We start from the raw sequence: 115,343 nt of genomic DNA on the forward strand, positions 1-115,343 counted from the left end.
GAATTAAGCCAAGCGGGCGGAACGACCCCGTTGTCGCACCCAAGGGTGCTGACCAGAACACGCCGCTCGACGGCCCATTGGTGGCGTTCCGCCCGCCCCACAACCGCCTTATTCAGCAGGCTCCTAGGCCTCCACCGGCGGAAAGGTCACCGCGCCAGGTACAGGGCGTGTTGCCGGTGGGCTTCGGCCACCTCGGCGCGGATGGCTTCCACGTCCTTGGCTTTGTTGCGGTACTTCGGGTCCATCTCCTCGATCTGCCGAACTTCGTTCAGCAGGGCGTTGTAAATACGTTCGCGCTCGGCGGGATCCGCAGTGTAGCCGAGGTCCAGGTAGCTGACAGCGTGCCGGCGCGCGTTGTTGATGGCGGTCTGCGCCTGGCCTGCCTTGCTCAGCAGCGATGCCACCACCGTGATGACCAGCGTGCCGATGATGACCGTCAGGGAAAGGCCGGTGGTGATTTCGAAGACCGGGACCGGCTGGCCGTCGTTGATGAACGGGAGGTTGTTCTCGTGCAGGGCGTGCAGGATGAGTTTGACGCCGATGAAGGCCAGGATCGCTGCCAGTCCGTAGGAGAGGTAGATCAACCGGTCCAGCAGTCCGTCAATCAGGAAGTACAGCTGGCGCAGGCCCATCAGCGAGAAGGCCGTTGCGGTGAAGACAATGTAGACGTTCTGGGTCAGGCCGAAGATCGCCGGGATCGAATCGAGGGCAAACAGGATGTCCGTGCCGCCGATGGCCACCATGACCAGCAGCATGGGAGTCAGGACCTTTTTGCCGTTCTCCATGGTGAAGAGCTTGTCGCCGTCGTAATGATCGGTGGTGTGGAAGAACTTGCGGACCAGGCGGATGATGAAGTTGTCCGCCTCGCTGCCGTGCTCGGCATCGGGTTTGAGCAGGTTCCCGGCCGTGAGCAGCAGGATCAGGCCGAACGCGTAGAAGACCCAGGCGAAGGAGTTGATCAGCGCGGCGCCGAGGAAAATGAATCCGGTGCGGGCAATGAGCGAGAACACAATGCCGAACAGCAGCACCTTCTGCTGATCTTCCCGGGGAACACGGAAGCTGGCAATGATGATCAGGAAGACAAACAGGTTGTCCACCGAGAGCGCCTTCTCGGTGATGTACCCGGCGAAATACTCCGAGCCCATGGCCGGGCCGCCGAAGACCAGGACCAGGATGCCGAAGATCAGGGCGATTCCTACGTAGAGGCCGGACCAGATGGCCGCTTCCTTGAGCGTGGGAACGTGGGCTTTCCGGATGTGGAAGAAGTAATCAAAGGCCAGGAGGGCCAGAATGACCACAATGGTGATGCCCCAGATCAGGGGAGAAACAGTCAACGTGTGCCCGCTTTCGTAAGGTGGGTAGCAAAGAGCCGGGTAAGTCTCTCCGCCCGCCGTCCGGCTGGCCGTTGCACCCGGCCAGGCATCTGTGCCTGACGTGTTGACGTATGCAACGCTTCGGAATACTCCCTTACGTACCTAATACTCTAACCGGATGACCGCCGAAAACGAACCGGCAAAGGTCTGCCCGGGGCCTTACGAATTCGCGAGGCGCAGCTTGGCGGCCCGTTCGACCAGGACCGGAACGTAGTCCCGGATCGGACCGTCGTCGAGCAATTCGTGCTCTTCGGCAACGATTTGCTCTATGGCCGACCGCTCCTTTTCGGGGAAGCGTTCGGTCAGACGATCCATAACTTCCATGAGCGCCCGGGCTTCAGGTTCGTTGGTCATTCCCAAAGTTTCGACCCCGGCACGCAGGCCAGTCAACAGCTTTTTATGATCCACGTGGTGACCGCCCTGCCGGTGACCCTGCTGCTTGGGATCCGTCTGGGCTGGCATCCCCGGGGCCGCTAGGCTCGCCTTGTGACGAGTTCGCAGAATGGCAACGAACGCTATGTGGTCCGGCCCTGGTGGAGGGGACGGTCGCTCCCGTGGGCAGCTCTGGTTGTTGGCGCCATCATCGTCACAGTCATTGCCCTCGAGCGGACAACGTTTTTCGCCTACGCTACGACGCCGGAGTTCATCGAGCGGCTGCGCGTGGGACGGCTGGTGATGCTGGCCGGGGCTGTGATGTCCCTCGCCGCAGCCATTTGGTCGCAGGTGCGTGGAAATCCCCTGTGGGTGACGGTCTGCGTGGCCTCGCCGGCAGTCCTGGTGGGCATGGCGATCATGATCATGACGGTACCGTCCGTGACCCCTCAGATCGCCGGCCTTATCGCTTTGCCGGCAGCGCTCGCGGGACTCATCGGCGGCCTGTTCACCCGCACCCGGGGCTGATCCTGAACCTGGCGGGCCGCGTCACGTTGATGAGGGGGCCGGCGGTGGCTGGGGGCGGTGCGTACGGTCTCGGTACGCATCACACACCGCCGACCCCGTTCATCACAGTAGGCACTGGCGTGGAGGGACACACGAGTAGCGGCTACCTGCTTCGCGGCGTCCTGGCTACCCGTTCGCAGGACCAAAGCCTCTGCCGGGACCGGGGGCCGCGTGTTTGAGTGGGCACGGGTACCGCGGCCAGCCGCCCCTTTTCCTGCCAGCGGAGGCAGGCACGGCCGCTTCCATCGCGTCTTCGGGAAGGTCAAGGGGCTGTGATCACTAATCGTCGGTTTTACCTTGGCGGCCCGCACCGGCGGCCGGACAAGCCGGGACCGCCCGCTGCCCGAAGCGGGCTCTGAGTGGCGCGCCATGGCTGAATCACCCACGGCGTCAGCGGCGTTGTCACCATTTGACGCAGTGATTTTCGATCTGGACGGGGTGGTAACGGACACGGCAACCGTGCATGAGGCGGCCTGGAAACAACTCTTCGATCAGCTGCTGGCCGATCCGCGGCTGACGGGGAAGCCGGGAAAAAGGTCATTCACCGCGGCCGACTACCTGGACTACGTTGACGGCAAACCGCGTGAAGACGGCGTCCGGTCCTTCCTGGCCTCCCGCGGAATCATCCTGCCGGACGGCAAACCGGGGGATGCGCCGGGAGAGCTGACGGTTTATGGCCTCGCCAGGCAAAAGGACCGGATCTTCAAAGAACTGCTGGGACGCGATGGTGTCCGCACCTTCCCGGGAACACTGGCCCTGATCGAAAGGCTGCGCGCCGCCCAGATACCTGTGGCCGTGGCAACATCGAGCCGGAACGCGTCCGCCGTGCTGGCGGCTGCTGGCCTGTCCGGCACTTTCGACCTCGTGATGGGCGGGGTCATCGCCGCCGAGCTGGGGCTTCCCGGCAAGCCCGATCCCGCAGTGCTCCTTGAGATCGTGCACCGTTTGGGCGTCCCGCCGGCCCGCGCCGTGGTGATTGAGGACGCCGTCGCCGGGGTGGAGGCCGCCCGGCGCGGCGGCTTCGGCCTGGTGGTCGGCATCGACCGGGCCGACAGGCGGGCCGACCTTGAAGCGGCGGGAGCCGACGTTGTGCTGACGGACGTGGGGCAACTGGACCTCGGACGGGTCCTCACCGATCCGTGGCGCCTCATTTACGAAGGCTACGACCCCGCCCATGAGGGTCACCGGGAAGCGCTGACCACCCTGGGGAACGGCTACCTGGCCGTCCGCGGCGCCGCTCCCGAAAGCAGGATGAACGAAATCCACTACCCCGGCACCTACCTGGCGGGGGTCTACAACAGACTGGTAAGCAACGTCCAGGGCCAGGACGTGGAGGACGAGCACATGGTCAATGCCCCCAACTGGCTGGTGGTGGACGTCCGGCTGGAGGGTTCGGACTGGTGGTCCAGGGGCGGCCTGAAGGTCCTGAGGGAACGGCGGGTCCTGGACATGCGCCGGGCCACCCTGGAACGGGACGTTCTGCTGGAAACACAGGACGGGCGGCGGCTGGCGGTGAACCAGCGCAGGTTCGTCTCCATGGCTCAGCCGCATCTCATGGCCCTGAACACCACCGTGACGGCGGTGGGGTGGAGCGGCCCGGTGGAGATCCGCAGCGGAGTGGACTGTGGAGTCACCAATGAGAACGTCCCGGAAGACGCGCTCCTGTCCCATCACCACCTGGTCCGGCTGGGTGCTCCAGACCCGGCTGAGCCGGTTCAGGTTGTGGAAGTGGAAACGAGCCAAAGCCACATCCGCATCGCCACCGCTGTGCGCACCGAAATCTCCGGGAAGAACGACGACGGCGGCCCGGGGGAGGAGGAAGGGCTCTCCTTCCGGGCGTTGCGCCTTGAGCTGGCTGACGCGGCACCCGTGGTGATCACGCGGACGGCGGCAGTGGTCACGTCCCGTGACCACGCGATCTCCTCGCCGGCCGTGGCTGCCCGGTCCGTGCTAAGGACAGCCAGCCCCGACTTCGAGCAGTTGCTCTCCGAACACGAGGCCGTCTGGGGCAGGCTCCTGGCCCTGTTCGCCATCGAGATTGACGGCAGCCCCGAGGTGCAGCTCATCGTGAACCTTCATGTTTTCCATTTGCTGCAGACGCTCAGCCCGCACACTGCCGAGCAGGACGCAGGCGTGCCCGCGCGCGGGCTCCACGGGGAGGGCTACCGCGGCCACGTGTTCTGGGACGAACTGTTCGTCCTTCCCCTCCTCACCTCCAGGATGCCTTTCGTGGCGCGTTCGGTGATCAACTACCGCTGGCGCAGGCTTCCAGCCGCCAGAGAGGCGGCTGCTACGGCAGGGCTGCGCGGCGCGCTCTTCCCCTGGCAGAGCGGCAGCGACGGAAGGGAGGAGACTCCGCTCTGGCTCTTCAACCGGCGCTCCGGCCGGTGGGTACCGGACTACTCACATCTTCAGCGGCATGCCGGCCTCGCCGTCGCCTTCAACGCGTGGCAGTACTTTCTGGCCACCCAGGACAGGGAATGGCTCCTGCGCCACGGCGCCGAGCTGATAGTGGACGTGGCACGCCTGATGACTTCCATGGCCGAACACGACCGGGAGGAGGACCGGTTCCATCTTCGCGGAATCATGGGGCCGGATGAATATCACACAGGCCATCCGGACAAAGACGGTGCCGGCCTGGACGACAACGCCTACACAAACGTGCTGGCCGCGTGGGTCTGTGCCCAGGCCTGCGCCATCATGACAACGCTGCAGGGCCACGACCTCGAGGAGCTCCAGGGACGCCTGGCCGTTGGCCCGGCGGAAGTAGCACGGTGGAAGCACCTCAGCCAGCGGATGTTCGTACCGTTCCACGACGGCATCATCAGCCAGTTTGCCGGGTACGAACAACTGCAGGAACTGGACTGGGACCGCTACCGCACCGTCTACACAAACATCGAGCGCCTGGACCTGATCCTGGAGGCGGAGGGGGACAGCACCAACCGGTACCGCCTGGCCAAGCAGGCCGATGTGCTGATGCTGCTCTACGTCCTGGGCGAAAAGGAACTGACGCGGTTTTTGGCCGGTCTGGGCTACGACATCTCCGCCGCCCAGATTGAAGCAACCGTCGATTACTACCTCGCCCGCACAGCGCACGGCTCCACCCTCAGCCGGGTGGCGCACGCCTCCGTCCTGGCGGCAAAGGATCCGGAGCGGGCCTGGAATACCTTCCGTGAAGCCCTGAGCGCAGACCTTGATGACACCCAGGGCGGCACCACCCGCACAGGGATCCATCTCGGCGCGATGGCAGGAACCATCGACGTGGTGCAGCGAAGCTTCGCCGGCCTCAGGTTCACCGGCGAAGGACTCCTCTTCGCACCGAAGATGCCCCAGGGGATCAGGTCAGTGTCGTTCCAAGTCCGCTACCGGGACCATCTGCTCGCAGTCCACCTGGAACACGGCCTGCTAACCCTGGCGGCGGCCCCCGGAGATGCGCCCGCCATCTGGCTGCAGGTCGGCTCCGAACGCACCCTCATCCGTGCCGGCCAGACCCGGCAATTCACCCTTTCCCCCAAACCAGCGCTTAACCACGCGGGGAACACGGAGTAGCAGTGGCACCACGCGAGGGGCCGCCGCAATCCGGGCTGGACGCGACCGGGTTGAGCTCCGGGCGTGCCGCGGCGTTGCTGCGGGAATCGGGACCCAACGTACTTCCCGAAGCGAAGCCCGTGCCGCAGTGGCGCAAACTCCTCGGTGAGCTGACGCATTTTTTTGCCCTGATGCTCTGGTGCGCCTCGGTGCTGGCGTTCGTCGGAGGAATGCCGGAATTGGGCGTTGCCATCATCGTGGTGGTGCTGGTCAACGGAATCTTCGCCCACATCCAGCAGGAACGCGCACAGCACGCGGCCGAAAAACTGCGCGGGCTGCTGCCGGCCGAGGTCTCCGTCCGCCGGGACGGCCAGACCCGCAGGATTGCCGCCAGCGAACTGGTCCCGGGTGACGCCGTCATTCTGACAGCGGGTGACAGGGTGCCGGCCGACGTCGTCCTGGTTCTTGGTTCCGGCTGCGCCGTGGACGAGTCCCTGCTGACAGGGGAAAGCGAAGCGGTGCAGAAGGGCAGCGGCGAGCCTGCCTGGGGCGGGACGTTCCTTGTCAACGGCGCGGCAGAAGCGGTTGTGACCCACACCGGCGCAAACACCAGGCTGGCCGGAATCGCCAAGCTGACCAGCGGCACCGTCTCGCCCCCAACGCCCCTGGCGCGTGAACTCCGCCGGATCGTCCGGCTCATAGCCGGGGTTGCACTGGCCGTCGCCGGGGTCTTCTTCCTGGTGTCGTTGCTGGTGGGCATCCCGTGGAGTGCCGCCTTCCTCTTCGCCATCGGAGTGGCGGTTGCCCTGGTCCCGGAGGGGCTGCTGCCAACTGTCACGTTGTCCCTCGCCATGGGTGCGCAGCGGATGGCGGCACGGAACGCGCTGGTCCGCAACCTGGAGGCGGTGGAAACCCTGGGGTCCACCACGTTCATCTGCACTGACAAGACAGGAACCCTGACGCAGAACCGGATGAACGCCGTCGAAGTCTTCACCGCTGAGGGCCGGGTGAAGGTGGCCGGGGAGGGATACCTGCCGGTTGCCCGGATCGAGGGGCAGGCGGTGGGCGCAGCAACCCGCACGGCGCTCGCAGCACGTGCAGCCTCCCACGGCCGGGCCGTTCAGCACGGCGATGAGTGGCGAGCGGACGGCGACCCCATGGAAGCCGCCCTTGATGTCCTGGCCCGCCGCCTTTCCGGGACAACGCCTGAGAATGCCAGGCCGGCGCGAAGGTTCGCCTTCGACCCCCGGCGCCGCCGCGAATCTGTCATCGCCGGCACCACGCTCTTCGTCAAGGGGGCGCCCGAATCGGTCCTTCCGCTCTGCAACGGGTCCACGAACGCGGCGGCGGAAGAAGTGGAGGCGATGGCGTCACGGGGACTGCGGGTGATGGCAGTGGCCAGCCGCGAACTTCCCGGCCGCGCCGGGGACTGGCTGGAGTGCCCGGCGGAGGAAGCCGAAAGGGACCTTCACCTGCTGGGGCTGATCGCCCTCCATGACCCGCCCCGGCAGGGAGTGGACGAGGTGATCCGGACCGCGCGGGACGCCGGCATCCGGATAGGCATGATCACGGGGGACCATCCGGCAACGGCGGCCGCCATCGCGCGGGAAATTGGACTGCTGGGAACACCCGAACTGATTCTGGAGGGAGCAGAACTGCCGGAGGACGAACAGATCCTGGGTGCCCTGCTGGACCGGGACGGCATCGTGGTCAGCAGGGTCTCCCCGGAACAGAAGCTTCGGGTGGCCAGAGCACTGCAGAGCCGGGGTCACGTCGTGGCCATGACCGGTGACGGCGTCAACGACGGCCCGGCGCTCCAGGAAGCCGACATCGGGGTGGCGATGGGGCTCAGCGGAACGGACGTGGCCCGCGAAGCCTCGGATCTGGTTCTTCTGGATGACCACTTCGGGACCATCGTGGCAGCAATTGAACAGGGACGCGCCACCTACGCCAACATCCACCGGTTCCTGACCTATCACCTGACCGACAACGTTGCCGAGCTGACCCCCTTCATCATCTGGGCACTCTCAGGCGGCCAGTTTCCGCTGGCCCTGGGCGTTCTTCAGATCCTCGCCCTGGACATCGGTACCGATTTGCTGCCGGCACTTGCCCTCGGCGGTGAACCGCCGGGGAAGGGAGTGCTGAAGCGGCCGCCGGAGCGGCGCCACCTGATGGACCGCCGGCTGATGTTCCGGGTGTTCTGCGTGCTGGGGCCGGTGGAAGCCCTGGTGTCCATGACGGCATTCTCCGTGGTGCTGTTCAGCGGCGGCTGGATGCGCGGGGGCCCGCACGACCCGGGGCTGCTGATGACGGCATCCGGGGCGGCCTTCACCGCTGTGGTGCTTGGCCAGCTCGCGAATGCGTTCGCGTGCCGCAGCGCTACCCGGCCGCCCTGGAAACAGGGCTGGCTGACGAACCGGCTGCTGCTTTGGGCGGTACTGGCCGAACTCGCTGCTTTGGCGGTGTGCCTCTACGTCGGTCCCGTCGCGGCCGCCCTGGGTCAGCTGCCCCCGCCGCCCGTCGGATTCGCCATTGCCGCCCTGGCGGTCCCTGCGGTGCTGGCAGCGGACTGGCTGCACAAGAAGCTGCGGCGGCCTGCGGGTAGCGGCGCCCGGATATCTCCGCCGGTTCCCCGCCAGGGGTCCGCAGGACCAAAGACTCTGATGCTGGAGCATCTGTCCCGTAAGGATCAAACCATGGCTGACACGACGGCGATAACTGGCGTTCATGTGATGTGGTTCGATGAAGTGGGGATGGGCGACGTGCCGGCCGTAGGCGGCAAAAACGCGTCGCTGGGTGAACTGACCCGCTCCCTGCTGAGTTCCGGCGTCCGGGTTCCGGAGGGCTTCGCCACCACCGCCGCAGCGTACCGTGCCTTTGTGGCCGCGAACGGCCTCGAGGGGCAAATACGCACCTCGATTGAGAACTACCGTGCGGGCCGCGCAACCCTGCGGGAGGCGGGGGAGGCCATCCGGGAGCTCATTCTCGAAGCCCAGTTCCCGCCCGACATCGCCGCCACCATCCGGGAACACTACAAGGCACTGTGCGAACGCACCGGCCAGGCCAGGGCGTCGGTGGCTGTGCGCAGCAGCGCCACAGCCGAGGACCTCCCGGACGCGAGTTTCGCCGGCCAACAGGAAACATTCCTGAACATTTCCGGGGAACGGGAGCTCCTGGAAGCCTGCAGGCGCTGCTACGCCTCCCTGTTTACTGACCGGGCCATCTCGTACCGGGAAATCAAGGGGTTCGACCACCTGGAGGTGGCACTGTCCGTCGGGGTGCAGCGGATGGTGCGCTCAGACATTGGCGCCTCCGGGGTGATGTTTTCGATCGACACAGAGTCCGGGTTCCCCCGCAGTGTCCTGATCAGTGCTGCGTGGGGACTGGGCGAAACAGTGGTTCAGGGAAGCATCAATCCGGACAAGTACCAGGTGTTCAAGCCGTTACTGGCTGATCCGGAACTGACTCCGATCATCGAAAAGACCATGGGAGCCAAGGAACGCAAGATGGTCTACAGCCGCGGCGGCCATGCGAGGACCAGGACGGTGGACACCTCGGACCAGGAACGCCGGTCCTTCGTCCTGACCGATGCCGAGACGGTGCGGCTGGCCCGCTGGGCTGTGGCGGTGGAGGACCATTACGGCCGTCCGATGGACATGGAGTGGGCCAAGGACGGCGCCACCGGGGAACTGTTTATGGTTCAGGCCCGGCCCGAAACTGTCCAGGCGAGGCGCAGCGGCTCAGTGTTCAGCGTCTACCACCTTCGCGAGTCGGGGCGGCTCCTGGCGGAAGGCGCGGCGATCGGCGAATCGATCGCGCACGGCCTCGCCTGCGTGGTGCGGGACGCCAAAGACATCGATGATTTCCGGGACGGCTCCATCCTGGTCACCCGGATGACCGACCCTGACTGGGTTCCCATCATGCAGCGGGCCGCCGGCATTGTTACTGACCACGGCGGCCCCACCAGCCACGCCGCCATCGTCAGCAGGGAACTGGGTGTCCCCGCCGTCGTCGGCACCGGTAACGGCACCTCGGTGCTCGAGAACGGCCAACCCATCACGCTTTCCTGCGCCGGAGGAGAGGACGGACAGGTCTACGCCGGCACCCTGGCGTTCGACGTGGAGCAGGTTGACCTGGGGGCGCTGCCGGAGACACGGACTGCTGTGATGGTCAACATCGCCAGCCCCTCAGCCGCCTTCCAATGGTGGCGCCTGCCGGCGGCGGGCGTGGGCTTGGCGAGGATGGAATTTATCATCAGTAACCTCATCCGGATCCATCCCATGGCCCTGGTCCACCCGGAACGGGTACGGGATCCCGGCGAGGCCGGGCGCATCAGGGAGATCACGCACGGCTATCCGGACCTGCAGGAGTACTTCGTTGATGTGCTGGCACCGGGCATCGGAAAAATTGCCGCGCCCTATCACCCGAACCCGGTGATTGTCAGGCTCAGCGACTTCAAGAGCAACGAGTACGGCCACCTGATTGGCGGCGGCTCCTTCGAAGTTGCCGAGGAGAACCCCATGCTGGGCTTTCGCGGGGCCTCGCGCTACTACAACGAGCGCTACCGCGAAGGGTTCGCCCTGGAGTGCCGCGCGCTGAAGCGGGTGCGGGAGGACCTCGGGTTTACGAACGTCATCATTATGGTCCCGTTCTGCCGGACACCCCACGAGGCCGGCCTGGTGATCAAGGAGATGGCGGCAAACGGCCTGGTCCGCGGCGAGCACGGCCTGAAGGTGTACATGATGTGCGAGATTCCCTCCAACGTCATCCTTGCCTCGGAGTTCGCCGGCCTCTTTGACGGTTTCTCCATCGGATCCAATGACCTGACCCAGCTTGTCCTCGGGGTGGACCGGGACTCAGAGCAGCTGGCGGGACTGTTCGATGAGAGGGACGAAGCCGTGACATCGATGATCGGCCAGGTCATCGACCGGGCTCACGCGGCCGGTATCAAGGTGGGGATCTGCGGGCAGGGTCCGAGCAACCACGCCGATTTCGCGGAGTTCCTGGTGAGGGCAGGCATCGATTCGATTTCGCTCAACCCGGACACTTTCCTCAAAACCGTCCCGGTGATCGCGGCCGCAGAGAAATCCGCTTCGTGACCCGCCTGGGCATTCTGACCAGCGGTGGGGACTGTCCCGGAATCAACGCCGTGATCCGTGGCGCCGTCCTGCGGGGAGTCATTACCTACGGCTACGAGTTCGTCGGGTTCCGCGACGGCTGGCGCGGGGTGCTTGATCGGGATTTTGTCCCGCTGCCCCGCCATGCTGTGCGGGGGTTGTCCCGCCTGGGCGGAACCGTGCTCGGCACGTCGCGGACCAACCCGCTCAGGGATGGCAGCCCCGAAACGTTGCGCCGGAGCCTTGAAGAACTGGGCGTGGACGGCCTGGTGGCCATCGGGGGAGAAGGGACGCTGGCGGCGGCGCGGGAACTCTCCGACGCGGGGATCAACGTTGTGGGCGTTCCTAAAACCATTGACAACGACCTTGACGCCACCGACGTCACGTTTGGGTTCGACACGGCGGTCCAGACAGCCACCGAGGCGATCGACCGGCTGCGGACCACCGGCGAGTCACATCACCGGTGCATGATTGCTGAGGTGATGGGCCGGAACGCCGGCTGGATTGCGCTGCACGCGGGGATGGCGTCAGGTGCCCACGCCATCCTCATCCCGGAGCAGAGAGTCACCTTGGAGCAGGTCGCCCGGTGGGTGCAGTCCGCCTACCACCGCGGGCGGGCCCCACTGGTGGTGGTTGCCGAGGCGTTCGTCCCTGCGGGCCGCGAAGCGCCCTATTCGCCGCGCGGGCTTGATACTTTCGGCCGGCCCCGGCTGGGCGGGATCGGAGTTTTGCTCGAACAGGAACTGCAGCACATGACGGGGATTGAGACCAGGGCCACCGTCCTGGGGCACATCCAGCGCGGTGGCGCCCCGACGGCCACAGACAGGGTGCTTGCGACGAGGCTGGGAATGGCGGCCACGGCGTCGGCGGCGGAGGGCCGCTGGGGGACAATGGTCTCCCTGCGCGGCACCAACATTGTCAATGTGGGCTTCGAAGCCGCCCTTGGCCGGCTCAAAACCGTGCCAGAGGACCGCTACCTGGAGGCAGCGGTCCTCTTCGGTTGACCACGGATCGGTTGAGCACGGGGTGGGCGCGGTTCCTGGTTCAGCGGGCCCGTCCTGGTTTAGCGGGCGCGGTGGTCAGCCGCGGGTGATCTCGATCTTCCGTGCGGGGGCTTCCTGCGACTTGGCCGGTACGGGGGTGCGGACCTCAAGCACGCCGTCCTTGTAGGAGGCGGTGATGTCGTCCGGCTTGACACCGTCAGGCAATGCCACCCTCCGGACAAACGAACCGTACCGAAACTCGGACCGGTAACTGTCCTTTCCCTTTTGCTCGGACTGTTCCCTGCGCTCGGCCTTGATTTCCAGGGCCCCGTCCACGATGGAAACGTTGACGTCCTTCTCCGGATCGATGCCCGGCAGTTCAGCGCGGACAACAAGCGTGTTCCCTTCAACAGCTTCTTCGACCCGGATGCCCGATGCCGCAGTATCTCCTTCAAAAAGCCTCTCGATCATTTCGACGGGGGACCGCCGGGTGTCGAACCACTTCATCAAATCAGCCATTTTCTGCCTCCTTGCAATGATGGCCGGTGGGGATAAAGATTGGTGCTCCTTAAGACTCCTGCCGTGCACCGGACGGTCCCAGAGGCTTTGGTCCCGGCAGGCAAGTGAGCAACGTGAAAGGCACACGGCAACGGTGAAGCGCGCGTCACCTCGCAGGCTGCGCACACCGGGCGGGGGATGCAGGGGGCGGGGGTACAGCAGGCCGGGGATGCAGGGGGCTAGGATCAGTGCATGAGCACCTCCCCGCCAGAGTCTCACATCGAAAACCTCGCCCCGGACGAGTGCTGGAAATACCTGCGGTCCTCGTACATCGGGAGACTGGCTGTGATCAACGGCGGGGCTCCTGAGATTTTCCCGGTGAATTTCATGGTGGTCGAGGAAACCGTGGTCTTCCGTACGGCGCCCGGGACGAAACTGCGGGCCCTCCTGAAGGGCACCGCCGCGGCCTTCGAGGTGGACGGCCTGAACCCCTATGGAACCGAGGTCTGGAGCGTTGTGCTGAAGGGCGAGCCTGGGACTTTCGACGGCGATCCGGCGGCCCTGCAGGAAGCCGGTCCTGACCGGGACCCCTGGCAGCCGGGCCTCAAGGAACATCTGGTGCAAATCCGTCCGGCCGAAATTTCCGGCCGACGCTTCCCCGTGACGCCGCGCACGCGCTGGTGGCCGCCGCAGGACTTTTCGGCCGACTGGCTCTAACGGCAGGCTCGGACAGCAGGCTCCGACAGCAGTCTCTACGCGAAGCGCCGCTCGTGGAGCCGGCCCAGCACCAGCACGGCCAGGACGGCTGCGGCCGCGGCGGCGAGGGAGGCGGCCAGCAGCGGGGATGGCGGCCATTCCAGCATAAAGAACTCCGTCAGGAGGGGCACCGTCATCAGCAGGACAAGCCCGGCACCCATGGCACCTACCACTGCAAGGCGGAGCCCTGTGACGGGGCGGCTGACGGTCAGCAGGACGGCGAGCGCCGCCAGGGACAGCGTCAGCACCGATGCCGTCCGGGTCGAGGCGGGGCTGAAGCCTCCCACGCTCATGGAGTAGGCCTGCACGGCCAGGACCGCCGCCGTCACCACAATGCCCGCCGGAACGGCAAGGGACAGCGAGCGCCGCAGAAAGCCCGGCCGATAGCGCCGGGTGTTGGCCATCAGCGCCAGGAAGAAGGCAGGGATGCCGATGGTGAGCCCGTCGGTTGCGGAGAGCTGCCGGGGTAGGAACGGGTAGCTCCACAGCAGGGCTCCAAAGGTCAGCGACAGGCCGACGGCGTAGGTTGTTTTGCTGAGGAACAGCACCGAGACCCGCTCAATGTTGGCGATGACCTGGCGGCCTTCAGCGAGCACGGCGGGAAGCCGGTCGAACCGACCGTCCAGGAGGACCAACCGGGCCACCGCTTTTGTGGCCGGCGCCGCGCTGTCCATGGCAATGCCGATGTCCGCCTCCTTCAGTGCCAGGGCGTCGTTGACGCCGTCGCCGGTCATGGCGACGGTGCGCCCCGCGCCCTGCAATGCCAGGACCATGTCCCTCTTTTGCGCGGGCGTGACGCGGCCGAACACCGAGAAGGTGCCCAGGGTTTCGGCCAGGAGCCGCGGGTCCGTTGGCAGGTGCCGGGCATCGTAGCCGGCATCGACGTCGAGCCCCACCTCCCGGGCCACGGCCGTCACCGTCCTGTGGTCATCGCCCGAGAGGATTTTGACCTCGACGCCCTGGTCCCGAAAGTAGGCGAGGGTCTTCGCTGCGTCCGGACGCACTTTCTCGCGGAATGTCAGGAGGGTGGCAGCCGCGAGGCCGCCGGGCAGCTCCACGTCCTCTGACGCCCCGTCAGCGAGCAGCCCGTCAGCGGGCACCGCGGGCGTGTATGCGAGCACGAGGGTGCGCAGCCCCCGGGATGCCAGGCGGCGGGAACGGAGCAGAAGCTCATCCGCGGACGCGTCCGCTGGGCCGGTTCCGGGAAACACCATCTCGGGGGCACCCAGCACCCAGGTCCCCGCGGCAGGGTGCGGGGACGGGAAACTGGCGGCGCTCCACTTCCGGGCCGAGGAGAAGGGGACGACGGCGGCCGGGCGGGCGCCGTCGTCGAACGCGAAAGCGGGTGCCAGGCACCGGGCGGTGGCATTGGCGTGGGGATCGGCACCAAACCATCCCAGCGCCTGCCGCCATCCCTCGGGAAGCTCCTGGCCGGTGCCGCGAAGGCCGGTGTCGTGCACGTCGTCGAAGACCACCCGGCCCTCCGTGAGGGTGCCGGTCTTATCGATGCAGAGCACATCCACGCGCGCCAGTCCCTCCACGGCGGCAAGCTCCTGGACCAGCACATTGAGGCGGGCAAGCCGTGCGCCGCCCACGGCGAACGCCACGCTGGTCATGAGGACCAGGCCGAGCGGGATCATGGCGATTGCCGCGCCCACCGCACCAACCACGGCTTCCTCCCAGGCGCCGCTCCGGAAGGCCCGGTCCCAGCCGCCCCTGGCCTGCATCTGGCCGTTGGTGACGATGGCCACCACAGGCAGGAGCGCCCAGGTGATCCAGCGCAGGACGCGGTGGATCGAATTGCGGATCTCCGAGTTGACCAACGAGAAACGCTTGGCTTCCGCGGTGAGCCGGCTGGCGTATGAGCCGGCGCCCACGGCCACCACCCGGGCCCGCCCCTGGCCTGCCGTGACGGTGGAGCCGGACAGGACCGGGGAGCCCTTGTCCTTGCCCACAGGTTCGGACTCTCCCGTGAGGACGGACTCGTCCAGCTCCAGGCCGTCGTCGTCGATGATGACGGCGTCAGCTACAACCTGGTCGCCGGCCTGCAGCACGCAGACGTCGTCCATGACCACGTCGGCCACGGCGACGTCCTGGACCCGTCCGTCACGCAGGACGCGTGCCCGGGGAGCGTCCAGGACGGCCAGCCTGTCCAGCAGACTCTTGGCCCGGTACTCCTGGACAACGCCGATGACGGCGTTGCTCAGCGCGGCAAAGCCGAACAGGGCGTCCCTCCACTCGCCCAGCAGCAGCAACAGCAGGAAGCAGCCGCCAACGATGCCGTTGAACAACGTCATCACGTTCGCCCGAAGGATCAGCCACAGGCTGCGGCTCGTTTCCTCCGGTGCGCCGTTCGCCAGGCCTGCCAGGGTCCGCTCCCTGACCTCCCCGGTGGACAGGCCGGACCCGGCGGGGGCACCAGAGCCGGACGGGCGGGGAACCGCTGCTGTGCCCACCCGACCCCTCAAGGCGCCTGCGGGAGGGCTTTGTCCGGCGTCTTTGCCCGGGCGGCTGCTTTGTCCACGGCACCGGGGCCTTTCATGCCGAGATGACCACCTTCAAGGCGCTGGTTTCGGCGGCGCGGGCGAAGGTGTCGTAGGCCTCGAGGAACTGGTCGAAACTGAAGCGGTGCGTCGCGAATTTTTCCGCAGGCAGCTTCTGCTGGGCCACGAGCTTCAGCAGCATGGGCGTGGTGTTGGCGTTCACCAGTCCCATGCTGATGTTGATGTTCTGAATCCAGAGGTTCTCCACATGGAGTTCAACGGACTTGCCATGGACCCCGACGTTGGCGATGTTGCCGCCCGGCCGGACAATGTCCGTGCACATGCTGAAGGTGGTGGGAATTCCCACTGCTTCGATGGCTACGTCCACGCCCTGGCCGTCTGTCAGGGCCAACACCTGTTCCTTCCAGTCGGCGTCGCCGGACCGGACCACATGCGTGGCACCGAACTCGCGGGACTTCTCCAGGCGGTTCCCGTCCAGGTCCACGGCGATGATGGTGGCTGCACCGTAGAGCCCGGCGGTGGCGATCGCTGCGAGGCCCACCGGGCCGGCACCAATAACGGCCACCGTGTCGCCGGGCTTCACCCGGCCGTACTGCACCCCGATTTCGAAGCCCGTGGGGAGGATGTCCGAGAGCATCACGGCCTGTTCGTCGCTGACCCCGGGCGGCAGCAGGTGCAGGGAGTTCTCGGCGTAGGGGACGCGCACGTATTCGGCCTGGGTACCGTCGATCAGGTGGCCGAACACCCAGCCGATGCCCGGGGCTCCCTCCTCGCCCATGCAGTGCGAATAAAGGCCCACTTTGCAGTTGGCGCAGTGGCCGCAGGACTTGATGCACGAGATGATGACGCGGTCGCCGGGTTTGAGGCTGGTCACTGACGAGCCGACCTCCGTGATGGTGCCCACGCCTTCGTGGCCCAGGATCCGTCCTTCCGTCACGGCCGGTACGTCGCCCTTGAGGATGTGCAGGTCAGTGCCGCAGATGGTGGTGGTGTCCACCTTGACGATGGCATCGGCCGGATTCTTAATCGCCGGATCGGGCACATCGGTCCAGGATTTCTTCCCGGGGCCGCCGTAAACGATAGCTTTCATGTCCGTTCCTCGCTGTTGTTGTTCAATGGGGTCCACCCTGCGGGCGGAACACTGCTCCATCTCAACGATGGAGCGCGGGCGCCGCCGCGGTAAGGGACAAAGGTCCCGGAAAGCACGACGGCGGTAGGTCGCCCCTGCGCAGCCGCCCCGCCGGAACGGTTCAGTTGCGGGAGATCAGCACCGGGCCGGTCGCATGGTGGAGGACGGCATGGGCATTGGAGCCGATGGTTCCTTTCAGGAGGCCGTGGCCTTTGCTTCCGACCACGATGAGGGCCGCGCCGCGGGAGGCATTGAGGAGTGCCCGGGGCACGGAGGCGTCCCGGACAAGGTCCTGGCTGATCGTCACCCTTGGAGCAAGGGCCTTGGCATCCTCAGCCACCCCCAGCAGGAGACGGCGTGCCGCTTCTCTTCCGGTTCCGGTTGCGTGGGCCATGCCATCGTGGGGCCGGATGACGTGGATGATCATCAGTTCGCTTCCGGTGGCACTGGCGAGGTCGCAGGCAAGCCGAAGTGCGCCGGCGGACCCGGACGGGTCGATTCCCACTACGATGCGTCCCTCCGGGTGGTTATCGAACCGGATCACCGCAACAGGGCAGGAGGCCGTTGCGGCGAGTTCCAGGCTGACGGATCCCACGAGGAGACCCAGGAACCCTCCTATACCGCGGCTGCCAAGCACCAGCATGCGGGCATCGCCGGCTATCCGCCGGAGGTGGCCGGCCGGCAGGCCGTACAGGAGCCGGCCGTGGACCGGGACCCGGGGCGCTACCGACACTGCCTCGGCTTTTCCCTGCTCAAGGATGGTCTGGGCCTGATGTTGCAGGCCGCTGCCCTCGATTCCCCTGACCGGGCCAAGGTCGCTGGTCAGCAGGGGCCACAGCGAGCAATGGATCACGTGCAGTTCACAATCCAGGTAGGTGGCATGCCGGGCGGCCCAGCGCACCGCCGCGCCCGCCTCTGCCGAACCGTCGTAGCCAACAACAATGCGGTCAGGCGCGGGCATGGCTGGACCCGGTCTGGCCACCCCCTTCTGCGGAGAGCTGCCCGGGAGCAACGGAGAACGCGGACGGCAGGTCGGTGCCATGCACCACCAGGACGGGGCATTTTGCGTGCTCCGCCACGGCGGCGCTCACCGCACCGAGCAACAGGCCCTCAAATCCGCCCCGGCCGCGGCTGCCCACCACGACCATCCGCGCAGTCCTGCTTTCTTCCACCAGGACTTTCGCCGGCGGCCCCTGGCAGGCGACCATTTCGAGCCCGACCGGAGTGGCGCCGTCGAACGCCTCCGACACAGCGGCCGCACAGACGCTCCGGGCCTCCTCTTCGGGGTCCCAGAGGAGGGGTGTAAACGTGCCCACGGCAATCTGGAATTGCCAGCACGTGACCGCCCGCAGACGGGCATTGAGCAACGGGGCCAGCGCCTGGGCCCAACGGAGTGCGGTGATGGACGGCACGCTCCCGTCCACTCCCACAACAATGACGTCGGGGTTAGGGGTTTGTTCCATGGTCTTCCCCGGCTTCCTGGCTGACCACCACGACAGGACAATGCGCGTGGGCCGTGCACGCGGCACTGACCGAACCCATGAGCTGCCCCAGCAAGCCTCCGCGGCCCCGACGGCCCACCACGAGCAGCTGGGCGTCCCGGCTTTCCTCCACCAGGACCTTGGCAGGGGAACCCACTTTGACCACTGCGACGAGGTGCTCGGGACGCTCCTGGCCAAAGGCCCTCTCGATGGCCTGCTCCATCAGGCGGCGGGCTATGGCTTCAAGTTCCGCGGGGGTGTCGAGGTCACCGCCGGGGGGCATGCGTTCCGGGAGATAGAAATCGGAGTAACCCAGGCATGTGAGAACCTTCAGCGGAGCGTCCAACGCCGTGGCCAGCCGGCCGGCGAGGCGCAGCGCCGCGGGGGAGAATTCGGAACCGTCAATTCCAACCAGGATGTTTTTGCTTTCACTCATGGCACCACCTTTGCCCAAAATCCGGCCCCGCAGCTAGGGCCGAAGGGCACCAAGGTGGCCGCGGTGGCGGCCGCATGTCAGGCCGTGCGGAGGAGCACGGCGGCCCCCGTGAACCGGTCCAGGGACAGGTCAAGCAGTGCTTGGTCTGCTTTTGTCCAGGGATAGGCCACCGTAGTGGGGTTCAGGGGGATTCTCCCGGCGAGCGCCAGGAATTCCGTCCCGTCGGTTCTGGTGTTGGCGGTCACGCTGCGAAGGCGGCGTTCCTGGAACAGGTCCTTTTGATAATCAAGGGCCGGGATGTCGCTCAAATGGATTCCTGCCACCGCAAGGGTCCCGCCGCGGTCCAGGGCCCGGAGCGCGACCGGCACGAGTTCGCCGACGGGAGCGAAGAGGATGGCCGCGTCCAGCGGTTCCGGCGGCGCGGCATCGGCGGGGCCGGCAAACCTGGCCCCCAGCTCCAGGGCAAGTTTCTGCGCCGCCGGGGACCGTGTCATGACGTAGACGCTGGCGCCTTCGTAGATGGCCATCTGCGCTGTGAGGTGGGCTGAACCGCCGAAGCCGTAGATCCCAAGGCTGCCGCCCGGCGGGAGCCCGGAGCCGCGAAGCGCCCGGTAACCGATGATTCCTGCGCAGAGCAGGGGCGCGGCTTTCTCGTCCGAAAACACGTCGGGCAGTGGGTACACATAGTCCTGGTGGGCCACCATCAGCTCCGCGTAGCCGCCGTCGGTGTCCCAGCCGGTGAAAGTAGGACTGAGGCAAAGGTTCTCCGCCCCGCGCCGACAGAATCTGCAGGATCCGCACGTCCGGGCAAGCCAGGCCGCCCCTACGCGGTCGCCCACGCGGAACCGGTTGCTTCCCGCTCCCAGCCCCACCACCTCGGCCACCACCTCATGACCGGGAATCCTGCGGGCGCCACGGGGACGGAGGTCTCCTTCGGCAAGGTGAAGATCTGTCCGGCAGACGCCGCATGCGCGCACGGACAACAGGACCTCATCCTGCCCGGGCAGCGGGTCCGGCCGTTCGCCCAGCCGCATCGGGCCGGACGCCATGGGGCCGGGCTCTTCCACCCACCAGGCCCTCATGGAAAGTTCACTCCAAACCGGCGCGTGTGGCCTCGTCCAGCGAACCGCCCCAGGTGAGCGGCGCGGAAATCCGGAAGCGCCGTCCGCTTACTTCTTCCGGCACAATGCGCAGGAAGTGGTCCTTCCGGCCGGTCTCCCAGGGAAAGAGCAGGTGCCCAAGGGAGGCCACCACCTCGGGCGTGTTGGGCAGTGCTGTGGCTGACCCTTTCACCACCACACTCCACGCGATCCCCGAATCCGTGTCAGCACCATCTGCCTCGAGCGCCACCATATTGCCCAGCGCCGATGCCAGCTTGGTGCCGGCACCGGTCCGGAAGACCAGCGACTCCTGGTGGACTTTGTAGTTAATGGGAAAGATCTCGGGATGGTCCTGCACCCAAACAGCCAGGCGCCCCACGGAAGTGCCGCGCAGCAGCCGCCAGCATTCCTCAGTGGGCAGTTGGGCGGTTTCGGGAATCGATGCATCTGGTGTCATGCCCAAGAGCATAGGGTCGGTATGGTGGGGGACCTAGGGCACAAAGACCCCTAACCCGGCCCGCGGGCATGGAGGAAATACTCAGGGAGGCGTAGTCTGTGTTCGACTGCTGCAGCCGGTCCACTTGCGTGAGCGTCACGAATTGTGTGTGCGTCAAACACCGCGGAAGGCGGTTTCGGTGAGTGAATCCGTCCGGCAGTCCACCAGTGTTCCGGAACCAGTTGCCACCTCCCGTATGGACGAACTTCTCAACGACTTTGTAGATCGTGCCGGGGAGCTGGCGAGCGCCCAGCAGCGGATGCGCGGGCTGCTGAACGCTGTGGTGGCACTCGCCGAGGACCTGAGCCTGGAGGCCGTACTGCTCCGGGTGGTCAGCTCAGCGTGCCACCTGCTGGAAGCCGATTACGGAGCACTGGGCGTCATTGGCAGCGACCAGGGCCTGAGCCACTTCATCACCGTGGGCATCGACGACGACCTCGCCCGCAGGATCGGCCCCCTCCCCACCGGCCATGGTGTTCTTGGCTTACTGATCCGGGACCCCAAACCGCTGCGGCTGCATGATCTCAGCCAGCATCCGGATGCCTACGGGTTCCCCAGGCATCACCCGCAGATGAAGTCGTTCCTCGGCGTACCCATCCGGGTGCGGGATTCAGTGTTCGGCAACCTCTACCTCACCCAAAAGAAGGGCGGAGGCGACTTCACGGACGAGGATGAAGGCCTCGCGGAGGCGTTCGCCGCCGCGGCCGGCGTCGCCATCGAAAATGCCAGGCTTTACGACGACGCCCGGCGCAGAACTGCCTGGCTTCAGGCATGCATGGACGTGACCGGCAAGGTGATGGACGACGAAGCTGCCCCCGTCAGCCAGGACGACGGGCTGGACATGATCGCCGCACGGGCACTTCAGGAGTCCAGTGCCGCCCTCGCCCTGATCCTTGTCCCGGAAGAGGACTCCAAACTGTTCCGCGTGGCCGGAGCTGCCGGGAGTACCGCCCTGGAGTGGGCCGGCCGGCTGTCGCTGTTTGACCCCCGGGCGGTGGAAGCGGTCCTGGCCACAGGCCAGGCGGCCGTCATTGAAGACGCCTCGGCGGCCCTCAGCGGGGGGCCAGTGCCGGCCGATGGCCGGCTCTTGGTGGTGGACCTCCGGGCCAGGGGCACCCATCACGGACTGCTCGTCCTGGCACGTGAAGGTTCGGCGGGAATGTTCAGTAAGACCGACGTTGAAATGGGCGCCGTGTTCGGTTCACATGTGGCCCTGGCCCTCGAATTGGCCCGGGCCCACCGGATGCGTGAGCAGCTGGCGGTATTCACTGACCGCGACAGGATCGCCCGCGATCTCCATGACCTGGTCATCCAACGGCTCTTTGCCGCCGGCCTCAGCATCCAGAGCCTGCGGCGCCTGATAACGGGCGAGCAGGCCGCGCGGACCCTTCAGACGGTGACCGCCGAACTGGATGAGGTGATCAGGGAGCTGCGCAACACCATCTACTCCCTGAACGGCGCCACCACGGAAAAGGAACTTCTCAGCAGCCGCGTGCTGCAGGCGGTCCGCAGCGCTGCAAGGTCGCTTCGGTTTGTGCCCCGGCTGACGCTCACCGGACCTATCGACGCGATCAGGGACGAGGAAACGGCGGCAAACATCCTGGCCGTCGTCACGGAGGGGCTCAGCAACGCCGTCCGGCATTCCGGAGCCGATTCCATTCGTGTCTCCGTCTCGGTCGACGACGGATTTGTGTACGTCCGGGTCCAGGACAACGGCGCCGGCTTCAGCGTCCGCACGCCCGGCAACGGAATGACCAACATGCAGCACCGGGCCAACAAGCTCGGCGGCACCTTCGAGGTCACCAGTTCCCCCGAGACCGGCACGGCGCTGACCTGGAAGGCCCCAGTCTTTTAGGCCCGCGCGGTGTTGCACGGCCAACCGGCTGCGGTTTCCCGCTGCAGGATGCTACTGGTCGCGATGCTGCGCCACATGGACGGCTGCCTGGGTGCGCCGTTCAAACCCCAATTTCGCAAGCAGGGATGAGACGTAGTTTTTGACGGTCTTCTCGGCAAGCATCATGCGCTCGCCGATCTGGCGGTTGGTGAGGCCCTCACCAATGAACTCCAGCACCCGGCGTTCCTGGTTGGTCAGCATCGCGATCCTGGGATCCACCCGCTCCGGCTCGGCAAGGCCCTGAACGATCCTGGCCTTCAGGTCGGCGTCGAACAGGGATTCTCCCCTGGCGGCCCGGCGGAGTGCTCCGATCAGGTCTGAACCCGCGATCTCCTTCAGCACGTACCCTGCGGCTCCGGCGAGCACGGCGCCGCGAAGTGCCTGCTCGTCGTCGTAGCTTGTCAGGATCAGGCAGTTGATGGTCTCATCGACGGAATGCACGTCGCGGCAGACCTCGATCCCGGTGCCGTCCGGCAGGCGCGCGTCAAGGATCGCCACATCAGGACGCAGCGCCGGAATCCGGCGGGCCGCTTCGGCGGCGGAACCGGTCATGCCCACCACCACGAAACCTTCGCTTTCCAGAAGGTCTTCCAGGCCGCGGCGCACCAGTTCGTGGTCGTCCAGGATGAACACCCGGATCCCGTCGTCCGGCAATCCAACGCCGTGATCGGATGCTGCTGAGGCGTTCATAGTGTGATCCCTTCTGCGCCCCCCGCGCCAACCCGGACGGGAGTGCTGTGCTTGCGCCTGAATCATTCTTTAGGACGGGCGGTGCCGCCACAAGGGTCCAACGGCCCCAAGGCAGGCCATCGGGGAGTGGCGGGAGCTTCCAGTTATGACCTTTGGCCCTACCGGTGCGGACGTCCCGGCACAACGCTGGTAGGGACTCAGCGCACGGCAGGGGGTGCGGAGCCACGTTGTTGCTGCGACGGAAGGACGCCCATGAAAGCCCGTTCAATCACCATGCTCATCGTGGGGATCCTGTTTTCGATGCTGGGTGCGGGACTTCTGTTCGGCGGCATAGCAACGTCCTGGGTCAATGCCCTCCAGAACGACGGCGGCTACCTCACCTCTCCGCGGGAACGCTTCGCCGTGGACTCATCGGCCATAGTCTCCGCGCGGGCCGACAGTATCCGCGGCGACACGTACCCGGAACCGCTGCCGTTCGACGTGGGCAGCATCCGGATCACGGCGTCGTCCGGCAGCCCCGGAAAAGACGTCTTTGTCGGCATTGCGGCCAGGAGCGATGTTGACCGCTATCTTTCCGGCGCCAACTACTCCGAACTGCGGGAGGTGAGGTTCCGGCCGTTCCGAACCGAGTACCGCGAGGTGCAGGGGACAAAGCCGCTGGCAGCTCCGGCAGAACAGACGTTCTGGGTGGCCTCGGCTTCCGGCAGCGGCGAACGGAACCTGGATTGGAAGATAGCTGCCGGAGACTGGTCCGTGGTGGTGATGAATGCCGATGCCAGCCCTGGCGTCTCAACGGATCTGCAGGCCGGGTTCCGGTCCGAACTGTTCGGTCCCATCGCTGCGGGACTGCTTGCAGCAGGCGCCATCCTGCTTGTCCTCGGTGTGCCGCTCCTGATCTTCGGCGCCCGGGGGCTGGGGCGCCATGCTGCCGGGCCGTCGGCTCCGGTGCCCGGGGCGTATTCCGGTCCTGTAGCCTCCGGACCCCCTCAGGAACGGTCAGATCAGTCCGTGAGCGCGCAACCCGGGGGTAATCAGGCCGCCCTGGTCCAGGCCGGCGCCGAGCTTCGGCCCTATCCTTCGCGGCTTCGGGGCGAACTTGACCCTGTGCTGTCCAGGGGTCTGTGGCTGGTGAAGTGGTTCCTGGCCATCCCGCACTTTGTTCTGCTGTTTTTTCTGTGGTTCGCGTTTGTTGTGGTGACAATCATTGCCTGGTTCGCCATCCTGTTTACGGGACGCTTCCCCCGTGCCCTGTTCGACTTCAACGTGGGGGTCCTGCGGTGGAGCTGGCGGGTGTCCTTCTATGCCTATTCGGCGCTGGGGACGGACAAATACCCGCCGTTCACGCTGGCCAGGACGGACTATCCGGCTGACTTTGACGTTGAATATCCGGAGCGTCTGTCCCGCGGTCTCGTGCTGGTTAAGAGCTGGCTTCTTGCCCTCCCGCACCTGATCATTATCGGAGCGCTGACCGGCGCGAGCACGGTCCGCTGGAACGACCCCCGGAACCCCGGAATCAGGTACGAGACGGCAACCGGCATTTCCTTGTTTGGTTTCCTGGTTCTGGTTGCGGCCGTCATCCTGTTGTTCACCGGCAGGTACCAGCGGCCCCTGTTCGATCTGCTCATGGGCTTCAACCGCTGGATCTACCGGGTCATCGCCTACGTGGCCCTCATGCGCGACGAGTACCCGCCGTTCCGTCTCGACCAGGGTGCCCGGGATCCCGGCGAGCGCGGGTACGTTCCCTTGGAGGGCCCGGTGCCGCCGGGAAGCCTCGCGCCGCCGTCGGACCCTACAACACGCGCCTAAGGCCGTCCGGCGTCCAGCGGCGGCCACCAGCGCGCCGGGGGATTGATCACAAAACGCCGTCCGCTGACCTCTGAGGGCGTCACCCGCACCAGATGGTCCTTGATGCCGGTTTCCCAGGGTGAGAGCCCGGCGTCGGCGGCCTCCTGAAAGTCCTCCGGCGAGTCCACAACCGCCGCTGTGCCCTTCACGACGACGCTCCAGGCGATGGTGCCGTAAGTGTTCAGTCCGTCGGCTTCGAGCACGACGGAGCCGCCGCCCAGAACCGCATCCAGCTTGGTTCCCGATCCGGTGCGGAATACCACGGTGCCGTTATCGGGCACATAGTTGACGGGAAAGATTTCCGGTTCACCGTTGCGGATCAGCGCAACCCGGCAGACCGAGGCCGAGCGGAGGTACTTCCAGCAGTCATGTACGTTGAGGACTTCCGTTGCGGGTCCCGAAGTGTCGCTATGCATGCTCGCAGGCTACTACGTCCGGCGCTATTTGCGGTGAATTGGGGTGATGACCGTGGGGCACGGAATCTGCGTCAGGACCGCATGAGCCGTGGAACCGAGGAGCAGGCGTTTGAAACCACCCCGCCCCCGGCTGCCAACAACCAGCATTCGGGCGCCGTCGGCGGCTTTGATCAGCGCTTCCGCCGGTTCGCGCTTGGTGTCCAGAATCTTGTGAACCACCAGATCGGGGTAGTCCTCGCGCAGGCCGGACACAGTTTCGGCCAGCACCATCTGTTCCTCGTCCTCTATGCGCTGGGTCAGCGTCTCGGTGAGCGCTCCACTGTCGACCCACTTGTCCGGTTCCCAGATGGCGTATACCACCGTCAGCTCCTGGCCTTCCCGGTCCGCCTCGGCGGCGGCAAAGGCCACGGCCTGGGTGGACTCTTCCGATCCGTCCACCCCCACCACCACGCCCTGTCCGCCTTCAGCCCCGGTGACGCCAACGACGGCGACCGGGCATTTCGCGGCGGCGGCGACCTGGAGCGCACGGTCCGTCAGGGAACCGCCCAAATGCGGGGAGCCTGAACCGACCACCAGCATCGAAACCTGCGTGGAGTACTTTCGCAGCGACCCGGAGACTCCGCCCTCCAGTACTTTGGTGCTGATCTCAACCGGAAACTTGTCCCGCACCCGCCCGGCAGCGGATTCCACCAGCGATTCGCCCCGCTTCACCAGCTCCCCGGTCCACGGGACGGGTTCCGCCACCCACCGGTCATCAACTACGTACAGAATGACCAGCGGCAGGTCAGCGCCGGCGGCCCTGCGGGCAGCCCACTCCACCGCCGCCTGGCTTTGCGGCGAGTCATTGGTAGCGACGGCAATGGGTTTAGAGGATCTCACGGCTGGGTTTCCTTCGTTTTCTTGTCGGGGCTGTGCACAACCAGCACGGGGCAGTGTGCATGGGCAACACAGGCTGAGCTGACAGAGCCCAGGAGCAGGCCACCGAAGCCGCCATGGCCGCGCCGGCCAACAACGATCAGGTCCGCGTGGCGGCTGGCATCGATGAGGGAGTCCCGGGGGTGGCCCCGGACGACGCGCGGGACCACGTTGGCCGGGGTGGTGTCGCCGAAGGCCTGTTGCAGGGCGTCGTTGAGGACGATCATGACGCGTTCCTCGAAGCGGTCTATTCCCATTGCCACGTATCCGGCATAAACCTGCGGATCATCCCAGTAGGCCGTGGCCAGGATCTTCGCCCCGATGGGGGCGGCAAGCCGCTGGGCCTGCCGCAGCGCCTCCACGGACGCCTCCGATCCGTCCACCCCCACCACAAAGATGGCGCCATCTGATGCCGGCTCGGTCATAACGAATTCCCTCCATTGGACTCTTGCTGCTCTTCAGCCTGCGGCTCCGGGCAACGGACGTGTAGGGCCTAAAGTCACTCAGAAACCGGAAGAACTTCCCGAGCCTGAGAAGCTTCCCCCGCTGCTCCCGTAGCCTGTGGTTCCGCCGCCGCCCCTGGCGGAGTTGACGCTGCCCACGCCGGTGTTGAGGCCGGAGTTGAAGGCCGGGACAGAGAAGAAATAGTAGGACGGGTAGACCGTGCCCAGAATGCTGGGTTCATACGTCCGGCGGTGGTGGCGGTCAGTACCTTCCTGTGCTTCCTCCATGCCCCTGCGCATGAGCGTGGCCTCCCGTTCGGTCTTTGCGTACCCGGCGATCACGGTTTCGGTGTGCTGCCTGAGCAGGTCCGACAGGCGGCTGCGGGCATCACGGAGGCGGTCCAGTGCTTCTTCGGGTGTTATGGCCCCGTCTGTGAGTTGGGCGGTCCAGCGTTCGATGTCCGCCAGGCTCTGATCGCGGAAGAGCCGCAGGGACGCGGCCGTGGCGGAATCGCCCTGACCGTGACCCTTACTCAGGAGCTGCTCGAGTCCGGCGAGGTCGCTGCGGAAGGGTGCCAGCTGGCGGTCCCAGGCCGTTGGCCAGCTGCTCAGCCGGTTCAGCAGCGCGTTGCTGTCGGCAATGACGTCATCCAGGGCATCCAACTCGGCGGCCGCGTCCGCGTACTCCCGGACCAGTTTGAGGTTTGGCCGGCGGCTCAGCGCCCCCGGTGTCAGGGCGTGCACCCGGTTCGAAAGCTCCGTGGCGGCGTTGTAGCGCTTAAGGAAGGTGCGGTGCTTCTCCAGGACACTGTTTCCGTAGGAGGAGGACTCGGGGATGGTGCTGGCATTCAATTCGGTGACGTCCAGGTCCGTGCTGACATTGGCGTAGCTTCGGTCGCCCCTTTCCAGCTCCTTGCGGCTGCCGACCCGGGTCACGGCCCGCACGATCACCAACGCGGCAGCTCCGGCCGCCGCCAGTGCACCGGCCACCCACGCTGTGATCACGAAGGCAGCAGACTGGTACCACGGCTGGTTGATCAGTTCGGCGCCGCGCCGCACTCCGGCGATGGTGCCGTCCGTCCATTGGGCGTCGCGCAGGAGATCCTTTGCGGCGTTCTGGATGTCATCACGCTGGTCCAGGGAGACCTTACGGTCCTCGCCCATGTACGTGCCCACGTGCCGGCCCACCGGATCGAGCGCGAAGATGAAGAGACCGTCGGCCCATTTCTGTCCGTCCGGGCTGATCCAGTCCGGGTGCTCCGCGCGGGCGAACCGGAGGACCTCCTCGTTCAGGTTGTCCGCGGCGCTCCCGTTGTAGGTGTAGATGGCCACTTTGGTGGGCTCATGGAATTCGATGCCGGAGATGGCCGGGATCAGGGTGTTGCGGTCGAGCACCCCGGCCCGGTCCTCAACCACCACGCCGGTGGGCGTGACGGCCCCGGCCGGCCCGCTGCCTACCAGCAGCAGGGCAAGTACCAGCAGCACAAACCTCAGCGTCCTGGGCATCAGGTCACCGGCCACACCACCCGGGTCTGCCACTTCCGGGGGTCCGGTTCGGCGGGAGGCCCGTTCAGGTAGTACTCCCACATGGCGTCGGACGGGGTCCTGCCAGCCGCCCTGATCCCGTCCTGGATCGCCGAATACGTCTCACCCAGGGTTTCATAGGGTCCGGTGTGGATCGCCTCAAATGCATCGGCTTCAGGGAGGGTGCCGGTGAGCACTGTTTGGGTGGCGGACAGGTTACCGGTGATCGGAAAGCCCGCTTCGACGTCGACCGTTTCCGTTGGCATTCCCCGATAGAGCGCGAACGGCGGTCCGGTGAGTTGGACATTCTGCCTCTGCGCTTCGGCCATAACGGACCCGAAGGCCCGGCTGAAGAAGTCAGCAAGGGCAGTCATCGGCACGGTTTCCCGGACGACGGCGGTTGGTTGCGCGGCGCAATGGACCTGGACGGGTTGAACGCTCCCGTCAGTTGGCCGGGCGTTCTGCCAAAGCCCCACCACGTTGCCTTCCGTGTCCCGGAAATATGCGTTCCAGCCGGATCCGGGAACCTCCATCCGGCTCCGCACTGTTTCCCCGCCCAGGCGCTGGACCTGATCCAGTGCGGAATCGATGTCCTCCACGTCGATGGTGACCACCGGCGCCGGGAGCATGTCACCGCGGCGGAAGATGCCGCCATTGATGGCTCCGGGCCGGTCGGGCATTCCGCGCTGGCTGGACGGCGTGGTCATGGCCAGGCTGTACTCCATGTCCGGCAGCACCTGGAAGGACCAGCCGAACACGGATTCGTAGAATTTCCTCGCCCGGTCTTCGTCGTCCGCGGGGATTTCGAAATGTACCACTCCACTCATTTCACGAACCTTTCGGTGGCAACGGACCGCGAGGACAGCCCCGGGGCCGCCAGCGGTATGACGTCGATCCGCGATGTTTGGCCGTTGGGCGGACCAACCAACAAGAGGACGTGCGAGGCAGTGACGCCGCCGAGGGCACCGATCACCCTGTCGGTCAGCCCATCCTCCGGTGAAGGTTCCGCCGGCAGCATCCCGCCGGCGTCGGCCCTCGTCCATACGGTGACGTGAGCTCCCGTGGCGGCGGCAATGGCCTCGGACAGCTGCCCCGGGTCCGAGGCGGTCACCAGAATGACCTCGTCAATGGTGGGGGCGTTCGCCCGTGCGGCGGCGGCCAGCAGGGCGTGCTCACGGCGCCACTGGGCAAAGTGATAGGCGGCAACCAGTCCCGCCGCGACCATGAACCCCAGTGGCGAGCGGATCCGTTCCAGGAGGCTGCCTCCGGTCGCCTCGCCCAGCAGGAACACGAAGAGCCGGTATCCGATTACCAGGACGGCCACAAGGGCCACAGCGGCGCTGATGCCGAAGAACGCCACGAGGTAGACGCGCCGTCCCGGCGGGATTTCCTCCGCGGTTTGCGGTTGGTTCAGCGGCTGCCACGCCCGCCACCACACCGGTCCGCCCACCACCAGGGAACTGAGGCCGCCGAGCAGCAGGGTTCGGGTTCCGCCGCCGGCCAGGGGCGAAACGGCCATGGCAAGCGCTGCATTGATGACCACGCCCACCCCGGTTGCGGCAGCGGCCAAGGCAACGCCGGAGGTGACCAGCCTGCCCGCACGCCGGGTGCGCGCAGAGCGCTGCGCGCCACTGACGCGGTAATACCGCCAGATCAGAACGCCGATCGCGGCAGCGGCGACTGCAGGGCCCAGGGGAGCCAGTAATTCGCTCAGCGGATCGTTCCGGTCGAATGCGATCCTGAGGAGCACAAAGACCACGACGCCGGCGCCGCCAAGTGCCGTGATGCCTGCGGCGAAGATCCCCACCCCAATCAGTGCCACATCCACCAGGGCCGAGGCCATCTTTCGTCCGCTGCCCCTGATCCAGTGCCACCACCACACCAGAATTCCGCCAATGGTCCACACCACAGCCCGCAGGACAGGCTGCCACCAGCCCTCCACCTCCGGGGTCAGGCTCATCTGCCCGCGGATCGCCACGTCAAGCAGGCTGCCCAGGGCATTGATGGCCCCTACCCCTCCGACCAGAAGCCCGAAGACCCACCCGATGACGGCCGGGATATCGTCCAAAGCCTCCGGGCGTTTGACAGGGTGCCGCCACATCCAGCGGTGCAGGATCCAGACGGCCGCCCAGACGATCCCGTTCGACAGCGGGGAGTACCAGAGGGGTTCCCGGCTGCCGATCAAGGAGCTGGCAGCCGCGAGGAGCCCGGTCACCGCCGCGATCAGGGAGACCAGGTAGACGGCAGACAGGTAGACGCCCCATCCCGCGGAGCCGCGTTCCGCCGCGTCGTCAAGCCTCCGCCACACCAGCCACCAGAGCAGGGCGGCGAGCGGCCCGCCGACCAGGGTGAAGGCCAGGGAACGGGCCACTGTCTCCACATCAGCGGCTGCCACCAGCGCTCCCGTGCTGAACAGGCGTTCCAGCAGCCCGCTGAGCCCCACGGCCGTAATCACCACCAAGGCGAACAACAGAACGTAGAGGATCAGGCGGCGGAGTGTGGCCTGCGCTGACCCCGCCGGTGAATGAGGCGTTGGGGCTGCGGCGTTCATGGTTTGGACAGTCCGGTGCAGGACACGAGCGGGTACGGCGCCTGCTCGATCCGCCAGGTGCCGCCGGATTTGACCAAGGAGAAACGGTCCTCCATCTCATACTCCGCCGGCCCGAACGGGCCGCCCCCGCCTGAACTGACGAGTGAGACCCGGACCAGGGCCGAGTCGTCCCGCTCCGTGGTGGAGATCAGAACTACCCGGACGGGACGCGGGCCGCTGTCGTAGTACCCCCGGCAGACGGATTTGGCGGATTCCGTGAGGAAGGAGTTGGCTGTGGCCGTATCGCCGTTGATCACCGCAGTACTGTAACGCTGGACGACGCCCTCCGGTCTGGACTCATCCAGGGCCTCGGGGGCGCCGCGGGTGAAGACGACGGCCAAAGCCACCACGACAAGCAGCGCAATCGCGGACAGGATGGCCACCAGGGTCCGGTCGGGCTTGCCCGCCGCAGTCTTGGACGGACTCATGCCGCGCCGGCCCGGCCATGGCCAGCAGGCCCCCGCGGGGCCGAAAGCGCGGACCTACCCATGGTTCCTCCTAGGCCTGATGACACCCGAACCTGCCCAGTGTCCGGCAGGGCGCACGCTGCGCGGTAGGGGCGAACGTCCCGGTGGGTCTTTGGACGCTACTTCGGCTCATGTCCCGCATGTAAGGATGGGCTCATGACGTACCTGCGTGACCGCATTGAGTTGCTGTTCTTCGTTGCCTCGATCCTTCTGCTGGCGGCCGGCGGTGCGGCCTGGCTGCTCGGCCAGGACCCGCCGGCGGAGCTGCTGTGGGCGGCTGGCACGGTTCTGGGTCTGGTGTTCGCCGTCGCCTGGGTGGCAGGTGCCCTCAGGCGCCGGGAAGCCACCGTGGATATTATCGCGGTACTGGCCCTGGCAGGTGCCCTGTGGGTGAATGAGCCCTTCGCCGGGGCAATGATCACCGTGATGCTGGCGACCGGCCGGCTTCTGGAGGCGCGGGCCGGCGCGCGGGCAAGGCGGGAGCTGAGCCTGCTCGTTGAGCGGGCGCCCCGGACCGCCCGCAGGCGGGTCCAGAGCGGTGTGGAATCGGTTCCGGTGGAGGCGCTCGCGGCGGGTGACCTCATCGTGGTTGGCACCGGGGAAGTCCTCGCCGTGGATGGCCGCCTCCTCTCGGCAGGAATCCTCGACGAGTCCGCGTTGACCGGCGAATCCTTGCCGGTGGAAAGAGTGGTCGGCGAAGACCTCCGCAGCGGCGTGGTGAACGCCGGGGCGCCCATTGACGTGATCGCAACGGCAACCGCCGCGGACTCGACCTACGCCGGCGTGGTTCGCCTGGTGGAGCAGGCCCAGGCCGCTTCAGCTCCCTTCGTGCGGACCGCGGACCGGTTCGCTGCCTTATTCGTGCCGCTGACGCTTGTATTGGCCGGTGCGGCCTGGGCCCTCAGTGCAGACCCGGTACGGGCCGTGGCGGTCCTCGTTGTCGCCACACCCTGCCCGCTTCTCCTGGCAGCCCCGATCGCCATCATGTCCGGACTGTCGCGCGCCGCGAGCATCGGTGTGGTGATCAAAGGCGGCGGCGCCCTCGAACGCCTGGCAGCGGGCAGGGCTGCCCTCTTCGATAAGACAGGCACCCTCACCCGGGGGCAGCCCACCGTCGCCGACACGGTCACGGCCGCCGACACTGTTGACGCCGATGAGATCCTCCGCCTGGCAGCCTCCCTCGACCAGGTCTCACCGCATGTCCTGGCCAGTGCGATCGTGACCGCAGCCACCCGCAGGGACCTGAAGCTTGAAATGCCCGAAGACGTGCACGAGGAACACGGCTACGGGCTCAGGGGAATGGTCGGCGTCCACGAAGTCAGACTCGGGAAGGCAGCCTGGATCGCGCCGGGCGTTGAACCGGGCTGGGTGCGCCAGGTGCGCCGGCGCGCCGACCTGGACGGATCGCTGACCGTCTTCATCGCGGTCGATGGCGAACCCTGCGGAGCGTTCCTGCTGGAGGACCCGGTCAGGCCGGACGCCCCGCGAATGATCCGGGCCCTGCGCGCTGCGGGCATCGGCAGGATCGTTCTGGTGACAGGCGACCGCGAGGACATCGCGCATACAGTGGGCCGGGTGGTTGGAGTTGATTCCGTCCGGGCCGACTGTGACCCGGGGGAGAAGCTCCAAGTGATTACGGCTGAATCCGCCAATGCCCCCACCATCATGGTGGGGGATGGTGTGAACGACGCTCCGGCGCTCGCCGCCGCCGGAGTCGGGGTGGCCTTGGCGGCACGGGGGGCCACCGCGTCCTCGGAAGCTGCGGACGTTGTGCTGACCGTGGACCGGATCGACGCCCTTGCCGACGCCATCCTCATCGCGCGCCGTTCGATGAGCATCGGCATGCAGGCCGTCGTGGTCGGCATGGGCCTGTCCCTGGCCGCCATGGTCGCTGCAGCAGCCGGCTTCCTCGCCCCGGCAGCCGGAGCCGTGCTGCAGGAGGTCATCGATGTCCTGGCGATAGGCATTGCCCTGCGTGCAGTGATCCCCGGAAAATCCCACACCATTAACATGGCGCCGGCGGATATTGCCACCGCACGCCGGCTGAAAACCCAGCACGACGCCGTAAGTGCCGTGGTTGAGCAGATACGCGCCGTGGCTGACACCCTCACCACCCGCGACCCGGACCTGGCCCCGGCCCGGGTCCTGCTCGGCCGCCTCGAGACCGAACTGCTACCGCACGAGCGGGCAGACGAGGAACTCCTGGTGCCGCTGGTGGCCCGCGCCCTTGGCGGGTCGAACGCGACAGCCGACATGAGCCGCACCCACGCCGAAATCGAACACCTCATCAGCCGGCTCCACCGCTTGCTGAACGGTCTCGAAAGAGACGCGCGCGCCCAAGACATCATCGAGCTCCGCCGGCTGCTCTACGGCCTCTACGCCATTCTCCGGCTGCACAACGCCCTCGAGGAGGAGGGCGCCTTCAGTCTCGTGCCCGATGCCAGGGCGGAACCGGAGGACCTGACTTCCCCGGCGCAGAACACCCAACGGAAAGCTGACCGCTAGCTGCCTTGCAGGTGCCGGTCAGCGGGCCGCCGCGTCATCGGGCGCGGATTCGATGATGACGGTGCCGGCGTCGCCATCCACCGTGATCCGCTGGCCGCTGGTAATCCGCTGGGTGGCTACTCCGGTGCCGAGCACCGCAGGGATGCCGTATTCCCGGGCCACGATTGAGCTGTGGCTCAGGGGGCCGCCGACGTCGGTCACCACCGCCGAAGCCATGGCGAACAGCGAAGTCCAGGCGGGAGTGGTGATCCTGGCCACCAGGACGTCGCCCGGTCTCATCAGGGCGAAGTCGTGAGGACCGTGGAGGACGCTGGCCGGAGCACTGACCCGGCCCGAACTCGCGCCGGCGCCTTTGATCACGTTGCCCACCTGGTGTTGCGGGCCCGCCGGCATCATCGATCCGAAGGCCCTTTCCATCCACCGGTTCTCGGGGAGCAGCTGGGGGGCGGCGGCCTTGACCTGGCCGCGCCACAGCATCCTGCGCTCCTCCACCGCAGCGGCACGGACGGGCCGGTCGGCGCCGGTGATGGCCACGGCAGCCGTTCCCGGTGCGGCCAGGCCGAACTCGACGGCGCTTTGCAGCTCCCTGAAGCGCAGCCAGAAGACGTCGTCCGCTTGGGTGAGCACAGCGGAGCCGACCAGCCGCTGTCCGAGTTCGAGCAGGATTCGGCGCAGCAGCGGCCACGCGAGCCCGACGTCGGCCAGGGCGTCCTCACGGATCGGCCCGGTGCTCTGGGCCCAGCGGAGCAGACGGTAAAACACGGCGCGCCGGCGCGGTCCCAGCCGGGCGGCCATGCGGCTGGTCTGCTCCTCCCGCCGGTCGGCCGCGAGCCGCTGCCGCTCGTAGGGGTTGTTGCCCTGACCGCGCAGGTAAAACTTCACAGTCTCCAGCAGCGTTGCGGGATCATCCGCCGGCACGGGGCTGGCGAAGTCCAGGTTGTACACCGCGTGCCCGAAGCGGTCCAAATGGTTCTGGAAACGATGATGCCATTGCTGCCACAGTGCCTCCCCGAACCCCTCCGGCGCGGTGCCCGTGCGCTGGGAGGCGGCGAGCGCCGTCGTCGATTCTTCAAGGATGACCGAGGCCAGCCCCGGCACCCCCCGCACCCACGCCGCGAGGTCAAACAGGGACTTTTCCGCCCGGATGGGTTCGCTGTCGTAGCCGAGCAGGAAAATCTGGGCCGGGGGATCGCCGTCACGCCGGACGAACCTGTCGTAAAACCCCCGGAAAGAGAGTTCACTGGTGGCGGCCAGCGGAATGATTGACTGCACGGCGGTGTAGTACACGGTGCCGGCGTCCAGCAGCACCTGGACCCCGTCAAGCAGTTCCTCACCGGAGAGCCCGCGGACCGGTTTGGCGGACCAATCCCTAACCACTTGTTCGTAGCGCGGGTGCGAGTATTCCCGCCAGCCGGCCACTCCCAGGCGGGCCTGGCCGCGGAAGAGGGCCCGTACTGCCGTGAGCGACCTTACCGTCACCCGCCACATTGCCGAGGTGCGGTAGTAGTAATAGGCGTAGCCGTTCACGGTGGGTAACCCCACATCGCCTTCGCCAACAACGTTCCTGCCGACCGCTTCGGCCATCAGGGCGCGAAGGGATTTGGATACCGAGCCATCGATGAGATCGGCGAACAGCGGCGAGAGCGGATCGGGCATCTGCTCCACGATGCTTGCGCGGAAGTAGAGACCTTTCGGGTAGGGCACGGGCCACGAGTCCGGAACGTCCGCGGCCGGTTCCGGAAGGGCAGTGATGGGACGGGACTGCAGGATATGGAATCCGTTGCCGGCCCGTGCCCACTCAATGTCCTGTGGTTGCCCGAAATACGCCGCAATCCGCCTTCCGTAACCGGCCAGTTCGGCCGCATCCCGGTCATTGAGAACGGGCACCCGGCGCCGTCCTTCCGGGACCGGCTGTTCCTTCGTGCCATGCTCCGCGGAGACGGTCATGATGTCCTTGTCCGCCGTTTGCCGCGAGGATACCCGGCCCGTCCCGGCATCGACCACGAGATCATCCGTGGTGACCGTTCCGCTGACCACTGACTCGCCCAGACCCCACGCGGCGCTTATCACGGTCTGGTCGCGGCGCCCGGTGGCGGGGTTGGCGGTGAACATGACGCCGGCTGACTGGGCCTCCACCATGCTCTGGACCACCACGGCGAGACGGACCGTGTCCGGTGCTATGCCCTCGCGGGCGCGGTAGGCCATGGCGCGTGCGGTCCACAGGGAAGCCCAACAATTGATGACCGCTGTGTGCAGCTCCCCGGCCCCCACCACATTCAGGTAGGTGTCCTGCTGGCCGGCGAAGCTGGCCGAGGCGAGGTCCTCCGCCGTGGCGGAGGACCTCACGGCGACTGCTGCGTTTCCATCGCCGAGATGGCCGTAGGCGTCGTCCAGTTCCGCGGCGACGCCGGACGGCACTGTCCCCTGTGCGAACAGCGCCCGGATCCGGGTGGAAGCATCCTCGTAATCCTGCGGCGACGCCTGTAGCGGCAGTGCGGCCAGACCACGTATGTCCGTTTCCAGGTCATTTTCACGCACAAAATCCGTGTAGGCGGAGGTGTTCAGCACAAAACCTTCAGGAACCGGAACCCGTGCCTGAATGAGGCCGCCCAAGCCCACAGCCTTGCCACCGACGAGGGGAACATCCCCCGGCCCCACATCCACCAAGCTGTTGACGTACGTCATGTCCGCCCATCCTTCTGCCCGGATCCGGGGGCGTTCTGTCTGGTTCTCCACATAGTGGCACTGCCGCAGGCAGGCGTCCACCGGCAAGGGGGATTATTGGGGCCTGGGTGGCTGCGTATTCCTACCTCGCCGCAAGGGCATGGAGTAAGCTGGAATGACCGTCAGGAAGAGCGCGGCCGCAAGCTAGAACTGGGGAAACGACCCCGGCATCCGGAAAGGTTGCCCATGGCTGCCCGACTACCCCGCACGTATCCCGCCGCCGATATCACCGGCCACGTCGAGGACCTTGTGTTGAATTGTCCGGATCTCGCCGGCTTCCTCGACGACCTCACCGCCTTCTGCGCTGACCAGCAGGCCTATTTTTCAGGAAACGTATCCTGCGGAATTACTGTACTGAGGACCTCCGGCGTCCCGGATGTGGCCGGCTCTGATGAAGCCACCCACATCCTTGAGGCCACGCAGAGCACCAACAGGGAGGGGCCAGGGCTGGCTGCCGCCCTGGACGAGTCCATGGTCCTGGTACCTGACCTGCGGGCTGAAGAACGCTGGCCCAGCTTCATCGAGGCCGCCGCAGGGCAGCGCGTGCTGTCAGTGCTGGCACAGCCGGTCCCGCTGGATGGGGTGGCCAAAGCAGGCATCAGTTTTTACAGCCTCAGGCCACACGGATTCGGCCGGGAAGCGATCGTCAGTGCGCACGCCCTGGCAGCCGATGCCTCCAAAGGGCTGCGCCTGGTCCTGAGGATCGCGCAGCTGAGGGAAGCCGAGCACAATCTCCGGACGGCGATGGCGGACCGGTCACCCATAGACATCGCGGTGGGTGTCATCATCGGGCAGGAGCGGTGCACCCAGGATATTGCGCTGGAGTGGCTCTTCCGTGCCTCGCGCTCACGAAACATGAGCATCCGTGATCTGGCGGCCGAAATTGTGGCCTCCGCCGGGGCCGCCCATCCGACCAGGATCCATTTCGGCGAATGAGGATGCCTCGGAGGATGCCGGAAGCCCTGGTGTTGGTTCACTATCGAGGCGTGCATGGTGTTCGTCCTCTATTCCGGGATCCGGAGGCGGACTGACCGGCGGGTGGGGCAGGCCGCCGCGGTTGTGGCCGGTGAGATCCTCATCTTCGCCGCCAACGGTTTCCACTGTCCGCTGACACCCCTGGCCCGGCGGCTCGGAGACCCCACCGGTTCGGTGACGGACATTTATCTCCCCACGTGGTTCGCCCACAATCTGCCGGCCATCCATGTGCCGCTGATCATCATTGCCGTGGTCCTTCACGCCCGGAACCTGAAGTCTGCCGGAGCGGGCTTTTCCGGAGGCCCTCCAAGGGGAGCGGAGGGAAGGCATGGCTGAGTCCACCAAGCTCGTTAGCGCAGCAGTCTTTGTCCTCGCCGTGCTGTTGTGGGCAGTCTTCGGTGCCTTCCTGTTGCTTCGGCAGGGGAACCTGGGCGAGGTGTGGGCGGCTTTCCGCGGACAGCCCTGGATCCTTCAGGGGCTGGAGTTCCTGGTCTTCCTCCCGTGGGCCGCCGCCTTATGGCTGTGGACCACACCATGGGAGCTCTGGATCCGCGCCCTGCTGGTGCTGGGGCTGGCCTGGGCAAGCCTCTATCTTCTCTATCCGTGGCGAGCCGGCTGAGTGGTTACGGCCCGATTTGCGCGGTCCGCAACCGGCTCACTGGAAGTCAGCCAGCCACAGATCCGGGCCGAACACCTCGTACTGAATGTCCTTTGCCGGCACACCCTTGGCGATGAGGTCACTGCGTACCGCCTGCAGGAACGGCAGCGGCCCGCAGAGGTAGTATTCGGCGTCCAGCGGAAGCTCCACGGCACTGACGTCCATGAATCCCTGGAAGGTGGAGCCGGACCCGGCCGGATCCTCCGCAGGATTGACGAACCAGCTGTGCAGCGAGCCCTCCGGCAGCCGGCCGATATCCTCGGTGACCTGCCGGCGGAGCGGAAACGCATCCGGACTCTCGTCAGCGTGCAGGAGCATCACCCGGCGCTGCGAGCCGGCCTTTACCAGGTGGGAGAGCATCCCGGCCATGGGGGTGATGCCGATTCCGGCGCTGGCCAACACCACAGGCCGGTCCGTGTATTCCAGCACCACATCGCCGAACGGGGCGGAAAGCACCACTTCGTCGCCGACCTGGACATCCTGATGCAGCAGGTTGGACATCTCGCCGTCAGGAGTGGATAACCCATGAACACGCTTCACCGCGAAATGCCGATGTTGTCCGTCATCGGCCCGGGTCAGGCTGTATTGGCGCGGCTGATGCACGCCATCTTTCATGGGCATTTTTATGGTCACGTATTGCCCGGGAAGGGAAGGCTTCACGTCCCGTTCATCCGTCCTCTCCACCACAAACGTGACCACGTCCGCCGTCTCCTGGATGCGCTGGGCCACCCGCCAGGTCCGCCAGATGGTTTCCGGCGAGAGGTGCACCGCGCCGTAAAGACCGCGTTCCTTATTGATCAGCATGTTCCCCATCAGCCAATAGACCTCGTCCCAGGCGGCCGCGACCTCGGGCGTGACCGCATCGCCCAGCACATCCACGATGGCCCAGAACAGGTGGTCGTGGACAATTTGGTACTGGTCCGGACTCAGGCCCAGTGACACGTGCTTGTGGGCAACCCGGGACAGAAGGTGGTCCGGCAGCTGATCCGGCTTTTCGATGAGGTAGGTGGCGAAAGCGGCAATCGACCCGGCCAGCGCCTGCTGCTGCCGGCCGTCGGCCTGGTTACCCCGGTTGAACAGGCCATCGAGCAGGTCCGGCCTGGCTTCGAACATATGTTTGTAGAACCGTTTGGCGATCTCTTCAATGTTTGCGCCCACTACGGGCAGCGTTGCCTGGATAACGGGACGAGAGGTGTCAGAGAGCATAATGCGTCCTTCCGTAGTGGCCGGCCGAACCCAGCGGCGAACCGGCTTGGCCGAGCCACTGTAACAGCCGGGCCGCACTCGGAGAAGAGGCTAATGGCTGTTACGGCCGGGCAGTGGGACACTCGGTTCCATGCGTGAGTTCGTTGCCCTCGGCACAGCTTCCCAGGTCCCTACAAGGAGCCGTAACCACAACGGTTACTTCCTGCGCTGGGATGGCCAGGGCCTGCTCTTTGATCCCGGCGAGGGCACACAGCGGCAGATGCTGCACGCGGGGGTCTCTGCAAGCCGGATCACCCGTATTTGCTTGACCCATGTGCACGGCGATCACTGCTTCGGGCTCCCGGGGGTGCTTTCCCGGATGGCGCTTGACGGCGTGAGCCATCCGGTCCATCTGCATTATCCGGCCTCCGGCGAGGCCGTGGTCCGTGCCCTCGTGTCCGTCAGCACTCCCGGACTTGACCTCCGGCTGTATCCGCACGACGGTCCCGGCACCATCGCTCCGGGGCTGCAGGTCCGGCCCCTGAAGCATCGCATCGAAACATACGGGTACAGGCTGGACGAGCCGGACGGCCGCAGTCTGCTGCCGGACAGGCTCGCCGCAGCCGGGATCCAGGGCGCCGACGTGGGGAGGCTGCAGCTGACGGGCGCTCTGGGCGGTGTCCGTCTGGAGGATGTGAGTGTTCCCCGGGCGGGGCAGAGCTTCGCCTTCGTGATGGACACGGCGCCGTGCGCAGGGGCGCAGGAATTGGCGGATCGGGTGGACCTCCTGGTGGCGGAGTCAACGTTCAGTGACGACGACGCCGGGCTGGCCAGGCAATACTCGCACCTCACCGCCGGGCAGGCGGGTGAGTTGGCGGGCAGCGCCGAAGCCCGCACGCTGATCCTGACCCACTTCTCCTCACGGTACGGCGACGACCTCACCCTCCTCGCGGACCAGGCGCGGCGCCGCGCCGGCGGCTCCGCAGTGATCGCCGCCAGGGACCTGGACCGGTTCGCCTTTCCAAAACGGCGTCGGCTGCCTTAGGCCGCGGGACGGAAGGGGCGGCCGCCCCTTGCCGCAGATTGTGTTTCGGGAGCAGGATATTAGCCTCACGCGAGGAGGCCGGCCATGATCCAGCTTGGAAAGTATGAACGGTACCTGATCGAGGAATTCTTTGATGATTACCGCGCCGGTGCCATGGCGCATCAGACGTTCACGCGGCGGGTCGCTTTCATCACGGGCAGCATGGCCGCGGCGTCGGCCGCGATGCTTCTGGTGGGGTGCACGCCCGAGGAAGTCCCGCGGGGAACCGAACCGATGCCCTCGCCCTCTGCTTCGACGACGGGTACCGGCATGGCATCCGGCGGGCCGGTACCGGGGGCGAAGAGTCCGTTGTCTGTCCCCGAGGGTGCGGCAGGATTGACGACGGCGACCGTCGCGTTCGGTGCGGACGGTACAGAAATCAGCGGCTACCTTGCCCGTCCCGCGTCGGGCGCTGCGGGTCCGGCCGTACTGGTGTGTCATGAGAACCGCGGGTTGACCGCGCACATCCAGGACGTGGCGCGCCGTTTCGCCAAAGCCGGCTATGTGTCGCTGGCACCGGACCTGCTGAGCAGGGAAGGAGGCACGGGCAGCCTGGATCCGGACGCCGTCCCCGGAGCGCTGACCAACGCCGGGTCAGCCCGCCATGTTGCCGATTTTGCTGCGGCCTTTGACTATCTGCGCGGCCAGGAGTTCGTGGACAAAGGACGGATCGCCATGAACGGCTACTGCTTCGGCGGCGGGATCACCTGGCAGGCGGCCACGGAACTGCCCGGGCTCAAGGCCACGGCAGCGTTCTACGGGCCCGCGCCGGACCTGAACCGGGTGCCGGAGATCAAGGCCGCGGTGTTCGGGGTGTACGCCGAACTGGACAAGCGGATCACCGGAACCATGCCGGCACTCCGCGATGCCCTGGACGCCACCACGGTGACGCATCAGCTCACCGTGTACCCCGGCGTGGACCACGCCTTCCACAATGACACCGGGGACCGGTATAACCAGACCCAGGCAACGGCTGCCTGGAATGACATGCTGTCCTGGTTCGGGAAGTACGTGTGAGTGCGCAGCAGCGGCGGACGACGGCGGTCGGCATACTGCCGCGCGCCGCCGTCCAACCGGCCGGGGTCACGCCACGTGGACGAAGGATGCGCCCTGGAGCCAGCTGATGGAGTGGACCTGGGTCTTGAAACCGTCGACGCCGCCGCTGACAACCTGGCCGTTGCCGGCAAAGACACCAACGTGTCCGGCGGTGATCACCAGGTCACCCGGAGCGGGCGTGCCAACAACGCTTCCGTACTGGAAGAACTGGCCCGGGGCAAGGTCTCCGACATTCTTTCCGGCTGAGCGCAGTGCCTTCTCCACCATGGCGGTGCAGTCCTGCTGGACGCCGAGCTGGGAGTAGGCAGAGGCCAGGATCGCCGAGCCGGCTGCTCCGGTGGCAGCCTGGGCCGGGGCCGGGCTGGACGCGAGCTTGACGCCGGTGTTGGCCGGTGCAGTCGGCGCCGCGGCGGCCTTGGCTGCGGGGGCGGGAACCGATGCCGGTGCCGGTGCCGGTGCGGCCTGCCCGGCGGCAGGGATCCGGATTTGGTTGCCCGGGTAGATGATGCTGTCCAGCGACAGGCCGTTTGCGGCCAAAACGTTGCTGAGTGCCACGCCGTTGGCCGCGGAGATCTGGCCCAGTGTGTCGCCGGATACGACGGTATGCACAGCGGCTGCGGCCGGAGCCGGAGCTGGCGCCACGGCTGCTGCCGGTGCGCTTACCTGGCCTTGAGGGGTGACTGTTCCGGAGTCTTCGGGTCCGTGGACGCCGGCGTGGGCAGGGGTGCTGAAGCCGAAAAACAGGCCGGATGCGGCGGCGACCACAAGGGCCGGCCGTCCGATCATCAGTGCACGGGATGTAGTGGGGGTGGCTGCACGATGGCGTGCGGCAGTGGACTTCTTGGACATGGTTGTTTGCCTCTCCCATGCCTGCGGGGTGAGCTGTCGGGTTCGGGTTGGAGAGACCCGGCCGGGATCGCCGCCTCAAGGGACGGGACGAGTGCCGACTTAACCCCAAGGCCTGTTCAGGCCGTGGAAATGTGGTTCCCCCGTCCCTGCCAGTTGCATTGCGTCTGGGATCCCGGGTCAGTGGCAGGGCTCGGCATACTGACGGGAATGTCCTGGCCTAAAACCAGGGCACCCAACGACCATAGCGGCTGCTTTTCCCGAATGTCACATTCCGGTAACGGAATGTACGGCCGGAATTCATCCGCGCGGCGCGGAGCGTTCCTGGGCCAGGGACGACGACGATGCAGGTCACCGCGCGGGATGCGTATATGCCCCCACAGGTCATCCAACTGATTCAATTCTCCCCAAAAAGGGCACTGGAACGCCGTCCGCAGGCCGGCCAAGGCGAATATTTCCTGGCGCCGGCAAGGCCGGAGACGTGGACCGTGGCGGGCTGACCGGCCCGGTCCCGGGCCTGACGCGGGACCGATATTCCCCGGAATCGGAGACTTGCCCGGTAGGCTCACGGACTATGTCCCTGCTTGCCCACAAATTGCGGCTGACCGGCCTCGCGGCCGTGCTTGCACTGGCTGTGGCCGCCTCGTCTTCCATGCTGCCGGCCCGCGCCGCGGACCCGGCTCCTCCCGGCGGCTATCCTTCCTGGCAGGACGTGGAGGGAGCCAAAACAAGCGAGGCCGCCACGGCCGCTGAAGTCACCAAAATCGGTGACCTGCTCGGCGGCCTGCAGGCCGAGGCAGAGGCGCTGGGCAATGCGGCCGTCACCGCTGCCGCCGGATACTCGGTGGCGCAGGACGATCTTCGGGCTGCCGGTTCCAAGGCGGACGCCCTGGCCGTGCAGGTGGCACGGGCGAAGGAGGAATCGAGCCTGCATAAGAGGGAAATCGGAGCCCTCGCCGCGCAGTCCTATAAGACCGGCGGCACAAATATGGGGTTCTTCGTGGCGCTCGATGCCTTGCAGACGAACAGTATCCACGCCCTGAACATTGTCCGGATCGTCAGCGACAAAACCTCGGTGCTGGTTCACAAATCAGCTGAGGCCGAACGGATCGCGGACGCGCTGGCCGAGCAGGAGCGCGCCGCCAAAACTGAGCGCGAACGCCTTGCCGGCATTGCCGAAGCCAAGCTGTCCTCGGCGCAGGCCGCCCAGCGCGCAATGGTGCAGCACGTCACGGAACAGCAGCAGCACAGTCAGGAACTCACCGCCCAGCTCGCTTCCCTGAAGGGCACCACGGCAGCCGTCGAAGGAGAGTTCCGGCAGGGCCAGGCTGCTGTGGCCGCCTACGAGGCATCCCAGGCGGCCAAACGTGCGGCAGCGGAGGAGCGGGCACGCCAGCAGGCTGAAGCTGCTGCCCGGGCTGCCGCCCAAACCCCGGCAGATCCTGCGCGCCCAAATCCCGAACCCCACAATCCGGCGCCCCAAAATCCGGCGCCGCAAAACCCCGTACCCCAAAATCCGGTACCCGCACCTCCCGCACCGCCGCTGGAAAGCCCGACGCCGGCCCCGCCGCCCGCCGTCGTCGTTGTACCTTCCGTTCCGGGCGGCGCCGTCAACGATCCCGCCGGTGCCCGCAATTATGCCGCCGGGCGGCTTTCCGCATACGGCTGGGAACAGGACCAGTTCCAATGCCTGGCGCAGCTATGGACGAAGGAATCCAACTGGCTCACCACGGCCACCAACCCGTATTCAGGGGCCTACGGCATCGCGCAGGCGCTGCCGGCCAGCAAGTATGGCAGCACAGGCAGCGACTGGCTCACCAGCTACCGCACCCAGGTTGACTGGGGGCTTGCCTACATCCTGAACCGCTACGGCTCCCCGTGCGGCGCCTGGAATCACTCCGTCATCAGGAATTGGTACTGACGGCCCCGCCGGCGTGCGGCCCGGCCCCTGCAGCCTCGGTGAAGCTGCAGGTCCGGCGGACTCCGCGGCGTTAGGCTTTTCCCATGGCTGACTTTGAACGGTTCCGGATCCTGCTGGAGGAAGAGCGGGGCCGGAAGCTGGCACTGCTGCCAGCGCTACGGGCCGATATTTCCGCTGCCAATGCCGCCCGCCAGGACTCCAATGTGGACGACGAACATGACCCCGAGGGCGCCACCATTGCCTTCGAACTGTCACAGGCATCGGCGCTGCTGAACCAAAGCAGCGCCGGTCTGGCGGAGGTCGAAGCGGCACTGCACAGAATCTCGGACGGCACCTACGGGGTGTGTGCCGTCTGCGGAGGACCAATCGCCGAGGGCCGCCTTGAGGCGCGGGCCTGGACCCTGTACTGCATTGAGCATTCCGGCGCGGGACGCCGGCACGGAAGGTGAGCCCGGTGAATCAAACCGTGCAGGACGCGGCCCGGTTCATCGACACCACCCTGCAGAATGAAGGCACCTGGTACCGGTCGGAGGAAGTGGAATCACGCCTGGGCGGGGCCCTCAGTTCCTACGGCGCATCAGTGGGAGCCGTGCGGGGAACCATCCGGGACGCCGGCACGAAATTCAAGGGCCTCGCCCACGACGACGTGACGGCACTCGCCTCGCAACTGTGGGGCCAGCCCGGGCCGGGCAGGCGGGCCGTCTACGAGCGGCGCCTGGCCGCCGTCGTGCTCCTGCAATCCCGGGTGGCCCTCCTGCGGCACTCGGACCTGACCCGGCTGGAAGGCTTCATCCGGTCGGCGCACACAGCGGAGTTGGTGGACCCCCTGACGGCCGACGTGGTGGTTCCGCTGCTCGCGGCGCTGGAGGGCGCGGACCGCCAACGCGCCGGGGTAGTGATGGCACGCTGGAGCCGGGATCCTGACCGCTGGGTTCGCCACGCCGCCGCCCTCGCTACCGGAACCCCGGCCCCCACAACCTGAATTCACGCCTGACACAAGGAGACGCACATGACCACCACCTACAACCTGGAACGCTTTGTTGAGGCACAGGAGAGCGGCGGTACGTACCGGCAGGCGCTGTCGGAACTGCAACTGGGCAGTAAACGGGGCCACTGGATGTGGTTCATTTTCCCCCAGATTGCCGGACTCGGCAGCAGCCCCACGTCCGTGAAGTATGCCATCAGCTCATTGGAGGAGGCACAGGCCTACCTGAAGCACGACGTCCTGGGACCCCGGCTCCTCGAGTGCAGCGTAGCCGTGTCCACCCATACCGGGCGTTCCGCCGCCGATATTTTCGGCGGCATCGACGCGAAGAAACTGCGTTCCTCCATGACCCTGTTCCTGCGTGCAGCGCCCGGTGAGACGGTTTTCAAAACCGTGCTGGCACAGTTCTTCGACGGCCAGCCGGACCCCGCCACCGACGAACTGCTCGCCGCCCACCACGACTGACCCCGCCGGCCCGGCATCATTGCTTCCGGACCACCTCCAGCTGCACGTGCCCCAGGATCCCGCCGTCAACCGTCGCGGTCATGTACGTGCAAAAGGGCTGGCGCCGGCGGTCTGTGGGCGAGCCGGGGTTGAGCAGGCGTAAAGCTCCTGGCGACGTTGCGTCCCAAGGGATGTGGCTGTGGCCGAACACCAGAACATCGGACTCCGGGAACAACGCTTCGGCACGCTCGTTTCTGCCCTTCGCCGGACCGGTCTCGTGCACTACGGCGAACCGGACGCCTTCGAGCACCACGTACTGTCTTTCCGGAAGCCTGCGGCGGATCTCCGGCCCGTCATTGTTGCCGTAGACCGCCACCAGCTGCCGGCTCCGCTGTTCAAAACGGTCCAGCAGTTCCGGGTTCACCCAGTCGCCGGCATGGAACACCACGTCCGCGCTTTCGACGGCGTCCCACACCTGGGCGGGCAGTTCCCGCGCACGCTTGGGGACATGTGTGTCTGAGACGAGCAGAAGGCGCAGCGGCATATGTGAATCCTGCCATGCGCCCCTGTTACTGCCCGCCGCCGCGTCGTACTCTGGGCCTTGGAGGTGATTGACATGGAGGCAACCCAAGGCGACAGGATCATCGTCCGGGGCAGGACTGTCGGTTCGTCCGACCGGCACGGGGTGATCGTGGAAGTGCGGGGTCAGGAAGGGCACCCGCCATACCTTGTCCGCTTCGACGACGGACACGAAACGGTCATGTATCCCGGCGGTGATTTCGCCGTCGAACGCGGGCACGGAGGCCAGTAAGACCAGCCCGGTCCGGCAGGTGCCCGGCAGAGTCGCTGTGCACCTGTCAGACTGGAACCATGGATCAATCACTGGCTTCCACGTCCGCTGATGCCAACCGCCATTTTCCGCCGGCACGCACGGGTCCGCGGGACCCGGGTGACGCGTGGGTGGAGGGTGACCGGGGGAAGTTCTGGGGCAAATTCGGTGCCGCCGGGGTGTTGGCCTACGACCCCGGCAAAGGGGTCCTGCTCCAGCACCGCGCGTTGTGGAGCCACAACGGCGGAACCTGGGGACTGCCCGGCGGCGCGCTCCATCAGCACGAGGACCCCGTGACCGGCGCGTTGCGGGAGGCCTACGAGGAAGCGGCTGTGCCGGCGGAGCACGTGGATGTCCTTTTTACGTCCGTGCTGGATGTGGGCTACTGGACGTACACCACCGTTGCGGTTCTGGTGACCTCACCCTTCGATCCCGTGATCAGCGATCCGGAGAGCCTCGAACTCCAGTGGGTGCCGCTGGGGGATATGGACCGCAAAGAGCTGCACCCCGGCTTCGCGCGGTCCTGGCCGCAGCTGCAGCCCCGACTGCTTACCCACGCCACGCGGATCAGGTAAGGATACTCAGTAGCCTTTGCCGTATTCCGCGCTCACCAGGATGGGCAAATGGTCCGATTTGCCCCGCGGCAGGGTTTCCACGCTGGCGATGTCCAGGCCCAGCGACGTGGCGAAGTCGAAATGGCCCCGGAACACCTTGTAGCGCGTGTAGGTCCGGTGGTTGCTCAAGGACAGGGCATAACCCGAGTTCTTCATGTGGGCGTGCAGGTTCTTGGTGAAGAACGGATAGTTGAAGTCACCCACCATCAACGTCATCAGGCCGCTGCCCATGCTGAGCAGCTCCGCGTGCGCGGCATGGATCTGCTTCCTCCGCAGCGAATTTGATGCGGTGAGGGGAGCGGCGTGGAAGGAGCCGATCACCAGCTCCTGCCCGGTGTCATTGTCCACCACGCGGGTACCGATCAAACGCTCATGCGCCGGCGCCAGGACCCTGTCATGGACTGATTTCTTCAACGCAAACGATTGGGTGTCCACGGCTGTGAACCGGCTTGTCCGGTAGTAGATGGCGAGGCCCAGGCGGTTGCCCTTGGTGGTATCCGCGAGGCGCAGCGGCCCCAGCGCCTCGGGCAGGTCACCGGCGTCCACCTCCTGCAGGCACAGCGCGTCGACAGCGAAATTCCGCGCAAGGGCGAGCAGCTCGCCGCTGGCTTTGTGCTTCCGAAGGTTGTAGCTGATGACGCGCATTCGTGGAACACCTCACTTCGAGGGTCGCTGACAGGACCAATTTCTGAGTTTAGTCCGAACGGGGCCTCCGCTGCGCGGGAACTTTCGGGGTTCACCGCCGGGGTCCCAGGGACCGGCTAGAGTTAATGATCATTCACCCGGAATCATCGGAGGGGCCAACGTTGACCAAGGAACTGCCTGAACTTGCCGAGGGCGACTTCTACTATCAGTCACTGGGGGGCGGCCGGTTCCGCTCAACCATTCACGCCCAAGGTGCCTGGAACGAACATGAGCAGCACATGGCGCCGGCCGCGGGGCTGATGGCTGACAGCCTGGAGCGGCATGAACCCCGGGCAGACATGCGGATGGCAAGGCTAAGCTATGAGATCCTCGGCCTGATCCCGGGCGGTGAGTTCCACATAGAAACCACCACGCTCCGGCCGGGCAGGACCATTGAATTGCTGCAGGCCGAACTGGTCGCCAACAACCGCGTGGCCATCAGGGCCACCGCCTGGCGGATGATCACCAGTGACACGGCCGCGGTGGCCGCCGTCGAGGATGCCGCCATTCCTGCGCCGGATGACTGCAAACCGTTCGACGGCGCCGCCATCTGGCCGGGCGGGTACATCCGTTCCCTTGAGATGCGCGTGGCTGAAGGGCACCGGGACGGGGCTGGAACAGTATGGCTGCGTACCGGGCATCCCCTGACCGACAAGGCGGACAGCAGCGACTTTGCCCGCCTGATGGGGTTGGTGGACACCGCAAACGGCATCGCGGCGAGGGTCCCCCCGGGGGAAGGGAGCTACGCGTTTCCCAACCTGGACCTCCAAATCCACATGTACCGCAGGCCTGAGGGTGAGTGGCTTGGCCTGGACAACGCCGTGTCCTTCGGCGCGGACGGAATAGGCCTGACTTCCACCGTCCTCCATGACCTCCAGGGACCTTTCGGCCGGGCTGAGCAGATTCTGACACTGCGCCGGACCTGAGGTCCGGACGCGTACTGAGGTTTTCCAGTCCGCACGGGTGCGGACTACGCCTTTCCGGCCCACTCCCTGTACGCGCGCACCGCGCTGTGCACTGTGGGGTAGAAATGGTCCGGGCTGAACCTGGATCCGGCACCGAAGCGGACCAGCCGGTCCTTGACCGGCCCTTTCATTTCGGCGAAGACCAGGCTGACACCGCGCCGCGCGAGTTCATCGTCCAGCTGCACCACTTCGTCCAGTGCCGTGGTGTCCAGCCCGGTGATTGGTTCGGCCGCCACAATCACCCACTTCGCCGGCGACGGTGCGCCGTCCACCAGGTTGCGGATGTGGTCCGCGAAGACTTCGCCGTTGGCAAAAAACAGTGGTGCGTCAAAGCGCGCGATCACCAGGCCCGCGACCCGTCGGCCCTCCGGGTGCCGGTCGAGGTCGTGGAAGCCGGGCACTCCGTCAACACTCGCGAGTTCGGTCCGGTACGGGTCCCACGCCCGCCGGACGAATGCCACCAGGGACAGCCCGATTGCCACCACGATTCCCTCCAGGACCCCCACAAAGGCGACGCCCAGGAAGGTGACAACCAGGAGGAGGGTCTCCAGCTTGCTCATCCTGAACAGGCGCAGGAGTGTTGTCACATCGACGAGTGACGCTGCCGCGACGATCACCACGGCAGCGAGAGTCGCCGTCGGAAGGAAAGCTGTGACGCCCGGTACAAGGACCATGAACAGCACCACAAGCAGGGCTGCCACCACACCGCTCAGGGGCGATCTCCCGCCGGCGTCAAGGACAATGGGCGTCCGCGAGGAACTACCGCTCACCGGAAAGCCGCCGAGAATGCCCGTGGCAATGTTGGCGATTCCAAGCGCGCCCATTTCCTCATTGCCGTTGACTCTTTCCCCGCGGCGGCCGGCAAGGCTCTTGGACAGGGTGGACGTGTCCGCGAAGGCGATGAGGGCAATGCCTGCCGCCGGTCCGATGAGCGCCGTTACGTCCTCCCAGCCGATCCCTCCCAGCGCCGGCGAGGGCAGGCCCCGGGGGAGGGCGCCGACAACCGGCAGTTGCCCGGCGAGGTCCAGCGCGGCCACCAGGGCGATGGCCCCGGCCACGGCAAACATCACGCTGGGCACTTTCCACGGCAGGAAGCGCCCGCCCACGATCACGGCCAGGCTTCCCACCCCCATGCCCAGGGCGATTGGATTGATCCCGCCGCTGAATACCGCGCCGGACAGGGATGCCAGGCGTTCAATAAGGGTCTGCCCCGAGCTGTCGATGCCCAGCAGCCGCGGAAGCTGGCTGACGGTGACGGCCAGTGCGATGCCGTTGAGGTAGCCAACGCGGATGGGTTTGGACAGCAGCCCCGTCACAAACCCCAGGTTGAAGATCCGGCCGGCGACCAGGAACACGCCGATCAGGATTGCCAGCACGCCGGCCAGCGGGACGGCGTGCTCCGGTTCCCGTCCCGCCAGGGGAAGAATGGCGGCGGCAATCATGGGGGCCAGTGAGGAATCCGGGCCCACGATGACCACCCGTGAGGGCCCGAACACGGCATAGAAGATCATGGGTACCACCGAAGCGTAGAGCCCGTTCACGGCAGGGAGCCCGCTGGCCTCGGCGTACGCCATGCCTGCCGGCACCAGGGCTGCGCTCAGGGCTGCGCCGGCCACCAGATCGGGCTTCAGCCAGGCCTTCTTGTAGCCGCGGGCCACGCGGACGCCCGGTATCGCTTTGCTGATCCAGTCGTGCCGCACGCGCGCCTCCCAAAAAAAGCAGTCAGGCGGCCGGTGGCTCCTGCGCGGGGGCGGAATCCTGGCCGTATTCGGCCGTGACCAGGATGGGCAGGTGGTCCGACGCGCCACGCGGCAGCGTCTCCACGTTCTCAATGTTCAGTCCCAGTGACGTGGCGAAGTCGAAGTGGCCCTTGAAGACTTTGTACCGTGTGTAGGTCCTGCGGTTGCTGAGCGAGAGCTCGTACCCCGAATCCTTCATCTGTTCGGTGAGGTTTTTGGTGAAGAACGGGTAGTTGAAGTCACCCGCCATCAGGGTCATCAGGCCGGAACCCATGCCCAGCAGTTCCTTGTGGGCCGCGTTGATCTGGTTCCGCCGCAGCGAGTTCGTGGCCGTGAGCGGGGCGGCATGGAAAGAAGCGATGACCAGCTCATGGTTGGTCTCGTTGTCCCGCACGCGGGTGCCGATGAGCCGCTCATGTGCCGGTGCCAGGACCATATCGTGCAGGGACTTCTTCAGCGCAAAGGTGTTGGTGCCGTGGGCGGTGAACCGCTCCGGCCGGTAGTAGATGGCAAGCCCCAGGCGGTTTCCCTTGGTCGAATCGGCCAGTTGGAGCTGCCCCAGCGTGTCCGGCAGGTCGGTGGTGTCGCACTCCTGCAGGCACAGGGCATCGATGTCGAAATCCCGGGCCAGGGCCACGAGTTCTCCACTGGCCTTGTGCTTGCGAAGGTTGTAGCTAATGACGCGTATCAGTGGATTGCCTCTCCTGAAGGAGTGTGGGGGGTGCCGCGGTTTCTGAGTTTAGCCACCCGGCGGGGGACAGGACGTAACAGTCCACGCGTGTCAGGTAGCTTTTGCCGGAGCCCGGTCAGGTTGAACGGAACACCAGCCAGCCGGCGAGGGTGGACAGGCCGGTCAGCGCGGCGCCCCAGAGAATGTCCACCACAATGAGCTGCAGCGGCCAGGTCTTGAGTGTGGCGGCGTTGGTGAGGTCATACGTTGCGTAGGCAAAGGCGCCCAGTGCGGCACCGTAGCCGACGGCGGTCAGCCAGCTGCCGCCGTCGAGCGCCGGCCGCAGCGCGAAGAAGAGAATTCCCGCGATGTACAGGACATAGAAGGCCACGGCGTAACCTAAGTTGGGCTTGTCGGCGAGCAGGTCACCGATGTGGCTGCGGTAGAACGGGTTCATCAGCTTGAGCCAGATGGCGTCGATGACCGCGAATGCAGCGGCAACAACAAGGAATTGCAATATGACCATAAGGGAGCTTAGCAACATGCAGGACGTCAAGGCCGACCGGACGCTCACCGTGGTGCGGCAGGACCACACACTCGGCGCCGCCCGGGACCTGGAATTCGGCCTGGAACTGCTGACCCTGGCCAGGACCGGCGGGATTGGCCCCGCGCTCCGGCTGTACCGGCCGGCCCCGACTGTTGCGTTCGGCCAGCGCGATACCCGCCTGCCCGGTTTCGAGGCGGCAGCAGAGGCCTGCCGGGACCACGGCTTTGAACCCCTGGTGCGGAAGGCGGGCGGGCGGGCCGCTGCCTATCACGAGGGCACGCTGGTGGTTGACCACGTCATGCCCGAGGCTGATGCGATTGCCGGCTCCAAAAGCCGGTTTGCGTTTTTCGGTGAGCTCCTGGCGCAGACCCTGCGGGACGTTGGTGTGCAGGCCGCCGTCGGCGAGATCCCGGGCGAATACTGCCCCGGTGAGTTCAGCGTCCACGGCACCCACCCCGCAGATCCCACCCGCCAGGTCAAACTGGTGGGCACTGCCCAGCGCGTGGTGAGCGGCGGCTGGCTGTTCAGTTCGGTGATTGTGGTGGAAAACTCGGCACCCATCCGCGCCGTCCTCACCGACACCTACGCGGCCCTGGGCCTTGACTGGGAGCCGGCCACCGCCGGGGCAGCCGACGATCTGGTACCCGGTCTGACAGTGCAGGCCGTTGAGGATGCGGTGGTTGCATCCTACGCAGCGCACGCTTCCCTCACATACACCGACTTCGCCAGCGTGTACCGCAGGTGAGCCGTATACCGCAGGTAAGCGGAGGGCTGCTTCAGCGCACACAAACAGGACGGGACCAACCTGGGGTTGGTCCCGTCCTGTCTATTCCTTCGCCTGCGGACCTAGGCTGCCAGCCGGCTCTTGACTTCGGCCAGTGAGGGGTTGGTGGCGGCGGTGCCATCCGGGAAGAGCACTGTGGGAACGGTCTGGTTGCCGCCGTTAAGCTGCTCCACGAGTTCGGCGGTGCCGTCCACCTCTTCGATGTTGATTTCCGTGTAGCCGATGCCCTGCGCATCCAGCTGCTTCTTGAGCCGGTTGCAGTAGCCGCACCAGGTGGTGGAAAACATGGTGATGGTGCCGTTCTCGGGGGTAAAGTCCACGGAGCTCTCCTGAAATCGTTGAGGGGGTTCGTTCTCCTCAACGGTAACCCGCGGTGGCCTATTCCCAGGGCTACAGCCGGGGCTGTTCCGGGCGGAGGCTGCGGAGGAACTGCGCCGGCTGACACGGACCACCGCTAATGGCATGCTGGAGCCATGTGTGGACGCTATGTGATGGCCCGGGCCGTGGGGGACCTGCTCGCCGAATTTGATGCCCGGCTGGAGGAGGATGTGCAGCTGCCCCCGTCATGGAACGTGGCGCCCACAGACGATGTGCCGATTGTCCTGGAACGGCTGATCGACGAGGAGCCGGTTCGGCAGCTGCACGTGGCCCGCTGGGGCCTGGTGCCCTCATGGGCGAAGGATCCGGGCATAGGGGCCAGGATGATCAATGCCCGGAGTGAGAGCGTGCTGGAGAAGCCTGCCTTCCGCAAGGCGGTGAAATCGCGGCGCTGCGCTGTCCCCGCTGACGGGTACTACGAGTGGAAGCAGGGGGCCGGCAAGCAAAAGCAGCCCTATTACGTGCATCCGGGCTCAGGAAGCCCATTGGTGTTTGCCGGCCTGTATGAATGGTGGAAGGACCCCTCCAAAGCCGAGGATGATCCCGGCCGCTGGATGCTTTCCACCTCCATCCTCACCACGGACACTCCGCCCCCCGGTGCCGAGTCCACGGTGTTTGGCAAGCTGACGGAGCTGCACGACCGGGTGCCCCTGCCCATGGACCGGGCCACCATGGCCTCCTGGCTGGATCCGCAGATCGACGACGCCGCCTTCCTCGTGGACCTTGTCCGCGCCCATGTGAGGGATGCCGCCGCCGACTGGCATGTGGACTCAGTGGGCCGGGAAGTCGGCAACGTGCGAAACAACTCCCCGGAACTCATCCGCCCGGTGGAGGCTCTCTTCTAGAAGGCGGCGCCCGGAAGGGGGGGCGCCCTCCAAAGGGTGACGGTGCCCCTAGACGGTGACCTTGCCGTCGTCGTCCACTGCCCACGTGGGGTTGTAGGCAACCTCCCAGCGGAACCCGTCCGGATCGGCAAAATAGCCGCTGTACCCGCCCCAGGGCTGGGTGACAGGTTCGGCCACGATCTGGGCGCCTGCGGCCCTGGCCTCGGCCATCACCCGGTCCACGTCCTCGGTGCCGGGAAGGTTGTGGCTGAGCGTGATGCAGGGAACGGGTCCGGGAAGGGCCACTCCCGCTTCGGCGTGCATCTGCCCGGCATCCCACAGGGAAAGGATCAGGCCGTGATTTACCTCGATGAACACCACGTCGCCAGGATGTTCACCCCGCACCGGCCAGCCGAGGCCTTCCACATAGAAGCGGCGGGCGGCATCAACGCTGCGAACGCCTAGTGAGATGAAGTCGACTCTGGGCTGCATGCTTCGATACTGTCAGAAGATGGCAACAATTCAAGGGAACGATCGGGAAGCATCTGCCGACAAGGAACAGCTCGCTGCCGTTCGAATTGCCGTCGACGAAGTGGATGACCAGATTGTCACACTGATTGCGCGGCGGGAACGCCTGATCCGGATCGCCGGGACGCTGAAGGGCGACGACGCGGAAGTCCGGGCGCCCGGCCGGGTGGAGCGCGTGATAGAACACGTGAGGGACGCTGCCGAAAAGAAGGACATTGACCCGGACATCGTGGAATCCACTTACCGGGCCATGATCTCAGGGTTCATCGAACTCGAGCTGAAGGTCCACAAGGAAAACAGCTGACGCTAGAGCGCTTCCTCTACAGCGCTTCCTCTACGGGGACGCCGCCCTGGAATTCGCGGCCGTCAGCCTCGCTGAACGCGGTCATGAAGTGCCCCTTGCCCAGGCCTTGGATGGCCGCCATGGGAAAGTTTCCCGTGATGGTGTTGCCCGAATGAGTCACTCCGGACAGGTCATAATTTTCCTCGGCGGTCTGGTCATGGCAGAACGAGTAGAAGGCGATGGCCTCCCCGTTCAGGAATTCAATGCCTAGCCGTCTTTGCGAGGAATGGTCAGGGCTCGACGCCACCAGTCCCACCACGTACGCACCCGCTCCCGGTATGTTGCCATCGATATCAAAGTTGGCCACGAGGGTGTTGTCCTGGGCCTTGATGCTTACGTGCTTGAGAAGTGCGTCATGGGAGCTCATGGCACCATCCTGCCCCCAGCCGTCCCGTCAGTCCACCCCTGTCTAGGTTTTGTCAGGGCACCCTTGTAGACTGAATTTATTCGAATATGTATTCGAACTGCCAGCTGTTGCAGCCGTATTCCGCAGCAGCCATCATTCAGTCCGGGAGGCGCCCCATGGGTATGTTCAGCGAGTCCGTGGACGTTCACTGCACCGCTTCCGGCCAGCCTTTGAAGCTCGTGTGGGCCGGCAGGCCGTATACCGTCTGCGCCGAACCTGTCCGCTGGTACGAACGCCGCCAGTGGTGGGCCGAGGAACGCCGGGCACCCCTGGGCAGCGGCCCGGGCCTGGTGGACCACGAGATCTGGCGCGTGCAGGTCCGGCCGGAACCTGATGAAGCCGGGGAGCCCCTTACCCTGGACCTCAGCAGGCACCTCGGCAGCGGCCGCTGGCGGCTCCTGCGCATCCATGACGCCCTCCACCCCAAAACAGCATGAGCTTCACCCATCTCCACGTTTCCACCGCCTTCAGCGCACACTATGGCGTCTCCTGGCCCGACGAACTGGCCCAGGTCGCTGCCGCGGACGGCGCAACGGCTCTTGCCTGCACGGACCGTGACGGGTTGTACGGCACCATCAAACACCTCAAAGCCTGCATGGCGGCAGGCATCGACCCCATCGTGGGGGTGGACCTGGCGGTCTTGGACGACGACGGCGACCACCGGACCCAGCTCGCTGGCAGGGTGGTGGTGCTTGCCCGGGGGAACAACAACGGAGCGGGCTACCGAGCCCTGTGCCGATTGGTGTCCGATGCCCATGCCCGCACCTCCGGTAAAGCCGGAGGAGCGGTGCCCGTGGCAGTTACCCGCGCGGAGCTCGCTTCACGGACCCTTGACCCCGCCACCTTGAAGCCGGTTCTGACCGTCCTGATTGGACCGGACTCCGACGTCGGACGCGCCATGGGCGGCCGGCGCTACCTCCGTCCACGCACCCTCTTCAAACAATGGCTGGACGCCATGCCCGCCGGAACCCTGGTTGCCGAAGTTGTTTCCCAGCTGACTGCCCCGGGGAAGCCCCTGAGCACTGCCCACGCGGTGCGCATGCTTAAGCTCGCCGAAGAACACCGAGTCCCGGCAATCCTGACCAACGCTGTCCGCTACTGCGCCGAGGACGGAGCCGCCACGGCTGACGTCCTTGATTCCGCCCGGACCCTGAAATCACTGCCGGAACTGGCAGCCGAACCGCTGCTCCAGCCCAACGGGCAGGGGTGGCTCAAGTCAGCCGGGCAGATGCTTCAGCTGGGGAAGGAAATCATCCGTGCCGCGGGATATGGCACAGCAGACCTCAAACAGCTCATGGCGCAGACTGAGGCGCTCGCCGATTACTGCAGGATTGATCCGGTGGCGGATATGGGGTGGAAGCAGCCCGTGGTTCCGGAGGCGTCGGTTATCGGCATCAGCCAGGACCCGCACCTTGAACTGGTCCAGCGTTGTGAAGCAGGAATAGGCAGGCGCTTCCCGGGCATCTCCGGTCAGGCGCACAAGGAAATGCGCTCGCGGCTGGAACACGAGCTGGGCATCATCCGGAACCTCGGATTCTCCTCCTACTTCCTGACGGTGGCGGAAGTTTCCCGCATGATCCTGGACATGGGCGTGCGTGCGGCTGCCCGCGGTTCCGGGGCTTCCAGCCTGGTCAACTACCTGATCAACGTCAGCCAGGTGGATCCGCTGCAGCACGACCTGATCTTCGAACGCTTCCTCTCCCAGGACCGGGCAACCTTGCCGGACATTGACATCGACGTCGAAAGCGCCGAACGGCACAACGTGTACCGGAAAATCTTCGACCGGTTTGGTTCCGAGCGGGTCACCCTGATGAGCATGCAGAACGGGTACCGGGCGCGAGGCGCTGTGCGGGATGCAGGCATGGCGTTGGGCATGGACGATGACGATGTCGGTGAGATCGCCAAACAGCTGTGGCGTTTCTCGGCCCGGAAATTCCGGGAAGCCCTGGTTGAAAAACCTGAGCTCCGGGAATTCGCCGGACGGGTGGAACAGCGGGGTTTCGCCGAAAACCAGCAGCTTGACCTGCTGGTGGACCTCACCGAACGCCTCGACAGGCTGCCCCGGCATATTTCCATGCACCCCTGCGGAGTGATCCTCGGCGATGCCACGCTGCTCGACCGGACGCCTGTCCAGCCCAGCGGCCTGGGGCTGCCGATGAGTCAGTTCGACAAACACGACATGGATCCCATGGGCATGCTGAAACTGGATGTCCTGGGTGTGCGGATGCAGAGCGCCATGGCCTTCGCCATCAGGGAAGTCATCCGGATCCATCCTTCCAAAGCGGAAGTGGTGGCGGCCGGCCACCACCCTGCCGGACCTGACGGCGCCGGGCCGGACTACATCGCTGAGAACGGCCACATCGAGCTCAACGCCGTCCCGCTGGATGATGAACCCACCTTCGAGCTGATCCGCAGCACCCACACCCTGGGCTGCTTCCAGATTGAATCTCCTGGCCAGCGCGAGCTGATCGGCAAGATGGCCCCGCGTGAGTTCAACGACCTCATCATTGACATTTCGCTGTTCCGGCCCGGACCCATGAAATCAGACATGGTGCGGCCGTTCCTGGAGCACAGGCACGGCTTTGCACCGGAAGTGTATCCGCACCCTGACCTGAAACCCGTCCTGCAGGAAACACACGGCGTCACGGTCTTCCACGAACAGATCCTCAAAACCTTTGATGTTATGACCGGCTGCGGGCTGGCGCGGGCGGATGAGTTCCGCCGGGCCCTGGGCAATGATGTCCTGGAATTGAAAGTGGAGGAGTTCTTCCGCCGGGAAGCGCGGCTCAAAGGATATTCGCCGGAAGTGGTGGACAACGTCTGGGGGACCCTGAAAGCGTTTGGAAGCTTCGGTTTCTGCAAGGCCCACGGCGCGGCCTTTGCCGTACCCACCTACCAGTCCGCCTGGCTGAAAGCGCACCATCCCGAGGCGTTCCTGGCCGGACTGTGGGAGCACGATCCCGGCATGTATCCCAAACGGCTGCTCGTGGCCGAGGCCAGGCGGCTGGGAATCCCCATCCTTCCCCTGGACATCAACCGCAGCCAGGCCGAATACCGGGTGGAACGCGTGGCGGCCGGCGCCGATGCCGGCAAACTGGGAATCAGGCTGAGCCTCAACGGCATCTACGGCCTCTCAGGGGCTGAGCTCAAGCGGATAGTTGCCGGTCAGCCCTACGACTCCCTGGCCGATCTCAGGGCACGGTCCAGGCTGAGCAAACCCAGCATCAAAAGGCTCGCTCAGCTGGGAGCCTTTGATTCCCTGCACCGGGAGTCAGGCGGGGTCGCAAACCGCGCCGACCTCGTCCAGCATCTGCAGAAACTCCAAACGACTGGCACCAGGAAGGGTGCGGACATCATGGAAGGGCAGCTGGCGTTGCCGTTAGGTGACGTGGAGCTGCGGAACGTCAAACCCGGCCTTCCAGCCCCAACCCTGGTGGACAATGTCCGGGCAGAACTGGACCTGATGGCCATGGATGTCAGCGGGCACCTGATGGACAGTCACCGGCCCATGCTGGACAAGCTGGGGGTCACCACTGCCGATCAACTGCTGGGCCTGCGGAACGGCACCGAGGTTCTGGTGGCGGGGGTTCGCATCGCCACCCAGACCCCGCCGATGCGCGGCGGCCGGCGTGTGGTGTTCATCAGCATCGATGACGGCACCGGCTGCATCGACTCCGTGTTCTTCCACGAAGCCCAGGAACAGGCGGGACTGTTGCTGTTCGGCACCAGGCTGCTGCTCATCCGCGGCACCACGCGGCGGACAGGGCCCCGGGGAATCAGCCTGAGCGCCAGCATGGCCTGGGACCTGAGCCGGGTGGAAACGCTTCCGTTCCCGGAAAACCAGGGCGGCCATACCGATGTGCCGCATCCCCTGGACGGGATCAGCCGAAGCCTTGCGATCACCGGAATGGGCGGCTGAACCTCTCCAAGGTGCCCTGACCGGCCGCCCCAAACCCGCGGGTCCCGTTGGTCGGCCTCCGGCGAAACCGATAGCATTGACGGTGGCTGGCTGTGGTCCCCGTATGCCGCAAGCTATGAAGCCTAAAACTTTGAATAGGAGACACCCGTGTCAGATGCCCAGCAGATCACCCTCATCGTCGATGGCGAAGAGACCAAGGTGACTACCGGGACAACCGGTGCGGAACTCTTCTTTGAGCGCCGCGACGTCGTTGTTGCCCGCGTCAACGGCGAGCTGAAGGACCTGGACCAGGAGCTGCCCGACGGTGCCGACATCGAGGGAGTCACCATCGACTCCCCGGACGGCCTGAACGTACTCCGCCATTCCACTGCGCACGTGATGGCCCAGGCCGTGCAGCAGCTGCGCCCCGATGCCAAGCTGGGCATCGGCCCCTACATCACCGACGGTTTCTACTTCGACTTCGACGTCGCCGAGCCCTTCACTCCCGAGGACCTCAAAACCCTCGAAAAAATGATGCTCAAGATCGTCAACCAGAACCAGAAGTTCGTCCGGCGCGTCGTCAGCGAGGACGAAGCACGCGAGGCCATGAAGAACGAGCCCTACAAGCTTGAGCTGCTGGGCAAGAAGAACGAGGCCGCCGAAGCAGGCGAAGGCGTCAACGTGGAGGTCGGCGCCGGCGACATCACCATCTACGACAATGTCGAGCGCAAGGAAGGGACCACCGTCTGGTGCGACCTCTGCCGCGGCCCGCACCTGCCCAACACCAAGCTCATTTCCAACGCCTTCGCCCTGACCCGGTCCTCCTCCGCGTATTGGCTGGGCAATCAGAAGAACCAGCAGCTCCAGCGCATCTACGGCACGGCCTGGCCCACCAAGGACGCCCTGAAGGCCTACCAGGAACGCATCGCCGAAGCAGAGCGGCGCGACCACCGCAAGCTCGGCGTCGAACTTGACCTCTTCTCCTTCCCCGACGAACTGGGCTCAGGCCTGCCGGTGTTCCACCCCAAGGGCGGCATCATCCGCAAGGAGATGGAGGACTACTCCCGCCAGCGTCACGTCGACGCCGGATATGACTTCGTCTACACCCCGCACATCACCAAGGGCCACCTGTACGAAGTCTCGGGCCACCTGGACTGGTACAAGGAGGGCATGTTCCCGGCCATGCACGTGGACGCTGAACTCAATGAGGACGGCACCGTGCGCAAGCCCGGCCAGGACTACTACCTGAAGCCGATGAACTGCCCCATGCACAACCTGATCTTCCGCTCCCGGGGACGGTCCTACCGGGAGCTGCCTCTTCGGCTCTTTGAGTTCGGCGCCGTCTACCGCTACGAAAAGTCAGGTGTGGTGCACGGCCTGACCCGGGTCCGCGGCATGACACAGGATGACGCCCACATCTACTGCACCCGCGAGCAGATGAAGGACGAACTCACCAAGACCCTGACGTTCGTGCTGGACCTGCTGAAGGATTACGGCCTGAACGACTTCTACCTGGAGCTCTCCACCAAGGACCCGGAGAAGTTCGTCGGCGATGACGCCGCATGGGAAGAAGCCACCAGGACTTTGGCCGAAGTGGCCGAGGAATCCGGGCTGGACCTCGTCGCTGATCCGGGCGGAGCCGCCTTCTACGGCCCGAAGATCTCCGTCCAGGCCAAGGACGCCCTCGGCCGCACCTGGCAGATGTCCACCATCCAGCTGGACTTCAACCTGCCCGAGCGGTTCGAACTGGAATTCCAGGCAGCCGACGGCACCCGGCAGCGTCCCGTCATGATCCACCGCGCGCTGTTCGGTTCCATTGAGCGGTTCATGGGCGTGCTCACCGAGCACTATGCCGGCGCCTTCCCGGCATGGCTGTCGCCCGTCCAGGTGGTGGGCATCCCGGTCGCCGAAACGTTCAACGACTACATGTTCGACGTCGTGGACCAGCTCAAGGCGGCGGGCATCCGCGCCGAGGTGGATACGTCGTCGGACAGGTTCCCCAAGAAGATCCGCACCGCCAGCAAGGACAAGATCCCCTTTGTCCTGATCGCAGGCGGCGACGACGCCGAAGCCGGCGCCGTGTCCTTCCGGTTCCGGGACGGCAGCCAGGACAACGGTGTGCCGGTGGCGGAGGCTGTCAAGCGGATCACCGAAGCCGTCCGTAACCGGACCAGCTAACGGAACGGACGTGAATACGGTGCAGGAGAACACAGGCGCGGGTTATCCAGGGGATGCCGGCGTGACCGATGACTTTGATCTCGCGGGTGTTCCGGACGCATTCCAGCGCCTGTGGACTCCCCACCGGATGGCTTACATCAAGGGCGGCCAACACCAGTTCAAGAACGAAAACGACTGCCCCTTCTGCCTGGGCCCGGGCCGGACTGATGAGGAAGCCCTCATTGTCCACCGGGGCAAGACCTGCTACGTGGTCCTGAACCTGTTTCCCTACAACCCGGGCCACCTCCTGGTCTGTCCCTACCGTCACGTCCCGGACTACACGGACCTCACGGTGGAAGAGACTGCGGAGTTTGCCGAAATTACCCAGACGGCCATGCGGGTGCTCCGCAAAGTGTCCAACCCGGGTGGCTTCAACCTCGGCATGAACCAGGGCGTGGTGGGCGGCGCAGGCATCGCAGGCCACCTGCATCAGCACATTGTTCCGCGGTGGGGCGGGGACGGGAACTTCTTCCCCATCATTGCCCAGACCAAGGCTATTACCCAGACCCTTGACGAGGTCCGCCGGCTGGTCGCCGAGGCCTGGCCCGGGGAGACGGATGCTGAATAGGTACGCGCGGGGCTTCTTCACCGCACTGTTCACCCCGCTTGCCCGCTGGCTCCTGAAGATTGGAGTTTCGGCTGATGCGGTCACGGTCATCGGCACTGCAGGCGTCGTGATCGGTGCCCTGGTCTTCTACCCTTTGGGCCAGCTTTGGTGGGGAACCCTGTTCATTACGGCGTTCATCTTCTCGGACGTACTCGATGGCATCATGGCGCGCATGCGGGACACCGGGGGACGCTGGGGCAACTTCCTGGACTCCACGCTGGACCGGATCGCGGACGGGGCCCTGTTTGCGGGCGTCGCCATCTGGTTCTTTACCGGGGGAGCGGACCACGCAATTGCGGTCGCAGCCATGGTCTGTCTCGTTTTGGGCATGGTGGTGTCGTACGCGCGTTCCAAGGCGGAGTCGTTGGGTTTCACGGCCAACGTCGGCATAGCCGAACGTGCCGAAAGGCTGGTTTCGGTGCTGGTTGTCACCGGATTCACTGGTTTGGGTCTGCCGCCGGTGGTTCTTCTGGTGACGCTCGGGCTGCTGGCACTGGCCAGCCTCATCACCATCTGCCAGCGCATATCCACCGTCCACCGGCAGGCATTCGCGGAGTCCGCGGCTTCGGATTAAGCCCTGATTAAGGCCAATTAAGCCCGCCGCCTGCCGGGGGACTAGTATTGGCAATGCCCGGTCAATGGATCCGGCAACCCGGCGCGTGTCCTCCCGGCTCCTTGCCGCCCTCACGTCCGGCGAAGATCGTCTATCTACCCATAGGGGTTTTTGTGTCTACACCTGATGTAAGCAGCGAAGCCGGTTCGTCCGCGAACAGCGTCACGGGCAGCAACCGCGTCAAGCGCGGCATGGCAGAGATGCTCAAGGGCGGCGTCATTATGGACGTCGTTAATGTCGAACAGGCCCGCATCGCCGAAGATGCCGGTGCCGTTGCAGTGATGGCGCTGGAACGTGTTCCGGCCGACATCCGCGCCCAGGGCGGCGTGTCCCGCATGTCCGATCCGGACATGATCGACAAGATCATCGACGCCGTGTCCGTCCCGGTCATGGCCAAGGCCCGGATCGGCCACTTCGTCGAGGCCCAGGTCCTGCAGTCCCTTGGGGTGGACTACATCGACGAGTCCGAGGTCCTGACCCCGGCCGACTATGTCCACCACATCGACAAGTGGAACTTCAAGGTTCCCTTCGTCTGCGGCGCCACCAACCTTGGTGAGGCACTGCGCCGCATCAACGAAGGCGCGGCCATGATCCGCTCCAAGGGCGAAGCAGGCACCGGCGACGTCTCCAACGCCACCGGCCACATGCGCCAGATCCGCTCCGAGATCGCCAAGCTTGCCGCCCTGCCCGAGGACGAGCTCTACGTCGCCGCCAAGGAACTGCAGGCCCCGTACGAACTGGTCAAGGAAGTTGCCGCCGCCGGCAAGCTTCCCGTGGTGCTGTTCACCGCCGGCGGCATCGCCACCCCGGCTGACGCTGCCATGATGATGCAGCTCGGCGCTGACGGCGTGTTCGTCGGCTCCGGCATCTTCAAATCCGGCAACCCCGCCCAGCGCGCCGCCGCCGTGGTCAAGGCCACCACCTTCTTCGACGACCCCGACGTCATCGCCAAGGCCTCCCGCGGCCTGGGCGAAGCCATGGTGGGCATCAACGTCGAAGAGATCCCGCAGCCGCACCGCCTGGCCGAGCGCGGCTGGTAACTCGCGCCTTTGGTGCGGCTGGAGGCGCCGGACGGCGTCATCCTCGGCGCGCTATTCCCCGCGCGTTGTGGGTAGTTGAGTAGCGGCTTCCGGCGCGGGGCCCCTTTTACGCGCGCTGCCGGATCACACCGCCCCTCGCCTTGCGCACCTTATGCACGACGGCGGGTGGTCGCCTTTTCGAAGGCGGCCACCCGCCGTCGTTCTTTTTAGGGGGGGGGGTTACTCGAGGCCGCGGCGCTTCAGTAGGGGGTCCAGGCGGGCTTCGCGGCCCCTGAGGATCCGGAAGGATTCCAGCGGGTCGCGGCTGTTCCCGCGGGACAACAGCTCCCGGCGGAACAGTTCACCGTTGCTCCGGTTCAGGCCGCCGTGCTCGGTGAACCAGTCAACCGTTTCCGCGTCCAGCACCTCACTCCAGATGTAGGAATAGTAGCCCGCAGCATACCCGTCACCGGCGAAGATGTGCTGGAAGTAGCCGGTGCGGTAGCGCGGTGGAATGAGGGCGTGCGCCACCCCGGCTGCAGCCAACGACTTGGCCTCGAAGGCCACGACGTCGTCCGGGACGTCGGCCCCGTCCAGCACGTGCCACGCCAGGTCCAACAGCGCGGCACCCAGGTACTCCGTGGTCGCGAAGCCCTCGCCCCAGAGCCGCGCCTCATTGAGCCGGTCCACAACGTCCTGGGCGAGCGGCTCGCCTGTTGCGTGGTGCCGGGCGTAATTGGCCAGCACGTCGGGCCAGAGGATCCACATCTCGTTGACCTGCGAAGGGTATTCCACGAAGTCCCTGGGAACCGCTGTGCCGGAGAACCGCGGATACGTCACGTTGGAAAACAGGCCGTGAAGGGCGTGTCCGAACTCGTGGAACGTGGTGCGAAGCTCGTCCAGCGTCAGGAGCGTGGGCTCGCCTTCCGGCGGTTTGGAGATGTTGAGGTTGTTGATGACTACCGGCCGGGTGCCCAGCAGGGCTGACTGGTCCACGACCGAGTTCATCCATGCCCCGCCCCGTTTGGACTCGCGTGTGTAGTAGTCACCCAGGAAAAGCCCGAGCCCGGTTCCGTCCGGGTTCCGGACTTCCCACACCCGGACGTCCGGGTGGTAACCCGCCAGGTCGTCGCGTTCATGGAAGGTGACACCGTAGATGGCTGTGGCAGCAAAGAACACTCCGTCGCGGAGGACCCGGTCCAGCTCGAAATAGGGCCGGAGCGCCTGTTCGTCCACGGCATACTTTTCGCGGCGGACTTTGGCGGAGTAGAACGCCCAGTCCCACGCCTCCAGCGGATGCCCTGCGATCTCTGCCAGGGCCGCAGCCTCGGCATCGGCATTGCGGACAGCTGCAGGCGCCAGCCGGTTCACCATGGCCTGGACAGCCTCAAAATCCGGGGCCGTCTGGCGGTCAACCACAAGTTCGGCATAGTTCGCAAAACCAAGAAGCACGGCCTTTTCAGCGCGGAGCCTGGCCATTGCCGTGACCAGGTCCAGGACGTCGGTGCTGCCGCCGCCACTGCCACGGCCGGTGGAGGCCTCAAACAGCCGACGTCGGACGTCCCGGTTTTCGAGGGCAGCCATGGCGGGCTGGTTGCTGGGCTGGATCAGGGTCAGCAGGTATTTGCCGTCGTGACCGGCGGTGCGGGCGGCCTCGGCCGCGCTGGCGATATCGTCCGCCGGCAGCCCGGCCAGTTCCGCTGCGCTGTCCAGCAGCAGAGCCGCGGACTTCATCCCCTCCTTGACCCGCTGCCCGAACTCGGTGCCCAGGGCGGACAGTTCAGCATTGATTCCCTTGAGCCGGTCCTGACCGGGCTCATCGAGCTGGATCCCGGATTGGCGGAACTCCTTCAGGTACTCCTCTACCAGCCGGACAGCCTCAGGATCGAGGCCGGAGGTGTCGATCGCCGCGAACCGGTCGAACAAGGCGCGGTTGAGGTAGACCTCATCCTGGTGGGCGGAGAGCCGGGGCGAAAGTTCGGTCTCCAGGGCCCGGATGTCCTCGGACGCGTCGGCGGAAACGAGGGTAAAGAAAGCGGCAGCCGCCCGCTGGAGCAACTGGCCGGCCCCTTCCATGGCCACGGCAGTGTTCCCGAAGGTCGCCGCTGCAGGGTTGTCCACGATCGCCTGGATTTCGGCCAGATGTTCTGCCAGGCCGGCGGACACGGCCTCTGCGTAATCGGACGGTGCGAGGTGGGAAAATGGCGGCAGTCCGTAGGGCAGCGCGCTCGGGCTGAGAAGGGGATTCGTCATCACGCTAACCTTTCACACCGGCCTGGGCTTCTCAATGCACGGCTTGCCGGTTATGGGTGCCTGCCGACCCTAGAATGGCGCCTATGGGTAACAACCACGCCAGTGCGCCGGGCGACCCTTTGCCCGGAGAGCGAAGGCGCACGGCTTTCCTGGGCATGCCGTTACGGCTGTTGGGCCCCCTGGCAATCGGGCTGTTCGCAGTTGGCTATGGTGCGCTCTGGGTGCTTGAACGCCCGGCGGGGGAGCCCTGGCCGCGCCATGTGGGCCAGCTGTTCGGCGGGGAATCCATCCTGCTGATGTCCATCGCGCTGGTGCTGATCAGTACCCTGCCACACGTTGAGCGCATCTTTGGCGGCATCGACTATGCCGCCATCTGGCACCGAAGGCTCGCCGTTGCCGGGGCGGTGCTTTTGCTGCCTCACGTGGAACTGGCCTCCAACCCGGAAGCCACCAGCCTGGGCAAAACGCTGGCGGTCCCGGCCGCGCTGGGGCTGGCCGCCATGATCGTCTGGGCCATCCTGCCGCGTTGGCGCTCCATGCTGCCCGGGGTCGTCCACGGGGCTGTGCTGCGCACCCGCAACACCTGGCCCGTGCAGTTGGTGGCCCGGGTCCTCGGCGGCTACGAGCGGTGGCGCGGCTTTCACCGGTTGACCGGTCTGTTTGTAGCCGCCGGCTTCCTTCACGGGCTGCTGGATGCCACCGCCTTCGAATCGACGCCGGTGCTGCGCTGGAGCTATGTGCTGATCGGCGGCGTCGGACTGGCGTTTTACGCCTACCGTGAAGTGTTGGCCCGGCACTTCCTGCCGCATCACGACTACCAGGTGCGGGAGGTCAGAACCGTGGCCCCCGGCTTGGTGGATGTCCACCTCAAGCCGCTGGGAAAACCGCTGGTGTTCAGGCCGGGCCAGTTCGCCATGATCTATCTGGAAACGAAGGACGGCTGGCAGCGGCATCCGTTCTCGATTTCCGGTGCGCCTGGCGGCGAGGATATCCGTATCACGGTAAAGGCGCTCGGAGACCACACGGCCAAGCTCCCGGATGTGGTCCAGCCTGGCATGCCCGCCGTGGTCAGTGGCCCCTATGGCAGGTTTGACCGCCGGGCCGGGACCGCGCGCCAGGTGTGGATCGCCGGCGGTGTCGGCATTACGCCGTTCCTGAGCTGGCTTCGGTCCCTGGATGATGAGCTCGGGCAAACCGTCGATTTCTTCGTCACCTCAGCGGGCCCTTCGCCCTTCGCCGATGAGATCCACCGGATCGCGAAGCACCATCCCCGGCTGACAGTGCACCTGATTGACACCAGCACGGACGGCCGGTTAACGCCGGACCGGGTGCTTGCCGCCGTTGACGCTGATCCGCAGGAGCTCTCGGTGTTCATGGGTGGCCCGGACCGGATGCTCCGTCAGTTCCGCAGGGCGCTGCGTGCTTCCGGCGTCCGCGCCGCCAACATCCACCGGGAGTACTTCCACTGGCGATGAGCCAGTGGCTCCGCCCTCAACCGGCGGCCGCCACCGGTCAGCGCGGGCGGCGCGCAGCGTGCTCGCGGGCCAGCACAGCGAAGCGGTCGTCAGGGGTGCCGGGCTCGAAGGTGCCGAACTTGCGCTCCGCCGCCGTCCGGATGAGGAAGTCGGCGATGGCTGGATTCTTGGGCAGCAGCGAACCGTGCAGGTAGCTGGCCACCACGTTTTTGTACCGGGCGCCCTCGTGACCGTCGCTGCTGTTGTTGCCGGTTCCCTTTGCCGTGGTCCCCAATGGCCGCACGCCGGGTCCCAGCGTGGTTTGCCCGCTGTGGTTCTCGTAGCCCAGGATCTCGCCGAACTCGTCCGAGTCGACCCTGACGTTGCCGATCAGGCGTTCGTCCGTACCGTGGGTCTCCACGTCCAGGATGCCGATGCCCGGAATGATTGTTCCGAGGTGGGTCTTGAAGAAACGGCCGAAGAGCTGGTACAGCCCGCAGATCACCAGCATGGGCGAGCCGTCCTCGGCCAGATCCTTCAGGAGCGGGCCGCGTGACTGAAGGTCGTCCTGGATGATCAGCTGGCCGCTGTCCTGCCCGCCGCCGCCGAGAATGAGGTCCACCTCGGCGGGGAAGTCGTCGCCGACGTTGTATTCGAGCAGTTCAGGGGTATAACCGTGCCAGCTGATGCGGCGCTTCAGGACCAGGGCGTTGCCCCAGTCGCCGTAGATGTTCATGTCCCGCGGGTAGAGCTGGAGGACCCGGAGGGCGCCTTTGCTGCCCGGTCCGGAGCCGGTTTTTTCAGCGGTCATGAGACCACCTCCACTGTGGTGATTTTGGACAGCTCGCGGCGGATGGCCAGCATGGCTGTGTAGGTGCAGAAGATCCGCTTCGGTTTGTCCTTGCCCGCGCGGATGAAGGCTGCCAGGGCGGGCGCGATGTCCGTCTGGACGGCGCCGATCCTGACCTCGTCGTACTGCAGCCGCAGGGCCATGTCGTACGCGCGGGACCCGGTCAGCTGGTCCACGCCGTCCTCGCGGAGGGAATCGAATTCCACATCCCAAAGCCAGGACATGTCGCGGCCGTCGGCGTAATTGTCGTTGATGGCGATCATGGTGGCGTAACCCGCCGCGGGGAAGGATTTCAGGCCGAGCCGGAAGCCGCTGGGGTTCTTGACCAGCACCAGGTCCAGGGGCTGGCCGTCCACGGTGAGGCTTTCCCCGCGGCCGAAGGCCGGCTCAACCTGGGACAGGGCCGTGAGCAGCGTCGCGTGGTTGGCGGTCGCGGCGCCCGCGCCGCAGATGCTGCGCGCCAGGACGAGCGCGGCTGCGGCATTAAAAATGTTGTAGACGCCGCGGAGCTTCATCGCGGTGGTAACGGTGCCGCCGTCGTACTCAAAATCCGCGGTGTCCGGCCCTACCTTGCGGAGTACGACGTCGGCGTGCGGCTTCTGCGGGAGGGCTGCGGGAGCGGGGCTTCCCGGCGCCGCGCGCATGTCATCGTCATTGGGGAAAGTGCTGAGGAGGGAATCGTCCAGGCCGAAGTACCGGACCTCCTGGCCGTTGAGGGTGTCCGCAATGCGGGCCACGCGGGGATCCTCGCGGTTGAGGACAACCGTGCCGGTGGTTTTTGCCGCAATGTGCTGCAGGAGCTGGGCTGTCTTGTCGATTTCGCCGAAACGGTCCAGCTGATCGCGCAGCACATTGAGCAGGAGGCTGTAACGGGGCGGGACGCGGTTGACGAAATGCACGGCGTGGGCTTCATCGAGTTCCAGGACGGCGACGTCGGCCTTGAGCCGGCCGCGCCAGTCCACCTCGCCGAGCAGGGCCGCCGCCACGCCGCGGGTGAAGTTGCTGCCGGTGCGGTTGGTGAAGACCTTCAGGCCCTGGCTCTCGAGGAGCTCAACCACCATCTTGGTGGTGGTGGTTTTGCCGTTGGTTCCGCTCACCACAGCCACACCGTGGGGGAGCGTGGCGAGGGTCCGCTGCATAAAGCCGGGATCGATTTTTTCGACCACCAGGCCGGGCAGGGCGGACCCGCCGCCCCGGAGCCGGGACACCCGGCGGACGAGTTTGCCGAGCGGAACGCTGATGTAAAGCATGCTCTGTAATATATCCCAGCAGCGGCATAGAACCCTGCGCCGGGGCAGCCCCGCTCCCGGGTGCGCGCCGTCGGCGCACTATGCTGAGGGGATGACAAACCCCCCTTTTGCCGCTGACCCACGCCTGGGCGCGGGGCTGCGGATCGGCGTGCTGGCGCTCCAGGGTGACTTCCGCGAGCACCTTCGGGCCGTCGAGGCATCGGGCGCAGCAGGCGTGGGAGTCCGCAGGCCCAAAGAACTGGACGGCCTGGACGGCCTCATCATTCCCGGCGGCGAATCCACCGCCATCGATAAGCTGGCGCGCGCCTTCGACCTCGCAGAACCGTTGAAGGACTGCATCCGCGCCGGCCTGCCGGTCTACGGCTCCTGTGCCGGCATGATCCTCCTTGCTGACGACATCGCCGATCCTGCCACCGACCTGGCCGGCTCTCCGCAGCAGACGTTCGGCGGCCTGGACATTACGGTGCGCCGTAACGCTTTCGGCCGGCAGCGCGAATCCTTCGAAACGGACCTCGATTTCAAGGGCCTGGATTTCAGCGCCACCGAGTCCGGTGTGGCCCCCGTGCACGCGGTGTTCATCCGCGGTCCCTGGGTGGAGCGCGTCGGCGCGGGCGTGGAGGTCCTCGCCCAGGTGGAACCGGCCGACCTTGAACACGCGTCCCACGCGGCGGGCCTGCCCGGGACAGCTAGAATTGTTGCAGTGCGTTCCGGCCACCTGCTGGCCACCTCCTTCCACCCGGAAGTGACTGGGGAGAAACGCGTACATGAACTTTTTATCCGCATGATCAGAGGAGACGCGTAAAGCATGTCAGGACACTCCAAATGGGCAACAACCAAGCACAAAAAGGCCATCCTTGATAGCCGCCGTGCAAAATCGTTCGCCAAACTGATCAAGAACATCGAAGTAGCTGCCCGCATGGGCGGACCGGACCTGCAGGGCAACCCGGGCCTGGAACTGGCCGTCACCAAGGCCAAGAAGACCTCAGTCCCCGCCGACAACATTGACCGTGCCATCAAGCGCGGCGCCGGCCTGACCGGTGAAGTGGTGGACTACACCGAGATCATGTACGAATGCCGCGGCCCGCAGGGTTCAGCACTGCTCATCGAGTGCCTCACGGACAACAAGAACCGCGCTGCCTCCGAAGTCCGGCTGGCCATTTCCCGGAACGGCGGCACCATCGCCGATCCCGGTTCGGTCAGCTACCTCTTCAGCCGCAAGGGCGTGGTCTCGCTGCCGAAGAAGGAGCTCACGGAGGACGATGTCCTGATGGCCGTCCTCGATGCAGGCGCCGAGGAAGTCAAGGACAACGGCGACACGTTCGAAATCCACTCGGAACCCACAGACCTCCAGGCCGTCCGCGACGCCCTCACAGAGGCCGGCATCGAGTACGACACGGATGAAGCCGAGTTTGTGCCCTCGATGGTGGTGCCGCTGGACCTGGAAGCCGCCAAGAAGTTCATGAAGCTGGTTGACGCCCTGGAAGAGCTCGACGACGTCCAGAACGTCTACAGCAACGCCGACCTCAGCGACGAAGTCCAGGCCGCCCTGGAATCAGAGTGAACCAGCGCCTTGCAGCCTAGGGCGGTTGGGGGAGCGTGACCCTCCGCGTACTCGGCGTTGACCCCGGGCTCACCCGCTGCGGCATCGGTGTGGTGGACGTCGAGCGGAACAGGCGCGCCACCATGGTGGCCGTCGGCGTGGTGGGAACCTCCCCCGAGGAAACCCTCGACCAACGGCTTCTGGTCATTGCCCTGGCGATCGACGAGTGGCTGGACCGGTACGAACCCCAGGTGCTCGCCGTCGAACGCGTCTTTTCCCAGCTGAACGTCAGCACGGTGATGGGTGTGGCACAGGCGTCCGGCGTGGTGATCACTGCCGCCGCCCGGCGGGGGATCCCGGTGGCGCTGCACACGCCGTCGGAGGTCAAGGCCGCTGTTACCGGCAGCGGCACCTCCAACAAGGACGCGGTCACCAAGCTCGTCACCAAGATCCTGCGGCTCGATGCGCCCCCGCGTCCCGCCGACGCCGCGGACGCCCTGGCGTTGGCCATTACGCATGCGTGGCGTGCCGGCAGCGGGGCAGCGGTGGCCACCACCGGCCCGGGCAGCCTGTCCCTGACCCCGGCCCAGCGCGCGTGGGCCGATGCCGAGGCGAAGGCGCGCCGCGCACGCTGAATGTCCGCAGCCCTTGCTAGGGTATTCGTAGATATGTTCGGATAGCCGGTGGTTCCATCAAGGGCCCGGCAGTACACCAGGAGCCCGGCTTTGATCAGTTTCCTTCGCGGGACCGTTGCGCACGTTGGCCTTTCCACAGCAGTGATCGACCTCAACGGCGCCGGTATGAGCGTCAACGCCACCCCCCAGACGCTCAGCGGCCTCCGCACCGGGGAAGAAGGCAAACTCTTCACCTCGCTGATTGTCCGGGAGGACTCGCTGACGCTCTTTGGGTTTGCCTCCGACGATGAGCGGGAAGTTTTTGACGTCCTGCTCAGCGTCAGCGGCGTGGGGCCACGGCTGGCCCTGGCCGTGTTGGCGGTCCATGAGCCCGAAGCCATCCGGGTGGCCGCCCACACCGGGGACAGCAAGACGTTCACCAAGGTGCCGGGTATCGGGCCCAAGGTGGCAGGCCGGATTGTCCTGGAGCTCGCCGGCAAGCTGGTGCCGCACGGCACAGCCGGAGCCGCCGCCCCGGCCACGGCGGCGGAAGCGGCCTGGAAGCCTCAAGTGGTGGCGGCCATGACCAGCCTGGGCTGGTCGGAAAAGGACGCGACGGCAAGCATTGACAAGGCCCTCGCGGACGAGCCGGAAGTCTCATTCCGGGGCAACGTTGCCGAAATCCTGCGGACCACCCTCCGCTGGCTTGGACAGGACGGCGCGCGGGCCGGCAACCGCGTAGGCAGCCGTGGCTGAGCCGTCAGTGGTGGCAGCGGGGGAGGAGCCTGAGGAGCGCGCCATTGAGGCCGCCCTCCGGCCCAAGAACCTGGATGATTTTGTGGGCCAGCACCGCGTCCGCAAGCAGCTCTCCCTGGTCCTGCAGGCCTCAAGGATGCGCGGCCGCAGCGCCGACCATGTGCTTTTCTCCGGTCCTCCCGGCCTGGGAAAGACCACCCTGGCCATGATCGTGGCGTCCGAAATGAACGCGCCGTTGCGGATCAGCAGCGGCCCCGCCATCCAACACGCCGGGGACCTCGCCGCCATCCTTTCTTCCCTGTCCGAAGGCGAAGTCCTCTTCCTGGACGAGATCCACCGCATGTCCCGGCCCGCCGAAGAGATGCTGTACATGGCCATGGAAGATTTCCGGGTGGACATTGTGGTGGGCAAGGGCGCCGGCGCCACCGCCATCCCGCTGGAGCTGCCGCCGTTCACCCTGGTGGGTGCCACAACCCGAGCCGGTCTCCTGCCGGGTCCGCTGCGGGACAGATTCGGATTCACCGGCCACCTGGAGTTCTACAGTGTGGCCGAACTGGAACTGGTGCTCCGGCGTTCGGCCGGGCTGCTGGACCTCAAAGTCAACTCCGCCGGGTTCAGCGAAATCGCGGGCCGTTCCCGGGGTACACCGCGTATCGCCAACCGCCTCCTCCGCCGGGTGCGGGACTGGGCCCTGGTGCACGGCATTGACCAGATCGACGCCCGTGCGGCGTCCGCCGCGCTGGACATGTACGAAGTGGACAAACGCGGCCTGGACCGGCTGGACCGGGCAGTTCTTGAGGCACTCATCACCAAATTCGGTGGCGGCCCGGTAGGTCTTTCCACCCTGGCCATTGCCGTGGGGGAAGAAACCGAGACCGTGGAAACGGTGGCCGAGCCGTTCCTGGTCCGCGAAGGCCTTCTGGGCCGGACGCCCCGGGGCCGCATCGCCATGGCGCCGGCCTGGACGCACCTTGGATATGCGGTGCCGGCCGGTGTGTTCGGACAGGAACCCCTGGACCTGTTCGAAATAGACCCCGACGACAGCGAAGCAACACCTGATTGGGCGCCGAACAGCTAAGAGGCCGTCCTTTCAGCTTTTCCCTTTAGACTGGTATGAAACCCGGCACGTTCGGGGTCTTTGTTCCCGCCGGCGGCTCCGAGGGGCCGTTGCCCGGCCAGCACGAACATCTGCATGGCGGAACGAAGCGGACGCAGCCACACATCAGACACGCCAGTACAGAACGGAAACCTTCCCTGTGGATCCCATGAACATCGTCTTGTTTGCAATGCTCGGAATCTTTATCTTCATGATGTTCCGCCGCAACAAGAAGACCAAGGAGCAGCAGGCCACGCTGCAGTCCCAGTTCGCGCCGGGTGTTGAGGTCATGACGAGCTTTGGCCTCTTCGGCCGCATCGTGTCCATGGACGACGCCGAGAACAAAGTGGTGCTGGAGCTTTCCCCCGGGAACCTCGCAACAGTTCACCGCCAGGCCGTCACCAAGATCGTTGAACCCGCCGTTGCTGCTGACGAAGAGCCCACCCTGGTCCCCAACGACGCGTCCTCGCTCACTTCCCAGGATCTTGGTACCCCCGCAACGTCCGAAACGCCCGAAGAGACCCTGAAGCGCCTCAACGATGAGGGCAAGAAGGACAGCTAGCGCCCGCTGCCGCATCAGGCTCCACAACACCTCTACGGCCGCGGACTGCCGCCGGTGAGAGCAATTGGCTCACACCGGCGGTTCCTCCGTACATAAGAGAAAGATCGACAATGGCACGAACTGGCCCCAAAAATGCAGGCCTGCGGGTCCTGGTGTGGCTCGGCGTAATCCTCGCCGTCCTGACCGCTGTCCTGGCCGGCGGCACCCTCGCCGGTCAGGCAAGCTGGGCACCCAAGCTGGCACTCGACCTCGAGGGCGGCACCCAGATGATCCTGGCGCCGAAGGTTGAGGGCGGTTCGGACATCAACGAAGAGCAGCTCAACCAGGCCGTGGCGATTATTCGCCAGCGGGTGGACGGCTCCGGTGTGGCTGAAGCCGAAATCAGCACGCAGTCCGGGCGCAACGTCGTGGTGAGCCTGCCAGGTACTCCCACGAAGGAGACCCGCGACCTGATCCAGGCCTCCGCGGACATGAACTTCCGCCCGGTGCTGCTTAACGGTGACGGTGCGGCTGTACCCACGGAGTCGCTGACGCCCGAGGATCAGCTGCCCAAGCCGACGGCGGCACCGGCCAACAGCAGTGATACCAACTGGATCACGCCTGAGGTTTACCGGCAGTTTGAAACCCTCGACTGCAACAAGCCGCCCGCGGAAAAGCCGGCCGCCTCCGATCCCACCAAGCCGCTGGTCACGTGCGAGCCCGCCACGGCAACCACTCCGGCGATCAAGTACATCCTGGGCCCGGTCGAGGTCAAGGGCCGCAACATCGTGACTTCATCCTTCCAGTTGCAGCAGGGCTCCCAGGGCGCAGTGACCAACCAGTGGGCCGTCAATATCCAGTTCGACAGCGAAGGCACCGCCAAGTTCAAGGAGGTCACCGAACGCCTGAACCAGTTCTACGTGGCCGCCGGGGGCGAGTCCGGCAACGATCCGAAGGCCCAGTTCGCCATCGTCCTGGACGACAAAGTGATCTCGGCACCGAGGTCGCTGGCGGTCATTACCGATGGACGGCCCCAGATCACCGGTAATTTCAACGAAAAGACGGCCAAGGCCCTCTCCGATCAGCTCCGCTTCGGCGCGCTGCCCATCAGCTTTGAAATCCAGAGCGACCAGCAGATCTCCGCCACCCTCGGCGGGGAGCAGCTGCGGATGGGCCTCCTCGCCGGCGTCATCGGCCTGCTCCTCGTGGTGGTCTACTCCCTGTTCCAGTACAGGGCCCTGGGCTTTGTCACCATTGCGTCGTTGGTGGTTGCGGGTGCCCTGACCTATCTGGCCATTGCCATCCTGGGCTGGACTGAAAACTACCGCCTGTCCCTCGCCGGTGTGGCCGGCATCATCGTGGCCATCGGCCAGACCGCCGACTCGTTCATCGTTTACTTCGAACGCATCCGCGATGAGCTTCGCGAAGGCCGTGGCCTGGTCTCGGCTGTGGAGAACGGCTGGAAGCGTGCCAAACGGACGGTCCTCGCCTCCAAGGCCGTGAACCTGCTCGCCGCCCTGGTGCTCTACTTCGTGGCCGTCGGCAACGTCCGGGGCTTCGCGTTCACCCTTGGTCTGACAGCCATTGCGGACCTCATCGTGGTCTTTATGTTCACCCACCCGACGCTGCAGCTGCTGGCGCGGACCAGGTTCTTCGGGGAAGGCCACCGGTTCTCCGGCCTCGACCCGAAGCGCCTTGGTGCCGTTCCGCTGTACCGCGGTGCCGGCCGACTGCGCACGCCTGAGGTCAAACCGGCAGTAGTCCGGGCCAAGAACACCGGTGCCGCTGCCGAAGCTGAACGGCGCATGACCATCGCGGAACGCCGCCTCGCGGAAAAGCAGGAGCAGCTGACAGGCTCCTCCAAGAGCGCAGCCAAGGAGAACAAGTAATGTCCAGCTTTGCCACTTTCGGTAACGAGCTCTACACGGGCAAGCGGTCCTACAACTTCGTGGGCGCCAAGAAGATCTGGTTCCTCATCGCCATGGCGGCCGTGGCGCTGTCTATCGTGATTCCCGTGGTCAAGGGCGGATTCAACCTCGGCATCGAGTTCCGGGGCGGTTCCGAGTTCACGGTCTCCAACGTCAAGGATACGAACTCCGCACTCGGGGAAAACGTCGTTCAGGACGTAGTGGCCGGCAGCGTGCCGCGCGTCGCGAACGTCGCAGGGACCACCATGCGGATCCAGACTGACAAGCTCAGCGACGACGAGACGCTCAGGATCAAGGAAGGCCTCGCCTCCGCCTACGGGGTTACTGATAATGAAGTGACCTCGACCTTCATCGGTCCGACGTGGGGCGCGGATGTCACCAAACAGGCGCTGATGGGGTTGCTCGTCTTCGTGGGCCTGGCAGCCGTGCTCATGGCACTGTACTTCCGGACGTGGAAGATGTCGGTGTCCGCACTGACCGCCATGCTGGTGACCATGTTCATTACCGCGGGGGTGTACGCCCTTAGTGACTTTGAGGTGACACCGTCAGCCATCATCGGGTTCCTGACGGTGCTCAGCTACTCGCTGTACGACACCGTGGTGGTCTTCGACAAGATCAGGGAAAACACCGCGGACATCAACGCGTCCACGCGCCGGACCTTTGCCGAGGAGGTCAACCTCGCCGTGAACCAGACCCTGGTCCGCTCCATCAACACCATGATGGTGGCCATCCTCCCGGTGGGTGCCATCCTGTTCATCGGAGCCGGACTCCTCGGTGCAGGCACCCTGCGTGACCTGTCGCTGGCATTGTTCGTCGGTATTTTGATTGGAACGGCCGCCACCATCTTTGTGGCGGCGCCCATGTATGCCTGGCTGCGCCAGGGCGAACCCGACCTGGTCAAGCAGGCCAGGAAAGTCGAAAGCCGTCGGGCTGAAAACGCTGCCCGGTCGGAAGAATCGGCAGCGCCCGCAGGGGCCTGACCGCACGCACCTCAAGGGACCGGCCGGCGTCGGAATTTCCACGCCGGCCGGTCCGTTCGCATTTAACCACCGGTTACGGAAGTGAACCGACGGAGGAATAGACTGGGTGTTTAAACAGGTCGTAAGGGGTGCTTCATTGGAAGAACGTTCGGCATCGGTGCCAACAGCAGGTGAGGACCAGGGCCCCGGCCAGGGTGTTCAGGCCGGGCCTGCAGTTTCCGCACGCCCCGGCCCGGTTGTACCGGTCGACAATTCCGGAGCCAGGCCCACTTTCCCGGGCCGGCGCGAGCGGACGCGATCCAGGCTGGCCAGGCTCACCGGCCGCAGCGCCACCACGTATTCTCCGATCCTCGAACCGTTGCTGCGGACGGTCCGGGCCAACAACCCGAAGGAAGACTTCGACCTCATCCAGCGCGCATTCGACGTTGCGGAAAAGAGCCACCGCGGGCAGAAACGCAAGAGCGGTGATCCGTACATCACCCACCCCGTTGCCGTGGCCACCATCCTGGCTGAACTGGGCCTCAGCGGCACTACCCTGGCTGCCGCCCTGCTCCATGACACCGTCGAAGACACGGAATATACGCTGACGGACCTCAAGAAGGACTTCGGTCCGGAGGTTGCCATGCTGGTGGACGGGGTGACCAAGCTGGACAAGGTCAGCTTCGGTGAAGCTGCCCAGTCCGAGACCGTCCGGAAAATGGTCGTGGCCATGGCGAAGGACATCCGGGTCCTGATGATCAAGCTTGCTGACCGCCTCCACAATGCCCGGACGTGGCGCTTCGTCTCCGCCGAATCGTCGGCCCGGAAAGCCCGGGAAACGCTGGAGATCTTTGCGCCCCTGGCCCACCGGCTCGGCATGAACACCATCAAGTGGGAGCTTGAGGACCTGTCCTTCGCTGCCCTTTATCCGAAGGTCTATGAAGAGATCGTCAGGATGGTGGGGGACCGTACGCCTGAGCGGGAAAAGAGCCTGGGAGTTATTCGGGACCAGATTACCGAGGACCTCCGTGCCGCCAAGATCAAAGCCACCATCACCGGCCGGCCCAAGCACTATTACTCGATCTACCAGAAGATGGTGGTCCGGGACAAGGATTTCGACGATATCAACGACCTCATGGGCGTACGCGTCCTGGTTTATTCCGTGCGGGACTGCTATGCAGCCCTGGGCACCATGCATTCGCGCTGGAATCCTTTGCCGGGGCGGTTCAAAGACTACATAGCCATGCCCAAGTTCAACATGTACCAGTCACTGCACACCACGGTGATCGGTCCGGGCGGCAAACCCGTCGAGATCCAGATCCGCACGCACGAGATGCACCGGCGGGCGGAATACGGCGTCGCCGCGCACTGGAAGTACAAGGATCAGCCCAACCGGACGGCCGTGGGCCCGGGCAGCCCCCGCGATGGCGACATGGGCTGGCTGCGGTCCCTGGTTGACTGGCAGCAGGAAACCTCGGATCCGGGGGAGTTCCTGGATTCCCTGCGGTTTGAGATCAACGCCCGCGAGGTGTTTGTGTTCACGCCCAAGGGTGAGGTGATGGCGCTGCCCGCCGGCTCCACCCCTGTGGACTTTGCCTACGCCGTCCACACGGAAGTGGGGCACCGGACCATCGGCGCCCGTGTCAACGGCAAACTGGTGCCGCTGAACAGCGAACTGAACCACGGCGACTGGGTGGAGATCTTCACCTCCAAGGCCGAGGGTGCCGGGCCCAGCCAGGATTGGCAGCACTTCGTTAAGAGTGCCCGCGCCCGGAACAAGATCCGGCAGTGGTTCAGCAAGGAACGCCGTGAAGAGGCGATCGACCGCGGCAAGGAGCTCCTTACCCGGGCCATGAGGAAACAGAACCTGCCGCTGCAGCGGCTGATGACCCACGAGGCCCTCGCTGCGGTGGCCGCGGACTTCAAGTACGTGGACATTTCAGGCCTGTACGCCGGCGTGGGCGACGGCCACACCTCGGCCCAGTCGGTGATGGAGAGGCTTGTTGAAAGTCTCGGCGGCAACGAGAGCACTGACGACGACATCACCGAAGTCAGCATCCCCACGCAGGTCACCAAGACCAAGTTTTCAGATTCCGGTGTGGTGGTCCGCGGCGTCGGTGATGTGTGGGTGAAGCTGGCCCGCTGTTGTACGCCTGTTCCGCCGGATCCGATCCTGGGCTTCGTCACCAGGGGCTCCGGTGTGTCCGTGCACCGGACGGACTGCACCAATATCTCCGACCTCAAAGACCAGCCGGACAGGATCGTGGATGTTGACTGGGCTCCAACGCAGTCGAGCGTATTCCTCGTCGAGATCCAGGTGGAGGCACTGGACCGGAAGTCCCTCCTCTCGGACGTGACGCGCGTACTTTCCGAGAACCACGTCAATATCCTGGCCGCCAGCGTCAACACATCCAGTGACCGTGTGGCCATCTCACGGTTCGCGTTCGAGATGGGTGACCCCAAGTACCTCAGCCACGTCCTCAGCGCCGTCCGACGCATCGACGGAGTGTTCGACGTCTACCGGACCACCGGCAACAAGCGCCGGAGCTAAGAGCGCGAGTTTCTCCAAGGCGGCCCTTTTGTGCGGGACCCTTGGCGTGGCTTCGATGGCCAGGACCAGCAGGCGCAGCCGGACGTCCTGCTCGGGGCGGGCCAGCAGTCCCGCAAGGGCGGGCACGGCCCGGTGCGCCTCGACGTGCAGCGCGATGTCCACGGCGGTCCGGAGCGGGCTGGAGACCATGAGACCGCCGATGCTGACCACGTCAAAGGGGCCAAGCCTGACTTCATGGAGCGTGCAGCCCCGGGTGCTGCGGAGGCTGGAAATGCGCCTTGTGGCATCCACCAGCAACGCCAGCTTGTCCGGTTCCTCGGCGCAACCGTAGATCCAGGCAGCCGTCATCCTGCCCGCCACCACCCGTTGCCGCACCTGTGCGGGCACGGCATTGGCGGCCGCCCGGGCCCTCAGCTGGGCCGAGACCTGAAGATCGGGCAATGCGTAGCCATGCTGATGGAACCGTGTCAGGACACCGTCAGCTGCGAGGGCCTGGAGTTCGGGCCAGCTGAAGGGCCGCCCCGGCGAGTAGAGGTCGGGGTGTTGGGGAGGTGACGGGGTGGCCATCCACCCATCCTGCCGCGTCGCCGGTTAAACGGCACAGGCCCGGTGCCGGTTATGTGGATAACCGGTCCCGGGCCTGTGCGGCCGCCAGCTGGGTGCGTGTTAGGCCAGCTCGCTGGCGGAACGCTGGATCTGGTCAAGCCAGGCCTGCCGCGCCTCCAGGGCTTCCCGTGCGGCCTTGATCTTTCGCTCGTCGCCGGCCTTCTCCGCTTTCTGCAGATCGTCCTGGAGCCCGGCAATGGCGGCCTCCAGCTGCGAGAGGGCGCTGTTGGTGCGGGCCTTCGTCTCCGGGTTGGAGCGCTGCCAGTTTTCCTCTTCGGCGTGGCGGACGGCGTCCTCCACCTTGCGAAGCCCGGCTTCGATCCGCCCCATGTCGGCGCGGGGAACCTTGCCTGCTTCTTCCCAGCGGTCCCGGACGGACTGAAGGGCCTTCTTGGCGGCAGCGAGGTCCTTGACCGGCAGGATGGCGTTGGCCTCGGTCAGGAGTTCTTCCTTCACCGTGAGGTTGGCCGCATACTCCTGGTCGATCTCTTCGTTGGCTGCCTGCCGGGAAGTGAAGAAGACGTCCTGGGCGGCGCGGAAACGGGCCCACAGGGCGTCGTCGTCTTTGCGGCTTGCCCGCGGGGAGGCCTTCCATTCGTCCATGAGCCGGCGGTACTCGCCGGCGGCGAAGCCCCAGTCGGTGGAGGAAGACAATGCCTCGGCCTCGGCAATGAGCTTTTCCTTGGCCGATTTAGCGGCCGAATTGGTGCTGTCCAGCTGGGAGAAGTATGCGCGGCGGTGACGGTCGAATACCGTCCGTGCGGCACGGAACCGCTTCCAAAGGGCGTCTTCGTTGCTGCGGCCAAGACGGACACCGCTCTTCTGGGCTGCCTTCCAGCTTTCAAAGAGTTCATTCATCCGTGCGCTGGACGTCTTCCACTGGATCTGGGCAGGATCCTGGCCGGAGATTTCCTCCGCTTCGGAGACGATTGCCTCACGGGCGGCGAGTTCGGCGGCGCGGACGGCGTCGTGCTCTGCCTTCTCCGCTTTTTCGAGCTCGGTGATCTGCGCCGACACGGCATCGAGGCGCGCTTCGGCTGACCGGAGGTCGCCCACCATGTTGCGCTCGGCCAGCTGCTCGCGAAGATGGGTCACCGTCTTTTGCATGTCAGTGCTGGGCGCCTTGGAGCTGACGCGCTGCTCCAGGAGCAGCACCTGCGCCACAATGTCGTCATATTTCCGCGCGAAGTACGCGAGGGCTTCATCGTCGCTGACGTCCGGGTACTGGCCAACCGGGTGTTCCTCGCCATCGATGGTCAGGAACACGTGGCCATCACCTTCAACACGACCCCACCGGGCAGCTTCCGCCAGCGACGTGGCCGGAGCAACAGGGGCGGGAGTTGCGGCGGGTGCGGCGGCGGCCGGTTTCGGTCGCGCAGCGAAGGCTGCCGGTGACGGAGCGGGCCGCGGCGCAGGGGCTGCCGGCTGCGGGGCGTCGGGCGCGTCCTGCGCATCCGGGGCCACCTGGCTTTCCGGCGCGTCCTCCGCTTCAGGGCCGTCCTGGGCGTCCGTGGCCGCCGGGGTCGCGTCCTGGCCGGCCTCGGCCGGCGGAACAGTGGCGCGCTCGGCGACTGCTGCATCAGGTGTTGAAGGGTCAGCTACTGCCTGCTCGGCCCCGGGGGCCGTTGCCTCGGTCAGGTCTGTTGCTGTTTCGTCGGATTTCTGACTGTCTGTCACCGCTAAAAGTCTTTCGCTTGGAGGAAAATACTCACATACTGCACCGCAGCCGTGAGGCCGGGCTTCCTACTTCAGAGAAACCGAGTCTATCGTGACTGGTTCCACGGGCGCGCCGTCCATGTTGCTGCTGCCGGGAGTGATCCCCGCCGCTGCGATGCCGGACACAACATCCAGCCCGGACGTCACCTTGCCCACCACCGTATAACCGCCGGCAGTATCGGCTGGAATCACCGTGTCCTTGTAGACAATAAAGAACTGTGTGCCGTTGCCGTAAGCATTGTTGCCCGTCCTTGCCACGGCTATGGTGCCGGCCGGGTACAGGTTGTCAGCCGGGACATTTTCCAGCGGACCCCACGTGTAGTCGGGGTTCCCGCCGCCCTTGCCATCGGCCGAGCCGCACTGCAGGACGCCGAAGTTGTCCCCGGTGGTGAGGCGGTGGCAGGTCTTGCCGGTGAAGTAGCCTTCATCGCTGAGCGATTTGAATACGGCTGCCGCCTGCGGTGCCTTGGTGCCGTCAAGTTCGATGCCGAGTTTGCCGCGGTTCAGCGCCAGCTCGCCGGTGAACACTTTCCCGGCGGCCGTGTCCGTGGACGGGATGTTGGCCGCGTTGGTGGGCGGTGCGGACGTTGTGGGGGAGGCTGAGGGCGGGGTCAGTCCGGCTTCTGCTGCAGCAAACTCGTCTTCGGTCGGGTTGCCGGCGAAGACGGTGAACTGAAGGACGACGGCGAGGACCACGGCGGCGCCTGCCGCGCCGGCGGCGATGACATTGTCGCGTTTGCGCCGCGATTCCTGGTCCCGCCGCAGCTCGCGCTTGGCCTCCATCTGCTGGACACGCCGTTTGGCTTCGCGGGCACCGCGTGAACTGGCCGCCAAAGGTCCTCCTGTAAGTCGTTCTGCCGCCGGTTATAAAGGCCCGGGCGCAGTGGTGTGGCGGCAGCCTTCCGCGTCCACTGCCCGCGTATTAGAGATGCGGGCGGATGGCGCATAAACTGACTGCCGCACATAGTTTATGCATGAGTTGCTGGACAGCCGCCGTTCCTGGCCCGTTTCGGGTGGAATGCCGGGCGAGTCCCAGGCGCCTTTCATCAAGAGGAGAACATCCACCATGGCACGCACCGCCTCCCTGTCCGGATTCCCCGAGTGGCTTCCCGAGGAGCGGCTGGTGGAGCTGCACGTGCTGGACACCCTCCGCAGGGTTTTTGAGTTGCACGGCTTCGGGTCAATCGAGACCCGGGCCGTGGAGACTGTCGGCCAGTTGCTGCGCAAAGGTGAGATCGATAAAGAGGTTTACGGTCTCAGCCGGCTGCAGGACGACGAAGCCGACCCGGATTCCGCCAAGGCAAAATCCGATCCGCACGCACTGGCACTGCACTTTGACCTGACCGTGCCGTTTGCCCGCTACGTCGTCGAAAACGCCGGCTACCTGGCGTTCCCGTTCCGGCGCTACCAGATCCAGAAAGTGTGGCGCGGGGAGCGCCCGCAGGAAGGCCGGGCCCGGGAATTCACCCAGGCGGACATCGACGTGGTGGGCGACGGCGAGCTGCCCTTCCGGTACGACGTGGAAATCGCCCTGGTGATCGCCGAAGCGCTCAGCGCCCTTCCCATCCCGGACTTCCGCCTGCGCATCAACAACCGCAAGCTCGCCGAAGGCTTTTACCGCGGAATCGGCCTTGAAGACACCGCCGGGGTGCTCCGCAGCATCGACAAGCTGGAAAAGATCGGTCCTGCCCGGGTCGCTGAATTGCTGAAGACTGAACTCGGCGCATCGGACGAACAGGCGCAGCTCGCGTTGCAGCTGGCCGGAATCCGAACCGAGGACACCTCCTTTGTTGCCCAGGTCCAGGCCCTCGGCGTGACCAATGACCTGCTGGAGGAAGGCCTGAACGAACTGGAGCAGGTCATCGAGGCTGCCGTGCAGCGCGCACCGGGCAAGGTGGTGGCCGATCTCAGCATTGCCCGCGGCCTCGACTACTACACGGGCACCGTGGTGGAGACGGTCCTGGTAGGCCACGAGCAGCTCGGATCCATCTGTTCCGGCGGCCGCTACGATGCCCTGGCGAGCAAGGGCAACCGCAAGTTCCCCGGCGTCGGGCTCTCCATCGGCGTCACCCGGCTGGTGTCCCGCATCCTCAGCCAGGATCTGGCCAAAGCCTCCCGGTCCGTTCCCACGGCGGTGCTGGTGGCGCTCACGAACGATGAGAGCTGGGGCGCCGCCCAGGACGTGGCTGCCCAGCTCCGCAGCCGGGGCATCGCCACGGAAGTGGCGGCCAAGGCGGAAAAGTTCGGCAAGCAGATCAAGTTCGCTGACCGCCGCGGCATCCCCTTCGTCTGGTTCACCGATGACGAGGGCAACCACCAGGTCAAGGACATCCGCTCCGGCGAGCAAGTGGTTGCCTTTCCCGAAATCTGGTCGCCGCCGTCGGAAGATCTCACCGTTCAGGTGAGCACCACGGCCGCGGCGGTGCCTGCCCAGGCCTGACCGGCGCCGGCTAACGGCGCAGCCGGACCACCAGGAACCGGACAGCAACGCCGGCCGCAAGAACGGCAGCCATCCCCAGGACGGACGCCGGCGGCAGCGTGAAGGCGAGCAGCAGGCAGCCCCCGAAGCCGGCCACATTGAGCCACCTGGGTGCGTGGGGCGGGTGCTTCTCGAGGGTGAAGGCGGCGGCGTTGGTGACGGCATAGTAGATCAGCACGCCGAAGCTGGAGAAGCCAACCACAGTCATCACGTCAGTGGTCAGCAGAAGCAGAATCACGACGGCGGCCACGGCAAGTTCCGCCACGAACGGCACAGTATGCTGTCCGCCCACCTTCGCCAGTGCCGCCGGCAGATCCCGCTCGCGTGCCATGGCCAGGGTTGTCCGGCCCACGCCGGTGATGAGCGCCAACAGGGCGCCGAGGCTGGCGGCCGCCGCGCCGGCCTGAACCAGCGGTGCGCCCGCGGCGAGCCGCGAGTGGAGCACGGCGTCCAGAAGCGGCACATCGGTGGCGGCCAGCCGGCCGTCCGGCAGATGGTTCTGGAGCAGCAGCGCCAGTCCCAGGTAGATGACAAACGCGGCGCCCAATGCGGCGAGGATTGCGCGTGGGATGGTCCTGGCCGGATCCTTGACTTCCTCGCCCAGGGTGGCAATCCGGGCGTAACCGGCAAAGGCGAAGAACATCAGGCCCGCCGCAGGCAGCACACCTCCCAACCCGCCGGCGGCCGTCCCGCCTGCACCCGGGCCGCCGTCGGCTGCTCCCGCCCAGGTCGGGTGCGGGCCGACGAAAGCCGCTACGGCCACAAAGAGGAGAACGGCCACGACAAAGCACAGCAGGACCCGGGTGAGCAGTGCCGTGCGGGTAATCCCAAAGAGGTTCACAGCAGTCAGGGAAACCACGGCGGCTACGGCAACGGGCACGGCGTAATCCGGCGCCACATAGTGGCCGAACGTCAGTGCCATGGCAGCACAGGACGCGGATTTTCCGCTGACAAAGCCCCACCCCGCCAAGAAGCCCGGCCATTCGCCCAGCCGCTGCCGGCCGTAGACATAGGTGCCGCCGCTGGCCGGATACCGGGCCGCCAGTTCGGCGGACGCTACCGCATTGCAGTAGGCCACTGCAGCAGCGAGCAGGACAGCAAGAACCAGGAACTGACCGGCCAGGCCTGCAGCCGGGGAGAAGACCACAAAGACGCCGGCACCAAGCATGGAGCCGAGTCCGATGGAGGTGGCGTCGAACACGCCGAGCCTTCTCTGGAGCTGCCGGTGGGGGTTCATGGGGGAGCGGCGCCTTTCCAGCGGGTAAACTCAAACGGGATTGTTCCCGGAACGATCCTATGCATCTTTAAGTCTTAGTTTTCCTGCTGTCTCCTTCAGAAAGGCGTGCTGTGCTGCGCACACATGACCTCGGATCCCTTCGCTCCGAGCACATTGGACAAACCGTAACCCTGGCTGGCTGGGTTGGCCGCCGCCGCGATCACGGTGGGGTCGCATTCGTGGACTTGCGCGATGCGTCCGGCGTAGCCCAGGTTGTGGTCCGTGAAGAAGAGGTCTTCCACGGCCTGCGCAACGAATACGTCCTGCAGGTCACGGGCACCGTTTCCCAGCGTCCCGAGGGCAACGAGAACCCGGCCCTCGCCACCGGATCGATCGAGGTCATGGCGGACAAGGTGGTCATCCTCAACACCTCGGACCCGCTGCCGTTCCAGATCGACGAGCACGTCGAAGTGGGCGAGGAAGCACGCCTGAAGCACCGCTACCTTGACCTGCGCCGCCCTGGCCCCGCCCGCAACCTTCGCCTTCGCTCCGAGGCCAACCGGGTTGCCCGCGAGCTGCTCCACCAGGACGGCTTCGTCGAAATCGAGACTCCCACGCTGACGCGTTCGACGCCGGAAGGCGCCCGTGACTTCGTGGTCCCCGCGCGCCTGGCCCCGGGTTCCTGGTACGCCCTGCCGCAGTCCCCGCAGCTTTTCAAGCAGCTGCTGCAGGTGGGCGGCTTCGAGAAGTACTACCAGATCGCGCGCTGCTACCGCGATGAGGACTTCCGCGCCGACCGCCAGCCGGAATTCACCCAGCTGGACATCGAAGCCAGCTTCGTGGACCAGGACGACATCATTGCCATCGGCGAAAACATCGTCAAGGCACTGTGGAAACTGATCGACGTCGAGATCCCCACCCCCATCCAGCGCATCACCTATGCGGACGCGATGGCACGGTACGGTTCGGACAAGCCCGATCTTCGTTTTGGCGTGGAACTCACCGAACTCACCGAGTTCTTCAAGGACACCAACTTCGGCGTCTTCAAGGCCCCCTACGTTGGTGCCGTGGTGATGCCCGGTGGCGCCTCCCAGCCGCGCCGCACCCTTGACGGGTGGCAGGAGTTTGCCAAGCAGCGCGGCCACAAGGGCCTGGCCTACGTCCTCTTCAAGGAAGACGGCGAACTGGCAGGGCCCGTCGCCAAAAACCTGACCGACACCGAGCGGGCCGGCCTTGCGGACGCTGTTGGTGCCAAGCCCGGCGACTGCATCTTCTTTGCCGCCGGTGAGAAGTCCGCGGCCCGCGCCCTCCTCGGCGCTGCCCGTGTTGAGATCGGCCACCGCACCGGCCTGATCAACCCCGCGGACTGGGCCTTCTGCTGGGTTGTGGACGCGCCGATGTTCGAGCCGGCCGCCGCAGCGGTGGCATCCGGTGACGTGGCGGTTGGCGCGGGCAAGTGGACCGCAGTCCACCACGCCTTCACCTCGCCGAAGCCGGAATTCCTGGACACGTTCGACAAGGATCCGGAATCTGCCCTGTCCTACGCCTACGACATCGTCTGCAACGGCAACGAAATCGGCGGCGGCTCCATCCGTATCCACGAGCGCGATGTCCAGGAACGCGTCTTCGAATTGATGGGCCTGGACCGCGAGGACGCCCAGACCAAGTTCGGCTTCCTGCTCGAAGGCTTCAAGTTCGGCGCCCCTCCGCACGGCGGCATCGCTTTTGGCTGGGACCGGGTGGTTGCGCTCCTGGCAGGCGTGGAGTCCATCCGCGACGTCATCGCTTTCCCGAAGACCGGCAACGGCTACGATCCGCTCACCCAGGCTCCGGCGCCCATCACAGCGCAGCAGCGTAAGGAAGCCGGTGTGGACTTCAAGCCGCAGGCCAAGGCGGAAGAGCCCAAAAAGGGCGAGTAAATGTCGGAGAGGCTCCCCGGAATGAACTGGTCCAGTTCATTCCGGGGAGCCTTTCGCTGTGGAAGGGTGGTTCGCCATGGGAGCTCCTGCACTGCAGGACCTCGAGCTGTTGATGGATGCCGCCTGGCCGGCTCCTGACCGCGGGGACGCCGACGGCTGGGTACTGCGGGCAGCCTCCGGCGTGACGCAGCGGGCCAACTCAGTGTGGCCGCGTGTCCCCGGAGATGATCAGCACGCTCAGCTTGCGGCGTTGCGGCTGGCCCGGCAATGGTACCGGGACCGGCGGCTGCCGCTGATCTTCCAGCTTTTCGACGACCCCCGCTCCGCAGGACTGCATGCGCTCCTGGATGCGGAAGGCTTCACCCGGCAGTCCGAAACACTTGTCATGACGCTGGCAGCCGGGACTGGGCAAGGGGCGGCAGGCAGCGCGGTGCCCGATCCGTCTGCACCGGAACCGCTTAAGCCCGGACCGCTCAAGCCAGAACCCGGCGTCGAACTCTCCGCCGCGCCGTCTTCGGAGTGGCTGGACCTGTGGTGGCAGGTGGACGGCAGGGGCGGTGCTGCGGAGCTCGCCACCGCACGCACGATACTGACCGGCTGCCCGTCGGTGTACGCGCTGGTCAGATCCGACGACGGCCGGCCCGCCGCCGTCGGCCGCCTCGCCCTTCCGCCTGCTCACCCGGGCGGCGGGGGAGCCGGCACCGGCGGCGAGGCAGTGGCCCGGGGAGGGCTGTACGGCATGGCCACCCGCCCGGATGCCCGGCGGCGGGGCTACGCCCGTCAGGTCCTGCTGGCCCTCTTGGGTGAAGGCGCTGCACGCCGGCTGACAGGGTACTGGCTTCTGGTCACTGCCGCGAACCAGCCGGCCCGGCAGCTCTACGCCGCCGCAGGATTCAGCGAAGCGGCCCGCTACCACTACCGGCAGGACCGGCCGAAACGGCATCTGACCGGCTGCTGAGCTCCAGCCGCCGTCCTTCCGTCCAGCACCCATACTTGAAGCTTCAATGAAAACCGGTTAGTATGAAGCCATGACACAAACACTTGGCCAGCCCCCGGTTCTCTTCCTCAGCCACGGCGCGCCGCCGCTTGCCGACGACGCCACCTGGACCCGGCAGTTGCACGATTGGTCCGGCACGTTCAGTAAGCCCAAGGACGTCCTGATGATCTCCGCGCACTGGGAAAATGCGCCCGTGACGCTCAGCGCGACGCAGCGGGATCCCGGACTGGTTTATGACTTCGGCGGATTCGCCCAAAAGTACTACGAGGTCCAGTACCGCGCCCCGCAGGCGCCTGAGCTCGCGGCGGAGGTGGAGCGGCTGGTGGCCGGTCACGGCCACCACGTTGAGCGCGACGAGAGCCGGGGGCTGGACCACGGTGCGTACGTGCCGCTCAAGGAGTTGTTCCCCGAGGCAGATGTCCCGGTGGTCCAGATGTCCATGCCCACACTTGATCCGCAGGGCCTGTTCAACCTGGGAATGTCGTTGGCGCCGCTGCGCGAACGCGGCACCCTCATTGTCGGGTCCGGCTTCACCACGCACAACCTGCGCTGGTTCAACCCCGCCGGCGGCCCGGACAGCGCTCCGCCGGCAGCCTCGAGCGAGTTTGACCACTGGGCCGAGGAGGCCATGGCCCGCGGTGATGTGGATGCGATCCTGGACTTTCTGAACAAGGCTCCGGCCGCGCGCCAGGCGCACCCGCGCAGCGAGCACTGGGCTCCGCTGTACGTTGCCCTCGGCGCAGCCTACGGCTCCGGAGAACTGAAGGCGCGGACTGCAATCGACGGCTTCTGGTACGGGCTGTCGAAGCGCTCCTGGACCCTGACCTAGGACCTGGACCTAGGACCTGGACCTAGGACCTGGACACTGCCTGACCGGCGGCGTCGGTGACCTGAATCCGCACTGAGCAGATATCGGCAGCGGCCTTTCTCAGGACTGAACCGTTGGGATCCGCCACGTCCAGGAAGGCCAGCCGGGGGAGCGCGGCATAGGGCTTCATCGCCGCGTGCGCGAGCACCAGGTTGGCGAGGGTCCGGTCACCGCCTGGGGCAAGGTACCCTATCGCGTGGCCACCGAAAATTGCCGCCGCCTGGACCGCCACCTTCTCCACCAGCTCATCGGCCTGGTTCGCGCGGCGGCCCTGCACGTACCGGGATCCGGTTTTGGACGCCGCCACGCCGCCCTCCCGCGCCACCGCCACCGCATAGCCTCCGCGCCGCACCAGAACCAGTCCTGCCGTCCGCGGCTGACCGGCCATGGAGGCCAGTCGCTCCAAGGGTCCGCTGCCGCGTCCGGGTCGTCCGTCCGGAGGCCAGGGGGCCTGGACCAGCGCTGTGGTGCCATCGGCCGCCAGAAGCCGCACGCCGTCGTCGTCATCCCTGATCCGGAAGCCGCCGTGAGCGGCGCCAAAGCGCTCGGTCCACCCGAGGAGGCGGGCCGCCGGCACAAAGGCCGTCCTGACCGAAGCCGCGCGGCCTGAACCCGCACGGCCTGAACCGGCGCGGGCCGATCCCGCCTGGCTGACGCCATCTGGGCCGGGTGCAGTCATGGTGGTCCCTTTGCGAGCGTGCGGATAAGAGATGCTGAACTATGAGTAGCCTATCTATGTGGATGATCTCTTCGGCCCGGGGCCCGGCAATGACGACGACGACGACAGTAGCGAGCCCTCGTCCTCGGGCCGCCCCGGGGCGAGCCGGAGCGCGGCGCAGCGCAGTCCCTTGGCTGTCAGGATGCGGCCCCGCACCCTTGACGACGTGGTTGGTCAGCAGCACCTCCTTGGCCAGGGCTCGCCGCTGCGGCAACTCGCAGCCGGCACTGACGCCGTAGGACCCGCCGGGCCCAGCTCCCTGATCCTGTGGGGACCCCCGGGCACAGGAAAAACCACGCTGGCCCACGTGATCGCCAAGGGCAAAGGCCGGAAATTCGTGGAACTCTCCGCGATCACCGCCGGCGTCAAGGACGTGCGGCGGGTGATGGATGAGGCCCTGACAGCGCGCGACCTGTATAAGACCACCACGGTCCTGTTCCTTGACGAGATCCACCGCTTCAACAAGGCCCAGCAGGATGCCCTCCTGCCCGGCGTGGAGAACCGCTGGGTTGTCCTGGTGGCAGCCACCACGGAGAACCCCTCCTTTTCGGTGGTCTCGCCGCTGCTGTCCCGGTCCCTGCTGCTGACGCTGAAGCCATTGACGGACGCCGACATCGAAGGGCTGTTGCAACGCGCTGTCGCGGACGAACGGGGCCTGAACGGGAAGGTCGAGCTCAGTGCGGAGGCGCTGGGCCACCTCGTCAGGCTGTCCGGCGGCGACGCCCGGCGTGCCCTGACTGCCTTGGAAGCAGCCTCCGGCGTTGCATTCGGTGATGCGGACGACGCCGGCGATGACGCTCCCGTATCCATCGAACTCAAGCACACCGAACGAGCCCTGGATGTGGCCGCCGTGCGCTATGACCGGGCGGGAGACCAGCACTACGACGTGGCCAGCGCCTTCATCAAGTCCGTCCGCGGCTCCGACGTGGATGCCGCCCTGCACTACCTCGCCAGGATGCTCGAGGCGGGGGAGGACCCCCGGTTCATTGCCAGGCGCATTGTGATTTCCGCCGCTGAGGACGTGGGCATGGCAGACCCGACGGCGTTGCAGACCGCCGTAGCCGCAGCCCAGGCGGTGCAGCTCATCGGTATGCCCGAAGGCCGGATTGTCCTGGCCGAAGCGGTGGTGCATCTGGCCACCGCGCCGAAGTCCAACGCCGCCTACCTGGGCATCAACAAGGCCATCGCAGACGTCCGGGCAGGCCTGGGCAACGGCATCCCGGCACACCTGCGCGACGCGCACTACCCGGGTTCAAAGCAGCTCGGGCACGGCAAGGGCTACAAATACGCCCACGATGCGCCGCATGCTGTGGCCACCCAGCAGTACCCGCCGGACGATCTGGTGGGCCGGGACTACTACGAACCCACCGGCAACGGCGCGGAGCGGGATATTTCCGTTCGCCTGGAGCGGCTGCGGAAGATTATCCGCGGCGGCTGAGCCGGCAGGACCGGGCAGGCCCGTGCCGGCCCGTGCCGGCCGGGTACGGGAATGCAGGGGAATCCTGCTAAGATGGTTCGTTGTCTGGCAAGGCACGGACGCAATCCCCAACATTTTCCAGTATTTACTGATTTCTGTCGGGGTAGCACTGTGCCCAGTAGCAAAAGGCAGCGGTTGGCCGATGCTCTCCATCGTGGAGGCCAGTAACACTGACACACCGCAGATATTGGAAGGACACAAGTGGCTAACAACACTCGTGCTCGCCGTACAGCACGCCTCTCCCGTGCACTCGGCATCGCTCTGACCCCCAAGGCCGCCAAGTACATGGAGCGCCGCCCGTACGGCCCCGGTGAGCATGGCCGTGCCCGCAAGAAGCAGGACTCCGACTACGCCGTACGTCTGCGCGAAAAGCAGCGTCTGCGCGCCCAGTACGGCATCCGTGAAGCCCAGATGACCCGTGCCTTCGAAGAAGCACGCCGCACCAAGGGCCTGACCGGTGAAAACCTGATCGAACTGCTCGAAATGCGTCTCGACGCCCTCGTGCTGCGTGCAGGCTTCGCCCGCACCATCGCCCAGGCCCGCCAGCTCGTTGTGCACCGCCACATCATGGTTGACGGCATCCGCGTTGACCGCCCGTCCTTCCGCGTTGGCGAGGGCCAGCTGGTCCACGTTCACAGCCGCAGCGAAACCATGGTTCCGCTTCAGGTTGCAGCGGCCGGCGCGCACCGCGACGTCCTGCCCCAGGTCCCGGCCTACCTGGACGTCAAGCTTGACGCCCTGCAGGCACGCCTGGTTCGCCGCCCGAAGCGCTCCGAGGTTCCCGTAACCTGCGAAGAGCAGCTCGTCGTCGAATTCTACGCACGCTAAATCCCAGCAGCGTATCCAAAGAAGCCCGTGGCAAGCGCCACGGGCTTCTTTGTATGTAAGGTACTTGGGGGACATCTGCGGAACGCATGAAGACAGCGTGCGCGATGGGAAGAGATCCACGTCAGTTTCAAGGAGATGAACGTCTATGTCTGGTGGCGATATTGCCGGCCTGATCGCAGCCGGAGTGTTTGCGCTCCTGGTACTGCTGCTCGCGGTACCCATCCTGAAGCTGGGCAGCGTCCTGGAGGAAATCCGGACGTCCATCCGATCCATCAGCGACGGCGCCACGCCCCTGATGGACGAAGTCACCGCCACGGTGACCACGACCAACCAGCAGCTGAAGAAAGTGGACGGCATCGCCTCCAACGTTTCGGACGCTTCCGCGAACCTCTCCGCGCTGTCCTCCCTCGTTGCCGCAACAGTGGGCTCACCACTGATCAAGGTGGCAGCCTTCAGCTACGGAGTCCGCACCGCCCTTGCCAACCGCAAGAAGCCCGCGGCCGGCCGCCGCAGCCGCTAGCCACCGGAAGAACAGAACATGAAACGATTTGTCTGGATGGGAATCGGCGTCGCGATCGGCGTCATCGCCTTCCGAAAATTCACTGAAGCCCAATCAAACCTGGGGCCTGAGGGCCTGAACCGTGCCGTGGGCCGGCTCGCCGACGGCCTGTATGACTTTGCCGACGCTGTCCGCTCCGGAATGCGCGAGCGGGAAGCGGACCTTCGCACCGCACTCGGCGTTGAATCCCCGGCCGTTTCACCGCAGGTTCCGGCCCGGCACTAACCAGCCGGGAAAACGCGAGAGAATTAACCCAGCGGTTGCGGCTTGCCCGGACTGCTGCCGGTATCAAACCGTCACGCCCCCCAAACGCGTGACCCAAGAAGGGTATGTAATCAGCTCATGAAGTCGCAGGAGATCACTAAGCGCTGGATCGACTTTTTTGTCAGCAAGGGGCACACCGCGGTGCCGTCCGCCTCCCTGGTCTCCAGCGACCCCTCCCTGCTGTTCACCGTGGCCGGGATGGTCCCGTTCATCCCTTACCTGACCGCCCGTGAAGAGGCCCCGTTCTCCCGGGCCACCAGCATCCAGAAGTGCATCCGCACCGGCGACATTGAAGAAGTGGGCAAAACTGCCCGGCACGGCACCTTCTTCCAGATGTGCGGCAACTTCTCGTTCGGCGATTACTTCAAGGAAGACGCCATCAGGTTCGCCTGGGAACTGCTCACCACGAGCGTTGACGACGGCGGGTACGGCCTGCCGCCGGAACTCCTGTGGGTGACCGTCTACCAGGAGGACGACGAAGCCCGGGACCTGTGGCTGAAGAACACCGGCGTCCCCGCCGAACGGATCCAGCGGATGGGCAAGGCTGACAACTACTGGCACACCGGCCAGCCCGGCCCCGCCGGCCCCTGCTCGGAGATTTACTACGACCGCGGCCCCGCGTACGGCGCCGAAGGCGGCCCGCTCGCTGACGAGAACCGCTACGTCGAAATCTGGAACCTCGTCTTTATGCAGTACCAGATCGACAACGTCCGTTCCAAGGACGACTTCGACATCGTCGGTGAACTGCCCAAGAAGAACATCGACACCGGCCTGGGCATGGAACGCCTTGCCATGATCCTGCAGGGCGTCGAGAACATGTACGAGACGGACCAGGTCCGGCCCGTGATCGACAAGGCAGCCGAGCTGTCCGGCCGGGAGTACACCTCCGCCGAATCCGCTGACGACCCGCACCACACCGACGATGTCCGCATGCGGGTGGTGGCCGACCATATCCGCTCCGCCCTGATGCTGATCGCCGACGGCGTGACGCCCTCGAACGAAGGCCGCGGCTACGTCCTGCGCCGCCTCATCAGGCGTGCAGTGCGCTCGATGCGCCTGCTCGGCGTCGAAAAGGCCTGCCTCCCGGACCTGCTGCCCGCCTCACGCGATGCCATGAAGGGCGTCTACCCGATTGTGGAGACGGACTTCGACCGCATCAGCCGGATCGCCTACGCCGAAGAGCGGGCCTTCCTGCGCACCATCGCTTCGGGTACCGCCCGTCTTGAGGATGCCGTGACGGTATCCAAAGCCGCCGGCGCACCGCTGTCCGGGGCCGATGCCTTCGCGCTGCACGACACGTACGGCTTCCCGATCGACCTCACCCTGGAGATGGCAGAGGAAGCCGGGCTCAAGGTGGACGAGGCCGGTTTCCGCGCCCTCATGCTCGAACAGCGCCAGCGCGCCCAGGCCGATGCCAAGGGCAAGAAGGGCGGCCACGCCGATCTCAGCGCCTACCAGGAGATGCTGGGCGAAGGCGAAACTGTCTTTACCGGCTACGACGAACTCGACGGCGAATCCCGCGTCCGGGGACTCCTCAGCGGCGGCCAGCGTGTAGCCCACGCCGCGACCGGTGACGAGATTGAACTTGTCCTCAACGAGACGCCCTTCTACGCCGAAGCCGGCGGCCAGTCCGCCGACACCGGCCTCATCACCGGCGACGGCTTCGTTGTCGAGGTGCTCGACGTGCAGCGCCCGGTCAAGGGCCTGAGCGTGCACAAGGCCATCGTGCGTGAGGGCGAGATTTCCTCCGATGCGCTGGTGCGCGCCGCCGTCGACCGTGAACGCCGCCATGCCGCCGAGCAGGCCCACACCGGCACGCACATTGTGCATGCCGCCCTGCACCAGATCCTGGGCCCCCAGGCCACCCAGCGGGGGTCCTTCAACAAGGCCGGCTACCTGCGCTTTGACTTTGCCTGGGGCGAAGGCCTCAGCACCGCCACCCGCTCGGAAATCGAAGAGGTTTCCAACCTTGCCATCCGTAACAACTTCCGGGTGGACACCAAGGTGATGGCCCTGGCTGAAGCCAAAGCACTCGGTGCCATGGCGCTGTTCGGGGAAAACTACGGCAGCGAAGTGCGCGTTGTGGAGATCGACGGCGCGTGGTCCCGTGAACTGTGCGGCGGCACGCACGTTTCCAACACGTCCTTGATCGGCAGCCTGTCGCTGCTGGGCGAACAGTCAGTCGGCTCAGGAAACCGCCGCGTCGAAGCCTTCGTGGGCATGGACGCCTTCCGCCACCTCGCGGCCGAGCGTGCCCTGGTCACGGAGCTCACCGAGATGCTCAAAGTCCCCTCCGGCCAGCTCGCCGACAGGATTGCCAGCACCCTGAACAAGCTCAAAGCCACGGAAAAAGAACTGGACCGGCTCCGCAAGGAACAGCTCACCGCGGCGGCCGCCAACCTCGTGGGCACCGCCCGGGATGCCGCCGGCATCAAGGTCATCGCGCACGACGCCGGCCAGATCGGTGGTGCCGATGATGTCCGCAACCTTGCTCTGGACCTGCGCAACCGTCTGGGCTCCGAAGCCTCCACCGTGGCCGTGGCCGGCGTCAGCAACGGCCGCCCCATGATCCTGGTGGCCACCAACGAGGCCGCCCGGGAAGCCGGCGTGAAAGCCGGAGCCCTGGTGCGGGTTGCGGCCGGCATCCTCGGCGGCGGCGGCGGCGGCAAGGACGACGTCGCCCAGGGCGGCGGTACGGACGCCACCAAGATTGCCCCGGCCCTTGCGGCCGTGGTGGACGCAATTTCCCGGCGCTAAGGCACCCGTGACTGAACCTGTTGCAGCCGGCGACTACCCCCAGGGCATCAAACTGGGGGTAGACGTTGGCACCGTCCGGGTGGGGGTGGCCATCTGCGACCGGGATGCCATCCTGGCCACGCCGTATAAGACCCTTGACCGGAACGCGAAGAAAAACTCCGACGTGCGGGTGATCGCTTCACTGGCGCAGGAACTCGGCGCCGTCCAGATCATGGTGGGGCTTCCGCGCACCATGAAGGGGGAGGAGTACGCCTCCGCCCGAATGGCTGCCGAGTACGCCGGGCTGCTCGTGACCGAGCTGGCCGGCCGGGGTCTGGACGTCCCCGTGAACCTCGTGGACGAGCGGCTCAGCAGTGTGACGGCTCACAGGAACCTGCACGAAGCTGGCATGAGCAGCCGCAATCACCGTAAAGTTGTGGATCAGGTTGCGGCGGCAGGCATTCTCCAGCACGCCATCGACATGCAAAAAGCCAGGGGAACGGACGTTGGGAGCCGCGTCAGCGCGCCGACCGGTCCGCAGCCTTCAGGAACAGGCGGACCAGCTCAGGCCGGCACTGCGGCGTCCGAAGGCAAGACTCGATTTCAGAACACGGAAGGCTACAGTGAGCCCGTCCAATAACGACGACGCCTCAGGCGCCATCAATCAAGATGGCGCCAGGCCGCTGACCCGGAAAGAGCTGCGCGCATTGGAGAAACACACGCGGGACGCCAATGCGGTTCCGGAACAGGCGTACGAAACCGGCCAGGACCCCTCCGCCCCGGGGCGGGAGCCTGAAGCTGCGGACGTCGCGGCGCCCGGGGCCATTGCACCGGCGGCTGCACCACCGGAACCTGACCGCGAGCCCCTTGGCGCGGCCGAACCCGTGGTGGAGCCTGCCGGGCCTCAGGCACAGCGTCAGGGCGTCCCTGCGCAGCCTGACGCCCAGCCCTCGATCCAGGACGATGCACCCACCCAGGTGCATCCGCAGGTCCCGCCCGCCATGCCGGACGTCGACGTTGACCATCACCAGGCTGTTGACGCCCACAATGCCGAGGTTTACGGGGCCGAGCATTACGAGGGCCACCCGACGGGATACGCCCACCCCGAGGAACTCCACCCCTACGACCACCAGCCCTATGAGGGTCAGCACGACGACGGTCAGCCATACGCAGAAGACGGCCATCATGCCCCCTACCTTGAGGACGGGCATGACGCGCTCCCCGACGAACACCCGAATGCCGGCCTCCTCGCCGGGGCTGCGGCCAGCTCCGTGGTGACCAAGCCCTCGAAGAAGGTCCGGCGCAGACGGCGCCTCCTGGCCCTGTTCCTGACGCTCGTGGTGTTTGTGGCAGCCATCGCCGTGGGCGCGCAGTTCCTGAAGCCCCTGCTGGGGAGCGACAAGGCCAGTGATTACCCCGGCCCCGGCAGCGGCGAGGTCAAGGTCTCGGTCCAGCCGGGCGAAGGCATGCGTTCCGTGGCCACCAAACTGGAGTCAGGTAAGGTCGTCGCCAACGCGGACACCTTCCTGCAGGCGTTCACCGCTTCCGGTGGGACGCTGTCACCGGGGGACTTCACTTTCAAATCGGAAATGAAGAACTCCGACGCCGTCAACGTGCTCCTCGGCCATGACAGGACCAAGGTCATTTACTTTGCCCTCAGCGCGGGCTTGAGGATTGACGAATCGCTACAGGCGATTTCCGAAGGCTCGGGTATCAAAGTCCAGCAGCTGAAGCAGTTCAGCGACTCCCCGCAGCAGTTCGGCCTGCCGGCAAACGCCAAGAACCTCGAAGGCTTCCTGCACCCGGGGGAGTACCGGTTCCCGCTCGGGACCCCGGCGAAAGACATCCTCCAGGCCCTGGTCAAGACGACCACGGACGAGCTAGTGGCCCAGGGGATCTCAGATCCGGCGAAGCAGTACGAGGCCATCATTGTTGCCAGTATTGTCCAGGCCGAGGGCGGTCAGGCGGAGTACGGCGACGTTGCCGGTGCCATCTACAACCGACTCAAGCCCAATGACCAGACGGGCGGCTTCCTTCAGGTGGACTCGGCCGTAACGTACGGGCTGGGCACCAAGAGCTTCAACTTCACGGATGCAGAGCGCCAGGACAAGTCCAACCCCTATAACACCTACGCCAACCCCGGCCTGCCCCCCGGTCCCATCGGGTCACCCGGCAAGACCGCCATTGATGCCGCGGCGAAGCCCAAGACCAACGATTACCTGTACTGGGTGACCATCAACCTGGACACCAAGGAAACCAAGTTCTCCAAGACGCTGGCAGAGCACAACGGCTACGTGGAGCAGTACAACAGCTGGTGCCGGGCCAACACCGGCCGCTGCGCGTGAGCCATCGGGCGGCCGTGCTGGGCCACCCGATCAGCCACTCCAAATCACCGGCCCTGCACCTGGCGGCCTACGGCAGGCTGGGGCTTGACATCGCGTACACGGCAGTGGATCTGACGGAGCAGGCGCTACCCGCTTTTATGGAGCAGGTCAGGCAGCAGGACGGCTGGCGCGGGCTCTCGGTCACCATGCCGTTGAAGACCGGGATGGTCGCGGAAGTGGACGAAGTCCGCGGGGTGGCCCGCACACTGGGCGTGGTGAACACCGTGGCCTTCGAGGAATCCGGCGGGTCCGTCCGGCGGGTGGGTTACAACACTGACGTCGCCGGAATTGTCAACGCGGTCCGCTACGCCGGGGCTCTGCCCAGTCCGTCCGCCGTCGTCCTGGGCGGAGGCGGCACGGCCGCGGCGGCCGTTGCCGCACTGAAGGATCTTGGCACAGGGCATGCCCAGGTATTTGTCCGTGATCCGTCGCGGGCCACCGAAGCACTGGCCGCGGCCGCCGGTGTCGGCGTGTCCATCGATGTGCGGCCGATGACCGAAGCAGCCGCACCCACGGCGCGTGCCGACGTCGTGATTTCAACACTGCCGCCGCGCGCGGCTGACAACCTGGTGGTCAGCATCGCAGCCTTGGGAAGCGGGACTCCGGGCGTGCTGCTCGATGTCGCCTATGACCCCTGGCCAAGCCGGATTGCTGCGGTCTGGCAGGCGGGCGGCGGAACCGTGGTCCCGGGTCTGGAAATGCTCCTGTACCAGGCGGTGGAACAGGTGCGGCTCTTTACCGGCCGCGGTGACGACGTTAACGCAGCGGTCATAGATGTGATGTGCGACTCAGTCGGCCTTCCCCGACGGGCGTTCTGACAGCCATACGTGGCAGGATGGAAATTATGTTGCGTTGGTTGACAGCCGGTGAATCCCATGGTCCGGCTCTGATGGGAATTATTGAAGGCGTCCCCGCCGGTGTGGAAATCACCAGCGGACAGATCGCCGATTCGCTGGCACGGCGCCGACTCGGTTACGGCCGTGGCGCGCGGATGAAGTTCGAGCAGGATGTCGTTACCATCCTCGGCGGTGTCCGCCACGGCCTGACGCAGGGCGGACCGGTGGCCATCCAGGTGGCCAATACAGAGTGGCCCAAATGGGAACAGATCATGGCGGCCGACCCCGTGGATCCTGACGTTCTCGCAGACCTGGCACGCAACGCACCGCTGACCAGGCCCCGGCCGGGCCACGCCGATTTCACCGGCATGCAGAAATACGGCTTTGCTGAAGCACGTCCGGTGCTGGAGCGGGCCAGCGCCCGCGAAACTGCCACCCGGGTAGCCATGGGCACCGTCGCCGCACAGTTCCTGAAACAGCTGGGCATCGAACTGGTCAGCCACACTGTTTCCATCGCCAGTGTGACCGTTCCCGAGGGGCGCCCGCTGCCTGTTCCGGCCGACGTCATCGCGCTGGACGCAGATCCGCTGCGGTGCTTCGACCGGGAGACATCCGACGCCATGGTGGCCGAGGTCGACGCCGCGCACAAGGAAGGCGAAACCCTGGGCGGCGTGGTGGAGGTCCTCGCCTACGGGCTCCCGCCGGGCCTGGGAAGCTACGTCCACTGGGACCGCCGGCTCGACTCGCGGCTCGCCGCAGCCCTGATGGGCATCCAGGCCATTAAGGGCGTGGAAGTCGGTGACGGGTTCCTGACGGCCGCGCGCCGCGGCTCCGCCGCCCACGACGAGATTGTCAAGGATTCGGACGGCAGGATTGTGCGCACCAGCAACCGTGCCGGCGGGATCGAGGGCGGCATGAGTATCGGCGATGTCCTGCGCGTCCGTGCGGCCATGAAGCCCATCGCCACCGTCCCGCGAGCCCTGCGGACTGTGGACGTCAGCACCGGGGAGCCGGCCAAGGCCCACCACCAGCGCTCGGACGTCTGTGCCGTGCCGGCCGCCGGCGTGGTCGCGGAAGCGATGGTGGCGCTGGTCCTCGCCGAAGCCGTCGCGGAAAAGTTTGGCGGCGATTCCATCGCGGAAACCGCACGCAACATCAAGGGTTACCTGGACAGCATTCCGGCCACCCTGGACTCGATCGGCCACTAGTGCCCCGCGGGAGCAAAGGGATGGTGCCAGGCAACCGGCCCATCGTCCTCATCGGGCCCATGGCCGTGGGCAAGTCCGCCATCGGTCATGAGCTGGCCAAGCGCCTGGGCGTTCCCTTCGTCGACACGGACGTCCAGATCGTGGACGCCCATGGCAGCATCGCCTCGATCTTCGCCGGCCGCGGGGAGCATTCCTTCCGTGAAATTGAGGCGCGCACCGTGGCCGCGGCCGTGGAGCGCGCCGCTGACACCGTCTCGGTTATCTCGCTGGGCGGCGGCGCCGTGCTCGATTCCGGGACCCAGCAGATCCTCGCCGGCTGCACCGTGGTGTACCTCGAATGTGATGAGGCGACTGTGGCGTCGCGGATCGCCCGGAATTCCGGACGGCCGCTGTTGGCCGGTGACGCCATGGCCCGCTGGGCTACCCTCTTTGCCACCAGGAAGCCCGTCTACGAACGCCTGGCCGATCTGGTCCTGGACGTCCGCCACGGTTCGATCAGCGAACTGGGGCACCGGCTTGAAGTTGCGCTGCGTGAATACGCAAACGCCAAACAGGAAGTTGAAAAGTGAGCGTCGATTCGACAGTCATCAAGGTCACCGGCGAATCCGCGGGGCAGAACTACGACGTCGTCGTGGGTCGGGGCCTGCTGGGGGACCTCCCGGCCCTGCTGGGGGAGCGCGTCCGCCGGGTGCTGGTTATCCACCCCCGGGCGCTGCGCCTCACGGGCGATACCGTCCGCGACGAACTCGCCGCCGCCGGCTTCACCTCCCTGACCGCGGAAATCCCTGATGCCGAAGAGGGCAAACACATCCAGGTCGCGGCGTTCTGCTGGCAGGTACTTGGCCAGAACGACTTCACCCGCTCTGACGCCATCGTGGCGGTAGGCGGCGGCGCCGTGACGGACCTCGCCGGTTTCGTGGCGGCCACCTGGCTCCGCGGCGTAAAGGTCATCCACATGCCGACCAGCCTCCTCGGCATGGTGGACGCCTCGGTGGGCGGAAAGACCGGGATCAACACCGCCGAAGGCAAAAACCTGGTGGGGTCCTTCCACCCGCCGGCAGGGGTGCTGGTGGATTTGGACACACTCAAAACCCTGCCCCGCAACGAGATCATTTCCGGAATGGCGGAAGTCATCAAGTGCGGCTTCATTGCGGATCCGGTCATTCTGGACCTTGTGGAGAAGGACACCGCAGCGGTCACCGATCCGGAATCGGATACCGTCCGGGAACTTATCGAACGTGCCATTGCCGTCAAGGCGAAGGTGGTCTCGGAAGACCTCAAGGAATCCGGGCTGCGCGAAATCCTCAATTACGGCCACACCCTGGGCCACGCCATTGAACTGGTGGAGCGCTACTCCTGGCGACACGGTGCCGCGGTTTCCGTTGGCATGATGTTCGCAGCCGAACTCGCCCGCAGCGTGGGGCGCCTCAGCGACGCCGACGCCGACCGGCACCGCAGCATCCTCGAAAACCTGGGCCTCCCGGTCACCTACCGGAGGGACCGTTGGCAGGGGCTGCTGGACGGCATGCGCCGCGACAAGAAGTCGCGCGGTGACCTGCTCCGGTTTGTGGTCCTCGACGGCATTGCCAAACCCGGCATCCTGGATGTCCCGGACACGTCGCTGCTGTTTGCCGCCTACCAGGAAATCGCTTCCTGATGCAGGGCGACCTGGCGGGCACCAGCGACTGGCCGGAAGCAGGCTTTCCCGGCATCCGGGTCAATCCGCTGACCCTGATGCCGGAAATCATCAATGCGGAGGCCTGCAGCACGGCCCTTGCAGCGTCCACCGACCCGGCAGACCACATCTTTGTCCTGATCGTGGAAGGGCACGCCGCGGAGGCTGCCGAACTGCTGGCCGAAGCACGGTTCAAGGACCCCGAATCGTTCCGGCTGCGGGCATTCGAGGCAGAGGTGCTGCGCGTGTCGCACCGCTCGGACCGGGCACTGGAACTCTTCAAGCAACTGCTCGCCGAGTTCCAGGGAACCGAGCGTGAGGCCCTGGTCCTGCAGTACATCGGCAAGGTTCAGTACACCTCCGGCCACATCTCCGCAGCTGTTGAAGCCTTCGCCCGCGCGTTGGACCTGCGCGTGGCGCAATCCGCTGACGCCGCCCAGATCTACGCGTCCACGGTGGCCCTCCAGCGCGCGCGGGAGGTCCTGGACCTTGCCTGCTGAGAGGGGCGGCCGTCCCGGGACGCAGGCTGCCTTGAAATTACCGGTAGAATAGTTCTTGGATTTTTGACAAACACGAGTTGGCGGGCCTCCCGGCCTGACTGACCGGCATAGAACGTCTGAGAACTCACCGGACGAAGAAACCAAAGGAAACCAGTGGCAACCACTAACGACATCAAGAACGGCACGGTCCTGAAGCTCGAAGGCCAGCTCTGGAACGTCATCGAATTTCAGCACGTCAAGCCCGGCAAGGGTGGCGCCTTTGTACGGACCAAGATGCGGAACGTGATGTCCGGCAAGGTTGTGGACAAGACGTTCAACGCCGGCCTCAAGATTGAGACCGCCACGGTTGACCGCCGCGACTACCAGTACCTGTACCAGGACGGTGCCGACTTCGTGTTCATGGACACTTCCGACTTCGACCAGATCACGGTCTCCGGTGCAACGGTGGGCGACGCCACCAACTTCATGCTGGAGAACCAGATGGTCAACATCGCCATCCACGAAGGCAACCCGCTCTACATCGAACTCCCGCCGAGCGTTGTCCTGGAGATCACCTACACCGAACCGGGCCTGCAGGGCGACCGGTCCTCCGCCGGCACCAAGCCGGCAACCCTGGAAACGGGTTACGAAATCCAGGTTCCGCTGTTCGTTGAGAACAACACCAAGGTCAAGGTTGACACTCGCGACGGCAGCTACCTCGGCCGGGTCAGCGAGTAGTGAGCGCCCGCGGAAAGGCCCGGAACCGGGCACTGGATGTGCTTTTCGAGGCTGAGCAGCGCTCAGTTTCGGCTTTTGACGTGCTGCGGGCACGGCGCGAAATGACTGATCAGATCATCAACCCGTACACCCTTGAAATTGTCGAAGGTGTCGTCTCGCAGCAGACCGCCATCGACGAGTTCCTCGAAACCTATTCCCAGGGCTGGACACTGGAGCGTATGCCTTCCGTGGACCGCGTCATCCTGCGGATCGGCACGTGGGAACTGTTGTACAACGACGACGTCCCGGACGGCGTCGCCGTCAGTGAAGCAGTGGCCCTGGCCAAAACGCTCTCAACTGATGAGTCGCCGTCGTTCATCAACGGCCTCCTGGGACGCCTGCAGCAGCTGAAACCTTCGCTGCTCGCCTGACGCAGCCGCTGTAACCCCTCCCGCCGAGCCCAAGCCACGCGGGGCAGAGCCCCGGCAGGTCCGCCTGCCGGGGCTCTGCCGTACCCGCAACAATGGCCCGCAACCTTCCGCATCTATAGGATCTGACCATGCCCAATGCGCCCAAAGTAACCCATGCCGATGCCAGGCCGGCAGTCCTGCGCGGGTCAGCCCCCACCAGCCGGAGCGTCAGCCGCCAGGTGCTCGCCGATCACGTCTATGCCGAGCTGTTGGCATCCCTCATGGACGGGCGCCTGGCGCCAGGCGCCGTGGTGAGCATTGACGGGACCGCCCGTGAACTCGATGTTTCCCCCACCCCCGTCCGCGAGGCACTGGCACGCCTGGAACACACCGGCATGGTCCGCCGGGTTGCGTTGAAGGGTTACCGGGTAGCTCCCGTCTTTACGCGGGAGGACTTTGCCGAGCTGATGGAGGCCCGCCTGGCGATTGAGCCGGTAAATGCCCGCCTGGCCTGTGAACGAACCACCCGTCACGGCCTGGCCGAGCTCGCCCAGACGGTTGAGGACATGAAGTCAGCACCACGGGGACCCGCCTTTGCTGAATTCAAGGCCTACCTCGAAGCGGATGAGCGGTTCCACCAGGTAATCGCCCGGCTAACCCGCAACCAGTTCCTGGAGGCCGCTTACTCGGCCCTGGGGGGACAGGTGCAGCGTTTCCGCCTCTTCAGCGGCGTGGGCATCACGGACGCCGAATATGCGATCGCCGAGCATCAGGCGGTCCTGGAGGCCTTTACGGCCGGCAACCCGGACAAGGCCGCGGCCGCCATGGCAGAGCACATCCGGAAGGTTCGCTCCAGGGCCATGGCGGACGCCCCGGAACACTAGAGGCCGCCCCGACGAAGTCATCAGTGTGACGTTGACAACTTCCTTTTGATAGTGGATCCTATAGGAAAGAGGATTCCAAAGGAGTAAAACATCGTGGCTTACACAGCTGAGAATTGGCCCATCACCGCAGCCCTGCTGCAGTTTCCGGGCACCGACGCCAACGGCGTGAACATCAACGATGCTGACGCGTCCGTTTGGGCCGAGGTCCTCACCGAAGTCAAGGAAGCCGGCTTTGCCAACGCCGACCTGACGGACAGCTGGGTCCGGCCCGGGGACCTCAGCGGGGAGCGGCTGGCCGAGTTCAAACGGACGGCGGACGCCGTAGGCATCGGCGTTCCGGTCATCTCCGCCATCCGGCGCAGCGTCATCGAGGAAGGCAACTGGGAAGCCAACCTGGCCTACAGCCACCGCACCATCGACGCCGCCGCCGAGCTGGGCTGCGAAGTAGTCTCCTTCGGCCTGCACCAGGCCATCACGGCCGAGCAGCAAAAACAGCTCTGGTTCTGGACTGTCGAAGGCTACAAGGACCCGGCCGGGAACAAGGAAGCCTGGGGCAACGCCGTCAGCCGGCTCCGTGAACTCGGCCGCCACGCCGCGGAAGTGGGCGTCCTGCTCTCCCTCGAAATGTACGAGGACACCTACCTGGGCACCGCTGACTCCTCCGTGCAGCTCGTCCAGGACATCGGGCTGTCCAACGTTGGGCTCAACCCGGATCTCGGCAACCTCATCCGGGTCCACCGCCCCATCGAGGACTGGCGCGAGATGGTGGCCAAAACCCTCCCGTACTCCAACTACTGGCACATGAAGAACTACATCCGCGATGAGGACATGGCCCGGGACTCCTACGTGGCCATGCCTGCCCCCATGGAAAGCGGCCTCATCAATTACCGCGAGGCCTTCAAAGTGGCGCTGTCCGTTGGCTTCCAGGGCATTCTCTGCACCGAGCACTACGGCGGTGACGGGCTCAGCGTCACCGCAAGCAACCAGGATTACCTCCGCCGCCAGGTCCTGCCGAAGGCAGAGGGTTACGCGCTCGGCACGAGCCAGGTGGCGCAGGGACGGCAGCAGCCGTCCGCCGCTGCACTCGCCAGCGTCTAGTCCGGGCCGCTTCGAACGGACACGGCATCAACACAACGGATTCGATGAGGAAACCATGACCCAGATCTTTGACAACCCCGCTGATTTCGCGGATGAGGCACTGGACGGCTTTGTGGCGGCCAACCGAGGCTATGTGGCCCGGGTGGACGGCGGCGTGGTCCGCTCCACAGAGGTACCCGCCGGCCAAGTGGCCCTGGTAGTAGGCGGCGGTTCCGGCCACTACCCGGCCTTCGCGGGCCTGGTGGGGCCCGGCCTTGCCGCGGGCTCCGCCTGCGGCAACATGTTCGCTTCCCCGGCGGCCGGCCAGGTCTACCGGGTGGCCAAGGCATCCAACGCCGGCGGCGGCGTGCTGCTGAGCTACGGCAACTACGCCGGTGATGTGCTCCACTTCGGCCAGGCCCAGCTTCGCCTTAACGCCGAGGGCATCGAAACGCGGACCGTCCTGGTCACCGACGACATCGCCAGCGCACCGCTGGACCAGATCGAAAAGCGCCGCGGCATCGCCGGCGACCTCACCGTGTTCAAGATCGCCGGCGCCGCCGCCGAAGCAGGACTGGACCTCGACGCTGTGGAGCGCCTGGCCATCCGGACCAACTACCGCACCCGCTCCCTGGGCGTCGCGTTTGATGGCTGCACCCTTCCGGGAGCCGACGCGCCGCTGTTCCACGTTCCCGAAGGGCAGATGTCGCTGGGCCTTGGCATCCACGGCGAACCGGGAATTTCCGAGCACCCAATGCCCACCGCTTCCGAGCTGGCCGACCTCCTGGTCTCCAAGCTCCTGGCGGACAAACCTGACGACGCCGGAAACCGCGTCGTGGCCATCGTCAACGGCCTGGGCACCGTCAAGTACGACGAACTGTTCCTGCTTTTCGGCAAAATCGAGAAGCTCCTCTCCGCTGCCGGCCTGACCGTTGTGGAACCCGAATGCGGAGAGCTGGTCACCAGCCTGGACATGTCCGGGCTCTCACTGACCCTGCTCTGGCTGGACGAGGAACTCGAAGAACTCTGGGCCGCCCCGGCCGACACGCCGGCGTTCCGCAAGGGCAACCTCGCCCCGCGGGCCCGCCGCGAACTGGCCGGGCCGGAAGACGCCGTGGCGGGCGAGGTGGAAGACACCACGCCGGCAGCGGCTGACCTGGGCCGGCTCGCAGCCGCCGTCCTCGCCCAAATCCAGGACGTCGTCATCGAACATGAAGACGAGCTGGGCAACCTGGACGCCATCGCGGGCGACGGTGACCACGGCATCGGCATGCGCCGCGGCATTGACGCCGCCGCAGCGGCAGGCCGGGACGTGTCCGCGGCCGGGCTCTCGGTGCAACGCGTCCTGACCGCTGCAGGGGAAGCCTGGAGCGAACGGGCCGGCGGCACCTCCGGGGCGCTCTGGGGATCCGCGGTGATCGCCGCCGGTCTCGCGCTCGGCAACAAGGACGCCTACCGCGGCGCCGATGCCGCTGCCGCCGTCACCGCCTTCGTGGACGCCATCACCGCGCTCGGCAAGGCAGAACCGGGGGACAAGACCATGGTTGATGCGCTGCTGCCCTTCAAGGACACCTTCCTTGCCGCGTTCGACGGCGGCGCCCAGGTAGCCGTAGCCCTCGCCTCGGCAGCCACTGCCGCCCGCGAAGCGGCGGATGCCACCGCGTCGCTCCGGCCGCTCAAAGGCCGGGCACGGCCGCTGGCTGAAAAGAGCGTGGGCCACCCCGATCCGGGCGCCGTCTCGTTCGGCCTGATCGCCGCGCGCGTCTCCGCCTACATCGACACAGCACTGAACGACACCCCACTGAATGATTCCCGGCTGGCTGCCTCGGTGGCCGGAAATGGAGCAGAAGCATGAGCAGCACCCCCAGTACGCCGGCAGGATGGCGCATCGTCATTGGCAACGATGAGGCCGGCGTCGAATACAAGGTAGCGCTGAAGGCGCTGCTCGAAGCGGACAGCCGGGTCGCGTCCGTCGTGGACATCGGCGTGGGCGCGGACGACTCAACCGCCTACCCGCATGTTGCCGTTGACGCGGCCCGCAAGGTAGCCGAAGGCCACGCGGACCGTGCGCTGTTGATCTGCGGCACCGGCCTGGGCGTCGCCATCGCAGCCAACAAGGTGCCCGGGATCCGGGCCGTCACCGCCCACGACGGCTACTCCGTGGAACGATCGGTTCTCAGCAACAACGCGCAGGTACTCACCATGGGGCAGCGCGTAATCGGCCTGGAGCTGGCCAAGAAGCTCGTCGGTGAATGGCTGGACTACCGCTTCGATGCGACTTCATCCTCCGCCGCCAAGGTGGACGCCATCTGCTCCTACGAGCCCGAATACACGAAAGCAGTCTGATCATGACCGAAACAGCAAGCACCCCCAACGCGGCGGCCAACAGCGCACGCAAGATCGCCGTCGTCGGTTCGGGTTACATGGGCGGCGGGATCGCGCAGGTCCTGGCACTCGGCGGTGCCCGCGTGGCACTGGCAGACGTGTCCGCCGAAGTGGCGCAGAGCAACTACGACAGGCTCCTCGCCGAATCGGACCAGTTCGTGGCCGACGGCCTTTTCCCCGCCGGTTCCACCGAAATCCTGAAGCAGAACCTCTGGGCCGCCCGGGACATCGAGGAAGCCGTTGCCGACGCGGACTTCATCGAGGAAGCCGTCCCCGAAGTCATCGCCATTAAGCACCAGACACTTGCCCGCATCAGCGCCGCAGCCCGGCCGGACGCCATCATCGGGTCCAACACCTCCACCATCTCCATCGCTGAGCTGTCCGAACCCGTAACCAACCCGGAGCGGTTCCTCGGCGTTCACTTCTCCAACCCGTCGCCGTTCATTCCGGGCGTGGAGATCATCCCTCACGCCGGCACCTCCGCGACGACCGTCGGCGCCGTCCGCGACCTGGTCCATGCCGCCAATAAGCAGACCGCAGTGGTCAAGGACGTCACCGGCTTTGTGCTCAACCGCCTGCAGTACGCGCTGTTCCACGAAGCCGCGCAGCTGGTGGAGCAGGGAATCGCGACGGCGGATGACGTGGATACCCTGGTCCGCACCACCTTCGGCTTCCGGCTCCCGTTCTTCGGCCCGTTCGCCATTGCGGACATGGCGGGACTGGACGTCTACAACTTCTGCTACAAGTCGCTCCAGACCGAATTCCCTGAGCGGTTCGCCACCCCGAAGATCCTCACGGACCTGGTGGAGGCCGGGAAGCTGGGCACCAAGACGGGCGCCGGCTTCCTCAACGTGCCCGCGGAGCGCACCCCCGAGCTCATTGCCTACCGCAACAAGGCCTACGTGGCCATGCAAAAGCTGATCGAAGACCTCGGCCCCGCGCCCATCCACTAACGCAGAATCCCAGGAGCAGCCATGAATACCTTCCCCGCAGAACGCACCGCCATCGTCACCGGAGCCGTTTCCGAACGCGGCATCGGCCGCGCCACCGTCAACTACCTGGCCGCCCAAGGCTGGAACATCGGCATCATCGACCTCGACGACGCCCTGTGCAAAGCAACGGCCAAGGAGCTTTCCGAGCAGTACGGAGTGCAGGCCCACGGCGTCGGCGCCAACGTTGGCGATGAAACATCCGTCCGCAACGCCATCGACGAGCTCGAGGCAAACCTCCCGCAGATCGTGGCCCTGGCAAATGTCGCCGGCGTCAGCTCACCGGTTCCGTACCTGGAACTGGACGCTGCCGAATGGGACCGCGTGCTGGGCATCAACCTCAACGGCGTCCACTACGCCACCCGCCGGGTAGCCGAGTCCATGGTGAAGAACCGGATCGGGCGCATCGTCAACATCTCCTCCGTGTCAGCCCAGCGCGGCGGCGGCACGTTCTCCAAGACCCCGTACTCCGTGGCAAAGGCCGGCGTTATCGGTCTGACCCGCGCCACGGCCCGGGAACTGGGGGAGTACGACATCACGGTCAACGCCATCTCCCCGGGTCCCATCGACACCGACATCATGGGCGGCACCCTCAGCCAGGAACGCAAGGAGGAACTTACCAAGGACCTGGTGGTCAACCGCGTCGGATCCACCCGCGACATCGCAGCAGCCATCGCCTTCCTCATCAGCGAGGACTCCGGCTACATCTCCGGCCAGACGCTGAATGTCGACGGCGGCCTCTACATGCACTAGGAAAGGACCGCCGTGGCCTCCTGGACCAAAGAACGCAAAATCTACCTGGCAGTGGGCGTCATCGCCTGCCTGGTGGGCATAGCGCTCATCGTTTTCTCGCTCTAAACCCTCTCCATCACCCCATCAGAACTGCCTGCCCCCCTGGCTCAATGAGGAGTTTAAATGACTGTCAACACCGGAACGTCCGCCACTAAGGAGTTACTGGATTCACCGGTTCTCAAATCGGCGATTTCCAAAGCATCCTTCCGGCTCATGCCGATGCTCGTCATCCTGTACGTCGTGGCGTTCCTGGACCGCACGAACGTGGGCTTCGCCGAGGCAGCGCTGGAAATGGACAAAGGCATCACAGCCGGCGCTTACGCGCTTGGCGCCGGCATCTTTTTCATCGGCTACGCATTGTTTGAGATCCCGTCCAACCTGCTGCTGACCAGATTCGGCGCGAAGGTGTGGCTGGCCCGTATCGCCATCACGTGGGGCATCGTGTCCGCGTGCTTCGCGTTCGTCCAGGGCGAGACCTCCTTCATCATCCTGCGGTTCCTCCTGGGCGTGACCGAGGCCGGACTGTTCCCGGGCGTGATCATGTTCCTGGCCGCCTGGTTCCCCAACAAGGTCCGGGTGAAGATGTTTGCCATCTTCTACCTCGCCCAGCCCTTTTCCCAGATGATGGGCGCACCGCTCTCCGGCTGGCTCATCAACATCGGCGACCAGGTCCCCGGCGTGCACGGCTGGCAGGTCATGTTCTTCGTCGAAGGTGCCCTCGCAGTCGTGGCGGGCATCGCCGCGTACTTCTTCCTGATCAACAGCCCGCAGGACGCCAAGTTCCTGGACAAGGACGAGAAGAAGGCGCTCCTGGACGTTATGGCGCTGGAGGACACCGTCAAGGAAGAGTCCGGTCCGCGCGGTGTCCTTGCCGCCATGAAGAACGGCAAGGTCTGGTACTTCACGGTCATCTACTTCTGCCTCCAGATCGCAGTTTATGGTGTCACCTTCTACCTGCCGCAGCAGGTGGCCCAGCTGACCGGGCAGAAAGTGGGCCTCGCGGTCGGGCTGATGGCGGCCATCCCCTGGTTCTTCGGGATCTTTGCCTGCTACTTCATTGGCAAGGCGGCCAACACCATTGTGCGCCGCAGGGTGTGGGGCACAGGCCTGTTCCTCTCCACCGGGCTGTGCATCTTCGGCTCCGCATGGGCGGGCTCCAACCACCTTCCTGCGCTGGGCATCATCTTCATCACCCTCGCCGTCTGCAGCTTCCTTTCGATCGGGCCCATCGCCTGGTCCTACCCGACGGCGTTCCTCACCGGGACAGCGGCCGCTGCAGGAATCGGCCTGATCAACTCGCTGGGTAACCTGGGCGGATTCGTCGCCCCTATCCTGCGGACCACGGTGAACCAGGTCACCGCATCGGACACCGGCACCATGGGCGTCTACGCGCTGGGTGTGCTTCCGTTCGTGGCGGCCATCATGATGTATGCCACCAAGCGGTTCAGCAATAGGGCGGACGATCTGCTCGACGATAAATGACCGACACCATGACTGCTTGCGGCAGTGGCCGGTCCGGTGTCCCGGACGTCCTGTACATCGGCGTCAGCACCAAGATGTACATGGGGTACCGTGACTGCCTTGACTGGCTGGCCCGCATCCAGCAGGAAGTGGACTCCCGCCCGGCCCTCGCGGCCGGGCGGGTAGTCCCGTTTGTGATTCCTTCCTTCCCCGTTCTCCCGGCCGCCGCCGGCGTTCTGGAAGGGTCGCCCCTTCTGCTGGGAGCACAGAACTGCGGCTGGGCGGACGGCCCGTGGACAGGCGAGGTGTCTCCATCGCTCCTGGCCGAGCTGGGCGTACGCCTGGTGGAGATCGGCCACGCCGAACGGCGCGCGCACCTCGGCGAGGACACGGCCATGATCGCACTTAAGGTCAGGGCGGCGGACAATGCCGGCATCACACCGCTTTTATGCGTTGGCGAGGACACCCGCGATGACCCGGGGGGGACCGCTGCCGAGCGCGCGGCCGGGGTTGTCTATGACCAGATCGCCGGAGCGGTTGGCGGCGACTGGTCCCTGGCGTCCAGGCTTGTGATCGCCTACGAACCGGTGTGGGCCATTGGCGCGGCCGAGCCCGCCGGCCCGGACCACGTCACCGCCGTCGTGCGGGCCCTACGGTCCCTGCTCTCCGCCCGGTCGAACGAGGCAGGCAGCGACCTGGCGCAGGTGCCCATCATCTATGGCGGTTCAGCGAAGCCCGGACTGTTGCCCGCGCTCGACGGGGTCGCAGGACTGTTTCTGGGCCGGTTCGCCCACGATGCGCGGAATTTCGGCACAGTGCTCGACGAAGCGCTGGCTCTGACCGCATTACGCGTAGGTTCCCCCACAAAGTAGCCGCAGCCACCGGTTCAGCCTGCGACGGCGGCGCGCAGCGACAGGATCCGCTGCAGCTGCTGCTTCTCCTCGGCCTGGTGCAGCTGAACATCCCGGCCGGTGAGGATTCTCTGGCGGATGAAGGCCAGTTGGGTGGCCGCGTGCAGGAACGCCTTCATCTGCGGGCGGCGGTGGCTGCCGGCCGCCCAATGCAGCGCAGTGCGCCGTCCACGGGGAGTTGCCAGCAGCTCCACCTCGGCGGGACTGAACCAGCCGGCAGCGGCGTACTCCATGAGCCGCTGCCGGGTGAGCCGGCTTTCCGCCACGCGAAGCAGGATGATTCCCACCACCGCCAGGACGAAGATCGGCACCTGGACAAAGAGGTACTCGGCCGCGAATCCTGCTCCCATGCTGTTCCACCGGTTGTGGAGCAGCATCGCCGGGACCAGGCCGATGAAAAAGGCCAGCACTGAGGCTCCGGCGTGCCAGCGCCGCGCTGCGAATCCCATAATGAGGCCCGTGGTCCCGGTGAATATAGCGTGGGCGAAGGGCGACATGACGCCACGGAGCAGAAAGACCTGGGCCAGGCCGGTGGCCGGGCTGGCGGACTCAGCGATGGCACGGCCGAAGTAAAGGATGTTCTCGGTGAACGCAAAACCGCCGGCAATGGTGAACGCGAACACCACACCGTCCACCGGGCCATCGAAGTGTTTCCGGGCGAGGAGGAGCAGCAACAGCAGGCCCAAAGACTTGGCAAACTCTTCCACCACCGGCGCCTGGACAGTGGCCATATAGGTTTGGAGGTCCGCGGCGTCACTGAACTGAAAGGTCAGGGCGAAGAACGGCTGAATCAGGAGCGTGACGGCAACGGACACGGCGGCTCCCCAGGTGAACGCGAACAAGAGCAGCCGTTTGGGCTCAGGTTCCCACCGGTCGATGGCATGGACCGCCAGCAGGACCACCGACAACGGAACCAGCGAGACGACAAAGCCCACAACGAATCCGCCCACCCCCGTGCTCGCCACCAGGAAGGGCACCACCAACAGCAGGCTCAGGAAGGCGAGGGCCGCGCCGCCGACGGTCAGGGCCAGCAGGCCCGCGGACCGCATGCCGGGGCCCCCGCGGCCGGGCTCCGGAGGACCCAATACCGGCAGGGGGGCAGCATAGGTGCCCGGCGCCGGCCGGTAGTACGCCGGCTCGATCCTTCCCATCCAGCTGGGGTTCGCCTGGCCGGGGAAGGGGTCCTGGGGTCCGGCGGGTCCGCCGGACCGGCCGGGACCCCGATGATAAGGGTTGGTGGACATAGACGAAAGCCTAGTGCCCGGCGCCAGTGTGGTAATTTTGAACCGCACATGATCCTTTTTTAATTCCGTCCCGTGAGGCGGGGAAAGGGGAGACGAGCGTTGACTTCCGTCACAAGCGCACCGGTTCCAGCCAGGGTTGTTCTCAGCCAGGCGGACATTGACCGGGCCCTCACTCGTATCGCCCATGAAATCCTCGAGGCCAACAAAGGCTCCCAGGACCTGGTCCTGTTGGGCATCCCGCGCCGCGGTTACCCGCTGGCGCTTCGCCTGGCACACAAGATTGCGGCAGCGGACCCCACGGTCAACGCCGCTGAAATCGTCGGTCAGCTGGATGTGACCATGTTCCGCGATGACCTTTCACGCCAGCCCACCAGGCCGCCGTACCCCACCCAGCTCCCGCGCACGGGAATCGACAACAAGGTTGTGGTGCTCATTGATGACGTCCTGTATTCCGGCCGGACCATCCGCGCCGCCCTCGACGCCATCACCGACCTCGGCCGTCCCCGGATTGTCAGGCTGGCTGTGCTGATCGACCGCGGCCACCGCGAGCTCCCTATCCGGGCCGACCACGTGGGAAAGAACCTCCCCACCTCCTCCGCGGAGAAAGTCAGGGTCCGCCTGGAGGAAACTGACACCGCGGCAGACGGGGCCAAGGTCAACGAAGTGGTCATCGAGGGCGGTCTGTGAAACACCTGCTCTCCACCGAAGACCTCAGCCTCGCCAACGCCATCCGCATCCTCGACACCGCCGAAGAAATGGCGGCCGTGGGAGACCGCGAAGTCAAGAAGCTCCCGGTCCTCCGAGGCCGCACGGTGGTCAATCTCTTCTTCGAGGACTCCACCCGGACGCGGATCTCCTTCGAAGCGGCCGCCAAACGGCTGTCCGCGGACGTCATCAACTTCGCCGCCAAGGGCTCGTCCGTTTCCAAGGGCGAATCCCTCAAGGACACGGCCCAGACGCTGGCAGCCATGGGTGTTGACGCCGTCGTGATCCGTCACTGGGCCTCCGGCGCACCGCACCGCCTGGCCGCCACCGACTGGATTGACGCAGCCGTCATCAACGCCGGCGACGGCACCCACGAACACCCCACCCAGGCACTCCTTGACGCCTTCACCATGCGCCGTCACTGGTCCAGGCTCTCCGGGAACGGGTCCATCGGTGCTGACCTGAAGGGGATGCGCGTCGCCATCGCCGGCGACGTCCTGCATTCCCGCGTCGCCCGCTCCAACGTCTGGCTGCTCCGCACCCTGGGCGCTGACGTCACCCTCGTGGCGCCGCCCACCCTGCTGCCCATCGGCGTCGAGCACTGGCCCTGCAAGGTCAGCTACGACATCGACGAAACCCTCAAAAAGGGAGTGGACGCGGTGATGATGCTGCGGGTGCAGGGCGAGCGGATGAACGCCTCATTCTTCCCGTCCACCCGCGAGTACTCCCGCCGCTGGGGCTTTGACGACAACCGGCTCCGCGCGCTGGACTCCCTGGGGCTCAAAGACACCATCATCATGCACCCCGGCCCCATGAACCGGGGCCTGGAAATTTCCGCGGCCGCCGCCGATTCACCCCGTTCCACCGTGCTTGCACAGGTGCGCAACGGCGTCTCGATCCGCATGGCCGCACTGTATTTGCTGCTCTCCGGGGACACCCGCGAACCAGCCGCCACCGCGGGCACAGCCACTGACCCTGCCCGCACACCCCGTTCCACAGAGGAGAGCAAGTAATGGCAGAGAACAACGGAACGTACCTGATCCGCGGTGCGGCCATCCTGGGCGGCGACGCCGAGGACCTGCTTATCCGTGACGGCGTTATCACCGCCCGTGGCACCGGCGCGGCCGGCCACAGTGACGCCCAGGCCGCCACCGTCATCGAGGCGGCCGGCCTGGTGGCGCTGCCCGGCATGGTGGACGTGCACACCCACCTGCGCGAACCCGGCCGTGAAGATGCCGAGACCGTCGAGACCGGCACCCGCGCCGCAGCCCTGGGCGGCTACACGGCCGTCCACGCCATGGCCAACAGCAATCCGGTGGCGGACACCGCCGGCGTGGTGGAGCAGGTCCACAGCCTGGGCCGTGCCGCCGGCTGGGTGGACGTCCGCCCCGTGGGCGCCGTCACCGTGGGCCTGGCGGGGGAGCAGCTCGCCGAGCTGGGCGCCATGGCCGATTCCCGCGCCCAGGTGCGGATGTTCTCCGACGACGGCATCTGCGTCCACGATCCCGTGCTGATGCGCCGCGCGCTGGAGTACGTCAAAGCGTTCGACGGCGTGGTTGCCCAGCACGCGCAGGAACCCCGCCTCACCGCCGGGGCCCAGATGAACGAGGGCGCCGTCTCCGCGGTCCTGGGCCTCACGGGCTGGCCCGCGGTGGCCGAGGAAAGCATCATTGCCCGCGACGTGCTGCTGGCACAGCACGTGGACTCCCGACTGCACGTCTGCCACGTCTCCACCGCCGGCTCCGTGGAGATCATCCGCTGGGCCAAGGAACGCGGCATCAACGTCACCGCCGAGGTCACCCCGCACCACCTCCTGCTGACGGACGATCTGGTCCGCAG

The 115,343-nt window shown here is 65.9% G+C and carries 106 protein-coding genes, 1 pseudogene and 1 riboswitch (1 of these 108 running past the window's edge); of the genes and pseudogenes, 69 read left to right on the forward strand and 38 right to left on the reverse strand.

Annotated features, from left to right (window positions below):
• Positions 1-146: 146 nt before the first annotated feature.
• Complete coding sequence (locus PY310_RS09545; protein WP_275214152.1) at positions 147-1,334, reverse strand: TerC family protein; 1,188 nt, start codon at positions 1,332-1,334, stop codon at positions 147-149.
• 198 nt (positions 1,335-1,532) lie between these two features.
• Positions 1,533-1,727, reverse strand: a complete 195-nt coding sequence (locus PY310_RS09550) for a three-helix bundle dimerization domain-containing protein (RefSeq protein ID WP_275214153.1) — start codon at positions 1,725-1,727, stop codon at positions 1,533-1,535.
• Positions 1,728-1,859: 132 nt separating this feature from the next.
• Between PY310_RS09550 and PY310_RS09555 the strand changes: the two genes are divergently transcribed.
• The 5 genes and pseudogenes from PY310_RS09555 to PY310_RS09575 all read left to right on the forward strand — a co-directional run bounded on the left by PY310_RS09555 (position 1,860) and on the right by PY310_RS09575 (position 11,961).
• Positions 1,860-2,273, forward strand: a complete 414-nt coding sequence (locus PY310_RS09555) for a hypothetical protein (protein WP_275214154.1) — start codon at positions 1,860-1,862, stop codon at positions 2,271-2,273.
• A gap of 408 nt (positions 2,274-2,681) precedes the next feature.
• The gene (locus tag PY310_RS09560) at positions 2,682-5,861 is read left to right on the forward strand and encodes a beta-phosphoglucomutase family hydrolase (RefSeq protein WP_275214155.1); all 3,180 of its coding nucleotides are present in this window, start codon (positions 2,682-2,684) and stop codon (positions 5,859-5,861) included.
• A gap of 35 nt (positions 5,862-5,896) precedes the next feature.
• Positions 5,897-8,437: pseudogene (locus tag PY310_RS09565) on the forward strand (cation-translocating P-type ATPase); the annotation flags it as partial.
• Positions 8,438-8,536: 99 nt separating this feature from the next.
• Positions 8,537-10,939 (forward strand): phosphoenolpyruvate synthase, encoded by a 2,403-nt coding sequence (ppsA, locus tag PY310_RS09570; RefSeq protein WP_275214305.1) that lies wholly within the window; start codon positions 8,537-8,539, stop codon positions 10,937-10,939.
• Positions 10,936-11,961: an ATP-dependent 6-phosphofructokinase gene (locus tag PY310_RS09575; protein WP_275214156.1), complete on the forward strand. Its 1,026-nt coding sequence runs from the start codon at positions 10,936-10,938 to the stop codon at positions 11,959-11,961. The genes ppsA and PY310_RS09575 overlap by 4 nt, the downstream gene beginning before the upstream one ends.
• Positions 11,962-12,036: 75 nt before the next feature.
• On the opposite strand, the gene PY310_RS09580 is transcribed toward PY310_RS09575, so the two are convergent.
• A complete protein-coding gene (locus PY310_RS09580; protein ID WP_275214157.1) occupies positions 12,037-12,459 on the reverse strand; it encodes an Hsp20/alpha crystallin family protein in 423 nt (140 codons plus the stop codon).
• Positions 12,460-12,690: 231 nt separating this feature from the next.
• Here PY310_RS09580 and PY310_RS09585 point away from each other — a divergent pair, with 231 nt between their 5' ends.
• Complete coding sequence (locus PY310_RS09585) at positions 12,691-13,155, forward strand: pyridoxamine 5'-phosphate oxidase family protein (RefSeq protein ID WP_275214158.1); 465 nt, start codon at positions 12,691-12,693, stop codon at positions 13,153-13,155.
• Positions 13,156-13,190: 35 nt separating this feature from the next.
• On the opposite strand, the gene PY310_RS09590 is transcribed toward PY310_RS09585, so the two are convergent.
• From PY310_RS09590 to PY310_RS09620, 7 genes are all read right to left on the reverse strand, one after another.
• Entirely contained in the window at positions 13,191-15,650 is a 2,460-nt protein-coding gene (locus tag PY310_RS09590) for an HAD-IC family P-type ATPase (protein WP_275214159.1), read from the reverse strand.
• 82 nt (positions 15,651-15,732) lie between these two features.
• The gene (locus tag PY310_RS09595; RefSeq protein WP_275214160.1) at positions 15,733-16,788 is read right to left on the reverse strand and encodes a zinc-dependent alcohol dehydrogenase family protein; all 1,056 of its coding nucleotides are present in this window, start codon (positions 16,786-16,788) and stop codon (positions 15,733-15,735) included.
• 160 nt (positions 16,789-16,948) lie between these two features.
• Entirely contained in the window at positions 16,949-17,788 is an 840-nt protein-coding gene (locus PY310_RS09600; protein WP_275214161.1) for a universal stress protein, read from the reverse strand.
• On the reverse strand, positions 17,775-18,290 hold the full coding sequence (locus PY310_RS09605) for a universal stress protein (RefSeq protein WP_275214162.1): 516 nt from the start codon (positions 18,288-18,290) through the stop codon (positions 17,775-17,777). The genes PY310_RS09600 and PY310_RS09605 overlap by 14 nt, the downstream gene beginning before the upstream one ends.
• Positions 18,274-18,744 (reverse strand): universal stress protein, encoded by a 471-nt coding sequence (locus PY310_RS09610; RefSeq protein WP_275214163.1) that lies wholly within the window; start codon positions 18,742-18,744, stop codon positions 18,274-18,276. Before PY310_RS09610 ends, PY310_RS09605 begins: the two co-directional genes overlap by 17 nt.
• A 77-nt stretch (positions 18,745-18,821) precedes the next feature.
• Entirely contained in the window at positions 18,822-19,826 is a 1,005-nt protein-coding gene (locus PY310_RS09615; protein WP_275214164.1) for a zinc-dependent alcohol dehydrogenase family protein, read from the reverse strand.
• A gap of 7 nt (positions 19,827-19,833) precedes the next feature.
• Positions 19,834-20,301, reverse strand: a complete 468-nt coding sequence (locus tag PY310_RS09620) for a pyridoxamine 5'-phosphate oxidase family protein (RefSeq protein WP_275214165.1) — start codon at positions 20,299-20,301, stop codon at positions 19,834-19,836.
• 178 nt (positions 20,302-20,479) lie between these two features.
• On the opposite strand from PY310_RS09620, the gene PY310_RS09625 reads away from it, so the two are divergent.
• On the forward strand, positions 20,480-22,195 hold the full coding sequence (locus PY310_RS09625; protein ID WP_342755739.1) for a sensor histidine kinase: 1,716 nt from the start codon (positions 20,480-20,482) through the stop codon (positions 22,193-22,195).
• Positions 22,196-22,246: 51 nt separating this feature from the next.
• Here the strand turns inward: PY310_RS09625 and PY310_RS09630 are convergent, their stop codons facing one another.
• The gene (locus PY310_RS09630) at positions 22,247-22,924 is read right to left on the reverse strand and encodes a response regulator (protein WP_275214166.1); all 678 of its coding nucleotides are present in this window, start codon (positions 22,922-22,924) and stop codon (positions 22,247-22,249) included.
• A gap of 252 nt (positions 22,925-23,176) precedes the next feature.
• Here PY310_RS09630 and PY310_RS09635 point away from each other — a divergent pair, with 252 nt between their 5' ends.
• Positions 23,177-24,730, forward strand: coding sequence for a DUF4389 domain-containing protein (locus tag PY310_RS09635; protein WP_275214167.1), 1,554 nt, complete (start codon positions 23,177-23,179; stop codon positions 24,728-24,730).
• On the opposite strand, the gene PY310_RS09640 is transcribed toward PY310_RS09635, so the two are convergent.
• From PY310_RS09640 to PY310_RS09675, 7 genes are all read right to left on the reverse strand, one after another.
• Positions 24,727-25,185 (reverse strand): pyridoxamine 5'-phosphate oxidase family protein, encoded by a 459-nt coding sequence (locus PY310_RS09640; protein WP_275214168.1) that lies wholly within the window; start codon positions 25,183-25,185, stop codon positions 24,727-24,729. The two genes, PY310_RS09635 and PY310_RS09640, sit on opposite strands and share 4 nt — an antisense overlap.
• Positions 25,186-25,209: 24 nt before the next feature.
• Positions 25,210-26,064 carry a universal stress protein gene (locus PY310_RS09645; protein WP_275214169.1) on the reverse strand — a complete coding sequence of 285 codons (855 nt, stop codon included), beginning with the start codon at positions 26,062-26,064 and terminating at the stop codon, positions 25,210-25,212.
• Positions 26,061-26,525, reverse strand: a complete 465-nt coding sequence (locus PY310_RS09650; protein ID WP_275214170.1) for a universal stress protein — start codon at positions 26,523-26,525, stop codon at positions 26,061-26,063. Before PY310_RS09650 ends, PY310_RS09645 begins: the two co-directional genes overlap by 4 nt.
• A gap of 78 nt (positions 26,526-26,603) precedes the next feature.
• Entirely contained in the window at positions 26,604-28,049 is a 1,446-nt protein-coding gene (locus tag PY310_RS09655; protein WP_275214307.1) for a DUF5129 domain-containing protein, read from the reverse strand.
• Positions 28,049-28,894, reverse strand: coding sequence for a VOC family protein (locus PY310_RS21560; protein WP_342755740.1), 846 nt, complete (start codon positions 28,892-28,894; stop codon positions 28,049-28,051). The genes PY310_RS09655 and PY310_RS21560 overlap by 1 nt, the downstream gene beginning before the upstream one ends.
• Positions 28,891-30,618 (reverse strand): DUF5671 domain-containing protein, encoded by a 1,728-nt coding sequence (locus PY310_RS09670; protein ID WP_275214171.1) that lies wholly within the window; start codon positions 30,616-30,618, stop codon positions 28,891-28,893. Before PY310_RS09670 ends, PY310_RS21560 begins: the two co-directional genes overlap by 4 nt.
• The gene (locus tag PY310_RS09675; protein ID WP_275214172.1) at positions 30,615-31,085 is read right to left on the reverse strand and encodes an LpqB family beta-propeller domain-containing protein; all 471 of its coding nucleotides are present in this window, start codon (positions 31,083-31,085) and stop codon (positions 30,615-30,617) included. Before PY310_RS09675 ends, PY310_RS09670 begins: the two co-directional genes overlap by 4 nt.
• 195 nt (positions 31,086-31,280) lie before the next feature.
• Between PY310_RS09675 and PY310_RS09680 the strand changes: the two genes are divergently transcribed.
• A complete protein-coding gene (locus tag PY310_RS09680) occupies positions 31,281-33,629 on the forward strand; it encodes a heavy metal translocating P-type ATPase (RefSeq protein ID WP_275214173.1) in 2,349 nt (782 codons plus the stop codon).
• Between the two features lie 18 nt (positions 33,630-33,647).
• Here the strand turns inward: PY310_RS09680 and PY310_RS09685 are convergent, their stop codons facing one another.
• Positions 33,648-36,314 carry a PEP/pyruvate-binding domain-containing protein gene (locus tag PY310_RS09685; RefSeq protein WP_275214174.1) on the reverse strand — a complete coding sequence of 889 codons (2,667 nt, stop codon included), beginning with the start codon at positions 36,312-36,314 and terminating at the stop codon, positions 33,648-33,650.
• 225 nt (positions 36,315-36,539) lie between these two features.
• On the opposite strand from PY310_RS09685, the gene PY310_RS09690 reads away from it, so the two are divergent.
• Genes PY310_RS09690 through PY310_RS09700 form a run of 3 tightly spaced genes read left to right on the forward strand, consistent with a single transcriptional unit; the run spans position 36,540 to position 37,947 of the window.
• On the forward strand, positions 36,540-37,289 hold the full coding sequence (locus tag PY310_RS09690) for an ANTAR domain-containing protein (protein WP_275214175.1): 750 nt from the start codon (positions 36,540-36,542) through the stop codon (positions 37,287-37,289).
• A gap of 54 nt (positions 37,290-37,343) precedes the next feature.
• Entirely contained in the window at positions 37,344-37,664 is a 321-nt protein-coding gene (locus PY310_RS09695; protein WP_275214176.1) for a hypothetical protein, read from the forward strand.
• The gene (locus PY310_RS09700; protein WP_275214177.1) at positions 37,657-37,947 is read left to right on the forward strand and encodes a hypothetical protein; all 291 of its coding nucleotides are present in this window, start codon (positions 37,657-37,659) and stop codon (positions 37,945-37,947) included. Before PY310_RS09695 ends, PY310_RS09700 begins: the two co-directional genes overlap by 8 nt.
• Before the next feature lie 36 nt (positions 37,948-37,983).
• Here PY310_RS09700 and PY310_RS09705 read toward each other — a convergent pair whose 3' ends face one another.
• A complete protein-coding gene (locus PY310_RS09705) occupies positions 37,984-39,192 on the reverse strand; it encodes a globin domain-containing protein (protein WP_275214178.1) in 1,209 nt (402 codons plus the stop codon).
• A 130-nt stretch (positions 39,193-39,322) separates the two neighbouring features.
• On the opposite strand from PY310_RS09705, the gene PY310_RS09710 reads away from it, so the two are divergent.
• Together PY310_RS09710 and PY310_RS09715 are read left to right on the forward strand one after the other, a co-directional pair.
• Entirely contained in the window at positions 39,323-40,216 is an 894-nt protein-coding gene (locus tag PY310_RS09710) for a ribonuclease Z (RefSeq protein ID WP_275214179.1), read from the forward strand.
• A gap of 84 nt (positions 40,217-40,300) precedes the next feature.
• Positions 40,301-41,272, forward strand: coding sequence for a dienelactone hydrolase family protein (locus tag PY310_RS09715; protein WP_275214180.1), 972 nt, complete (start codon positions 40,301-40,303; stop codon positions 41,270-41,272).
• A 66-nt stretch (positions 41,273-41,338) separates the two neighbouring features.
• Here the strand turns inward: PY310_RS09715 and PY310_RS09720 are convergent, their stop codons facing one another.
• Positions 41,339-42,160 (reverse strand): C40 family peptidase, encoded by an 822-nt coding sequence (locus tag PY310_RS09720; protein WP_275214181.1) that lies wholly within the window; start codon positions 42,158-42,160, stop codon positions 41,339-41,341.
• 3 nt (positions 42,161-42,163) lie between these two features.
• A riboswitch (cyclic di-AMP (ydaO/yuaA leader) is annotated at positions 42,164-42,340 on the reverse strand.
• Positions 42,341-42,731: 391 nt separating this feature from the next.
• Between PY310_RS09720 and PY310_RS09725 the strand changes: the two genes are divergently transcribed.
• The 4 genes from PY310_RS09725 to PY310_RS09740 all read left to right on the forward strand — a co-directional run bounded on the left by PY310_RS09725 (position 42,732) and on the right by PY310_RS09740 (position 45,528).
• Positions 42,732-44,078, forward strand: a complete 1,347-nt coding sequence (locus tag PY310_RS09725; protein WP_275214182.1) for a coiled-coil domain-containing protein — start codon at positions 42,732-42,734, stop codon at positions 44,076-44,078.
• Positions 44,079-44,161: 83 nt separating this feature from the next.
• Positions 44,162-44,527 carry a TraR/DksA family transcriptional regulator gene (locus tag PY310_RS09730; RefSeq protein ID WP_275214183.1) on the forward strand — a complete coding sequence of 122 codons (366 nt, stop codon included), beginning with the start codon at positions 44,162-44,164 and terminating at the stop codon, positions 44,525-44,527.
• Positions 44,524-45,060 carry a DNA alkylation repair protein gene (locus PY310_RS09735; RefSeq protein WP_419095465.1) on the forward strand — a complete coding sequence of 179 codons (537 nt, stop codon included), beginning with the start codon at positions 44,524-44,526 and terminating at the stop codon, positions 45,058-45,060. Before PY310_RS09730 ends, PY310_RS09735 begins: the two co-directional genes overlap by 4 nt.
• A 27-nt stretch (positions 45,061-45,087) precedes the next feature.
• Positions 45,088-45,528, forward strand: coding sequence for a DUF1810 domain-containing protein (locus PY310_RS09740; protein WP_275214185.1), 441 nt, complete (start codon positions 45,088-45,090; stop codon positions 45,526-45,528).
• Positions 45,529-45,544: 16 nt separating this feature from the next.
• Here the strand turns inward: PY310_RS09740 and PY310_RS09745 are convergent, their stop codons facing one another.
• On the reverse strand, positions 45,545-46,051 hold the full coding sequence (locus PY310_RS09745; RefSeq protein WP_275214186.1) for a metallophosphoesterase family protein: 507 nt from the start codon (positions 46,049-46,051) through the stop codon (positions 45,545-45,547).
• A gap of 72 nt (positions 46,052-46,123) precedes the next feature.
• Here PY310_RS09745 and PY310_RS09750 point away from each other — a divergent pair, with 72 nt between their 5' ends.
• Both PY310_RS09750 and PY310_RS09755 read left to right on the forward strand, forming a co-directional pair.
• The gene (locus tag PY310_RS09750) at positions 46,124-46,318 is read left to right on the forward strand and encodes a DUF1918 domain-containing protein (RefSeq protein ID WP_275214187.1); all 195 of its coding nucleotides are present in this window, start codon (positions 46,124-46,126) and stop codon (positions 46,316-46,318) included.
• A 59-nt stretch (positions 46,319-46,377) separates the two neighbouring features.
• The gene (locus PY310_RS09755; RefSeq protein ID WP_275214188.1) at positions 46,378-46,911 is read left to right on the forward strand and encodes an NUDIX domain-containing protein; all 534 of its coding nucleotides are present in this window, start codon (positions 46,378-46,380) and stop codon (positions 46,909-46,911) included.
• Between the two features lie 6 nt (positions 46,912-46,917).
• Here PY310_RS09755 and PY310_RS09760 read toward each other — a convergent pair whose 3' ends face one another.
• Entirely contained in the window at positions 46,918-47,595 is a 678-nt protein-coding gene (locus tag PY310_RS09760) for an endonuclease/exonuclease/phosphatase family protein (protein WP_275214189.1), read from the reverse strand.
• Between the two features lie 161 nt (positions 47,596-47,756).
• Between PY310_RS09760 and PY310_RS09765 the strand changes: the two genes are divergently transcribed.
• Entirely contained in the window at positions 47,757-48,560 is an 804-nt protein-coding gene (locus tag PY310_RS09765) for a thioesterase family protein (protein ID WP_275214190.1), read from the forward strand.
• A 44-nt stretch (positions 48,561-48,604) separates the two neighbouring features.
• Here PY310_RS09765 and PY310_RS09770 read toward each other — a convergent pair whose 3' ends face one another.
• From PY310_RS09770 to PY310_RS09780, 3 genes are all read right to left on the reverse strand, one after another.
• Complete coding sequence (locus PY310_RS09770; RefSeq protein WP_275214191.1) at positions 48,605-50,299, reverse strand: SulP family inorganic anion transporter; 1,695 nt, start codon at positions 50,297-50,299, stop codon at positions 48,605-48,607.
• A 22-nt stretch (positions 50,300-50,321) separates the two neighbouring features.
• A complete protein-coding gene (locus PY310_RS09775; RefSeq protein ID WP_275214309.1) occupies positions 50,322-51,026 on the reverse strand; it encodes an endonuclease/exonuclease/phosphatase family protein in 705 nt (234 codons plus the stop codon).
• Between the two features lie 118 nt (positions 51,027-51,144).
• Positions 51,145-51,534 (reverse strand): DUF2177 family protein, encoded by a 390-nt coding sequence (locus PY310_RS09780; RefSeq protein ID WP_275214192.1) that lies wholly within the window; start codon positions 51,532-51,534, stop codon positions 51,145-51,147.
• Between PY310_RS09780 and PY310_RS09785 the strand changes: the two genes are divergently transcribed.
• Positions 51,527-52,300 carry a lipoate--protein ligase family protein gene (locus PY310_RS09785; protein WP_275214193.1) on the forward strand — a complete coding sequence of 258 codons (774 nt, stop codon included), beginning with the start codon at positions 51,527-51,529 and terminating at the stop codon, positions 52,298-52,300. The genes PY310_RS09780 and PY310_RS09785 overlap by 8 nt on opposite strands.
• A 101-nt stretch (positions 52,301-52,401) precedes the next feature.
• On the opposite strand, the gene PY310_RS09790 is transcribed toward PY310_RS09785, so the two are convergent.
• A complete protein-coding gene (locus tag PY310_RS09790; RefSeq protein ID WP_275214194.1) occupies positions 52,402-52,659 on the reverse strand; it encodes a mycoredoxin in 258 nt (85 codons plus the stop codon).
• Positions 52,660-52,812: 153 nt separating this feature from the next.
• On the opposite strand from PY310_RS09790, the gene PY310_RS09795 reads away from it, so the two are divergent.
• Positions 52,813-53,562: an SOS response-associated peptidase gene (locus PY310_RS09795; protein ID WP_275214195.1), complete on the forward strand. Its 750-nt coding sequence runs from the start codon at positions 52,813-52,815 to the stop codon at positions 53,560-53,562.
• A 48-nt stretch (positions 53,563-53,610) separates the two neighbouring features.
• Here PY310_RS09795 and PY310_RS09800 read toward each other — a convergent pair whose 3' ends face one another.
• On the reverse strand, positions 53,611-54,033 hold the full coding sequence (locus PY310_RS09800) for a VOC family protein (RefSeq protein WP_275214196.1): 423 nt from the start codon (positions 54,031-54,033) through the stop codon (positions 53,611-53,613).
• Positions 54,034-54,052: 19 nt separating this feature from the next.
• Between PY310_RS09800 and PY310_RS09805 the strand changes: the two genes are divergently transcribed.
• Complete coding sequence (locus PY310_RS09805) at positions 54,053-54,373, forward strand: chorismate mutase (protein WP_275214197.1); 321 nt, start codon at positions 54,053-54,055, stop codon at positions 54,371-54,373.
• Positions 54,374-54,389: 16 nt separating this feature from the next.
• Here the strand turns inward: PY310_RS09805 and PY310_RS09810 are convergent, their stop codons facing one another.
• Positions 54,390-54,779: a hypothetical protein gene (locus PY310_RS09810; protein ID WP_275214198.1), complete on the reverse strand. Its 390-nt coding sequence runs from the start codon at positions 54,777-54,779 to the stop codon at positions 54,390-54,392.
• Between the two features lie 155 nt (positions 54,780-54,934).
• On the opposite strand from PY310_RS09810, the gene PY310_RS09815 reads away from it, so the two are divergent.
• The 6 genes from PY310_RS09815 (at position 54,935) to pdxS (ending at position 63,193) form a co-directional block, all read left to right on the forward strand.
• Positions 54,935-55,255, forward strand: coding sequence for a DUF6504 family protein (locus tag PY310_RS09815; RefSeq protein ID WP_275214199.1), 321 nt, complete (start codon positions 54,935-54,937; stop codon positions 55,253-55,255).
• Positions 55,252-58,737, forward strand: a complete 3,486-nt coding sequence (locus tag PY310_RS09820) for a DNA polymerase III subunit alpha (RefSeq protein ID WP_275214200.1) — start codon at positions 55,252-55,254, stop codon at positions 58,735-58,737. Before PY310_RS09815 ends, PY310_RS09820 begins: the two co-directional genes overlap by 4 nt.
• Before the next feature lie 147 nt (positions 58,738-58,884).
• The gene (thrS, locus tag PY310_RS09825; protein ID WP_275214201.1) at positions 58,885-60,894 is read left to right on the forward strand and encodes a threonine--tRNA ligase; all 2,010 of its coding nucleotides are present in this window, start codon (positions 58,885-58,887) and stop codon (positions 60,892-60,894) included.
• 19 nt (positions 60,895-60,913) lie between these two features.
• On the forward strand, positions 60,914-61,501 hold the full coding sequence (locus tag PY310_RS09830; RefSeq protein ID WP_275214310.1) for an HIT family protein: 588 nt from the start codon (positions 60,914-60,916) through the stop codon (positions 61,499-61,501).
• Positions 61,491-62,114 carry a phosphatidylinositol phosphate synthase gene (pgsA, locus tag PY310_RS09835; RefSeq protein WP_275214202.1) on the forward strand — a complete coding sequence of 208 codons (624 nt, stop codon included), beginning with the start codon at positions 61,491-61,493 and terminating at the stop codon, positions 62,112-62,114. Before PY310_RS09830 ends, pgsA begins: the two co-directional genes overlap by 11 nt.
• 152 nt (positions 62,115-62,266) lie before the next feature.
• Positions 62,267-63,193 (forward strand): pyridoxal 5'-phosphate synthase lyase subunit PdxS, encoded by a 927-nt coding sequence (pdxS, locus tag PY310_RS09840; RefSeq protein ID WP_275214203.1) that lies wholly within the window; start codon positions 62,267-62,269, stop codon positions 63,191-63,193.
• A 219-nt stretch (positions 63,194-63,412) separates the two neighbouring features.
• Here the strand turns inward: pdxS and PY310_RS09845 are convergent, their stop codons facing one another.
• The gene (locus tag PY310_RS09845; RefSeq protein ID WP_275214204.1) at positions 63,413-65,425 is read right to left on the reverse strand and encodes a M3 family metallopeptidase; all 2,013 of its coding nucleotides are present in this window, start codon (positions 65,423-65,425) and stop codon (positions 63,413-63,415) included.
• Positions 65,426-65,508: 83 nt separating this feature from the next.
• Between PY310_RS09845 and PY310_RS09850 the strand changes: the two genes are divergently transcribed.
• Positions 65,509-66,900: a ferredoxin reductase family protein gene (locus PY310_RS09850; RefSeq protein ID WP_275214205.1), complete on the forward strand. Its 1,392-nt coding sequence runs from the start codon at positions 65,509-65,511 to the stop codon at positions 66,898-66,900.
• Between the two features lie 37 nt (positions 66,901-66,937).
• On the opposite strand, the gene PY310_RS09855 is transcribed toward PY310_RS09850, so the two are convergent.
• The gene (locus PY310_RS09855; RefSeq protein ID WP_275214206.1) at positions 66,938-67,690 is read right to left on the reverse strand and encodes a type 1 glutamine amidotransferase; all 753 of its coding nucleotides are present in this window, start codon (positions 67,688-67,690) and stop codon (positions 66,938-66,940) included.
• Complete coding sequence (locus tag PY310_RS09860; protein WP_275214207.1) at positions 67,687-68,979, reverse strand: Mur ligase family protein; 1,293 nt, start codon at positions 68,977-68,979, stop codon at positions 67,687-67,689. The genes PY310_RS09855 and PY310_RS09860 overlap by 4 nt, the downstream gene beginning before the upstream one ends.
• A 91-nt stretch (positions 68,980-69,070) precedes the next feature.
• Here PY310_RS09860 and pdxT point away from each other — a divergent pair, with 91 nt between their 5' ends.
• From pdxT to PY310_RS09905, 9 genes are all read left to right on the forward strand, one after another.
• Positions 69,071-69,781 (forward strand): pyridoxal 5'-phosphate synthase glutaminase subunit PdxT, encoded by a 711-nt coding sequence (pdxT, locus tag PY310_RS09865; protein ID WP_275214208.1) that lies wholly within the window; start codon positions 69,071-69,073, stop codon positions 69,779-69,781.
• Positions 69,782-69,784: 3 nt separating this feature from the next.
• Positions 69,785-70,540, forward strand: coding sequence for a YebC/PmpR family DNA-binding transcriptional regulator (locus PY310_RS09870; protein ID WP_275214209.1), 756 nt, complete (start codon positions 69,785-69,787; stop codon positions 70,538-70,540).
• A 35-nt stretch (positions 70,541-70,575) separates the two neighbouring features.
• Positions 70,576-71,154: a crossover junction endodeoxyribonuclease RuvC gene (ruvC, locus tag PY310_RS09875; RefSeq protein ID WP_275214210.1), complete on the forward strand. Its 579-nt coding sequence runs from the start codon at positions 70,576-70,578 to the stop codon at positions 71,152-71,154.
• A gap of 90 nt (positions 71,155-71,244) precedes the next feature.
• The gene (gene ruvA, locus PY310_RS09880; RefSeq protein WP_275214211.1) at positions 71,245-71,889 is read left to right on the forward strand and encodes a Holliday junction branch migration protein RuvA; all 645 of its coding nucleotides are present in this window, start codon (positions 71,245-71,247) and stop codon (positions 71,887-71,889) included.
• On the forward strand, positions 71,882-72,967 hold the full coding sequence (gene ruvB, locus PY310_RS09885) for a Holliday junction branch migration DNA helicase RuvB (RefSeq protein ID WP_275214212.1): 1,086 nt from the start codon (positions 71,882-71,884) through the stop codon (positions 72,965-72,967). Before ruvA ends, ruvB begins: the two co-directional genes overlap by 8 nt.
• A gap of 187 nt (positions 72,968-73,154) precedes the next feature.
• The gene (gene yajC / locus PY310_RS09890) at positions 73,155-73,547 is read left to right on the forward strand and encodes a preprotein translocase subunit YajC (protein WP_275214213.1); all 393 of its coding nucleotides are present in this window, start codon (positions 73,155-73,157) and stop codon (positions 73,545-73,547) included.
• Between the two features lie 110 nt (positions 73,548-73,657).
• Positions 73,658-75,415 carry a protein translocase subunit SecD gene (gene secD / locus PY310_RS09895; RefSeq protein WP_275214214.1) on the forward strand — a complete coding sequence of 586 codons (1,758 nt, stop codon included), beginning with the start codon at positions 73,658-73,660 and terminating at the stop codon, positions 75,413-75,415.
• Positions 75,415-76,434, forward strand: a complete 1,020-nt coding sequence (gene secF, locus PY310_RS09900; protein ID WP_275214215.1) for a protein translocase subunit SecF — start codon at positions 75,415-75,417, stop codon at positions 76,432-76,434. Before secD ends, secF begins: the two co-directional genes overlap by 1 nt.
• A 136-nt stretch (positions 76,435-76,570) precedes the next feature.
• A complete protein-coding gene (locus PY310_RS09905) occupies positions 76,571-78,964 on the forward strand; it encodes a RelA/SpoT family protein (RefSeq protein WP_275214216.1) in 2,394 nt (797 codons plus the stop codon).
• Here PY310_RS09905 and PY310_RS09910 read toward each other — a convergent pair.
• From PY310_RS09910 to PY310_RS09920, 3 genes are all read right to left on the reverse strand, one after another.
• Positions 78,845-79,531: a type IV toxin-antitoxin system AbiEi family antitoxin gene (locus tag PY310_RS09910; RefSeq protein WP_275214217.1), complete on the reverse strand. Its 687-nt coding sequence runs from the start codon at positions 79,529-79,531 to the stop codon at positions 78,845-78,847. The genes PY310_RS09905 and PY310_RS09910 overlap by 120 nt on opposite strands.
• 99 nt (positions 79,532-79,630) lie before the next feature.
• Complete coding sequence (locus tag PY310_RS09915; protein ID WP_275214218.1) at positions 79,631-81,247, reverse strand: DUF349 domain-containing protein; 1,617 nt, start codon at positions 81,245-81,247, stop codon at positions 79,631-79,633.
• Between the two features lie 66 nt (positions 81,248-81,313).
• Complete coding sequence (locus PY310_RS09920) at positions 81,314-82,120, reverse strand: peptidylprolyl isomerase (RefSeq protein ID WP_275214219.1); 807 nt, start codon at positions 82,118-82,120, stop codon at positions 81,314-81,316.
• Between the two features lie 232 nt (positions 82,121-82,352).
• Here PY310_RS09920 and hisS point away from each other — a divergent pair, with 232 nt between their 5' ends.
• Positions 82,353-83,726, forward strand: coding sequence for a histidine--tRNA ligase (gene hisS / locus PY310_RS09925; RefSeq protein WP_275214220.1), 1,374 nt, complete (start codon positions 82,353-82,355; stop codon positions 83,724-83,726).
• A 10-nt stretch (positions 83,727-83,736) separates the two neighbouring features.
• On the opposite strand, the gene PY310_RS09930 is transcribed toward hisS, so the two are convergent.
• A complete protein-coding gene (locus PY310_RS09930) occupies positions 83,737-85,002 on the reverse strand; it encodes an APC family permease (protein WP_275214221.1) in 1,266 nt (421 codons plus the stop codon).
• A gap of 110 nt (positions 85,003-85,112) precedes the next feature.
• Here PY310_RS09930 and aspS point away from each other — a divergent pair, with 110 nt between their 5' ends.
• The 3 genes from aspS (at position 85,113) to PY310_RS09945 (ending at position 88,726) form a co-directional block, all read left to right on the forward strand.
• Entirely contained in the window at positions 85,113-86,900 is a 1,788-nt protein-coding gene (gene aspS, locus PY310_RS09935) for an aspartate--tRNA ligase (protein WP_275214222.1), read from the forward strand.
• Positions 86,901-86,976: 76 nt separating this feature from the next.
• Positions 86,977-87,858 (forward strand): GNAT family N-acetyltransferase, encoded by an 882-nt coding sequence (locus PY310_RS09940; protein ID WP_275214223.1) that lies wholly within the window; start codon positions 86,977-86,979, stop codon positions 87,856-87,858.
• A 70-nt stretch (positions 87,859-87,928) separates the two neighbouring features.
• Positions 87,929-88,726, forward strand: a complete 798-nt coding sequence (locus PY310_RS09945; RefSeq protein ID WP_275214224.1) for a dioxygenase family protein — start codon at positions 87,929-87,931, stop codon at positions 88,724-88,726.
• 22 nt (positions 88,727-88,748) lie between these two features.
• On the opposite strand, the gene PY310_RS09950 is transcribed toward PY310_RS09945, so the two are convergent.
• Complete coding sequence (locus PY310_RS09950) at positions 88,749-89,444, reverse strand: acVLRF1 family peptidyl-tRNA hydrolase (RefSeq protein WP_275214225.1); 696 nt, start codon at positions 89,442-89,444, stop codon at positions 88,749-88,751.
• Between the two features lie 58 nt (positions 89,445-89,502).
• On the opposite strand from PY310_RS09950, the gene PY310_RS09955 reads away from it, so the two are divergent.
• The 22 genes from PY310_RS09955 to PY310_RS10060 all read left to right on the forward strand — a co-directional run bounded on the left by PY310_RS09955 (position 89,503) and on the right by PY310_RS10060 (position 111,516).
• Positions 89,503-90,921 (forward strand): replication-associated recombination protein A, encoded by a 1,419-nt coding sequence (locus PY310_RS09955; protein ID WP_275214226.1) that lies wholly within the window; start codon positions 89,503-89,505, stop codon positions 90,919-90,921.
• A 240-nt stretch (positions 90,922-91,161) separates the two neighbouring features.
• Positions 91,162-91,788 carry a 30S ribosomal protein S4 gene (rpsD, locus tag PY310_RS09960; RefSeq protein ID WP_190988295.1) on the forward strand — a complete coding sequence of 209 codons (627 nt, stop codon included), beginning with the start codon at positions 91,162-91,164 and terminating at the stop codon, positions 91,786-91,788.
• Between the two features lie 145 nt (positions 91,789-91,933).
• Complete coding sequence (locus PY310_RS09965) at positions 91,934-92,308, forward strand: DUF948 domain-containing protein (RefSeq protein WP_164199570.1); 375 nt, start codon at positions 91,934-91,936, stop codon at positions 92,306-92,308.
• An 18-nt stretch (positions 92,309-92,326) separates the two neighbouring features.
• The gene (locus tag PY310_RS09970) at positions 92,327-92,572 is read left to right on the forward strand and encodes a DUF6167 family protein (RefSeq protein WP_275214227.1); all 246 of its coding nucleotides are present in this window, start codon (positions 92,327-92,329) and stop codon (positions 92,570-92,572) included.
• A 117-nt stretch (positions 92,573-92,689) separates the two neighbouring features.
• Positions 92,690-95,368, forward strand: a complete 2,679-nt coding sequence (gene alaS / locus PY310_RS09975; protein WP_275214228.1) for an alanine--tRNA ligase — start codon at positions 92,690-92,692, stop codon at positions 95,366-95,368.
• A 7-nt stretch (positions 95,369-95,375) separates the two neighbouring features.
• On the forward strand, positions 95,376-95,987 hold the full coding sequence (gene ruvX, locus PY310_RS09980) for a Holliday junction resolvase RuvX (RefSeq protein WP_275214229.1): 612 nt from the start codon (positions 95,376-95,378) through the stop codon (positions 95,985-95,987).
• Positions 95,971-97,692, forward strand: coding sequence for an endolytic transglycosylase MltG (gene mltG, locus PY310_RS09985; RefSeq protein ID WP_275214230.1), 1,722 nt, complete (start codon positions 95,971-95,973; stop codon positions 97,690-97,692). Before ruvX ends, mltG begins: the two co-directional genes overlap by 17 nt.
• Positions 97,689-98,549, forward strand: coding sequence for a shikimate dehydrogenase (locus PY310_RS09990; RefSeq protein ID WP_275214231.1), 861 nt, complete (start codon positions 97,689-97,691; stop codon positions 98,547-98,549). Before mltG ends, PY310_RS09990 begins: the two co-directional genes overlap by 4 nt.
• Before the next feature lie 26 nt (positions 98,550-98,575).
• On the forward strand, positions 98,576-99,775 hold the full coding sequence (gene aroC / locus PY310_RS09995) for a chorismate synthase (RefSeq protein ID WP_275214232.1): 1,200 nt from the start codon (positions 98,576-98,578) through the stop codon (positions 99,773-99,775).
• 20 nt (positions 99,776-99,795) lie between these two features.
• A complete protein-coding gene (locus tag PY310_RS10000; protein WP_275214233.1) occupies positions 99,796-100,344 on the forward strand; it encodes a shikimate kinase in 549 nt (182 codons plus the stop codon).
• On the forward strand, positions 100,341-101,432 hold the full coding sequence (aroB, locus tag PY310_RS10005) for a 3-dehydroquinate synthase (protein ID WP_275214234.1): 1,092 nt from the start codon (positions 100,341-100,343) through the stop codon (positions 101,430-101,432). The genes PY310_RS10000 and aroB overlap by 4 nt, the downstream gene beginning before the upstream one ends.
• Positions 101,432-101,950 (forward strand): tetratricopeptide repeat protein, encoded by a 519-nt coding sequence (locus tag PY310_RS10010; protein ID WP_275214235.1) that lies wholly within the window; start codon positions 101,432-101,434, stop codon positions 101,948-101,950. Before aroB ends, PY310_RS10010 begins: the two co-directional genes overlap by 1 nt.
• A gap of 153 nt (positions 101,951-102,103) precedes the next feature.
• A complete protein-coding gene (gene efp / locus PY310_RS10015; RefSeq protein ID WP_275214236.1) occupies positions 102,104-102,667 on the forward strand; it encodes an elongation factor P in 564 nt (187 codons plus the stop codon).
• Positions 102,667-103,077, forward strand: a complete 411-nt coding sequence (nusB, locus tag PY310_RS10020; RefSeq protein WP_275214237.1) for a transcription antitermination factor NusB — start codon at positions 102,667-102,669, stop codon at positions 103,075-103,077. Before efp ends, nusB begins: the two co-directional genes overlap by 1 nt.
• A gap of 128 nt (positions 103,078-103,205) precedes the next feature.
• Positions 103,206-103,940 carry a GntR family transcriptional regulator gene (locus tag PY310_RS10025; RefSeq protein ID WP_275214238.1) on the forward strand — a complete coding sequence of 245 codons (735 nt, stop codon included), beginning with the start codon at positions 103,206-103,208 and terminating at the stop codon, positions 103,938-103,940.
• Positions 103,941-104,033: 93 nt separating this feature from the next.
• A complete protein-coding gene (locus tag PY310_RS10030) occupies positions 104,034-105,038 on the forward strand; it encodes a sugar phosphate isomerase/epimerase family protein (protein WP_275214239.1) in 1,005 nt (334 codons plus the stop codon).
• Between the two features lie 55 nt (positions 105,039-105,093).
• Entirely contained in the window at positions 105,094-106,872 is a 1,779-nt protein-coding gene (gene dhaL / locus PY310_RS10035; RefSeq protein ID WP_275214240.1) for a dihydroxyacetone kinase subunit DhaL, read from the forward strand.
• Complete coding sequence (locus tag PY310_RS10040; protein ID WP_275214241.1) at positions 106,869-107,363, forward strand: ribose-5-phosphate isomerase; 495 nt, start codon at positions 106,869-106,871, stop codon at positions 107,361-107,363. The genes dhaL and PY310_RS10040 overlap by 4 nt, the downstream gene beginning before the upstream one ends.
• 2 nt (positions 107,364-107,365) lie before the next feature.
• Positions 107,366-108,355, forward strand: coding sequence for a 3-hydroxyacyl-CoA dehydrogenase family protein (locus tag PY310_RS10045; RefSeq protein WP_275214242.1), 990 nt, complete (start codon positions 107,366-107,368; stop codon positions 108,353-108,355).
• Positions 108,356-108,376: 21 nt separating this feature from the next.
• Positions 108,377-109,144: an SDR family NAD(P)-dependent oxidoreductase gene (locus PY310_RS10050; RefSeq protein ID WP_275214243.1), complete on the forward strand. Its 768-nt coding sequence runs from the start codon at positions 108,377-108,379 to the stop codon at positions 109,142-109,144.
• A 162-nt stretch (positions 109,145-109,306) separates the two neighbouring features.
• Complete coding sequence (locus PY310_RS10055; RefSeq protein ID WP_275214244.1) at positions 109,307-110,665, forward strand: MFS transporter; 1,359 nt, start codon at positions 109,307-109,309, stop codon at positions 110,663-110,665.
• A gap of 8 nt (positions 110,666-110,673) precedes the next feature.
• Complete coding sequence (locus PY310_RS10060) at positions 110,674-111,516, forward strand: triose-phosphate isomerase family protein (RefSeq protein WP_275214245.1); 843 nt, start codon at positions 110,674-110,676, stop codon at positions 111,514-111,516.
• Positions 111,517-111,530: 14 nt separating this feature from the next.
• On the opposite strand, the gene PY310_RS10065 is transcribed toward PY310_RS10060, so the two are convergent.
• Positions 111,531-112,799 carry a PrsW family intramembrane metalloprotease gene (locus PY310_RS10065; protein WP_275214246.1) on the reverse strand — a complete coding sequence of 423 codons (1,269 nt, stop codon included), beginning with the start codon at positions 112,797-112,799 and terminating at the stop codon, positions 111,531-111,533.
• Positions 112,800-112,898: 99 nt separating this feature from the next.
• Between PY310_RS10065 and pyrR the strand changes: the two genes are divergently transcribed.
• The 3 genes in view from pyrR to PY310_RS10080 are tightly spaced (each overlapping or abutting the next) and all read left to right on the forward strand, a layout consistent with a single transcriptional unit that may run on beyond the window.
• Complete coding sequence (pyrR, locus tag PY310_RS10070; RefSeq protein ID WP_275214247.1) at positions 112,899-113,486, forward strand: bifunctional pyr operon transcriptional regulator/uracil phosphoribosyltransferase PyrR; 588 nt, start codon at positions 112,899-112,901, stop codon at positions 113,484-113,486.
• Entirely contained in the window at positions 113,483-114,517 is a 1,035-nt protein-coding gene (locus PY310_RS10075) for an aspartate carbamoyltransferase catalytic subunit (protein ID WP_275214248.1), read from the forward strand. Before pyrR ends, PY310_RS10075 begins: the two co-directional genes overlap by 4 nt.
• Positions 114,517-115,343, forward strand: partial view of a dihydroorotase gene (locus tag PY310_RS10080; protein ID WP_275214249.1) — the 5' portion only. 526 nt of this gene lie beyond the right edge of the window; 827 of the gene's 1,353 nt are visible here — the first part of the coding sequence; it begins with the start codon at positions 114,517-114,519; its stop codon lies off the right edge, out of view. The genes PY310_RS10075 and PY310_RS10080 overlap by 1 nt, the downstream gene beginning before the upstream one ends.

It is taken from the genome of Pseudarthrobacter naphthalenicus (assembly GCF_029076445.1).
Taxonomy (GTDB): Bacteria; Actinomycetota; Actinomycetes; order Actinomycetales; family Micrococcaceae; genus Arthrobacter; species Arthrobacter naphthalenicus.

Bases quoted from the DNA above. Each gene is read 5' to 3' on its own strand.
- PY310_RS09595 (WP_275214160.1), bottom strand. From the start codon at position 16,788: ATGAAAGCTATCGTTTACGGCGGCCCCGGGAAGAAATCCTGGACCGAT.
- PY310_RS09745 (WP_275214186.1), bottom strand. From the start codon at position 46,051: ATGCCGCTGCGCCTTCTGCTCGTCTCAGACACACATGTCCCCAAGCGT.
- PY310_RS09675 (WP_275214172.1), bottom strand. From the start codon at position 31,085: ATGAGTCCGTCCAAGACTGCGGCGGGCAAGCCCGACCGGACCCTGGTG.
- PY310_RS09860 (WP_275214207.1), bottom strand. From the start codon at position 68,979: ATGCTTTACATCAGCGTTCCGCTCGGCAAACTCGTCCGCCGGGTGTCC.
- secF (WP_275214215.1), top strand. From the start codon at position 75,415: ATGTCCAGCTTTGCCACTTTCGGTAACGAGCTCTACACGGGCAAGCGG.
- PY310_RS09845 (WP_275214204.1), bottom strand. From the start codon at position 65,425: ATGACGAATCCCCTTCTCAGCCCGAGCGCGCTGCCCTACGGACTGCCG.
- PY310_RS10050 (WP_275214243.1), top strand. From the start codon at position 108,377: ATGAATACCTTCCCCGCAGAACGCACCGCCATCGTCACCGGAGCCGTT.
- PY310_RS09635 (WP_275214167.1), top strand. From the start codon at position 23,177: ATGAAAGCCCGTTCAATCACCATGCTCATCGTGGGGATCCTGTTTTCG.
- PY310_RS09805 (WP_275214197.1), top strand. From the start codon at position 54,053: ATGGCAACAATTCAAGGGAACGATCGGGAAGCATCTGCCGACAAGGAA.
- PY310_RS09815 (WP_275214199.1), top strand. From the start codon at position 54,935: ATGGGTATGTTCAGCGAGTCCGTGGACGTTCACTGCACCGCTTCCGGC.
- PY310_RS09855 (WP_275214206.1), bottom strand. From the start codon at position 67,690: ATGACCGCTGAAAAAACCGGCTCCGGACCGGGCAGCAAAGGCGCCCTC.
- PY310_RS09710 (WP_275214179.1), top strand. From the start codon at position 39,323: ATGCGTGAGTTCGTTGCCCTCGGCACAGCTTCCCAGGTCCCTACAAGG.
- PY310_RS09670 (WP_275214171.1), bottom strand. From the start codon at position 30,618: ATGAACGCCGCAGCCCCAACGCCTCATTCACCGGCGGGGTCAGCGCAG.
- secD (WP_275214214.1), top strand. From the start codon at position 73,658: ATGGCACGAACTGGCCCCAAAAATGCAGGCCTGCGGGTCCTGGTGTGG.
- PY310_RS09700 (WP_275214177.1), top strand. From the start codon at position 37,657: ATGGCTGAGTCCACCAAGCTCGTTAGCGCAGCAGTCTTTGTCCTCGCC.
- PY310_RS09610 (WP_275214163.1), bottom strand. From the start codon at position 18,744: ATGAGTGAAAGCAAAAACATCCTGGTTGGAATTGACGGTTCCGAATTC.
- dhaL (WP_275214240.1), top strand. From the start codon at position 105,094: ATGACCCAGATCTTTGACAACCCCGCTGATTTCGCGGATGAGGCACTG.
- pdxT (WP_275214208.1), top strand. From the start codon at position 69,071: ATGACAAACCCCCCTTTTGCCGCTGACCCACGCCTGGGCGCGGGGCTG.
- hisS (WP_275214220.1), top strand. From the start codon at position 82,353: ATGGCACGCACCGCCTCCCTGTCCGGATTCCCCGAGTGGCTTCCCGAG.
- PY310_RS09850 (WP_275214205.1), top strand. From the start codon at position 65,509: ATGGGTAACAACCACGCCAGTGCGCCGGGCGACCCTTTGCCCGGAGAG.
- PY310_RS09785 (WP_275214193.1), top strand. From the start codon at position 51,527: ATGACCATAAGGGAGCTTAGCAACATGCAGGACGTCAAGGCCGACCGG.
- PY310_RS10045 (WP_275214242.1), top strand. From the start codon at position 107,366: ATGACCGAAACAGCAAGCACCCCCAACGCGGCGGCCAACAGCGCACGC.
- PY310_RS09750 (WP_275214187.1), top strand. From the start codon at position 46,124: ATGGAGGCAACCCAAGGCGACAGGATCATCGTCCGGGGCAGGACTGTC.
- PY310_RS09870 (WP_275214209.1), top strand. From the start codon at position 69,785: ATGTCAGGACACTCCAAATGGGCAACAACCAAGCACAAAAAGGCCATC.
- PY310_RS09910 (WP_275214217.1), bottom strand. From the start codon at position 79,531: ATGGCCACCCCGTCACCTCCCCAACACCCCGACCTCTACTCGCCGGGG.
- PY310_RS09585 (WP_275214158.1), top strand. From the start codon at position 12,691: ATGAGCACCTCCCCGCCAGAGTCTCACATCGAAAACCTCGCCCCGGAC.
- PY310_RS10060 (WP_275214245.1), top strand. From the start codon at position 110,674: ATGACTGCTTGCGGCAGTGGCCGGTCCGGTGTCCCGGACGTCCTGTAC.
- pgsA (WP_275214202.1), top strand. From the start codon at position 61,491: ATGCTGAATAGGTACGCGCGGGGCTTCTTCACCGCACTGTTCACCCCG.
- PY310_RS09760 (WP_275214189.1), bottom strand. From the start codon at position 47,595: ATGCGCGTCATCAGCTACAACCTTCGGAAGCACAAAGCCAGCGGCGAG.
- PY310_RS09720 (WP_275214181.1), bottom strand. From the start codon at position 42,160: ATGTCCAAGAAGTCCACTGCCGCACGCCATCGTGCAGCCACCCCCACT.
- alaS (WP_275214228.1), top strand. From the start codon at position 92,690: ATGAAGTCGCAGGAGATCACTAAGCGCTGGATCGACTTTTTTGTCAGC.
- PY310_RS09945 (WP_275214224.1), top strand. From the start codon at position 87,929: ATGACACAAACACTTGGCCAGCCCCCGGTTCTCTTCCTCAGCCACGGC.
- PY310_RS09600 (WP_275214161.1), bottom strand. From the start codon at position 17,788: ATGCCCGCGCCTGACCGCATTGTTGTTGGCTACGACGGTTCGGCAGAG.
- PY310_RS09560 (WP_275214155.1), top strand. From the start codon at position 2,682: ATGGCTGAATCACCCACGGCGTCAGCGGCGTTGTCACCATTTGACGCA.
- PY310_RS09965 (WP_164199570.1), top strand. From the start codon at position 91,934: ATGTCTGGTGGCGATATTGCCGGCCTGATCGCAGCCGGAGTGTTTGCG.
- aroC (WP_275214232.1), top strand. From the start codon at position 98,576: ATGTTGCGTTGGTTGACAGCCGGTGAATCCCATGGTCCGGCTCTGATG.
- PY310_RS09755 (WP_275214188.1), top strand. From the start codon at position 46,378: ATGGATCAATCACTGGCTTCCACGTCCGCTGATGCCAACCGCCATTTT.
- PY310_RS09705 (WP_275214178.1), bottom strand. From the start codon at position 39,192: ATGCTCTCTGACACCTCTCGTCCCGTTATCCAGGCAACGCTGCCCGTA.
- PY310_RS09970 (WP_275214227.1), top strand. From the start codon at position 92,327: ATGAAACGATTTGTCTGGATGGGAATCGGCGTCGCGATCGGCGTCATC.
- PY310_RS09725 (WP_275214182.1), top strand. From the start codon at position 42,732: ATGTCCCTGCTTGCCCACAAATTGCGGCTGACCGGCCTCGCGGCCGTG.
- PY310_RS09730 (WP_275214183.1), top strand. From the start codon at position 44,162: ATGGCTGACTTTGAACGGTTCCGGATCCTGCTGGAGGAAGAGCGGGGC.
- PY310_RS09810 (WP_275214198.1), bottom strand. From the start codon at position 54,779: ATGAGCTCCCATGACGCACTTCTCAAGCACGTAAGCATCAAGGCCCAG.
- PY310_RS09640 (WP_275214168.1), bottom strand. From the start codon at position 25,185: ATGCATAGCGACACTTCGGGACCCGCAACGGAAGTCCTCAACGTACAT.
- PY310_RS09930 (WP_275214221.1), bottom strand. From the start codon at position 85,002: ATGAACCCCCACCGGCAGCTCCAGAGAAGGCTCGGCGTGTTCGACGCC.
- PY310_RS09615 (WP_275214164.1), bottom strand. From the start codon at position 19,826: ATGAGGGCCTGGTGGGTGGAAGAGCCCGGCCCCATGGCGTCCGGCCCG.
- PY310_RS09650 (WP_275214170.1), bottom strand. From the start codon at position 26,525: ATGACCGAGCCGGCATCAGATGGCGCCATCTTTGTGGTGGGGGTGGAC.
- PY310_RS09605 (WP_275214162.1), bottom strand. From the start codon at position 18,290: ATGGAACAAACCCCTAACCCCGACGTCATTGTTGTGGGAGTGGACGGG.
- PY310_RS09715 (WP_275214180.1), top strand. From the start codon at position 40,301: ATGATCCAGCTTGGAAAGTATGAACGGTACCTGATCGAGGAATTCTTT.
- PY310_RS09695 (WP_275214176.1), top strand. From the start codon at position 37,344: ATGGTGTTCGTCCTCTATTCCGGGATCCGGAGGCGGACTGACCGGCGG.
- PY310_RS09680 (WP_275214173.1), top strand. From the start codon at position 31,281: ATGACGTACCTGCGTGACCGCATTGAGTTGCTGTTCTTCGTTGCCTCG.
- PY310_RS10000 (WP_275214233.1), top strand. From the start codon at position 99,796: ATGGTGCCAGGCAACCGGCCCATCGTCCTCATCGGGCCCATGGCCGTG.
- PY310_RS09950 (WP_275214225.1), bottom strand. From the start codon at position 89,444: ATGACTGCACCCGGCCCAGATGGCGTCAGCCAGGCGGGATCGGCCCGC.
- PY310_RS09690 (WP_275214175.1), top strand. From the start codon at position 36,540: ATGGCTGCCCGACTACCCCGCACGTATCCCGCCGCCGATATCACCGGC.
- PY310_RS09620 (WP_275214165.1), bottom strand. From the start codon at position 20,301: ATGACACCAGATGCATCGATTCCCGAAACCGCCCAACTGCCCACTGAG.
- ppsA (WP_275214305.1), top strand. From the start codon at position 8,537: ATGGCTGACACGACGGCGATAACTGGCGTTCATGTGATGTGGTTCGAT.
- PY310_RS10040 (WP_275214241.1), top strand. From the start codon at position 106,869: ATGAGCAGCACCCCCAGTACGCCGGCAGGATGGCGCATCGTCATTGGC.
- PY310_RS09685 (WP_275214174.1), bottom strand. From the start codon at position 36,314: ATGACGTACGTCAACAGCTTGGTGGATGTGGGGCCGGGGGATGTTCCC.
- PY310_RS10055 (WP_275214244.1), top strand. From the start codon at position 109,307: ATGACTGTCAACACCGGAACGTCCGCCACTAAGGAGTTACTGGATTCA.
- PY310_RS09655 (WP_275214307.1), bottom strand. From the start codon at position 28,049: ATGCCCAGGACGCTGAGGTTTGTGCTGCTGGTACTTGCCCTGCTGCTG.
- PY310_RS10010 (WP_275214235.1), top strand. From the start codon at position 101,432: ATGCAGGGCGACCTGGCGGGCACCAGCGACTGGCCGGAAGCAGGCTTT.
- PY310_RS10065 (WP_275214246.1), bottom strand. From the start codon at position 112,799: ATGTCCACCAACCCTTATCATCGGGGTCCCGGCCGGTCCGGCGGACCC.
- PY310_RS09780 (WP_275214192.1), bottom strand. From the start codon at position 51,534: ATGGTCATATTGCAATTCCTTGTTGTTGCCGCTGCATTCGCGGTCATC.
- PY310_RS09795 (WP_275214195.1), top strand. From the start codon at position 52,813: ATGTGTGGACGCTATGTGATGGCCCGGGCCGTGGGGGACCTGCTCGCC.
- PY310_RS09800 (WP_275214196.1), bottom strand. From the start codon at position 54,033: ATGCAGCCCAGAGTCGACTTCATCTCACTAGGCGTTCGCAGCGTTGAT.
- PY310_RS09630 (WP_275214166.1), bottom strand. From the start codon at position 22,924: ATGAACGCCTCAGCAGCATCCGATCACGGCGTTGGATTGCCGGACGAC.
- PY310_RS09550 (WP_275214153.1), bottom strand. From the start codon at position 1,727: ATGACCAACGAACCTGAAGCCCGGGCGCTCATGGAAGTTATGGATCGT.
- PY310_RS21560 (WP_342755740.1), bottom strand. From the start codon at position 28,894: ATGAGTGGAGTGGTACATTTCGAAATCCCCGCGGACGACGAAGACCGG.
- PY310_RS10025 (WP_275214238.1), top strand. From the start codon at position 103,206: ATGCCCAATGCGCCCAAAGTAACCCATGCCGATGCCAGGCCGGCAGTC.
- PY310_RS09740 (WP_275214185.1), top strand. From the start codon at position 45,088: ATGACCACCACCTACAACCTGGAACGCTTTGTTGAGGCACAGGAGAGC.
- yajC (WP_275214213.1), top strand. From the start codon at position 73,155: ATGAACATCGTCTTGTTTGCAATGCTCGGAATCTTTATCTTCATGATG.
- PY310_RS09820 (WP_275214200.1), top strand. From the start codon at position 55,252: ATGAGCTTCACCCATCTCCACGTTTCCACCGCCTTCAGCGCACACTAT.
- PY310_RS09580 (WP_275214157.1), bottom strand. From the start codon at position 12,459: ATGGCTGATTTGATGAAGTGGTTCGACACCCGGCGGTCCCCCGTCGAA.
- PY310_RS09940 (WP_275214223.1), top strand. From the start codon at position 86,977: ATGGGAGCTCCTGCACTGCAGGACCTCGAGCTGTTGATGGATGCCGCC.